This is a genomic window from Citrobacter sp. 506 (assembly GCF_050434985.1).
GTDB classification, from domain to species: Bacteria; Pseudomonadota; Gammaproteobacteria; order Enterobacterales; family Enterobacteriaceae; genus Citrobacter; species Citrobacter braakii.
In genome coordinates, this window is sequence record NZ_JBNDJN010000004.1 from 342793 (window position 1) to 458135 (window position 115343).

Sequence of the window (115343 nt, forward strand, 5' to 3'; positions counted from 1 at the left end):
CGGCCAATATTGCCTCGGTGAAAATCGAAGGGCGTCAGCGTAGCCCGGCCTACGTCAGCCAGGTGGCGAAAGTGTGGCGCCAGGCGATCGACCGCTGTATGGCCGACCCGCAAAACTACGCCCCACAGGCCGCGTGGATGGAAACGCTCGGTTCAATGTCCGAAGGCACGCAGACCACGCTTGGCGCGTATCACCGTAAATGGCAGTGAGAGAAGCAATGAAATATTCCTTAGGGCCGGTGCTGTGGTACTGGCCGAAAGAAACGCTGGAAGATTTTTATCAGCAGGCCGCCACCAGCCAGGCCGACGTTATCTACCTTGGCGAAGCGGTGTGCAGTAAACGCCGCGCTACCAAAGTAGGCGACTGGATCGATATGGCGAAATCGCTCGCTGGCAGCGGTAAACAGGTGGTGCTGTCAACGCTGGCGCTGGTGCAGGCCTCCTCTGAGCTGGGAGAACTGAAGCGCTATGTCGAAAACGGCGACTTCCTGCTGGAAGCCAGCGATCTCGGTGTGGTAAACATGTGCGCCGAGCGTAAGCTGCCGTTTGTCGCCGGGCATGCGCTCAACTGCTACAACGCGGTAACCCTGCGTTTGTTGCTCAGGCAGGGCATGGTGCGCTGGTGTATGCCGGTAGAACTGTCCCGTGACTGGCTGGTCAATCTGCTTAACCAGTGTGAAGAGCTGGGTATTCGCAATCAGTTTGAAGTAGAGGTACTGAGCTACGGGCATCTGCCGCTGGCGTACTCTGCCCGCTGCTTTACCGCACGCTCTGAAGACCGTCCAAAAGACGAGTGTGAAACCTGCTGCATCAAATACCCGAATGGGCGCGATGTGCTGTCGCAGGAGAATCAGCAGGTCTTTGTCCTCAACGGCATCCAGACTATGAGCGGCTATGTTTACAACCTCGGCAACGAGCTGATATCGATGCAGGGTCTGGTTGATATTGTGCGTCTGTCCCCTTCAGGCAGCGACACGTTCGCCATGCTCGATGCCTTCCGCGCCAATGAAAATGGCACTGCCCCATTACCGCTTGCTGCCCACAGCGACTGCAACGGCTACTGGAAGCGACTGGCAGGTCTTGAACTACAGCCGTGATTAATAGCTCACTTTGTTAACAACATTCGCTAATCTTTAATGCAGTATTAAAAGATTAACCGGTAACAAAGTGAGCCGTTATGACTGACAAAACTATTCCGTTCTCGGTGCTGGATCTGGCGCCGATCCCTGAAGGATCTTCGGCAAAAGAGGCCTTCACACACTCGCTTGATCTCGCTCGACTGGCCGAAAAGCGCGGCTACCACCGCTACTGGCTGGCAGAACATCACAACATGACCGGCATCGCCAGCGCGGCGACCTCTGTGCTGATTGGCTATCTGGCTGCCAATACCACCACGCTGCATCTTGGTTCTGGCGGCGTTATGCTGCCCAACCATTCGCCGCTGGTGATCGCCGAGCAGTTCGGTACCCTGAATACGCTGTATCCGGGGCGAATCGATCTCGGGCTTGGCCGCGCGCCGGGTAGCGACCAACCGACCATGCGCGCGTTGCGCCGCCATATGAGTGGTGATATCGATAACTTCCCGCGCGACGTAGCTGAACTGGTGGACTGGTTCGACGCCCGCGATCCTAATCCCCATGTACGCCCGGTTCCCGGCTACGGCGAGCAGATCCCGGTCTGGTTATTAGGCTCCAGTCTGTACAGCGCACAGCTGGCAGCCCAGCTCGGCCTGCCATTTGCCTTCGCCTCGCACTTTGCTCCGGATATGTTGCATCAGGCGCTGCATCTGTATCGCACCCAGTTCAAGCCCTCAGCGCGGCTGGCAAAGCCGTATGCGATGGTGTGCATCAACATCATTGCCGCCGACAGCAACCGCGATGCCGAATTTCTTTTCACCTCAATGCAGCAGGCGTTTGTGAAACTGCGTCGTGGCGAAACCGGCCAGCTACCGCCACCGGTAGAGAATATGCATCAGTTGTGGTCCGCTTCCGAGCAGTACGGCGTACAACAGGCTCTGAGCATGTCGCTGGTTGGTGATAAGGCGAAAGTGCGACACGGTCTCGACGCCATTTTGCGTGAAACCCAGGCCGATGAAATTATGGTTAACGGCCAGATTTTTGATCATCAGGCACGGCTACATTCGTTTGACCTGGCGATGCAGGTGAAAGAAGAGTTGGTGGGGTAATCGTTGTTTTGCCCGGTGGCGCTTCGCTTACCGGGCTTACGAGACCGTATAAGCCGGATAAGGCGCAACCGCCATCCGGCACTAAAAGGTTACTGGTACACAGGCAACAAATTCACGCTCGACAGAATATGGATAACCGCGTTGCCGATGCCGAATACCAGGATCAGCGCAATCATCGGCTTGCCGCCCCAGACACGGAATTTCGGGCTGCCAAAACGCTCGCGGGATTTACGGGCCAGCAGCGCCGGAACAATGGCGGCCCAGATGGTCGCGGCAAGCCCTGCATAGCCAATGGCGTACAGGAAACCGTTCGGCCACAGCAGGCCACCGACAATCGGCGGGACAAACGTCAGCAATGCCGTTTTAAAACGTCCCATTGCCGAGTCATCAAAACCAAACAGATCCGCCAAATAGTCAAACAGACCGAGCGTGACGCCGAGGAATGAACTCGCCACCGCAAAGTTGGAGAACACCACCAGCAGCAGATCCAGACTGCGGCTGTTAAGCACGCCGCTCAGCGCCTGTACCAGCACATCAATGTTACCGCCCTGCTGCGCAATACCGATAAATTCCGGACGCGGGATGTTACCCATCGTCCCCAGCAACCATACGGTATACAGCACCAGCGCCAGCAGCGTGCCGTACACCAGGCACTTAACGATGGTCTTCGGATCTTTGCCGTAGTACTTCATCAGGCTCGGGACGTTGCCGTGATAGCCGAATGAGGCCAAGCAGAACGGTAACGTCATCAGCAGGTACGGCGTATACGAAGCGTTGCTCTGCGCCACGTTAAACAGCGTCGTGGGCGTAACATGCCCCAGCAGACTGCCGAAGGTCAGGAAAAAAGTAATCACCTTCGCGCCCAGCACAATCGCCGTCATGCGGCTAACCGCTTTGGTGCTTAACCACACCACGAACGCCACCAGCAGCGCAAAACCAAGACCCGCCGCACGCGCCGGAACGTTCAGCGACATCTCCGAAAAGGTGTGATGCAGGATCGAACCACTCGCCGAGATATACGCATAGGTAAGGATATAGAGAACGAAAGCAATCGAGATGCCGTTCACAACGTTCCAGCCTTTGCCCAGCAGATCTTTCGTGATGGTGTCAAAGCTGGAACCAATGCGGTAATTGAGGTTAGCTTCAAGGATCATCAGCCCGGAGTGCAGCATACAAAACCAGGTGAAGATCAGCGCCGCCATTGACCAGAAGAACCACGCCCCGGACATGACCACTGGCAGAGAAAACATCCCCGCGCCAATAATGGTGCCGCCGATGATCACCACGCCGCCAAGCAGCGAAGGTGACGTTTGGGTGGTGGTTAGTGTTGCCATTTAGCCATCTCTCCAGTCATTTATATTGTGACTACATTTCAATGTGCTGCACTGTACCAGTACACGAGTACAAATGAAATAAAAAAAGCCCCGATTGTTAAGATCGGGGCTGTATATTTTACTTTACGGTATTAAACCGTAATTTCGCATGGATTACGCATCACCGCCGAAACGACGACGACCAGCGGAATCATCACGACGCGGAGCAGAAGAATCGTCACGACGCGGACCGCGGTTGCCTTCACGACGTTCGCCGCTGAAACGACGACCTTCGCTACGACCGCCTTCACGACGCTCACCGCTGAAACCACGACCTTCGCCACGACCGCCTTCACGACGCTCACCGCTGAAACGGCCACCGCCACGACGCTCACCACCGGTGTGCGGAACTGCATCGCCAACCAGCTGCATGTTCATCGGCTTGTTCAGGATGCGAGTACGGGTAAAGTGCTGCAGCACGTCGCCCGGCATACCTTTCGGCAGCTCGATGGTTGAGTGGGAAGCAAACAGCTTGATGTTACCGATGTAACGGCTGCTGATATCGCCTTCGTTAGCAATCGCACCAACGATATGACGGACTTCAACACCGTCATCACGGCCCACTTCAATGCGGTACAGCTGCATATCGCCAACGTCACGACGTTCACGACGCGGACGGTCTTCACCACCACGGTCATTACGGTCACCACGCGGGCCACGATCGTTGCGGTCACGCGGACCACGATCGTCACGGTCGCGGAATTCGCGTTTCGGACGCATCGGCGCATCTGGCGGCAGGATCAGCGGACGTTCGCCCTGAGCCATTTTCAGCAGTGCGGCTGCCAGCGTTTCGATATCCAGTTCTTCTTCCGGCTGCATTTTCGCCAGCAGAGCACGGTACTGATCCAGATCGCTGCTTTCCAGCTGCTGCTGTACTTTAGCGGCGAATTTTTCCAGACGGCGTTTGCCCAGCAGGTCTGCGTTCGGCAGTTCTACTTCCGGAATAGTCAGCTTCATGGTGCGTTCGATGTTACGCAGCAGACGACGCTCACGGTTCTCAACGAACAGCAGCGCGCGACCCGCACGGCCCGCACGACCAGTACGGCCGATACGGTGAACGTAAGATTCGGAATCCATCGGGATGTCGTAGTTAACAACCAGGCTGATACGCTCAACGTCCAGGCCACGTGCCGCAACGTCGGTAGCAATCAGAATATCCAGACGGCCATCTTTCAGACGCTCCAGAGTCTGCTCACGCAGGGACTGGTTCATGTCGCCGTTCAGTGCAGCGCTGCTATAACCGCTACGCTCCAGCGCTTCTGCCACTTCCAGGGTCGCATTTTTGGTACGAACGAAGATAATCGCCGCATCAAAGTCTTCTGCTTCCAGGAAACGCACCAGCGCTTCATTTTTACGCATGCCCCAGACGGTCCAGTAGCTCTGGCTGATGTCAGGACGGGTAGTTACGCTGGACTGAATGCGTACTTCCTGCGGCTCTTTCATAAAGCGGCGGGTAATACGACGAATCGCTTCCGGCATAGTCGCGGAGAACAGAGCGGTCTGATGACCTTCCGGGATCTGCGCCATGATGGTTTCAACGTCTTCGATGAAGCCCATACGCAGCATTTCATCAGCTTCGTCCAGTACCAGACCGCTCAGTTTGGAGAGGTCCAGAGTACCGCGCTTCAGGTGATCCAGCAGACGGCCCGGCGTACCGACAACGATCTGTGGTCCCTGACGCAGGGCACGTAATTGCACGTCATAACGCTGGCCGCCGTACAGGGCAACCACGTTCACGCCGCGCATGTGTTTAGAAAAATCCGTCATGGCTTCTGCAACCTGAACCGCCAGTTCGCGGGTCGGTGCCAGCACCAGAATCTGAGGTGCCTTCAGCTCAGGATCAAGATTGTTGAGCAGCGGTAAAGAGAACGCTGCAGTTTTGCCGCTACCCGTCTGGGCCATACCCAGAACATCGCGGCCGCCCAGCAGATGCGGAATGCACTCTGCCTGGATTGGAGATGGTTTTTCGTAACCCAGATCGGTAAGGGCTTCAAGGATAGGAGCCTTCAGGCCCAGATCTGCAAAAGTGGTTTCGAATTCAGCCATGTAGTACGTGTGCCTCAAAATTAATGGCGGCCAGTCTACATAACTCATCATGAAATTGATCTGCAATTTTCATTGAAAAGTGTGAACCGGCTCAAAGTAGGTGTATTAACGAACAACAACGCCCTCACCCGTGAAGGTGATGGCAATCAAAAAAGATTACGGGCTGATGTGTACGTCAGCTATTGCTGGTCCGATTCTGCCAGGTCATCTTGGTCCTGGCCCAGGAGCGATAATTCCAACAATGCGTATCGGTGCTCAACAAAGTTATGAACGTTGTTAGCCACCGCCAGTTTGAACAATGCCGTAGCGTTGTCCAAATCCCCCAGACTTAGGTAGTACTTACCTAAATAGAAGTTGGTTTCACTGAGATGCTCAGCGAGCGAGGTGTTATCCGTTGCGTCCGCCTTTAGGCGTTCCATCAGCGTTGCTTCGCTAATGTTGCCCAGGTAGAACTCGACAATGTTCCATCCCCATTGCTCTTTATCCGATTTCTCAAAGCGTTGCTTTAACGCTTCTTTAGCCTGCTTCTCATCGAGCTTCTGCTCGGCGAGATAAAGCCACAGACTACGGAAAGGATCATTGGGATCGTCTTGATAAAACGCTAGCAGATCATCTTGCGCTAACTTGTCGCGACCGCCGTAATACAATGCGATACCGCGATTTAAGTGCGCGTAGTTGTAAGTTGGATCAAGCTCAAGTACAGAATCAAACGCTTCATAGGCAGCATCAAAATTGCCTGCCTGCGTTAAATATATACCTAAGTAATTGAATACTTCAGGCATATCTGGTCGGATTGCCAGCGCTTGTGAAAAATCATTTCGCGCCAGTGCCCTCAGACCGAGACTATCATACAACACTCCGCGCTCATATAAAAGCTGTGCGCGTTCGTCATCGGTTAAAGCCCGACTGGCAAGAATTTGTTCCATACGTGCCAGAATCACTTCCTGCTGCAAAGTCGGTTGCAATGGTACTGCGAGGACTTCACTCTTACGCCAGGCGGAATTACTGCATCCAGCCAGCGTGAGTGCTGTCGCAACGAAACACCAGCGCAAAAAAGGCTTCATTTCCCACTCCCGAAGACAACGATTGAATGAACGTCCAGGTTCCCCGGTTGCTAACAAGGCGTCCTGCCGGGTTAAAAGCCCTCCGCTTTCACGGAGGGCAATGGCAACCTTACTCGCCCTGGCTTGCCGGAGCTTCCGGTTCGCCTGCAGGCTGAGACTGCTCAGTTGCTTCTTTAATGCTCAGACGTACACGGCCCTGGCGATCTACTTCCAGAACTTTGACCGGTACTTCCTGGCCCATCTGCAGGTAATCGGTCACTTTCTCAACGCGTTTGTCAGCGATCTGAGAGATGTGTACCAGACCTTCTTTACCGCCACCAATGGCAACGAATGCGCCAAAGTCAACGATACGGGTCACTTTACCATTGTAGATACGGCCTACTTCGATCTCTGCGGTGATCTCTTCGATACGACGGATAGCATATTTCGCTTTCTCGCCGTCGGTCGCAGCAATCTTCACAGTACCATCATCTTCAATTTCAATGGTGGTGCCGGTTTCTTCGGTCAGAGCACGGATAACAGAACCGCCTTTACCGATAACGTCTTTGATCTTGTCCGGGCTGATCTTGATGGTGTGGATACGCGGAGCGAACTGAGAAATGTCACCACGCGGTGCGTTGATCGCTTGTTCCATCACACCCAGGATGTGCAGACGCGCACCTTTAGCCTGGTTCAGAGCAACCTGCATGATCTCTTTGGTGATACCTTCAATTTTGATATCCATCTGCAGTGCAGAGATACCGTCGCGGGAACCCGCCACTTTGAAGTCCATATCGCCCAGGTGGTCTTCGTCGCCCAGGATGTCAGACAGAACAACAAAGTTGTCGCCTTCTTTCACCAGACCCATCGCGATACCCGCAACGGCAGCTTTGATCGGCACGCCTGCGTCCATCAGCGCCAGAGAAGCACCACATACGGAAGCCATGGAAGAAGAACCGTTAGATTCGGTGATTTCAGAAACCACACGTACGGTGTACGGGAATTTATCCAGTTCCGGCATCACTGCCAGTACGCCACGCTTCGCCAGACGACCGTGACCAATCTCACGACGCTTCGGAGAACCGACCATACCGGTTTCACCTACGCAGTACGGAGGGAAGTTGTAGTGGAACAGGAAGTTGTCAGTACGCTCGCCCATCAGCTCGTCAAGGTTCTGCGCATCACGAGTGGTGCCCAGGGTCGCAGTAACCAGCGCCTGAGTTTCGCCACGGGTGAACAGTGCGGAACCGTGGGTACGCGGCAGAACGCCAGTACGCACGTCCAGACCACGGATCATATCTTTTTCACGGCCATCGATGCGCGGCTCGCCTGCCAGTACGCGGCTGCGAACAACATTTTTCTCTATAGCGTGCAGGATTTCACCCAGTTCGTTAGCGTCCAGGGTTTCGTCTTCAGCCACCAGAGTTGCGATGGTTTCAGATTTGATCACGTCAACCTGAGCGTAACGCTCTTGTTTGTCGGTGATACGGTAAGCATCGCTCAGGCGAGCTTCTGCCAGTGCGGCAACGCGTGCGTTCAGCGCTTCGTTGACGGCTTCTGGCTGCCAGTCCCAACGCGGTTTGCCAGCTTCTTTCGCCAGCTCGTTGATAGCCTGAATAACAACCTGCTGCTGTTCGTGGCCGAATACTACAGCGCCCAGCATCTGGTCTTCGCTCAGCAGTTCAGCTTCGGATTCAACCATCAGTACGGCAGCTTCAGTACCAGCAACAACCAGGTCCAGCTTGCTTTCTTTCAGTTCGTCCTGAGTCGGGTTCAGTACGTACTGGTCATTGATGTAACCAACACGTGCAGCACCGATCGGGCCGTTGAACGGGATACCAGACAGAGTCAGCGCAGCAGATGCACCAATCATTGCCACGATATCCGGGTTAACCTGCGGGTTAACGGAAACAACGGTCGCGATAACCTGAACTTCGTTAACGAAGCCTTCCGGGAACAGCGGGCGAACCGGGCGGTCAATCAGACGCGCGATCAGAGTTTCGCCTTCACTCGGACGGCCTTCACGACGGAAGAAGCTACCCGGGATACGGCCAGCAGCGTAGGTACGCTCCTGATAGTTAACGGTCAGTGGGAAAAAGTCCTGGCCTGGTTTCGCTTTTTTCTGGCCAACAACGGTAACGAATACCGCAGTGTCATCCATGCTAACCATAACAGCGGCAGTCGCCTGACGCGCCATCATGCCGGTTTCCAGCGTAACGGTATGCTGACCGTACTGGAATTTACGAACGATCGGATTAAGCAAATTAATATCCTTTCTCTATTTTTTGACGGCACATTTTTGCGCCATCGTTAATACCCGATCTTCTGCGCATCCTCGCGACTAATGACAACCCTAACCCATAAGCATGAGTAAAGCCTCTCATTAGCCGCGCGAACCTCTGCAACGGAAGATCATTCATAGCAACAATACATTAGTTTCCAGCGAATTGCTGCCATCTGCTGGAAAAAAGGGGCCATGAAGGCCCCCTCTTTCTGAAACTCGAAAGAATTAGCGACGCAGACCCAGACGCTCGATCAGCGCGGTGTAACGTGCAACATCTTTACGTTTCAGGTAGTCGAGCAGTTTACGACGCTGAGAAACCATGCGCAGCAGACCACGACGGCTGTGGTGATCTTTTTTGTGCTCTGCAAAGTGGCCCTGCAGGTGGTTAATCTGTGCAGTCAACAGAGCAACCTGAACATCGGTAGAACCGGTGTCGTTTGCATCACGACCAAACTCAGAAACGATTTTAGCGGTAGCTTCAGTACTTAGAGACATTTTAAAACTCCAAAGTGTTAAGAATGAAAGGATGCCGATCTCTAATTCAGCTATCCCAGTGTATACACGCCTTCTTCAAACTGACCCTGCGCTGGCTGTGTCCGCTCACCTCGGTCACTTACCTGAGTAAGCTCCTGAGGATCCTCAGACCTGCCGCCTTGATGCAGCTCGAATGATTTTGTGTACACGCCACGCAGATTGTTAAACAATTTACGCGACGTTAAGCGGCAGTATTCTACTCGCAGCGCCCTTTTATCGCAAGACAGAGAGCGCTATGCAGGATACTCAACCACCAGGCGACGAGGGGCGACACGACCTTCATCGTCCATCTCCCCCATGCCGATAAACTTGCCATCATCGCCTTCCGTGACGCGCACCAGCCCTTCCAGCGGCGCACCTGACGTCCGTACCGGGTTACCATTTTTAAAGTAAACCGACGATGTTAAAGGCAAATTAACAACAGGGTAGTCCGATGCAGGACTGTCCATTGGCATCAGCAAAGGATCAAGCAGCTGCGCCGCCGGAATGTTCTGCTGTTCGGCCTGTTCAACCAGCTCATGCAGATGTTCCAGCGTAACCATACGATCCACCGGATACTTGCTGACCGTCAGACGACGCAGATACGTTACGTGCGCGCCGCAGCCCAGCTTCTCACCGAGATCGTCAACGATGGTGCGAATATAAGTGCCTTTGGAGCAGTGAACTTCCAGCTCCAGCTCGTTACCTTCGTGGCGAATAAACAGCAGCTCATAGACGGTAATCGGGCGCGCTTCACGCGGCACTTCAATGCCCTGACGCGCATATTCGTACAGCTTTTTACCCTGGTACTTCAGCGCCGAATACATTGACGGAATCTGCTCGATATCGCCACGGAAAGTCTCCAGCGCGCTGGCAAGCTGCTCTGCGCTGAAGGTTACCGGACGCTCCAGCACGATTTGCCCATCGGCATCGGAGGTGTCGGTACGCTGGCCCAGACGGGCAACCACACGATAGCGTTTATCAGAATCCAGCAAATACTGGGAAAACTTAGTCGCTTCACCGAGGCAGATAGGCAGCATGCCTGTTGCCAGCGGATCCAGCGCGCCGGTATGTCCCGCGCGGTTGGCATTGTAGATGCGCTTTACTTTTTGCAGTACGTCATTGCTGGACATGCCCTGCGGCTTATCCAGCAGCAGAACACCGTGAATGTCGCGACCACGACGACGAGGACGACTCATCAGTCCTCCTTGCTGTCGTCCGCTGGGTTCACACGACGCTCATCGTCATGTTTCACCACGCTGGTCACCAGGTTGGACATGCGCATCCCTTCAACTAACGAATTGTCGTAGAAGAAGGTCAGCTCAGGCACGATACGCAGACGCATTGCTTTACCCAGCAGAGAGCGGATAAAACCAGAGGCTTCCTGCAGTGCCTTAATGCCGTTTTTCACGGCAGCTTCGTCCTGATCGTTGAGGAAAGTCACGAACACTTTAGCGTATGCCAGGTCTCGGGACATCTCAACACCCGATACGGTGGTCATCATACCAACACGCGGGTCTTTGATTTCGCGTTGCAGGATGAGTGCGATTTCTTTCTGCATCTCCTGCGCGACACGCTGTGGGCGACCAAATTCTTTCGCCATAATAAATTCTCCAGAATAAAGACAAAAAAGGGGCCATAAGCCCCTTTTTAAATTTCTTGCCGGGTGGCGCTTCGCTTCCCCAGCCTACACTTAATCATCTTCTAAGGATTTTGGGTTGCAGCAAGGCGGCAAACTCGTAAATCCCCGGGAGCATAGATAACTATGTGACCGGGGTGATCGAGCGCAGCCAACGCAGTTGCGGCCCAAAAGACGACGAAGATTATGCGATGGTACGTTTGATCTCGATAATCTCGAACACTTCGATCATATCGCCAACGCGAACGTCGTTGTAGTTCTTAACGCCGATACCACATTCCATGCCATTACGGACTTCGTTGACGTCATCTTTGAAGCGGCGCAGGGATTCCAGCTCACCTTCATAGATAACCACGTTGTCGCGCAGTACGCGGATTGGGTTGTGACGTTTAATCGTGCCTTCGGTAACCATACAGCCTGCGATAGCGCCGAATTTCGGTGATTTGAACACATCACGAACTTCAGCCAGACCAATGATCTGCTGTTTCAGTTCCGGAGACAGCATGCCGCTCATCGCTGCTTTCACTTCGTCGATCAGATGATAGATGACGGAGTAGTAACGCAGATCCAGGCTTTCTGATTCGATAACTTTACGTGCAGAGGCATCAGCACGGACGTTGAAGCCAACCAGAATCGCGTTGGATGCCGCAGCCAGGGTCGCGTCGGTTTCGGTGATACCACCTACGCCAGAACCGATAATCTTCACTTTTACTTCGTCGGTAGACAGTTTCAGTAAAGAGTCGGAAATCGCTTCTACAGAACCCTGAACATCGGCCTTCAGAACGATGTTCACTTCGTGAACTTCGCCTTCGGTCATGTTGGCGAACATGTTCTCCAGTTTAGATTTCTGCTGACGAGCCAGTTTAACTTCACGGAATTTGCCCTGACGGTACAGTGCAACTTCACGGGCTTTCTTCTCGTCACGAACAACGGTAACTTCGTCACCCGCAGCCGGAACACCGGACAGACCCAGGATTTCCACCGGAATGGATGGACCCGCTTCCAGTACTTCCTGACCCAGTTCGTTACGCATCGCACGAACGCGGCCGTATTCGAAACCACACAGTACGATGTCGCCTTTGTTCAGCGTACCTTCACGTACCAGCACGGTAGCAACCGGACCACGACCTTTATCCAGGAAGGATTCGATAACCGCACCGCTCGCCATACCTTTACGCACAGCTTTCAGTTCCAGTACTTCGGCCTGCAGCAGGATAGCATCCAGCAGTTCGTCGATACCGGTACCCGCTTTCGCAGAAACGTGAACGAACTGGCTCTCGCCGCCCCAATCTTCCGGCATGATGCCGTACTGGGACAGTTCGTTTTTAACGCGATCTGGATCCGCTTCTGGTTTATCGATTTTGTTGACTGCAACCACTACCGGCACACCTGCCGCTTTCGCGTGCTGGATAGCTTCGATAGTCTGCGGCATCACGCCGTCATCTGCTGCAACAACCAGAACAACGATATCCGTTGCCTGAGCACCACGAGCACGCATGGAGGTAAACGCGGCGTGACCCGGGGTATCCAGGAAGGTGATCATACCGTTATCAGTTTCAACATGGTACGCACCGATGTGCTGAGTAATGCCGCCCGCTTCGCCAGAGGCAACTTTCGTGGAGCGAATGTAGTCCAGCAGAGACGTTTTACCGTGGTCAACGTGACCCATGATGGTCACTACCGGTGCGCGCGGTTCTGCCGCAGCGCCGGTGTCACGGTCGCTCATTACTGCTTCTTCCAGCTCGTTTTCACGACGCAGGATAACTTTGTGGCCCATCTCTTCGGCAACCAGCTGTGCGGTTTCCTGGTCGATGACCTGGTTAATGGTCGCCATTGCGCCCAGCTTCATCATTGCTTTGATGACCTGAGAACCTTTGACTGCCATCTTGTTCGCCAGATCGCCAACGGTGATGGTTTCGCCGATCACAACGTCACGGTTCACGGCCTGAGCCGGCTTCTGGAAGCCCTGCTGCAGAGCGGAACCTTTACGCTGCTTACCGCCTTTACCGCCGCGAACCGCTGCACGCGCTTCTTCACGGTCAGCTTTAGATTCAGCGTGTTTGTTACCTTTCTTCGCCGGACGCGCTGCTTTCGTGCTGCGAGTACGACCACGGCCGCCTTCTACTTCACGATCGTTCTCGTCTTCTGCCTGGCGAGCATGCTGAGAGGTGGTGACGTGATAATCGCTGGTATCTTCAACAGGTTCAGCGTTATTCACACCATTCTTCTCGTTTTCTTCCGCCATACGGCGAGCTTCTTCCGCTACGCGGCGCGCTTCTTCTTCAAGCTTGCGACGTGCTTCTTCTTCCGCTTTACGCTTCAGTTCTGCGGCTTCATTTTCACGGCGGGCTTTTTCGGCCTGGGCGGTTTTAGTCATATCGTCGGTCTGTTGATTGCTCACTTTGTCTTTTTCCGCAGCTTCACGTTTCGCTTTATCAGCGGCTTCACGCTTAGCTTGTTCTGCGGCCTCACGTTCGGCTTTTTGTTGCGCCTCGCGTTTGGCAGCTTCTTCTGCCTCACGACGGGCTTGCTCTTCCGCTTCACGCTGCGCCTGCTCTTCCGCGGCAAGGCGTTCAGCCTCTTGCGGATCGCGTTTCACAAAGGTGCGTGTCTTGCGGACTTCGATTTGTACCGATTTGCTTTTTCCACCGGTACCTGGAATATTGAGAGTACTGCGCGTTTTACGCTGCAATGTCAACTTATCGGGCGCTGAGCCGTTTTCACGGTTCAGATGCGCCAGTAAGGTTTGTTTCTCTTGTGCGGACACAGAGTCGTCAGCAGACTTCGGGATACCTGCATCAGCAAATTGCTGTACCAGGCGATCCACGGAGGTCTGTATCTCTGCAGCCAGCGTTTTTACGGTTACATCTGTCATACTGTTCCTTCCTGCTACAGTTTATTACGCTTCGTCGCCGAACCAGCAAATATTACGGGCAGCCATAATCAGCTCACCGGCTTTTTCGTCGGTCAACCCTTCGATATCAGCCAGATCATCAATGCCCTGTTCAGCGAGATCTTCCAGCGTACAAACACCACGGGCAGCCAGTTTGAAGGCCATCTCACGATCCAATCCTTCCAGATTCAGCAGATCGTCAGCCGGTTTGTTATCACCGAGACTTTCTTCCTGGGCCAGTGCCAGAGTGGTCAGTGCGTTTTTAGCACGCTCGCGCAGCGCTTCAACGGTCTGTTCATCCAGGCCGTCAATTTCCAACAGCTCTTTCATTGGCACGTAGGCCAGTTCTTCCAGCGTCGCAAAACCTTCTTCCACCAGAACTGTCGCGAAATCTTCATCGATATCGAGATATTTGGTGAAGGTATCAATGGCTGCATGTGCTTCAGCCTGATGCTTCGCCTGCAGGTCATCAACGGTCATCACGTTGAGTTCCCAACCGCTCAGTTGTGAAGCCAGGCGGACGTTCTGACCATTACGTCCAATCGCCTGAGCCAGGTTACCGGCTTCAACCGCGATATCCATGGTGTGTTTGTCTTCATCCACCACGATAGAAGCGACGTCTGCTGGCGCCATTGCGTTAATCACGAACTGCGCCGGGTTATCATCCCACAGGACGATATCGATACGCTCGCCGCCCAGTTCGGTTGAAACCGCCTGAACGCGCGCACCGCGCATACCCACACAGGCGCCGACCGGATCAATACGCTTGTCGTTGGTCTTAACGGCGATTTTCGCACGTGAACCCGGATCGCGAGCAGCCGCTTTAATTTCGATCACTTCTTCGCCAATTTCCGGCACTTCAATGCGGAACAGCTCTATCAGCATTTCCGGTTTGGAACGGGTTACGAACAGCTGGGCACCGCGCGCTTCCGGGCGTACAGAGTAAAGAACGCCACGGATACGGTCACCTGGGCGGAAGTTTTCACGCGGCAGCATGTCTTCACGCAGGATCACGGCTTCAGCATTGCTGCCCAGATCCAGAGAAATGTTGTCGCGGTTAACTTTCTTCACCACACCGGTGACGATTTCGCCTTCGTGTTCGCGGAACTGATCGACAACCATTGCGCGTTCGGCTTCACGTACTTTCTGTACGATAACCTGTTTCGCGGTCTGGGTGGTGATACGGTCAAAGGTGACAGATTCAATCTGATCTTCAACATATTCGCCCACGTTCAGGCTTTCGTCTTCGAAGCGTGCCGCTTCCAGCGTAATTTCTTTGGTCGGTTGAGTAACTTCTTCTACGATTACCCAACGACGGAAGGTATCGAAATCACCGCTTTTACGATCGATTTCTACGCGAACGTCGATCTCTTGCTCATATTTTTTCTTTGTTGCTGTAGCCAGCGCACTTTCCAGCGCTTCAAAAATTTTCTCGCGTGGCAGCGCTTTTTCGTTGGATACGGCTTCAACAACAGCCAAAATTTCTTTGTTCATCGCGGGCTTTTCACCTCAATCCAGACTGTTAAAAGTGGGGAACCAGGTTCGCCTTCTGGATATTACTCAGCGCGAACACTTCATCTTTACCTTCGACTGTGACCGTGATCATCTCACCATCCACCGCTTTGATAACGCCCTGCCATTTACGACGGTTTTGTACCGCCATACGAAGAACCAGCGTCACTTCTTCACCCAGGAAACGCACGTAGTGTTCAGCTGTGAACAGAGGACGGTCGAGACCCGGAGAGGAGACTTCCAGGTTGTAGGCAACGGTGATTGGGTCTTCGACATCCATCACGGCGCTTACCTGATGGCTCACATCAGCACAATCATCAACATTGATGCCATCTTCACTATCAATATAGATGCGCAGTGTGGATGTGCGACCACGAATAAATTCGATGCCGACCAACTCGTAGCCCAGGGCTTCAACTGGCGCTGTAATCATCTCTGTTAATTTTTGCTCTAATGTGGACAAGCCCACCCCCAAGACATAAAAAAAGGGCCTAAAGCCCAGTTATTCTGTAGTCAGATAACAAAAAACCCCGATAAATCGGGGCTTTATATAACTGAACCCTATAACCGCACCTGCGGTTCGGAAAACCTTCCGAAAGAATTTTTTTCAAATCCAGCTACGAAGGCCTAAGTCTTCACAGTATATTTGAAAAAGAACTCTAAGGGAAAGTGGTTGCGGGGGCCGGATTTGAACCGACGACCTTCGGGTTATGAGCCCGACGAGCTACCAGGCTGCTCCACCCCGCGCCTGAAACGTGGCAAATTTTACTCGTTTTGGGTAAAAAATGCAAATACTGCTGGGATTTGGTACCGAGGACGGGACGTAAAATCTGCGCACAGTATATTGATTCACTATGCGGTATGTCAACCTTGTTACGACTATGCAAATCAATGAATGCTGCCCAGCGAATATTCGACCAGATAAATGTATCACCCGCGCCGTTATTTAACGAAATTATCACTAAACTCTTCCTGTCATCCAGAAAAGATGATTAAATGAAAACTCACTTATTTTGCATAAAAATGCAATTAGTATAATAAGCCGACCTCTTCACCAGTCTATCAAGCAGGGTTTTATTTTATGACGACGATTCTCAAGCATCTCCCGGTAGGTCAACGTATTGGTATCGCTTTTTCCGGCGGCCTGGACACCAGTGCAGCACTGCTGTGGATGCGACAAAAAGGGGCTGTCCCATATGCATATACTGCGAATTTGGGCCAGCCGGATGAGGATGACTATGACGCCATTCCTCGCCGTGCAATGGAATATGGTGCTGAGAATGCTCGCCTGGTAGATTGCCGTAAGCAACTGGTTGCCGAAGGGATCGCAGCGATTCAGTGCGGTGCATTCCACAACACCACCGGCGGACTGACCTATTTCAATACCACTCCGCTGGGCCGTGCTGTCACCGGCACCATGCTGGTCGCGGCCATGAAAGAAGATGGCGTAAATATCTGGGGTGACGGTAGCACCTATAAAGGTAACGATATTGAACGTTTCTATCGTTACGGTTTGCTGACCAACGCCGAACTGCAGATTTACAAACCATGGCTCGATACCGATTTTATCGATGAACTCGGCGGTCGCCATGAGATGTCCGAATTTATGATTGCCTGTGGTTTCGACTACAAGATGTCCGTTGAGAAAGCGTACTCCACGGACTCCAATATGCTCGGGGCGACCCACGAAGCAAAAGACCTCGAGTTTCTGAACTCCAGCGTCAAAATCGTCAACCCGATTATGGGCGTGAAATTCTGGGATGAGAGCGTGAAGATCCCGGCAGAAGAAGTCACCGTGCGTTTTGAGCAGGGTCATCCGGTAGCGCTGAACGGTAAAACCTTCAGCGACGACGTTGAGATGATGCTGGAAGCCAACCGTATCGGCGGCCGTCACGGTCTGGGTATGAGCGATCAGATTGAAAACCGTATCATTGAAGCAAAAAGCCGGGGCATCTACGAAGCTCCGGGGATGGCATTGCTGCACATCGCCTATGAGCGTCTGCTGACCGGGATTCACAACGAAGACACCATCGAGCAGTATCACGCGCACGGTCGCCAGCTTGGTCGTCTGTTGTATCAGGGCCGCTGGTTTGACTCTCAGGCGCTGATGCTGCGTGACGGTCTACAGCGTTGGGTTGCCAGCCAGATTACGGGTGAAGTGACGCTGGAACTGCGTCGCGGTAATGATTACTCAATCCTCAACACCGTGTCTGACAATCTGACTTACAAACCAGAACGTCTGACGATGGAAAAAGGCGACTCGGTATTCTCTCCGGATGATCGTATCGGTCAGTTGACCATGCGTAATCTGGATATCACTGATACCCGCGAGAAGCTGTTCGGTTATACACAGTCTGGCCTGCTGACCGCCTCTTCCACAACCGGCCTGCCGCAGGTTGAGAATCTGGAAAACAAGGCGAAGTAAATATTCATCATCTTCAGGCCGCGAAAGCGGCCTTTTTTATGCGCAGAAAATAGGGATGTTCTGTTACCCTGAGGCCTGATAAGCCTGGCACCATCAGGTATTGTAATAGTCGGATGGCGTTCTAAATGTCTTATCCGACCTACAGAACTACCACAAATGACAGACGAAAAAAAAGACGCTTTGCAGCGTCTTTTTTTTGGAATTTGGTACCGAGGATGGGACTCGAACCCACAAGCCCGTTAGGGCACTACCACCTCAAGGTAGCGTGTCTACCAATTCCACCACCTCGGTACAGAATACTTAGCGTGGGATATCGCTGGTCGGCTGAGCCGGAGCAGCTGGCTGAGTTTGCTCGGTTTTCGCCGGTGCACTCAGATTTTCCCACTCACTTCCTTTATTGGTCTTATTGCTGTTCATGTTACCCAGCACCAGACTGATGATGAAGAACAAGGTTCCTAATACAGCTGTCATGCGGGTCATGAAGTTACCAGAACCACTTGAACCAAACAGAGTACCAGAAGCGCCTGCGCCAAAAGAGGCTCCCATATCAGCGCCTTTGCCTTGCTGCAGCATGATCAAGCCTACCAGGCCAATTGCCACAATAAGGAAAACTACTAAAAGAGCTTCGTGCATAATCAACCTGTTCCTTGCGGAGTTGCCGCGTACAATGCTTCGACCATTAAAGCGGGAATGTTTACTGTTTCCCACTGAAGCGGGTGTGAATACTAACCAAAGCGAATAACCTTCGCAAGGGCAATTTGTTGGCATTGTATCAACTGCGGAAAAAATCGCCACATCAATCAAAAACGCAGCAACTTCTCCCAGCATCTCTGCATGACGGCGCGTTGATCGTCAAGATTCGCCCATACCACAACGGGGATTTCACAAATCAGGTCAGCGTCTTCTGGCCAGCAGTGAATAATTTGCTGGTTCACCAACTCTTCCGCCACCATCGATTCGGGTAACCATGCCATTCCCATATGCCGCAGCACCATTTCTCGTATCGTTTCGCTTAAACCACTCTCAAACACTTTTTTCAGACGTGGGCGGACGCGTTGTTCAGCTGGCTCAATAATGCGTCTGACAAAGGTGTAGTCGCTATAGCATAGCCATGGGATCGGCGCATGCGGATCGTTAAGCGCATTAGCCAACTGCGCAGAAATAACCGGTATAAATCGCTCATACCGCCATAGTGAACGTTTTAACCCTCCGGCAATCTCCAGCCCCGGCTGCGAAGATGGTAAATCGTAGGTCACCAGCAGATCGATTTGCCGATCTATCAAGGCGTTAAAATGGTTGTCTATCCCCTGAATACTGGCATTAACCGTAAAATTTAACTGCGGTTCGCTCTGTCGCAGATAGTTGATCATATCCGGCAGGATATTCACCGACAGCGTATGCAGGCTAACCATCACCAGCGTATTGTCCGTTGCTGGCGTCATCGCCGATAGCTCGTGGCGCGCCTCTGTTAGTGTACTGAGGACGTGCCGGGCATAGGGTTCAAAGCGTTCACCATAGCGTGTCAGCGTAACGGGGGTCGTGGTCCGGTCAAACAACGGCACCCCTAACACCTCTTCCAGCGCCTTTATACGCCGACTGAGTGCGGGTTGAGTAATATGCCGCTGCGCCGCGGCCTGAGAGTAGTTTCCATGCTGACTCAATGCCAGAAAATCTTCCAGCCACTTACAATCCACGTTGAACTCTCCACCATGCCATAACCGCATCCTCCAATACCAAATCGGTAATAGTCATAGTTATAGTAATGGCTTTATGGTGGGCATCATAACAACAATATTCCTTTTCACCTGCCGACTCTCACCCACGACGTTTGACAGGACCGATATGTTTACTTTATTGACCAATGCCCGTGTTTTTTCTCCCGAGGATTTAGGCCTCTGCTCCCTGCTCATTCATGCCGACCGAATTGTGGCGGTAGAAAAAGATATTTCCCTGTTTGATGGCGTCGACGAGGTCATCGATTGTCATGGCAAATGGGTTATCCCAGGCATAATCGATCAGCATGTCCATCTTACCGGTGGCGGTGGCGAGGCTGGATTTGCCAGCCGAACGCCAGCCGTCAAGCTACGCGATCTGATTCAGGCAGGTATTACCACGGTTGTCGGCGTGTTAGGTACCGATGCCATTTCTCGTTCGCCCAAAGACCTCTACGCCAAAATGCAGTCTCTCAACCTTGAGGGATTACGCGCATTTATGCATACGGGAGCCTACGCGGTACCCAGCCCAACCATTACGCGATCCATCCGCGATGACATGACCTTCATTCCGGCGATTCTTGGCGTCAAAATCGCCCTCGCCGATCACCGTGGTTCTTACCCCTCTTTCCAGGAGTTGCTGAGGATAGTAAGCGATATCCGCGTGGCTTCCCTGCTGGCAGGCAAAAAAGGGTTACTGCATGTACATCTGGGGAATCTGCCTGAAGGGATGTCACAGCTTATTGAGCTGTGTGATGCAGGCATTCCAATTCACCACATTTCACCGACCCATGTTGCGAGAACAGCGCCCTTGTTCGAACAGGCGATTGCGTTCGCTCATCGTGGCGGCCATATCGACGTTACGTCTGGCGGTAGTCGCTTTATGCCTCAGGAGCAGGCAATCCTCCACGCTCTGGAAGCCCAGGTTCCAGCCGATCGCATCACGATCAGCTCTGATGGTAATGGCAGCGTTCCGCGCTTTAACGCCCAGGGTATTGTGGAAGGCTTAAGCGCGGCACCGGTCGCAGGTAACCTTAATCTTCTTCCTCGCTTGATTGATGTGGGGATTCCGGTGCCACAAGCGATCGCGATGTTGACGGCAAACGTTGCGCGCTCGCTGGGTATTTCCGGCGGCGTGCTCTGCGCCGGGGAACGTGCCGATATCTGTGTACTCAATGATGACCTCTCGCTGGCCCATCTGTTCGCTGCGGGTAAGCCATTGCTGCGGGATGGTGAGTGCCTGGTTACTGGCAACTTCGAGTAAGGGGGCAAGAATGTCATTATTACTGGCGCTAATTGCCATCATTTTTGCCGGACGTCTGATCCTCAAAAAATATCACCCCCAGTCAGTGTTGCTGTTGACCGGGATTGTGCTGCTGCTTATCGCGCATTTTAGCGGGATGACCACGCTCAGTAGCCTGGTGAAAAAAAGCACCGGATTCGGCCCCTTTGATGCCTTTGAGTTTATTCGCGATACCCTGAGCGTGCGCCTCGGCGGCCTTGGGCTGCAAATTATGCTGATTGGTGGTTTCGCTACATATATGTCGGCCATTGGCGCAAGCCAGGTGCTGGTTCGGGTGACGTCTCGCCCTTTGCAACGCCTGAACTCACCGTATCTGCTGTTGGGGCTGGCGCTGTTGCTGGGTCAATTCCTGTCGCTGTTTATCAGCAGCGCCACCGGGCTGGGTCTGCTGTTGATGGCGACGCTCTACCCGCTGCTGACCCGTCTTGGCTGTAGCCGCGCTGCCGTTGCCGCCGTTATCGCCAGTACCTGTGCGGTTGAATTTGGTCCAGGTTCCGGCAACTCGGTTCTCGCCGCCAAAACCGCAGGCATCGAGGTGGTGAACTATTTCGTGCAGGATCAGTTACCGATCGTCGTCCCCGTTATTCTGTTCATCGCCCTGCTACATATTGTTGTGCAACGCTTTTTCGACCATCGGGAAAGCAGTGACGGTGTGGCTCAGCAGATGCAGACATTAACGTCGACCGATGAAACTGAAGCACCGATCGCCTGGCTTTTTCTACCCATGCTGCCGCTGGTGTTGATGCTGGTGTGCAGTGATTTAGTATTCAGTTCGCTCAAAATTACGCTGGATACCGCCGTACTGATAAGCCTCGCCATTACCCTGGTTTGTGAGTATTGCCGTCATCGTAAGGCGCGCGAGGTGATGGCAGGCGTACAAAAAGTCTTTGACAGCATGGGCAGCGTTTTTGCCACCGTCGTCACGCTGATTATCGCTGGTGAAGTCTTTTCAGCCGGACTGAAAGCCATTGGCACCGTCGATGCGCTGCTGTCGCTTTCCGGTGAATTTGGCCTCAGCGCCGCCTCTATTATCCTGCTGATGACCCTTATCACCTTTGCAATTTCAGCGCTAATGGGCTCCGGAAATGCGGCGTTTTTCTCCTTCGCCCCGATGGTACCGGACATCAGCCGTCATATCGGTAGCGACATCGCAGTCATGATGTTGCCTATCCAGATATCGGCGGGGATTGGTCGTACGTTATCCCCCATTGCCGGCGTCATCATTGCTATCGCGGGAATTGCAGGCGTCTCACCTGTGGACATTGTTAAGCGCACCGCGATTCCGATGCTGGGCGGTTGGTTACTGATGATTGTGCTGACCTTTGCCCGGTCAGGGCATTTGCTGGCGGTTCTGCCGTGGCTGGCAGTCCTTGTAATATTAATGATCGGTGGTTACTTCTGGCAGCGCCGACATAAACAGTCACTTCCCGTACAGTAAAAAAAAACCGGAGTCCCAGACTCCGGTTTTCACTGTCTTTAGTGATTACACCGCTTTGACGGCATCGGCAATACGGTGAGCGAATTCAGTCACCTGCGCTTCATCTTCACCTTCAACCATCACGCGAATTAACGGTTCTGTACCTGACTTACGCAGCAGAACACGTCCGCGATTACCCAGTGCAGCTTCAACTTCAGCCATCACCGCTTTCACGTTTTCATGTTCCAGCGGATCGCCGCTACCTGCGGTGTAACGTACGTTAACCAGCAGTTGCGGGAACATTTTCATGCCGCTGCACAGGTCGTGCAAACTCATATGGTTGCGCACCATCGCCGCCAGTACCTGCAGACCTGCAACAATACCGTCACCGGTGGTGGTTTTGTCCAGCAGGATCACATGGCCTGAGTTTTCAGCACCGATACGCCAGCCTTTTTCCTGCATTTTTTCCAGTACATAGCGGTCGCCGACTTTCGCACGGGCAAACGGAATACCCAACTGTTTCAGCGCCAGCTCGAGGCCCATATTGCTCATCAGCGTGCCTACCGCGCCACCGCGCAGCTGCCCCTGACGCAGGGCTTCACGGGCAATGATGTACATGATCTGATCGCCATCGACCTTATTGCCTTCGTGGTCAACCATAATGACGCGGTCGCCGTCACCATCCAGCGCAATACCCAGATCGGCTTTTTCCGCCATCACGCGCGCCTGCAGGGCGCGGACGTCGGTGGCACCGACTTCTTCATTGATGTTAACGCCGTTTGGCTCACAGCCAATAGCAATCACGTTTGCGCCCAGCTCACGCAGTACACTTGGCGCAATATGGTACGTCGCACCATTAGCGCAATCCACCACGATTTTAAGCTCACTCAGGCTCAATTCATTCGGGAAGGTGCCTTTGCAAAACTCGATATAACGACCGGCAGCATCAACGATACGGGTAGCTTTACCCAGTTCAGCCGAGTCCACGCAGGTGATCGCTTTTTCCATTTCGGCTTCGATAGCTTCTTCAACCGCATCCGGCAGTTTGGTCCCATCGATGGAGAAGAATTTAATCCCGTTGTCATAGTACGGGTTGTGCGAAGCGGAGATAACAATCCCGGCTTCAGCACGGAAGGCGCGCGTCAGATACGCAATGGCGGGTGTTGGCATTGGGCCCGTGAAAGAAGCCGACAGTCCGGCGGCAGCCAGACCCGCTTCCAGTGCGGACTCCAGCATATAGCCAGAAATACGCGTATCTTTGCCGATAATAATTTTACGTGAACCATGACGTGCCAGCACTTTTCCTGCAGCCCAACCCAGTTTGAGCACAAAGTCAGGGGTAATTGGGGCGTCGCCTACGCGACCACGGATGCCATCGGTGCCAAAATATTTACGATTACTCATAGCGTTTATTTTCCTTTGCAGACAATGTGGCTTCCACCACACGCATCGCTTCTACGGTTTCTTTGACGTCATGGACACGAATGATATGCGCCCCTTGCATTGCGGCAATGACCGCGCACGCAAGGCTCCCGCTCAGGCGTTCGGATGGCCCCACATTCAACAACTGGCCAACCATTGATTTTCGTGACATTCCAACCAGCAATGGCAGATTAAAATGATGAAACTCAGCCAAACGTGCCAGTAATGTGTAGTTGTGAGTAAGATTTTTACCGAATCCGAACCCGGGGTCGAGCAACAATTTATCTTTTGTGATTCCAGCCCGCTTGCAGCGTGCTATTTGTTCAACAAAGTAACGATTTACATCAGCAAAAACATCCTCGTACTTTGGTGCTTCCTGCATGGTTTTCGGCTGACCCTGCATATGCATCAGACAAACCGGTAATCCGGTTTCTGCTGCGGCTTCCAGCGCCCCAGGCTCCGAGAGTGAGCGAATGTCATTGATGATATGTGCGCCGACTCTGGCGCACTCGCGAATCACTTCTGCTTTTGAAGTATCGACCGAAATCCACACTTCAAAACGTTGAGCAATCGCCTCCACCACCGGGATCACTCGCTGCAACTCTTCTTCCACGCTCACATCGGCCGCGCCTGGACGTGTGGATTCACCACCCACATCAATGATAGTCGCCCCAGCGTTAATCATCAGGTTTGCGTGTTTTACCGCCTCAACCAGAGAGTTGTGCGCACCACCATCGGAAAAGGAATCTGGCGTGACGTTCAAAATCCCCATGACGTGCGGATGGCTGAGATCCAGTGAAGACCCCTGAGCAAAGAGTTTCATAGTTTTATCCCTGATAACATCTTGAATATACAAATAAGAAAAACCCCGGGGCAAGCCCCAGGGTTTTAAATTAAAACACGGTCATCATCAACGATAACTTATTTGTCGCCCAGTTGCTCTGACATGGTGCCAGAGTCCGGCGCACGCGGTTCATCAACCGGACGCGGCGCACTCGGCTTGCCGGTGCTGCCAGAGTTGTTGTTAGAAGAACCCGGTTCTTCCCAACCCGCTGGCGGACGTACCTCGCGGCGAGCCATCAGATCATCAATCTGCGGCGCATCGATGGTCTCATATTTCATGAGCGCATCTTTCATCGAGTGCAGAATGTCCATGTTTTCGTTCAGCAGACGACGCGCACGGTCATAGTTACGCTCAATCAGCAGTTTAACTTCCTGATCGATAATACGAGCCGTTTCATCGGACATATGTTTAGCTTTCGCCACAGAACGTCCCAGGAACACTTCGCCTTCTTCTTCAGCGTACAGCAACGGACCGAGTTTCTCGGAGAAGCCCCACTGAGTAACCATGTTACGCGCCAGGTTAGTCGCGACTTTAATGTCGTTCGACGCACCGGTAGAAACATGTTCAATACCGTAGATGATCTCTTCGGCCAGACGACCGCCGTACAGCGTGGAGATCTGACTTTCCAGTTTCTGACGGCTGGCGCTGATAGCGTCGCCTTCAGGCAGGAAGAAGGTCACACCCAGCGCACGACCGCGCGGGATAATCGTCACTTTGTGCACCGGATCGTGTTCCGGTACCAGGCGACCGATAATCGCGTGGCCTGCTTCGTGATACGCGGTAGATTCTTTCTGCGCTTCCGTCATCACCATGGAGCGACGTTCCGCACCCATCATGATTTTGTCTTTCGCTTTCTCGAATTCAACCATCGATACAACACGCTTGTTGCCACGAGCTGCAAACAGCGCCGCTTCGTTGACCAGGTTCGCGAGATCCGCACCGGAGAAGCCAGGCGTACCACGTGCAATGATTGCCGCATCGATATCCGGAGACAGCGGTACGCGACGCATATGCACTTTCAGGATCTGTTCACGACCGCGGACATCCGGCAGACCAACCACAACCTGACGGTCGAAACGGCCTGGACGCAGCAGCGCAGGGTCAAGAACGTCCGGACGGTTAGTTGCCGCGATAACGATAATGCCTTCGTTACCTTCGAAGCCGTCCATCTCAACCAGCATCTGGTTCAGTGTCTGCTCACGTTCATCGTGACCACCGCCCAGACCTGCACCACGCTGGCGGCCTACGGCGTCGATTTCATCGATGAAGATGATGCACGGTGCCGCTTTCTTGGCTTGTTCGAACATGTCACGCACACGAGATGCACCGACACCCACGAACATTTCCACGAAATCAGAACCGGAAATGGTGAAGAAAGGAACCTTCGCTTCACCTGCGATAGCTTTCGCCAGCAAGGTTTTACCTGTACCCGGAGGACCGACCATCAGGACGCCTTTCGGGATTTTACCGCCCAGCTTCTGGAAACGGCTCGGTTCGCGCAGATACTCAACCAGCTCAGCAACTTCTTCTTTTGCTTCGTCGCAACCAGCAACGTCTGCAAAAGTCGTTTTGATCTGATCTTCCGTCAGCATGCGCGCTTTGCTCTTACCGAACGACATGGCACCTTTGCCACCACCGCCCTGCATTTGACGCATGAAGAAGATCCAGACACCAATCAGCAGCAGCATTGGGAACCAGGAAATGAAGATAGAAGCCAGCAGGCTCGGCTCTTCAGGCGGTTCACCAACAACCTTGACGTTTTTGGTCAGCAGGTTATCAAGCAGCTTCGGATCGTTAACCGGAATGTAGGTCGTGTAACGGTTACTATCTTTCTTGGTAACGTTAATCTCACGTCCGTTGATCTTCGCTTCACGAACCTGGTCCTGATTGACCTCTTGCAGGAAGGTAGAGTAATCAACCTTACGGCCATTAGACTCGCTGGGCCCAAAGCTCTGGAATACTGACATCAGCACAACGGCAATGACCAGCCAGAGAATTAGGTTTTTCGCCATGTCACTCAAGGGATTAACCTCATATTACAACTGTGTTAAAAACAGCGTCAGGATACTCTATATCCAGTTTCTTTCAAACTTTCGTTTGAAATCTACCGGTTATGGTTTACGCCCGGTCGCTACAATATACACTTCACGCGAACGGGCGCGAGAAGAGTCCGGCTTACGAACTTTGACCTTCGTAAACAGGGAGCGAATCTCTCTTAGATACTCATCGAAGCCTTCGCCCTGGAACACCTTCACTACAAAACTACCACCTGGCGCTAATACATCACGAGCCATTCCAAGCGCCAGCTCTACCAGATACATGGCCCGGGGAATATCCACCGCCGGTGTTCCACACATATTTGGCGCCATATCAGACATGACAACTTGTACTTTACTGTCACCTACGCGTTCAAGTAACGCTTTCAGGACTAATTCATCACGAAAGTCGCCCTGAAGGAAGTCCACACCAACGATTGGATCCATAGGTAAAAGATCGCAAGCGATAATGCGGCCAGTGTTACCGATCTGCGTAACCGCATATTGCGACCAGCCACCGGGTGCAGCACCGAGATCAACAATCGTCATCCCCGGTTTAAAAATTTTGTCACTTTGCTGTATTTCATCAAGTTTAAACCAGGCACGGGAACGTAACCCCTTTTTCTGCGCCTGCTGAACATATTTATCGCTAAAGTGTTCCTGAAGCCAGCGACTCGAGCTGGCAGAACGCTTTTTACCTGTCATTTCACATTCCCAAAGGGCAGTTCATCGTAACCAATGGTGTAAATTTCTACACAGCTATTTGGCGATATATGGGAGATGGCGGTAGAATGACCCGTTTTCAATCCCAACGTAAGCAAAAATATACGATGAATCTGAGTACTAAACAAAAACAGCACCTGAAAGGTCTGGCACATCCGCTCAAGCCTGTAGTTATGCTTGGCAACAATGGTTTGACCGAAGGGGTACTGGCCGAGATTGAACAAGCGTTAGAGCACCATGAACTTATCAAGGTGAAAATCGCCTCGGAAGATCGCGATACTAAAACCTTGATCGTGGAAGCTATCGTACGCGAAACCGGCGCCTGCAATGTACAGGTCATCGGTAAAACGCTGGTACTGTATCGCCCGACTAAAGAACGTAAAATCTCGCTGCCACGCTAAGAATATCCCAAAGTTGCACACGAAGTTTGTGTAAAACGCGGGATTTTCCGCTAGCAGGAGAGCAAAATGCCACGCTCTCTTCGTTGATAAAAGGCCGCTATGCGGCCTTTTTCCTTTCTTTACAATGTATCAACATCTTAACCAAGATGCGAATTACAGGTATTCTACCTTCGTTACTTCATATTCAACTTCACCGCCCGGCGTTTTAATAACCACCACGTCATCCTGCTCTTTACCGATCAGGCCACGAGCAATAGGCGAGTTCACCGAAATCAGGTTCTGTTTAAAATCGGCTTCATCATCGCCGACAATACGCCAGGTCTGCTCTTCGTCGTTATCGAGATTCAGCACGGTAACCGTCGCGCCGAAAACTACGCGACCATTGTTCGGCATTTTTGTGACGTCGATAACCTGCGCGTTGGACAGTTTAGCTTCGATATCTTTAATGCGCCCTTCGCAGAAACCCTGCTGTTCGCGCGCCGCGTGATACTCTGCATTTTCTTTCAGGTCGCCATGCTCGCGCGCATCTGCGATAGCGGCAATGATTTCAGGACGGCGCACCGATTTCAGAAAATCCAGTTCTTCGCGCAGTTTTTCAGCACCACGTAAGGTCATTGGGATAGCTTGCATTTGTTATACCTCTTGAACATTCCTGTAGGGGGCGGCTGCTCTCACCCCGGCTGCTAAGCCTACTCTGGCATACGCCATGCCAGAGTCAGAAGCAAAAAAATACCGACCCGGGGCTCAGGGTCCCAGGTCAGCTACAATTCTCTATTTGATGATCATTTTACCCTGGAGTTCCCTATGGGTCATCGTTTACTTTTTGGGGCGTTGCGCCGTAGTATGACGGCCTGTTTCCAGGTTGTTAGCGCGAGATTATGCGATTTTCCAGATTTACCATTGGATTGACTGCCAGTATAGCGTTCAGCGTTCAGGCTGCGAACGTCGACGAGTATATCAATCAGCTCCCTGCCGGGGCCAACCTCGCCCTTATGGTACAGAAGGTTGGCGCACCTGCTCCTACTATTGATTACCATAGCCAGCAGATGGCGCTGCCGGCCAGTACACAAAAAGTGATCACCGCGCTGGCGGCATTGATTCAGCTCGGGCCTGACTTTCGTTTTACCACCACGCTTGAGACTAAAGGCAACGTGGAAGGCGGCGTTTTGAAAGGTGACTTAGTGGCGCGATTTGGTGCCGATCCGACGCTAAAACGTCAGGATATTCGCAATATGGTGGCAACCCTGAAAAAATCAGGCGTGACGCAAATTGCCGGAAATGTCATGATCGACACCTCCATTTTCGCCAGCCATGATAAAGCACCTGGTTGGCCCTGGAACGACATGACGCAGTGTTTTAGCGCACCGCCCGCGGCAGCCATTGTCGATCGTAACTGTTTCTCGGTTTCACTCTATAGCGCGCAAAAACCTAACGATCTCGCCTTTATCCGCGTGGCATCTTACTACCCGGTCACCATGTTCAGTCAGGTGCGTACTCTCGCTCGTGGCTCTGCCGAAGCGCAATATTGTGAACTGGACGTGGTTCCAGGCGATCTCAACCGCTTTACGTTGACCGGATGCCTGCCCCAACGAGCCGATCCGCTGCCGCTGGCATTCGCTATTCAGGACGGCGCCAGCTATGCCGGGGCGATTATCAAAGATGAGCTAAAACAAGCTGGTATCACTTACAGCGGGACTCTGCTGCGCCAGACGCTGGTCAACGAGCCGGGGACCGTGGTAGCCAGTAAGCAGTCGGCGCCGCTGCACGACCTGCTTAAGATTATGCTGAAAAAATCGGACAACATGATTGCCGATACCGTTTTCCGTATGATTGGCCATGCACGATTTAACGTGCCAGGTACCTGGCGAGCAGGTTCTGATGCCGTACGCCAGATTCTGCGTCAGCAGGCGGGCGTTAATATTGGCAACACCATTATTGCCGACGGTTCGGGTCTCTCTCGTCACAATCTGATTGCGCCTGCCACCATGATGCAGGTGCTGCAATATATCGCTCAGCACGATAACGAGCTGAACTTTATCACCATGCTGCCGCTGGCAGGCCATGACGGCTCTTTGCAATACCGTGCGGGTCTGCATCAGGCTGGCGTAGATGGCAAAGTATCGGCGAAGACAGGCTCACTGCAGGGGGTCTATAACCTGGCAGGCTTCATCACCACGGCAAGCGGTCAGCGCATGGCATTTGTGCAGTATCTGTCTGGTTATGCGGTAGAGCCAGCTGATCAGCGTAATCGCCGTATTCCACTGGTCCGCTTCGAAAGCCGGTTATACAAGGATATTTATCAGAATAACTGAGTATGTTTGCCGGATGGCAGCGCTAACGCACCTAATCCGACCTTCTGAAACCTGGAAACAAAACCCCGGCAACATGGCCGGGGTTTTTAATGTGATTAACGCTTGTAGATGAACTCAACGCCTTCTTCGTCGTCTTCGTCCCAATCGTCATCCCAGTCATCTTCTGCTTCGTCTTCGACTTCAGCGAGTTGCTGGCGGTGATAATCATCCCACATGAACTCGACTTTCTCTGGCTGTTTCGCTTCTTCAGCCTGAACAATCGGGTTCTCGATGATAAAGGTCATCACATCCCAGCAGAGATCCTTCACGCCCAACTGGCTGGCGGCGGAGATCAGGTAATATTTACCTTCCCAGCCCAACGCTTCGGCGATCGCTTTCGCTTTCTCTTCCGCTTCAGCCTTGTCCAGCAAATCAATTTTGTTGAACACTAACCAACGCGGTTTAGACGCCAGATCCTGGCTGTATTTTTCAAGCTCGCCAATAATGATACGGGCATTTTCAACCGGATCGGAACCGTCAATCGGATCGATATCAATGAGGTGTAGCAGTACGCGGCAACGTTCCAGGTGTTTCAGGAAGCGGATACCCAAGCCTGCGCCCTCAGCCGCGCCTTCAATCAGACCCGGAATGTCGGCAACCACGAAGCTCTTTTCGTTGTCCATACGCACCACACCCAGGCTCGGAACCAGGGTGGTGAACGGATAGTCAGCGACTTTCGGCTTCGCCGCGGACACCGCACGGATAAACGTCGATTTACCGGCGTTTGGCATGCCCAGCATCCCCACGTCCGCCAGCAGCATCAGCTCCAGCATCAGATCGCGTTTATCGCCCGGTGTACCCATCGTTTTCTGACGCGGAGTACGGTTGACCGAGGATTTGAAACGGGTGTTGCCCAGACCGTGCCAGCCGCCTTTAGCGACCATCAGACGCTGACCGTGTTTGGTCATGTCGCCCATGGTTTCGCCCGTGCCCTGATCGATTACACGCGTACCTACAGGCACTTTAATCGTGACATCTTTACCACGCTTGCCGGTGCAATCACGGCTCGCGCCATTCTGTCCACGTTCCGCACGGAATGATTTTTCAAAACGGTAATCGATCAGCGTGTTCAGGTTTTCGTCGGCTTCCAGCCAAACGTCACCACCGTCACCACCGTCTCCACCGTCCGGACCGCCTTTTGGGATGTACTTTTCGCGGCGGAAGCTGACGCAACCATTACCGCCATCACCTGCAACGACCAGAATCGATGCTTCATCAACAAACTTCATTTTACTCTCCGTAAATCATTCGCCTGAGCGGGGCTGCGAAACCACCGTTTCATGCTTACGTAAACCGCCCCAAATTCGATGACCAATGGCGGAATACATCGCGCCCGCAACCACGATAAACGCACCGAGATAACCTAATAGGTTTAGCATCGGTCTGGCGAAGAAATCGGGCCAGGCCAGTGATAATAAATCTGAAAATAACAACGTAAACAGCGGAGTGAGCGTAATAATGGCGCTCACCTGTGCCGCCTGCCAACGCGCCATCGCTTCCGCGAGAGCACCGTATCCTACCAGCGTATTCAGGCCGCAGAATACAAGGCATGCCAGCTGCCAGTCACTGAGCTGCGTGATGACACCGGGTTTAGCCAACGGCAACAACGCAATCGTACATAAAGTGTACAGTAAAAACAGGATCTGCGGTGATGCCAGACGGCGCAACAACACCTTTTGCGCGACCCCATAGCTCACCCAGACCATCGCCGCACCAACACCAAAGATAACGCCCCAGGTGTAATCGGTGAGACGGGTAAAAATTTCGATCAGACTGGTATTAAAAAACAGAACCAGGCCGCTCAGAAGCATAATGGCGCCAATCACCTGCGTACCGCGCATCTTTTCTTTCAGGATAAAGACGCTGGCAATCATCATACCAACCGGTGACAGCTGACCGATAACCTGCGAAGCCGTTGGGCTCAAATATTGCAAGGATGAACTAAACAGAATGAAGTTACCGAACAACCCACCGGTAGCGATAGCCAACAGTATCAGCCAACTCGCTTTGCGAAAAATACGCAACGGAGGGAGCTTTTTTTTAACCGCAAGAATAGCGCCAAGGCCAATGCTTGCCATTAAAAAACGGTAGAACACCACGGTAGGAGGCTCCATCACCTCCAGCACTTGCTTCATCGCTATTGGCAAAGCGCCCCAACATACTGCCGTTGTGAGTGCTAACAGAATACCAATACCTGCCTGCTGCTTCATGCCGTATTCCCTGCAAGGGCTCGTTTCCGGGTTATCACGGCGCGACGAGCGTATTTACCGGCCGTCGAATGTAAAAAGCCCCGCAACGTGTTGCGGGGCTTTTATCCGTTACCGGGACGCGAAAAACTTATTCAGCAACGATGCTGATGAATTTACGGTTTTTCGGGCCTTTCACTTCAAATTTCACTTTACCGTCTGCTTTAGCAAACAGAGTGTGGTCTTTGCCGCAACCAACGTTGGAGCCAGCGTGGAATTTAGTACCACGTTGACGAACGATGATGCTACCAGCCAGAACTGTTTCACCGCCGAAGCGTTTTACGCCCAGACGTTTAGCTTCTGAATCGCGACCGTTACGAGTCGAGCCGCCAGCCTTTTTATGTGCCATTTAATCTGCTCCCCTTAACTTAAGCGCTGATGCCAGTGATTTTTACATCAGTGAACCACTGACGATGGCCCTGCTGCTTACGGTAGTGTTTACGACGACGAAACTTAACAATTTTAACTTTCTCGCCACGACCGTGAGCAACAACTTCAGCTTTGATAACGCCGCCATCAACGAAAGGAACGCCGATTTTGACTTCTTCACCGTTTGCGATCATCAGAACTTCTGCGAATTCAACAGATTCGCCAGTTGCGATGTCCAGCTTTTCCAGGCGAACGGTCTGACCTTCGCTTACTCGGTGTTGTTTACCACCACTTTGGAAAACCGCGTACATAAAAAACTCCGCTTCCGCGCACACCTTTTTGATGATTCAGAGTGCGCTATAAATATTCACAATAGGGCGCGAATATTACGCAAAACGCGAGCCTTTGACAAGTGCTACGTCAATACATGAAGAAAAAAAACACAACACGTACGGTAACGTTTATCTATGGCGTTTTTTCAGTACAATCAGCATATATTTATAACCCTAAACCCGACGTTACCTTCCGATACAGTGAGGTAATCGGGGCGAGAAGCCCGGCTTTTGCGATGAATTTAGAAAAAATCAATGAGTTAACCGCGCAAGATATGGCGGGGGTCAATGCGACAATCCTTGAACAGCTCAATTCCGACGTGCAGCTGATCAATCAACTGGGGTACTACATCGTTAGCGGCGGCGGAAAACGCATTCGCCCAATGATCGCCGTACTCGCCGCGCGTGCAGTTGGCTACCAGGAAAATGCGCACGTTACGATTGCAGCCCTCATCGAGTTTATTCACACCGCGACCCTGTTGCACGACGATGTTGTGGATGAGTCCGACATGCGCCGCGGAAAAGCCACAGCGAATGCGGCGTTTGGCAATGCGGCCAGCGTGCTGGTCGGCGATTTTATCTATACCCGCGCTTTTCAGATGATGACCAGCCTCGGTTCGCTGAAAGTGCTGGAAGTCATGTCGAAAGCGGTCAACGTCATCGCCGAAGGTGAAGTCTTGCAGTTGATGAACGTCAACGACCCGGACATCACTGAAGAAAACTATATGCGCGTTATCTACAGTAAGACCGCGCGTTTGTTTGAAGCGGCTGCCCAATGCTCTGGCATTCTGGCTGGTTGCAGCGAAGAACAAGAGAAAGGGTTGCAGGATTATGGCCGTTATCTCGGTACCGCTTTCCAGTTAATTGACGATTTGCTGGATTATAACGCGGATGGCGAGCAACTGGGTAAAAACGTCGGTGATGACCTCAACGAGGGTAAACCAACGCTGCCGCTGCTGCATGCCATGCGCCACGGCACCCCTGAACAAGCACAAATGATCCGCCAGGCTATTGAGCAGGGTAATGGCCGTCACCTTCTGGAGCCTGTTCTGGAAGCGATGAACGCCTGTGGTTCCCTGGAGTGGACTCGCCAACGTGCAGAAGAAGAGGCTGATAAGGCCATCGCTGCGCTGCAGGTACTGCCTGATACGCCGTGGAGAGAAGCGCTGATTGGTCTGGCGCATATCGCCGTACAGCGCGACCGTTAATACCCTGCGACATCTTTCATCATCCCGTGCCCTGCACGGGATGCTTTTATAAATTCCAATAAATACCTCCCCCTTCTCCAGCAATCTTCGCATAAATTTGGCATATTCTGAATATACTCACACTTTACATGAACATTTTAGAACATTCGTTCTCCGGGCGTTATAGTATCTCCACAACCGATCGTGGAACCATAAGTCGATAACCAAAGGAGAGATGAGTTTATGGAAAACAAGCTGATTGACTGGCATCCGGCCGATATCATCGCCGGACTGCGCAAGAAAGGGACCTCAATGGCCGCTGAATCACGTAAAAATGGATTAAGCTCATCAACGCTGGCCAATGCGTTAACACGCCCATGGCCAAAAGGTGAGTTGATTATCGCCCGATCGTTGGGAACCGACCCGTGGGTGATTTGGCCGTCACGCTATCACGATGCAAAAACACATGAGTTTATCGACAGAACGCGGATGATGAGGGGACGCAAAGAGAAACAGAATCCTGAATGAACACTGATGAGTAGTAACCCCCGGTTCACAGAACTGGGGGTTACAAGAGACGTAGACGATTACTCGCCTTTCACGCGCTCAATGTTTGCGCCCAGCGCGCGCAGTTTATCTTCGATGCGCTCATAGCCGCGATCGATGTGATAAATACGATCGACTACCGTCGTACCTTCAGCAATACACCCTGCCAGCACGAGGCTTGCAGATGCGCGCAGATCGGTCGCCATAACCTGTGCGCCGGAGAGCGTTTCCACGCCGTGGCAAATCACGGTATTGCTTTCGATTTCTGCGTGAGCGCCCATACGGCTCAGTTCAGGCACGTGCATAAAGCGGTTCTCAAACACGGTTTCCGTGATGAAACCCGTTCCTTCTGCCACCAGGTTCAGCAACGTGAACTGGGCCTGCATATCGGTAGGGAACGCCGGGTGCGGCGCTGTGCGCACATTGACCGCTTTCGGACGTTTACCGTGCATGTCCAGGCTGATCCAGTCGTCACCGACTTCGATATCCGCTCCCGCATCACGCAGCTTCGCCAGAACGGCATCCAGCGTGTCAGGTTGTGCATTACGACAGATAATTTTGCCGCGAGAAATTGCCGCTGCGACCAGGAAAGTACCGGTTTCGATGCGGTCAGGCAGAACGCGATACACACCGCCGCCGAGGCGCTCAACGCCTTCGATGGTAATACGATCGGTACCCTGGCCTGTGATTTTTGCGCCCAGCGCAATCAGGAAGTTCGCGGTATCCACGATCTCCGGCTCACGCGCGGCGTTTTCGATGATGGTAGTACCTTCGGCAAGCGTTGCTGCGCACATGATAGTGACCGTCGCGCCGACGCTCACTTTGTCCATGACGATATGCGCGCCTTTCAGACGGCCATCAACTGACGCTTTCACATAGCCTTCTTCAAGCTTAATAGTCGCGCCTAACTGCTCCAGACCAGTAATGTGCAGGTCAACCGGACGCGCGCCGATGGTGCAGCCGCCCGGCAGTGAAACCTGGCCCTGGCCAAAGCGGGCAACCAGTGGCCCAAGCGCCCAGATGGATGCACGCATGGTTTTGACCAGATCGTACGGCGCACAGAAGACGTTCACGTCACGTGCATCAATGTGCACAGAACCATTACGCTCAACTTTCGCCCCCAACTGGCTCAGCAGCTTCATTGAGGTGTCAACATCCTTCAGTTTCGGGACGTTCTGGATCTCTACAGGTTCTTCAGCCAGCAGCGCCGCAAACAGGATCGGCAGCGCGGCGTTTTTAGCGCCTGAAATTGTGACTTCGCCCTGGAGCCTGGTTGGCCCCTGAACACGAAATTTATCCATTATTCTGTTCTCTGTTAAGAATTTATCTTCGCTACCGGCATATCACCCGTAGCTCAAAAACCGTTAAGTTTGCGATCGCGCGCCCATTCCGCTGGAGTAAACGCCTTAATCGACACGGCATGAATGCGGTTGTCCGCAATGTACTCCATCAACGGGCCATAGACCGATTGCTGTTTCTTGACCCGGCTCATGCCTTCAAACATCTCACCCACGGCAATAACCTGAAAGTGACTGCCGTCGCCAGAAACGTGGACTTCCTGGAGGGAGAGTGCATTCATCAGCACGCTCTGAATTTCATTATTTTCCATGGGCTCTTCATTCGTCAGATAGTGAAAACAGCCCAACATCTTAGAGCAAAGTGGCGCTGTCATAAATAAGCAAAAAGCCCCGCTGATAAATCAGACAAGGCTTTAGTGGCAGATCCCCCGCTGAGGAGTTGCCGGATGGCGGCACAAGACCTTATCCGGCTTACAAAAATTAACGCGGAAGAACGTCGTCAGGCAAATTGTAAAGCTGCGCCAGCGTGTACACTTTATCGTTAACGCCAGCGAGCGAAACGCTGTTCCCCTGCTGCTTGCCCTCATTAATCAGGTGCAGCAGTAATGCCAGACCACCGGTATCCACCCGGGAAATCTGGTTCAGGTCGATGCAGGATACCCCTTTCATCGCCTCAACTCGCGCATCCCATAATGGGTTTAACACGTCCTGATCCAGCTCTCCCACCAGCACCAGCTTGTCGCCTTCACGCATCCAGGTGAGTGACTGCGTCATTATTTTTTCTCTTCCAGCGTGATTTTCTGCTGAGAAATAGATTTCAGCTGTGCCGTCAGGCCATCAATACCTTTCGTACGCAGCAGGTCACTCCACTCATTCTGTTTGGTGGTGATCATACTTACGCCTTCAGCAATCATGTCATACGCCTGCCAGTTACCCGTCTGGGAATTTTTACGCCACTGGAAATCCAGACGTACCGGAGGACGACCGTTTGGATCGATGATGGTTACGCGGATAGGCACGATGGTCGCATCACCCAGCGGCTGCTCAGGGGCAATCTGATAGGTCTGGCCGTGGTACATCGCCAGCGCCTGACCGTACGCCTGCTTCAGATATTCACGGAATGCGGCGAAATAGGCGTCACGCTGAGCCGGTGTCGCATCTTTGTAGTAGCGGCCCAGTACCAGTGCGCCTGCATACTTAACCTGCACGTAAGGCAGCAGTTCCTGATCGACCACCTGACGCAGGTAATCCGGGTTGGAACGGATTTTAGGTTGCTCGTTCTTCAGACGGTCAAACGTCTTCTGCGCCGCCTCATCCATCAGTTTGTACGGGTTCGTCTGGTCCGCTGCGGTTGCCGCGCTAAGTGGAGCAATCACCAGCATAGCCACCATCATCAATCGTTTAAACATACGTCGATTCTCCTGAGATTATTTCGTTGCGCCCGCAGGCGTAGTGGCTTCATTATTGCCTTCAGTTGCGGCTGGCGCATCGCCAGAATTCTTATTGTCATCACCTTTACTGTTGCTGTTGTAAAGGAACTGACCAATCATATCTTCCAGCACCATCGCAGATTTCGTGTCCTGAATCGTACCGCCATCTTTGAGGATAGACGTTCCCAGCTCAGGATCTTCAAAACCTACGTTTAATGCCAGATACTGTTCGCCCAACAGACCGGAAGTACGGATGCTCAGAGAACTGGTGTCAGGAATATGGTTAAAACGCGATTCAATTTCCAGCGTCACGCGCGGCAGGTACGTTTTCTGATCTAACGAGATGTCCGATACGCGTCCTACCACGACCCCGCCAATCCGCACCGGAGAGCGCTCTCTCAGACCGCCGATATTATCAAAGGTCGCATAAATCGTATAAGTCGGTTCAGTACGCATTGAGGTGACGTTCGCCGCCTTCAGGCAGACAAACAGCGCGGCCAGCAGCGCAACCAGCAGGAATAACCCGACCCAAATTTCATTTTTTTTCGTTTGCATGAACTCAATTCCCAAACATCAGTGCGGTCAGCACAAAATCCAGCCCCAGAACGGCAAGAGAGGCGTGCACTACGGTGCGTGTCGTTGCCCGGCTAATCCCGGCAGAGGTCGGGATAGCATCATAACCATTGAACAATGCAATCCAGGTGACCGTAATGGCAAACACCACGCTCTTAATCAGGCAGTTGACCAGATCCAGACGCCAGTCGACGGCATTTTGCATAGCCGACCAGAAAAAGCCTGCATCAATACCTTTCCAGCTTACGCCAACCAACGACCCACCCCAGATCCCCACCGCGACAAATATAATCGTCAGCAGCGGCAATGAAATGACACCGGCCCAAAAACGTGGGGAGATCACTCGGCGCAGTGGGTCGACGGCCATCATTTCCAGGCTGGAAAGCTGCTCGGTCGCCCGCATCAGGCCAATCTCTGCGGTTAAGGCCGATCCGGCCCGCCCGGCAAACAACAGCGCCGCAACCACCGGCCCCAGCTCACGTAGCAATGACAGCGCCACCAGCATACCGAGGCTGGTTTCCGCACTGTAGGTCGTCAGCACCAGGTATCCCTGCAACCCCAGCACCATGCCGATGAACACGCCAGAAACAATAATGATCAGCATCGATAAGACACCGACATTATAGAGCTGGCGTATCAGCAGCGGCGCATGTTTGCGAAACTCCGGCTTGCCGACAACTGCATTGAACAACATTAATCCGGCTCGCCCGAACGTCCTGAGGGTTTTTATTCCCCGATGTCCGAGTGATGCCAGCGCATTTAACAACATGGGTGGCTTAACTCCCTGTTTTGAGTAAATCGATGTGGTAGTCGCCCGCCGGGTAACGGAACGGAACCGGTCCATCGGCAATGCCATCGAGGAACTGACGCACACGCGGATCGGCATTTTCTTGCAGCGCCTGAGCACTACCGTAGGCCACTATTTTTTTGTCCGCCATAATATAGGCGTAATCCGCAATACTCAGCACCTCTGGCACATCATGGGAAACCACCACGCAGGTAACGCCCAGCGCGCTGTTCAGTTCAGAAATCAGCTTCACCAGCACGCCCATGGTGATGGGATCCTGGCCGACGAACGGCTCATCAAACATAATAAGGTCTGGCTCCAGCGCGATAGCACGTGCTAACGCGGCACGACGCGCCATCCCACCGGATAATTCAGAAGGCATTAATTTTGCCGCGCCCCGCAGGCCAACGGCCTCGAGCTTCATCATTACCGTGCTTTTCAGCAGCGGCGCAGGCAGCGTTGTATGCTCGCGCAACGGGTATGCAACGTTGTCAAACACATTCATATCAGTAAACAGCGCACCAGACTGGAATAGCATGCTCATGCGCTTACGCACGGTAAATAAACGCGAACGGGACATGGCCGGGACATTTTCGCCGTCAAACAGGATCTCGCCCTTATCCGGGGAGATTTGTCCGCCGATCAGACGCAACAGCGTCGTTTTGCCGATGCCTGATGGCCCCATGATCGCCGTCACCTTACCACGCGGCACCGTCAGGGAAATATTATCAAAGATGCAGCGGTCGCCTCGGGAAAAGCTGACATCGCGCATATCGATTAGATTCGCCACAGACTGACCCATTGATTCATCCTTTACTATTGCCTCGTTGATCGAAGAGTTTGGCGCTCAATTTAGCCCTGAACCCAACATATTTACAGATTATTACCTGTCCTGGTTAGCGAAAGCTGGCATTTGTTTTACTTTTTAGCCGCATAAAGTCAAAATTAAGAATTCGTGACGGCTTCCAGAAATCCTTCAAGTGGACCGGCGAGTATACCTGAAGAAAGGACTTTAGATGCTTTTAGCGACGGCGCTGTTAATAATTGGTTTACTTCTGGTGGTCTACGGTGCCGACCGACTGGTATTTGCCGCATCCATTTTATGTCGAAACTTCGGTATTCCCCCCATTATCATCGGGATGACCGTGGTCAGCATTGGTACATCGTTACCCGAGATAATTGTCTCCGTTGCCGCATCGATGAACGGGCAGCTTGATTTAGCCGTCGGTACCGCCATCGGCTCTAACATTACCAACATTCTGCTTATTTTAGGCCTGTCGGCGCTGATTCATCCTTTTACCGTGCATTCTGATGTTCTGCGTCGTGAATTACCGCTAATGTTGCTGGTAAGCATCTTAGCCGCATCGGTCCTGTATGACGGGCAATTGAGTCGCAGCGATGGTTTCTTTCTTCTGCTTCTGGCCGTGCTATGGCTGTTATTCATTGTTAAAATCGCCCGTCTGGCTGAGCGACAAGGTAACGACAGCCTGACCCGCGAGCAGATCGCGGAACTGCCGCGCGAAGGTGGGTTACCGGTCGCCTTTTTGTGGTTGGGTATTGCGCTAATTATTATGCCAATGGCAACGCGTATGGTGGTAGATAACGCAACCGTACTGGCGAACTACTTCGCCATGAGCGAACTCACCATCGGGCTGACGGTTGTCGCCATTGGTACCAGCCTGCCGGAGTTGGCAACGGCAATTGCGGGTCTGCGTAAAGGCGAAAACGATATTGCCGTCGGCAACATCATCGGCGCGAACATTTTTAATATTGTTATCGTCCTCGGACTGCCGGCGCTGATTACGCCGGGGGAAGTTAATCCGATGGCCTTCACCCGTGACTATAGCGTCATGCTGCTGGTGAGCGTAATTTTTGCACTACTCTGCTGGCGACGTCCGCGCCAGATTGGTCGCGGCGCGGGTGCGCTGCTGACCGGCGGTTTTATCATATGGCTGGCGATGCTGTATTGGTTATCGCCACTTCTCGTTGGATAACTGGAAACGCATTATGTCGCACTTAGAGTTGCAACCGGGTTTTGACTTTCAGCAAGCAGGCAAGGAAGTCCTGGCAATTGAACGTGAAGGCCTGGCGGAGCTTGATCAGTACATCAACCAAAATTTTACTCTCGCCTGCGAGAAAATATTCAGCTGCCCGGGCAAAGTTGTAGTGATGGGGATGGGGAAATCTGGACATATCGGGCGGAAAATGGCGGCCACATTTGCCAGCACCGGCACCCCCTCATTTTTCGTGCATCCAGGCGAAGCCGCACATGGCGATCTGGGCATGGTCTCGCCGCAGGATGTAGTCATCGCCATCTCTAACTCCGGTGAATCCAATGAGATAGCGGCGTTAATCCCGGTGTTAAAACGTCTTCATGTACCGCTTATCTGCATGACCGGTCGTCCGGAAAGCAGCATGGCGCGTGCGGCAGATGTGCATCTGTGTGTTAAAGTGCCCAAGGAAGCTTGCCCGTTAGGCCTGGCGCCGACCAGTAGCACGACCGCAACGCTGGTGATGGGCGATGCGCTAGCCGTGGCATTATTAAAAGCGCGTGGCTTTACCGCGGAAGATTTTGCGTTATCTCATCCCGGTGGCGCACTAGGCCGTAAGCTTTTACTGCGCGTTAACGATATTATGCATACGGGCGATGAGATCCCGCATGTGACTAAAAGCGCCAGCCTGCGTGACGCCTTACTTGAGATCACGCGTAAAAATCTCGGCATGACCGTCATTTGCGATGATGACATGAAGATTGACGGTATTTTCACCGATGGCGATTTACGTCGCGTCTTCGATATGGGCGTTGATGTTCGCCAGTTAGGCATTGCCGATGTGATGACCCCTGGCGGCATTCGCGTGCGTCCGGGCATTCTTGCCGTCGATGCCCTGAACTTAATGCAGTCCCGCCATATCACCTCGGTAATGGTTGCTGATGGCGACCGGTTACTTGGTGTGTTACATATGCATGATCTGCTGCGTGCAGGTGTAGTGTAAGAAACTCAAGGATAAAGAAAATGAGTAAAGCAGGTGCGTCGCTTGCGACCTGTTATGGACCCGTCAGCACAGACGTTATCACCCGGGCAGAGAACATCCGTTTACTGATCCTGGATGTGGATGGCGTACTGTCTGATGGTCTGATTTATATGGGCAACAACGGTGAAGAGCTGAAGGCTTTTAACGTCCGCGATGGTTACGGAATTCGCTGTGCGCTCACTTCCGGTATCGAGGTTGCCATTATTACCGGACGAAAGGCTAAACTTGTAGAAGATCGCTGTGCCACATTGGGGATCACGCATTTGTATCAGGGGCAGTCAGACAAACTGGTCGCCTTTAACGATCTCCTTAGCAAACTGGCGATCGCTCCTGAAAATGTTGCGTACGTTGGCGATGATCTGATCGACTGGCCGGTGATGGCACAAGTGGGATTAAGCGTGGCGGTGGCGGATGCTCATCCTTTGCTGATCCCGCGGGCCGATTATGTCACCCGCATCGATGGGGGACGCGGCGCGGTACGTGAAGTCTGCGATTTATTACTCCTGGCGCAGGGCAAACTGGACGAGGCCAAAGGGCAATCGATATGAGCAAAACCAGACGTTGGGTTATCATTCTACTGTCGCTGGCTGTCCTTGTGATGATTGGTATTAATCTGGCAGACAAAGACGACACCGCTGAGGTCGTCGTAAATAACAACGAGCCAACCTATAAGAGCGAACATACTGATACCGTTGTGTATAGTCCCGAAGGCGCACTGAGCTATCACTTGATCGCGCAAAACGTTGAATATTATTCGGAACAAGCGGTTTCGTGGTTTACTCAACCGGTATTAACCACATTTGATAAGGATAAAGTACCGACCTGGACGATCAAGGCTGATAAAGCCAAATTGACCAACGATCGGATGCTATATCTGTACGGCCATGTTGAGGTCAACGCCCTGGTGCCCGACTCTCAACTACGCAGAATGACGACCGATAACGCACAGATTAACCTGGTGACACAAGACGTCACTTCCGATGATCTCGTCACGTTATATGGCACAACATTTAACTCCAGCGGACTGAAGATGCGCGGCAACTTACGCAGCAAGAACGCCGAGCTGATTGAAAAGGTTAGAACCTCATATGAAATCCAAAACAAACAAACTCAGCCTTAATCTTGTGCTTGCCAGCTCACTTCTGGCCGCCAGCATCCCGGCATTCGCCGTCACCGGCGATACCGAGCAGCCGATTCACATTGAGTCGGACCAGCAGTCTCTTGATATGCAAGGCAACGTGGTGACCTTTACTGGCAACGTGATTGTGACTCAGGGCACCATCAAAATTAACGCCGATAAAGTCGTCGTGACCCGCCCTGGCGGTGAAGACGGTAAAGAAGTCATTGATGGCTATGGTAATCCTGCAACCTTTTACCAGATGCAGGACAACGGTAAACCGGTTAAAGGCCACGCCTCACACATGCATTATGAACTGGCGAAAGACTTCGTCGTTCTCACCGGTAAGGCTTACCTGGAACAGCTCGATAGCAACATCACAGGCGATAAGATCACCTATCTGGTGAAAGAGCAGAAAATGCAGGCCTTCAGCGATAAAGGCAAACGCGTCACCACCGTTCTGGTACCGTCGCAGTTGCAGGACAAAAACAAGGCTCCGGCAGAGAAAAAAGGTAACTGATTCGTTATGGCAACATTAACTGCAAAGAACCTTGCAAAAGCCTATAAGGGCCGCCGTGTGGTGGAAGATGTCAGTCTGACCGTCAACTCCGGGGAGATCGTCGGTCTGCTCGGTCCTAACGGTGCGGGCAAGACAACGACCTTTTACATGGTGGTCGGCATTGTCCCGCGTGATGCGGGCAACATTATCATTGATGACGAAGACATCAGCCTACTGCCTCTGCATGCGCGCGCGCGTCGCGGCATCGGCTACTTGCCGCAGGAAGCGTCTATTTTCCGTCGCCTGAGCGTGTTTGATAACCTGATGGCGGTGCTGCAAATTCGTGACGATCTTACCAGCGAGCAGCGGGAAGATCGCGCCAACGAGCTGATGGAAGAGTTCCACATCGAACACCTGCGTGACAGCATGGGGCAGTCGCTCTCCGGTGGTGAACGACGCCGCGTGGAGATCGCCCGCGCACTGGCCGCGAATCCGAAATTTATCCTGCTGGATGAACCGTTTGCCGGTGTTGACCCGATTTCCGTTATTGATATCAAACGGATCATCGAACACCTGCGCGACAGCGGGCTTGGGGTGCTGATTACCGACCATAACGTTCGCGAAACGCTGGCAGTGTGTGAGCGCGCCTACATCGTGAGTCAGGGCCACCTGATCGCGCATGGCACGCCAACAGAAATACTGCAGGATGAGCACGTTAAACGCGTATACCTTGGGGAAGACTTCAGACTCTGATAGGGTAGAAGACTTCACGTCACCGCAGGAGAGAACAACTCTGAACATGAAGCAAGGTTTGCAACTCAGGCTTAGCCAACAACTGGCGATGACGCCTCAGCTACAACAGGCTATCCGTCTGTTGCAGCTGTCCACGCTGGAACTTCAGCAAGAACTTCAGCAAGCGCTGGAAAGTAACCCACTGCTCGAGCAAACCGATCTTCACGACGAAATTGATACCCAGGAAAAACAGGACAGCGAATCCCTCGACACCGCAGATGCTCTCGAACAAAAAGAGATGCCAGAGGAGCTGCCGCTTGACGCCAGTTGGGATGAAATTTACACCGCCGGTACGCCTTCTGGCACCAGCGGGGATTACATCGACGACGAACTGCCTGTGTATCAGGGTGAGACCACGCAATCGCTGCAGGATTACCTGATGTGGCAAGTGGAGCTGACCCCGTTCTCGGATACCGATCGCGCAATTGCGACATCCATTGTTGATGCGGTAGACGAAACCGGTTATCTCACCGTAACCCTGGACGATATTCTCGAAAGCATGGGCGATGACGACGTCGGCATGGACGAAATCGAAGCCGTGCTTAAACGCATTCAGCGTTTTGATCCCGTGGGCGTGGCGGCCAAAGATCTCCGCGACTGCTTACTGATCCAACTTTCACAGTTTGATAAAGCCACGCCGTGGCTGGAAGAAGCGCGCCTGATCATCAGCGATCACCTCGATCTGTTAGCCAACCATGACTTCCGCACGCTGATGCGCGTAACCCGGCTGAAAGAAGATGTGCTGAAAGAAGCCGTCAATCTTATTCAGTCCCTGGACCCCAGACCTGGGCAGTCTATCCAGACCGGGGAGCCAGAATACGTTATTCCGGATGTACTGGTGCGTAAGCATAACGATCGCTGGGTGGTCGAACTCAACGGCGACAGCATTCCACGGTTGCAGATTAACCAGCACTACGCCGCCATGTGCAACAGCGCGCGCAACGATGCTGACAGCCAGTTTATTCGTAGCAATCTGCAGGATGCAAAGTGGCTGATTAAAAGCCTGGAAAGTCGCAATGATACGCTGCTGCGCGTCAGTCGCTGTATCGTTGAACAGCAGCAAGCCTTCTTTGATCAAGGCGAAGAGTTTATGAAACCGATGGTGCTGGCGGATATCGCCCAGGCCGTCGAGATGCACGAATCGACCATTTCCCGAGTGACCACGCAAAAGTATCTGCACAGTCCGCGCGGCATTTTTGAATTGAAGTATTTCTTTTCCAGTCACGTTAACACTGAAGGCGGAGGCGAAGCCTCATCCACAGCTATACGTGCGCTGGTGAAGAAATTAATTGCTGCGGAAAACCCCGCGAAACCGCTGAGTGACAGCAAGTTAACCTCTATGCTGTCAGAACAGGGTATCATGGTGGCACGCCGCACTGTTGCGAAGTACCGAGAGTCTTTATCCATTCCGCCGTCGAACCAGCGCAAACAGCTGGTCTGACCCAACCGATAAGGAAGACACTATGCAGCTCAACATCACTGGAAACAACGTCGAAATCACTGAAGCCTTACGCGATTTTGTTAATACAAAATTCGCCAAGCTAGAACAATATTTCGACCGGATTAATCAGGTCTATATTGTGTTGAAAGTGGAGAAGGTGACACATATCTCGGATGCAACACTGCATGTGAACGGTGGCGAAATTCATGCCAGCGCGGAAGGTCAGGATATGTACGCCGCCATTGACGGTTTAATTGATAAACTGGCTCGGCAGTTAACAAAACATAAAGATAAACTGAAACAGCACTAACTTGTCCGGGCAGTTAGCGGGTGCAGGACGGCCTGTTGTGTAGCACAACGGGCCATTTGTACAGTTAGCGCTTAGGTGAAATTATGACAAATAACGATACGACTCTACAACTGAGCAATGTTCTTAACCAGGAATGTACACGCGCTGGCGTTCACTGCCAAAGCAAGAAACGCGCGCTGGAAATCATCAGCGAACTGGCGGCAAAACAGCTCAGCTTGCCCTCTCAGGTGGTATTTGAAGCCATTCTGACGCGTGAAAAAATGGGCAGTACCGGCATCGGTAATGGAATTGCTATCCCGCACGGAAAGCTGGAAGAAGACACGATGCGCGCAGTTGGCGTGTTTGTGCAACTTGAAACGCCAATTGCTTTCGACGCCATTGATAATCAACCCGTCGATCTGCTTTTCGCCCTGCTGGTTCCGGCAGACCAAACCAAGACGCATTTGCATACGTTGTCGCTGGTCGCCAAACGTCTGGCCGATAAAACCATCTGCCGCCGCCTGCGCGCAGCACAGAGTGACCAGGAGTTGTATCAAATCATCACGGACACCGAAGGTGGACTGGATGAAGTATAACAACCCAATGGCATCCTTTTTTGTCGTTGTGAGGAGAAACAGTACATGGTACTGATGATCGTCAGCGGTCGTTCGGGGTCAGGAAAATCTGTCGCCCTGCGAGCGCTGGAAGATATGGGTTTTTACTGCGTGGATAACCTTCCCGTAGTGCTGTTGCCCGATCTGGCTCGTACTCTGGCCGATCGCCAGATTTCTGCGGCCGTCAGCATTGATGTGCGCAACATGCCTGAGTCCCCAGAGATTTTCGAGCAGGCAATGAACAATCTGCCTGAAGGCTTCTCACCACAGTTGCTGTTCCTTGACGCCGATCGTAACACCCTGATTCGCCGCTACAGCGACACGCGTCGCCTGCATCCTCTTTCCAGCAAGAACTTATCTCTGGAGAGCGCTATCGATAAGGAAAGCGATTTGCTGGAGCCTCTGCGCTCTCGTGCTGACCTGATCGTGGATACCTCCGAAATGTCCGTGCACGAACTGGCGGAAATGTTGCGTACCCGCCTGCTGGGCAAGCGTGAACGCGAATTGACGATGGTATTCGAATCCTTTGGTTTCAAACACGGTATCCCAATTGACGCGGATTACGTCTTTGACGTGCGCTTCCTGCCTAACCCGCACTGGGATCCGAAGCTGCGCCCGATGACCGGTCTTGACCGCCCCGTTGCCGCCTTCCTTGACAGGCACACAGAAGTACACAATTTTATCTACCAGACTCGCAGCTATCTTGAGCTATGGTTACCCATGCTGGAGACCAACAACCGCAGCTACCTCACCGTAGCTATCGGCTGTACCGGCGGGAAACACCGTTCGGTGTATATTGCAGAGCAGCTGGCAGACTACTTCCGCTCACGCGGTAAAAACGTACAGTCACGCCATCGTACGCTGGAAAAACGTAAATCATGACCGTGAAGCAAACCGTTGAAATCACGAATAAGCTGGGTATGCATGCTCGCCCAGCCATGAAACTGTTTGAATTGATGCAGGGTTTTGAAGCAGAAGTTTTGCTGCGTAATGATGAAGGAACGGAAGCCGAGGCAAACAGTGTTATCGCTCTGCTGATGCTGGATTCCGCCAAAGGGCGTCAGATAGAAGTTGAAGCCACGGGTCCACAGGAAGTGGAAGCCCTGGCAGCGGTGATTGCCCTGTTTAATTCAGGGTTTGATGAAGATTAGTCGAGTACCTGAAGCGCTGCGCTCATCAGGTCTACACGGCAACGTCATACTCCCGTAGGCCGGATAAAGCATTTACGCCGTATCCGGCAATAAACCCGTTAATACAGCTTATTTTCCCGCATAAACGACTCACCGCCTAGCTGGCGCATTTGGCGCATAATCCACGCCTGACGGCTACGCACATAACCAGAAGGCGCATTCGCTTTAAAACGCAAAGGATTGGGTAATACCGCCGCCAGCAAGGCCGCTTCAGACAGACTCAGCCGACTGGCTGGCTTATGGAAATAGCGCTGCGCCGCTGCCTCCACGCCGAAAACCCCATCACCAAACTCAGCAATATTCAGGTAAACGGTCAGAATACGCTTCTTGCTCCAGACGGTTTCCATACCCAGCGTTAGCCCGGCTTCGAGACCTTTACGCACCCAGCTACGTCCATCCCACAGAAAGAGGTTTTTTGCCGTCTGTTGCGATAACGTCGACGCCCCGCGAATACGGTTTTCATTACGTTCGTTGTGCGCCAGCGCTTTCTCTATGGCGGAAACATCGAATCCCCAGTGCTCGGGAAACTTCTGGTCCTCCGCGGCGATCACCGCCAGTCCCATCCACGGTGAGATCTCATCCATGCTCACCCAGTCCGAGTGCGCCACATAACCGAAATCACCGGACAACCATGCGCTCAGTTGCCGCTCGACCATCACGGCAGAGAAAGGGACTGGCATCACGCTGAAAAGTGCGATGCCCCCGCCCCAGAATACGGCGAGGACAACGACCGCCCGCAGAAAGATACGTCGCAGAAAGGCGGTAACTCCTTTTCTCATTCAGCCAGCACCAGCACACGTGATACCAGTTTATCGATACCACTCGCGGCCTGAGCGATGTCCTGCGCCAGCATATAGGCGGGAGTGGTGACGATTTTGTTGTCTTCATCAACGACAATGTCATCAACCGGACAAGGCACATGTTCTGCGCCCATCTCTTCCAGCACCTCTGCCGTATCAATATCAGTACCGATGGTCAGACGCAGCGGAAAGTCAAAAATTTTAGGTAACATTGCAGGCGCAATGCACATAAATCCCAGCGGCTTACCCGCCTGATGCATAGCCACCGCCAGCGCAGCTAAGTCGCTATCAACCCGGCACTCACTGCCCTGGCTGGCAAAATTGCTCAGATTTTTGGCCGCGCCAAACCCGCCTGGCACGATCAACGCATCCAGTTCCGTTGAGACTGCCTGAGCAAGTGGGCGAATATCACCGCGTGTTATACGGGCGGCTTCAATCAGCACATTACGCGTTTCCTGCATCGGCTCGCCGGTCAGATGATTAATCACATCCGCTTGTTGTTTATCCGGTGCGAAACAGATGGCCTGAGCGCCGTTGCGGGCAATCGCCAGAAGCGTGAGAACAGTTTCATGGATCTCTGCGCCGTCATACACGCCGCATCCGCTGAGCACTACACCCACTTTTTTCATCGTGATACTCCTTTCTCAACTGGCTGAAACATATTAGTTATTATGATTTAAATGCTACGCTTCACACATTTAACTGATTCATGTAACAAATTATTTAAGATTTGCTATCTTAACTGCGTGCGGCCTGAAAATTAGGGCTGCGCCCTTGTAAACAATGATAATAATTTACGGCGCAGCCACGATTTCCCTGGTGTTGGCGCAGTATTCGCGCACCCCGGTCAAGCCGGGGTCATTTTTTTTCCACGCTTGCCACCCAGGCCTTCAATACCGCCACGTCGTGCTGCCACTCCTGCTTCATCTCTTCAATCCATTCAGCAACATTATCTTCCCAGGCTGGAAGGTCTGGCGACTGGATTTGCTGACCTAACTGTTGCAGGTGGCGCAGCCCCACGGAACCTGCCGCGCCTTTAATTTTATGGCCTTCCTCAACAACGCCTTTTTTATCCCGTGCGGTCAGATTGGACTCCAGCACGCTCAAATATCCCGGCATCATCTTCTCAAACACCGCCAGCCCGTCGGTTATTAACTTCGGTCCCACCAGCTCGAGGTATTGTTCCAACATAGGAATATCTAACAGCGCTTGCGATTTACTGCTCTCTTCAGATGTCACAGTGCTCTCCTCTTTGTTTCGGGTATCCCAGTATTTTTTGATCATGGCGGTTAACGCCGGAACCGACAGCGGCTTACTCAGCACGTCGTCCATTCCCGCGTCCAGATACTCTTTTTTATCTTTCAGAACGTTGGCGGTAAGCGCAACCAGCGGCGGCAGGTCCTCACGGGCGTATTTTTGCGTCAGCTCGCGCGAGATATCCAGACCGGTCATATCCGGTAGCTGAATATCCAGCAGCACCAGGTCATATTCACCCGGCGTGAACATTTCCAGCGCGGCTTTCCCGGTCATGGCGACATCCACGCTGTTGCCCAGTTTTTCCAGCACTGAACGCGCGACAATAACGTTCAGTTCGATATCTTCCACCAGCAGCACATTCAGGGCTGGCAGCGGCATGTCGTCGTCTTCAAAGGCGTCTTCAATCTCTTCCGCTACCGCAGGCGCATGCACGGTCAGCGTAAAGATGGAGCCTTTGCCAGCCTGGCTGGAGACCGTAATATCGCCGCCCATGTTTTTCGCCAGACGCTTCGATACGGCCAGTCCAATCCCGGTTCCCGTTGCCGGTTTGCCGCCATTGCTGTCCTTCACCTGATAATACATGGCGAAGATTTTATCTTGCTCATCCTGCGGAATACCGATCCCAGAATCTTCAACCTCGAAATGCAGTATATTCCCCTGGTCATAGCGCGCCCGCACGGTTACCTGCCCCTGCTGGGTAAACTTCACGGCGTTGCTGATCAGATTCCACAGAATCTGGCGCAAACGCGTGCCGTCGGTAATGACCTTATGCGGCAGTGGTAACGTCGGCTCAAGCACAAAACGCAGCCCTTTTTGCTGCGCCTGCAGGCCAGAGAGGTTTTCCAGATCCGCCATAAAGCTGGTGAAATCGATCGGCTGGTTATCGAGCTGAACTTTACGTCGCTCCATCTTATCCATGTCGATAATATCGTTGAAAATATTCCCCAGCGTCACGGCAGAGACGTGGATTGTTTTCAGGTATTTTTCCTGCTCAGCGGTCAGATCCGTATCCAGCAGGATCCGGCTTAAGCCGACAATGCCGTTAAGCGGAGTGCGCAGTTCGTGGCTGATGGTAGAAATGAAGGTGGTCTTATCGCGGCTGGCACGCTCTAACGCGTCCTGATAACGCTTACGCTCGGTAATATCGCGCCCAAAGCCCATTAGACCATGTCGCTTACCTACGCGGTCATAGTAAGGCACTTTGCGAATTTCAAAGCAGGCTTTGCGCCCGTCCGGATAGTCCAGCCACTGTTCGTAGGTGAGTGAGACGTTATGACGGAACACCTTCTCGTCGGTTTCAATGACCTTTTCTGCCGCCTCAGGGGAGTAAACATCAGCCGGTTTTAAATTCACCAACTGCTTTTCGCTCTTGCCGGTCAGCAGTTCCATGGCACGGTTACAGCCGGAAAATTCTTTATCTTCATTACGATAAAAAACCAGATCCGGCGAGGCATCAAGGAAAGAGCGTAAAAAGGAAGACTGCTGCTCAAGCTGAATCTGCGCTTCTTCGCGCTCTTTGATTTCAACCTTCAACTGCTCGAACGTATCCTGGCGCTCCGCTTCGGCTTTTTCGCGCTCAACAATTTCCTGGTTGAGCTGGGCAATATTATCTTTCAATTGCACATTGAGCTTGAGATCGCGCTCGCGCATCTCTTCCAGCTTTTGTACCAGTCGTGACAAGCGTTGCCGGGACTCTTCCAGTTGCTCCACCACCACTGACAGAAAATAGACGGCCCAGGGGGTAATCAACAGACCAAAAAAGATAGAGCGGATAACATCAATGCTTTCTACCTGGCCATGCAGCACCATGGTGACAGCCATCTGCACCACAATCGCCAACACGACCAGCGCCAGCGCCAATAACAGCGAAAAGCGCACCAGACCCAATTTCATCATCAGGTCGACGTAATATTGCGCCAGCATACGGATTTGCTTCATAGAGGGTTCCTTCACGACAACTTGGCACAATAATACTCAATTCTCAGCGTGACGTTGAAGATTGTGCAAGAAATGCGGAGGTTATCGGTGAAATGACCGAGGAGAGATTCAACGTGGGCCTGATAAGCGTAGCGTCATCAGGCAAGCAGGCGCAGATTGCCGGATGGTTAGCTCCCAGGCTGACTCCACGGAGTGCCAAGCGCAGAGCCTTGAACACCATGAGCATTGAGATAGCGATCCAGTTCGACCATCCCGGTCCAGCGGTTTTCACACCATAGCGGAGCCAACAGCATTGGGCGACGCGCGCTGGCAGAGATTCGATGATAAATCACCTCTGGCGGCGTATGGCGGATCATCTCCCCGGCGGTAACCGTGTAGTCATCCAGTTCAATTCCGTGCAGACGTCCGGCTTCCCAGGCCTTTGCCATCGTACTGCCTTTCACAATATGCAGCGGATGCAGCTTAATACCGTCAACGCCCGTCTCCACCACTCGTTCCATGGTTTGCAGACAGTCTGCCTGTCCTTCTCCCGGCAGGCCAACAATCAGGTGTGAGCACACTTTCAGCCCGCGCTCGCGCGCCAGCCGCGTAGTGTTCTGATAGCAGGCAAAATCATGGCCGCGGTTAATCCGGTGCAGAGTTTTGTCATGCGCGGTTTGCAGACCGAGCTCCAGCCATACCTCATAGCCGAGGTCTTTATACTCACAAAGCAGATCGAGTACCGCATCCGGCACGCAGTCGGGGCGCGTCCCAACGCATAACCCGACGATGTTGGCCTGGCTGACCGCCTGTTGATACATCGAACGCAGCACCTGTACTTCCGCAAAGGTGCTGGTATAAGCCTGGAAATAGGCCAGATAGCGTCTGGCGCGATTGACCAACTGCGCCTGATGCTCAAGCTGCTCGGCAATTGAATGGTGCTGCTGTGCTTCATCGGCAAACGAGGCGACATTACAGAAAGTACATCCGCCGCGTCCGATGGTGCCATCACGGTTTGGACAGCTAAAGCCGCCGTGCAGCGTGAGTTTATGAACCTTTTGCCCATAACGGCGAGAAAGATCCCCACCAAACATATTGACTAATTTCTGTAACTGCATAATCTGGTAGACCGCGCCTTGAAAAGAGGCCAAAGCCTGCCATTTTTTGCCCCAGTCGGCGATGACCTGGATCAATCGCCCTGGCGAGCCTTTATTTATTGCATAACAAATCAAAATAATCGAAATTCCATTCACTCAAAATATAATTACTTTTCCTTATATCCAGCTGTTTTTTTTATCTTCTTATACTCTCAGCGTAAAAACAGTATCTTTAAGACGCCAAAACTCTAAAAACCAGCATAAAATGCCAAGTATATCGATAAACAAAGGGAGGACGAGAGATATCCGGCCTCTCTTACAGTGAGACAGATCACACTTCCCAGGGCATCCTCCTCAGGTTATATCAATGTATAAAACCCTTTTATTTCAATATTTTCATAAAGTTAATTGCCCAATAGCACATTTTTGCATAAATAAGATTGCCATTTGACCTGTGTGTGGATTCCCGATAACTTGGAAATCCGCTGGAAGCTTTCTGGATGAGCAGTCTGCTCATCATATTTATGCAGTAATTGAGATTCCCTCTGAAGCAAGTCCTCAAACTTGTTTGACCTGTGCGAAAAGGATAAAGAGGGCGAATGCGAGGTAAGCGTATGACACGCAAACCCCGTCGCCATGCTCTTGGTGTGCCCGTGCGCAACGGTCCAGATGGGAATCCCGCAGAGCCTGGGGAGGTTCACTGATATGTTGTACGATAAATCCCTTGAGAGGGATAACTGTGGTTTCGGCCTGATCGCCCACATAGAAGGCGAACCTAGCCACAAGGTAGTGCGTACCGCCATACACGCACTGGCCCGCATGCAGCACCGTGGCGCAATTCTTGCCGATGGAAAAACCGGCGATGGTTGCGGCCTGCTGTTACAAAAACCTGACCGCTTTTTCCGCATCGTAGCGCAAGAGCGCGGCTGGCGTTTAGCCAAAAACTACGCCGTCGGCATGATCTTTTTAAATAAAGACGCTGAGCTGGCAGCGGCTTCTCGTCGCATTGTAGAAGAAGAATTACAGCAGGAGACCCTGTCGATTGTCGGCTGGCGCGACGTGCCGACTAACGAAGGTGTTCTCGGTGAAATTGCGCTCTCCTCCCTGCCTCGTATCGAGCAAATTTTTGTTAATGCCCCTGCGGGCTGGCGTCCACGTGATATGGAGCGTCGCCTGTTCATCGCGCGCCGTCGTATCGAAAAACGCCTCCAGGAAGATAAAGACTTCTACGTCTGTAGCTTGTCGAACCTGGTCAATATCTATAAAGGTCTGTGTATGCCGGCGGATCTGCCGCGCTTTTACCTGGACCTGGCGGACCTGCGTCTGGAATCGGCCATCTGCCTGTTCCACCAGCGCTTCTCCACCAACACCGTACCACGCTGGCCGCTGGCGCAACCGTTTCGCTACCTGGCGCACAATGGTGAAATCAACACCATCACCGGCAACCGCCAGTGGGCGCGCGCCCGTACCTATAAATTCCAGACGCCGCTGATCCCTGATCTGCACGACGCCGCACCGTTCGTTAACGAAACCGGCTCCGACTCCAGCTCAATGGATAACATGCTGGAACTGCTGCTGGCTGGCGGGATGGATATCATCCGCGCCATGCGTTTACTGGTACCGCCGGCCTGGCAGAACAACCCGGATATGGACCCGGAGCTGCGCGCGTTCTTCGACTTTAACTCCATGCACATGGAGCCGTGGGATGGTCCGGCGGGTATCGTTATGTCCGACGGTCGCTTTGCCGCCTGTAACCTTGACCGCAACGGCCTGCGTCCGGCGCGCTACGTCATCACCAAAGACAAGCTGATTACCTGCGCTTCTGAAGTCGGGATCTGGGATTATCAGCCGGATGAAGTGGTTGAGAAAGGTCGCGTCGGCCCTGGGGAGTTGATGGTTATCGATACCCGTAGCGGGCGCATTCTGCATTCGGCTGAAACCGATGACGATCTGAAAAGCCGCCACCCCTACAAAGAGTGGATGGAGAAGAACGTCCGCCGTCTGGTGCCTTTCGAAGACCTGGCTGACGATCAGGTCGGCAGCCGTGAACTGGACGATGACACCCTCGCCAGCTACCAGAAACAGTTTAACTACAGCGCTGAAGAGCTGGATTCCGTTATCCGCGTGCTCGGTGAAAATGGTCAGGAAGCGGTCGGTTCAATGGGTGATGATACCCCGTTTGCCGTGCTCTCCAGCCAGCCGCGCATCATTTATGACTACTTCCGCCAGCAGTTTGCCCAGGTCACCAACCCGCCGATCGACCCGCTGCGTGAAGCGCACGTCATGTCGCTGGCCACCAGCATCGGTCGTGAGATGAACGTCTTCTGCGAAGCCGAAGGTCAGGCGCACCGTCTGAGCTTTAAGTCGCCGATCCTGCTGTACTCCGATTTCACCCAGCTCACCACCATGAAAGAGGAGCATTATCGCGCTGACCGACTGGATATCACCTTCGACGTGACTGAAACCACGCTCGAAGAGACCGTCAAAGCATTGTGCGATAAGGCTGAACAGATGGTGCGTAACGGCACGGTGCTGCTGGTGCTTTCTGACCGTAATATCGCAAAAAACCGCTTGCCGGTTCCGGCACCGATGGCCGTTGGCGCAGTACAAACACGTCTGGTAGAACAAAGCCTGCGTTGCGACGCCAACATCATCGTTGAAACCGCCAGCGCCCGTGACCCGCACCATTTTGCCGTTCTGCTCGGTTTTGGCGCGACGGCCATTTATCCGTATCTGGCGTATGAAACGCTGGGACGTCTGATCGACACTCAGGCGATTGCCAAAGATTACCGGACCGTGATGCTGAACTACCGTAACGGCATCAACAAGGGTCTGTACAAAATCATGTCCAAAATGGGCATCTCGACCATCGCCTCTTACCGCTGCTCGAAGTTGTTTGAAGCCGTTGGTCTGCACGATGATGTTGTGGCTTTATGCTTCCAGGGCGTGGTCAGTCGCATCAGCGGCGCTGGTTTTACCGACTTCCAGCAGGATCTGCTGAACCTCTCCAAACATGCCTGGCTGGCGCGTAAGCCTATCAGCCAAGGCGGTTTGCTGAAGTACGTTCACGGCGGCGAATACCACGCCTACAACCCGGACGTGGTGCGCACGCTGCAACAGGCAGTACAAAGCGGCGAGTACAGCGACTATCAGGAATATGCAAAGCTGGTCAATGAGCGTCCGGCGGCCACGCTGCGCGATCTGCTGGCGATTACACCTGGCGATGAAGCCGTAAGCATTAGCGAAGTAGAACCCGCAACCGAACTGTTTAAACGCTTTGATACCGCAGCGATGTCTATCGGGGCATTAAGCCCGGAAGCACACGAGGCGCTGGCCGAAGCCATGAACAGCATCGGCGGTAACTCGAACTCCGGTGAAGGCGGCGAAGATCCGGCACGCTACGGCACTAACAAGGTGTCGCGCATTAAGCAGGTGGCTTCCGGTCGCTTTGGCGTAACCCCGGCGTACCTGGTCAATGCTGATGTCATTCAGATTAAAGTCGCTCAAGGCGCGAAGCCGGGCGAAGGCGGTCAGTTACCGGGTGATAAAGTCACCCCGTACATCGCCAAACTGCGTTATTCGGTGCCGGGCGTGACGCTGATCTCCCCGCCGCCGCACCACGATATCTACTCTATCGAGGACTTAGCGCAGCTGATTTTTGACCTCAAACAGGTCAATCCGAAAGCGATGATCTCGGTGAAGCTGGTTTCTGAACCAGGCGTCGGTACCATCGCCACCGGCGTGGCGAAAGCCTATGCGGATCTGATTACCATTGCCGGCTACGATGGCGGTACCGGTGCAAGTCCGCTCTCCTCAGTGAAATATGCGGGCTGCCCGTGGGAACTCGGTCTGGTGGAAACCCAGCAGGCGCTGGTGGCTAACGGTCTGCGTCACAAGATCCGTCTGCAGGTCGATGGCGGTCTGAAAACCGGCGTCGATATCATTAAAGCGGCAATTTTGGGTGCAGAAAGCTTCGGTTTCGGCACCGGCCCCATGGTCGCGCTGGGCTGTAAATACCTGCGTATTTGCCATCTGAACAACTGCGCAACCGGCGTGGCAACTCAGGATGACAAACTGCGTAAGAACCACTATCACGGCCTGCCGTTCAAAGTGACTAACTACTTTGAATTTATCGCCCGCGAAACTCGCGAGCTGATGGCGCAACTGGGCGTGAAACGTCTGGTGGATCTGATTGGTCGTACCGACCTGCTCAAAGAGCTGGATGGGTTTACCGCCAAGCAGCAGAAACTGGAGCTGTCTCGTCTGCTGGAAACCGCTGAACCGCATCCAGGTAAAGCGCTGCATTGCACTGAAAACAATCCGCCGTTTGATAACGGCGTGCTGAACGCCCAGCTGTTACAGCAGGCGAAACCGTTTGTCGACGAGCGCCAGAGCAAAACCTTCTGGTTCGATATCCGCAACACCGACCGTTCCGTCGGCGCATCGCTGTCGGGCTATATCGCTCAGACGCATGGCGATCAGGGGCTGGCATCTGACCCGATTAAAGCGCACTTCAGCGGTACCGCAGGCCAGAGCTTCGGCGTGTGGAACGCGGGCGGCGTGGAGCTGTATCTGACCGGCGATGCTAACGACTATGTCGGTAAAGGCATGGCGGGCGGCCTGCTGGCAGTGCGTCCTCCGGTTGGCTCTGCTTTCCGTAGCCATGAGGCGAGTATCATTGGTAACACCTGCCTGTATGGTGCTACCGGTGGCCGCCTGTTTGCTGCGGGTCGTGCGGGTGAGCGTTTTGCGGTGCGTAACTCCGGCGCTATTACCGTGGTTGAAGGTATTGGCGACAACGGCTGTGAATATATGACCGGCGGCATCGTGTGTATTCTCGGCAAAACCGGCGTCAACTTCGGTGCGGGCATGACCGGCGGATTCGCCTACGTGCTCGACGAAGACGGTGAATTCCGCAAACGCGTGAACCCGGAACTGGTAGAAGTACTGAGCGTGGACTCGCTGGCTATTCATGAGGAACACCTGCGCGGTCTGATTACCGAGCACGTACAACATACCGGTTCTTCACACGGCGAAGAGATCCTGGCGAACTGGCCAGCATTCTCGGCGAAATTCGCGCTGGTAAAACCGAAATCCAGTGATGTAAAAGCACTGTTGGGTCACCGTAGTCGTAGCGCAGCAGAGCTGCGTGTGCAGGCGCAGTAAGGGGTAGCAGCAATGAGTCAGAACGTATACCAATTTATCGACCTGCAGCGCGTTGATCCACCGAAGAAACCGCTGAAGATCCGTAAGATCGAATTTATCGAGATCTACGAGCCGTTTTCCGAAGGCCAGGCCAAAGCACAGGCAGATCGCTGTCTTTCCTGCGGCAACCCGTACTGCGAGTGGAAGTGCCCGGTACATAACTACATCCCGAACTGGCTGAAGCTGGCGAATGAGGGACGTATTTTTGAAGCGGCAGAACTGTCGCACCAGACTAACACTCTGCCGGAAGTCTGTGGCCGAGTGTGCCCGCAGGATCGTCTTTGTGAAGGATCCTGCACGCTAAACGATGAGTTCGGTGCGGTGACTATCGGCAACATCGAGCGCTATATCAACGATAAAGCGTTCGAGATGGGCTGGCGTCCGGATATGACTGGCGTTCGCCAGACGGACAAGCGCGTGGCGATCATCGGTGCAGGTCCGGCGGGCCTGGCCTGTGCTGATGTGCTGACCCGCAACGGCGTGAAGGCGGTGGTATTTGACCGCCACCCGGAAATCGGCGGTCTGCTGACCTTCGGGATCCCGGCATTCAAGCTGGAGAAAGAGGTCATGACCCGTCGCCGTGAAATCTTCACCGGTATGGGCATTGAGTTCAAACTAAACGTGGAAGTGGGCCGCGACGTGCAGCTTAACGATCTGCTGAAGGATTACGATGCCGTGTTCCTTGGCGTAGGTACCTATCAGTCGATGCGCGGTGGGCTGGAAAACGAAGACGCTTCCGGCGTATTTGATGCCCTGCCGTTCCTGATCGCCAATACCAAACAGTTGATGGGATTTGGCGAAAGCAGTGACGAGCCGTACATCAGCATGGAAGGCAAACGCGTCGTTGTTCTCGGCGGTGGCGATACCGCGATGGACTGCGTGCGGACCTCGGTTCGTCAGAACGCGGCACACGTAATCTGCGCCTATCGCCGCGACGAAGAGAACATGCCGGGTTCCAAACGCGAGGTGAAAAACGCGCGTGAAGAAGGCGTCGAGTTCCAGTTCAATGTCCAGCCTTTAGGCGTGGAAGTGAATGCCAACGGTAAAGTGTGCGGCGTGAAAATGGCGCGCACCGAAATGGGCGAACCGGATGCGAAGGGGCGTCGCCGCGCGGAGATCGTCGCCGGTTCCGAGCACGTTGTTCCGGCTGATGCGGTGGTACTGGCGTTTGGCTTCCGCCCGCACAGTATGGAGTGGCTGAAAGAGCACAGCGTCGAGCTGGATTCTCAGGGCCGTATTATTGCTCCGGAACGCAGCGATAACGCCTTCCAGACCAGCAATCCAAAAATCTTCGCTGGTGGCGACATCGTGCGCGGTTCGGATCTTGTAGTCACCGCGATTGCCGAAGGTCGTAAAGCGGCAGACGGTATCCTGAACTACCTGGAAGTGTAAGTAAGCGTCTTCTGGCATCTCATCTTCAAACGCTGATGAGATGCCAGATTCCTCGCAATACCCCTGCCCCCTCCCCTCTATCAACACCGTGAAAGAGAACTAAAAAAACATACGGAAACGTTTGCTTTATTCTGAGAACTGTATATTATGCGGCGGATTTTTTGGGCAAAATTCATGGAGGCGTTGTGTCGCAGGACAACAATTATAGCCAGGGCCCCGTCCCTCTGGCGGCGCGGAAGGGCGTGATTCCACTAACGTTTGTCATGTTGGGACTCACATTTTTTTCCGCCAGTATGTGGACCGGTGGCACACTCGGTACCGGTCTTTCCTATAATGATTTCTTCCTGGCAGTTCTTTTCGGTAATCTTCTCCTCGGTATTTACACTGCATTTCTCGGTTTTATCGGCGCAAAAACAGGGCTCTCAACCCACCTTCTGGCACGTTACTCATTTGGTTTGAAAGGTTCATGGCTTCCCTCACTGCTCTTAGGCGGTACACAGGTAGGCTGGTTTGGCGTTGGTGTGGCCATGTTTGCTATCCCGGTTGGCAAAGCGACGGGGATTGACGTCAATATTCTGATTGCGGTTTCCGGTCTGTTGATGACCCTGACTATCTTTTTTGGCATCTCGGCGCTGACCGTTTTATCTATCATCGCCGTACCTGCCATCGTCGTTCTTGGCAGCTACTCCGTCTGGCTGGCGGTGAGCGATGTCGGCGGTTTAGACCATTTAAAAGCGATAGTGCCGCAGACACCGCTGAATTTCTCCACCGCACTGGCGCTGGTGGTCGGCTCATTTATCAGCGCAGGCACGTTAACCGCCGACTTTGTCCGCTTTGGCCGCAACGCCAAAGGTGCGGTACTGATTGCCATGGTGGCATTTTTCCTTGGCAACTCGTTGATGTTTATCTTCGGCGCTGCGGGTGCCGCCGCTGTTGGACAGGCGGACATCTCTGACGTGATGATTGCTCAGGGCCTGCTGCTGCCCGCGATAGTGGTGCTCGGCCTGAATATCTGGACCACCAACGACAATGCGCTCTACGCTTCAGGTTTGGGATTTGCCAATATTACCGGCCTTTCCAGCCGTTCGCTGTCGGTGGCTAACGGTATTATCGGCACACTGTGCGCACTGTGGCTTTACAATAACTTTGTCGGTTGGCTGACATTTTTGTCGGCAGCGATTCCTCCAATTGGTGGAGTGATTATCGCCGACTATCTGCTGAACCATCGCCGATATGCCGACTTCAGCAAAGCACAATTTATTTCCGTAAACTGGATAGCTATCCTGTCCGTTGCACTGGGCATTGCCGCCGGTCACTATATTCCCGGTATCGTGCCCGTCAACGCCGTACTCGGCGGCGTATTCAGCTATATCCTGCTGAACCCACTTTTCAATCGCAGCCTTGCTAAATCACCAGAGGTCAGCCATGCAGAATAATAACATCACCATTCGTCAGGCGCGTTTACAGGGACGCGAAGGATTGTGGCAGCTCACGGTTGAAAACGGGCGCTTCAGCCGAATTGAGGCTCAGGACGCCGCTACGTTGCCGCAGGGGGAAGTGCTTGATGCCGAAGGTGGCCTGGCAATCCCACCGTTCGTAGAGCCACATATCCACCTGGATACCACGCAAACCGCGGGGGAGCCGAGCTGGAACCAGTCAGGTACGTTATTTGAAGGCATTGAGCGCTGGGCCGAACGTAAGGCAATGCTCACTCACGATGACGTCAAAGCGCGCGCCATGCAGACTCTTAAGTGGCAGATGGCCAACGGCATCCAGTATGTCCGCACTCACGTTGACGTTTCCGACCCTACGCTGACGGCGCTGAAAGCCATGCTGGAGGTGAAGCAAGAAGTCGCTCCGTGGGTAGAGCTACAGATTGTCGCGTTCCCGCAAGAGGGCATTCTTTCTTATCCCAACGGTGAAGCGTTATTAGAGGAAGCCGTGCGTTTGGGGGCCGACGTCATTGGCGCTATCCCCCACTTTGAATTTACGCGTGAATATGGCGTGGAGTCGTTGCACAAAATTTTCGCCCTCGCGCAAAAATACGACAGACTTATCGACGTGCACTGTGACGAAATTGACGATGAGCAATCACGCTTTGTTGAAACCGTCGCGGCGCTGGCCCATCGCGACAATATGGGCGAGCGCGTGACCGCCAGCCATACTACGGCAATGCACTCCTATAACGGCGCGTATGCTTCCCGTCTTTTCCGCCTGTTGAAAATGTCCGGCATTAACTTTGTCGCGAATCCACTGGTGAATATTCACCTGCAAGGGCGCTTTGACACGTATCCTAAACGCCGCGGCGTTACACGCGTCAAAGAGATGCTGGAGGCAGAGATCAACGTCTGCTTCGGCCATGATGACGTCTTCGATCCGTGGTATCCGCTGGGCACTGCGAATATGCTGCAGGTACTGCACATGGGGTTACATGTGTGTCAGCTGATGGGATACGGACAAATTAACGATGGCCTGAATCTGATCACCACCCACAGCGCGAAAACCCTGCACCTGCAGGACTACGGTCTGAGCGTGGGGAATTCCGCGAACCTGGTGATTTTACCGGCAGAGAATGGGTTTGACGCGGTTCGTCGCCAGACGCCTGCACGTTATTCCATTCGTCACGGGCGAATCATTGCCGAGACTGTGCCGAGCCAAACGACGCTGCATCTGACGCAGCCGGAAGCGGTGACGTTTAAGCGCTAGGTTGTAATATCCGGTGTCGGATGGCGCAAGCCTTGCCATCCGACACCGTCACTCTCATCGTCAGGTGTGTAATAAACTGGCGCGCACCTTGATCACCACCTTTTTGATGTCCACCGGAGCCTGTACCACGCAGCCCGGCTTATGCGGCTCGCCCGGCATAAAAATCACAAATCTTCCCGGCTTCAGTACCATCGCCTGCTCATCGGCAATCTGGCTACACAGCTGATAATCATCCTCAACGTGCATCTCTTCGCACTGACGAGCAGAATCAGTCATCCCGAACAGAATGCGTTCTTCACCGGATAACAGCACCTGAATATCAATGTATTCCCTGTGCAGTTCCGCTTTCTTTTGCTCTGGGCTCTGCGTTGCAAATTGCATGACATTCATAAAAATATTATCGCCCTGCAACTCGTAGCGCCCTGGCGTTTTCTCCTGCGGATTCGCCGCAACAGCCAGCGTTAACGCCTGCTGCAAAACCGGATGTAATCCGGCAGAAGGCAATGAACGCAACTCATCTGACATCATAATCAATCTCCCTGGGCCAACAGCGCGGCCCCCAGTAATCCAGCGTCATGACGGTAATGCGCCGCCCGTAATTCTACGTGGTAAGCCGAAGGCTCTTGTGCCAGATAGTTTTCCACCAGCGCCAGATACCCTGGCGCCAGCCCCACGCTGCCGCCAATCACCACAATCTGGCAATCGAGCGTGGCCTTCACATCGGCGACAAGCCTTGCCAAAGTACGTGCCGAACGATGGATCAACCGACTGGCCTGCTCATCACCCTGCCCGGCGCGGCTAAAAATGGTTTTTGCGTCGCATCCAGCAAGCGCGCCTTCGGCAGCCGCCGCGATCCCACGACCGGAAGCGATCGCCTCGACACAACCCACACGCCCGCAACCGCACACCGGCCCATGCGGATCAGCCAGCGTATGTCCCAGATGCCCGGCCAGACCGCCAATCCCGGTCAGCAGCTTCCCATCACTTACCACCCCGCCGCCTACACCGGTGGAGACGGTGATAAACACCATATCGCGGTACTCGCCGCCAAGCGCATGATACTCAGCCCACGCCGCGGCCTGCGCGTCATTGACTGCCAGCGTCGGCAAAGCGGTGAGATCTTTTAGCGTTTGCACCAGAGGAAAATGCAGCAGCCCGCCGAGGTTGTGCGGGTTCAGCGCCAGTAGAGAACCGTCGCGGATAATCCCCGTTGAGGCGATCGCCACCCGCGTTGCCTGCCCCTGTAGCGGCGCAACCAGTGCTTGTAACGCGGCACGCAGAGCATCCGGTGTTTTGCTGGCGGGCGTCGGCAATTCATGACGCTCTTGAATTTGCAGGCTGCTGTCTACCAGCGCAACAGCCAGTTTGGTGCCGCCAATATCAATCGCCAGCGTGGTCATAGCACCGCCTTTTTAAGCGCTGTGTTGTACCACTGGCAAATGTGCTCCAGCCGGGTAATGGCTGAGCCGACTGTCACCGCCCAAGCGCCATGACGCATCGCCTCAGCGGCCTGCGCTGGCGTGTTGTAACGTCCTTCAGCAATCACCCGACAACCCGCGTCACTTAAAGACTTCACCAGAGCCAGATCCGGCTCTTCGGGCGTTTCTGGCGTGGTATAGCCAGAAAGGGTAGTGCCAATGATTTCGGCACCGAGTTTCTGGCAGGCCATGCCATCCGCCATGGACGAACAGTCAGCCATCGCAAGGCGTTGGTGATGATGAATACGTGCCAGTAAGGTTTCTACAGGTACCGGACGTACGCGATCGGTACCGTCGATGGCGATGATGTCAGCGCCTGCCTGCGCTAACGCATCAACATCCTCGAGATATGCGGTGATGCGAACCGGAGAGTCATCAAGGTCACGTTTGAGAATGCCGATAATCGGCACCGAAACTACCGCCCTGGTCGCTTTCAGGTTTTCCACCCCTTCAATGCGTAACGCCACCGCGCCAGCCTGTTCTGCGGCCAGCGCCATCGCCGCAACAATTTCCGGTTTATCTAACGGGCTGTCAGGAACAGGCTGGCAGGAGACAATCAGCCCGCCGTTCGCGGCAATCTTGATATCCAGTTGTTCAAGTAACGACATGCTTATTCCCTTATGACTATTGCCCGGCGCAGGACCGGGCAAACGGATTAACTTTTGGATTTCACCATGGTGCTTTTGTCGCCGCCGAACGGCACGGCCCCGCTAAAGGGTCGACCATCAATGGCATCATGCGTACGCAATGCTTCAGGCCGCAGCCAGCGCTGTACGCGAGACGGCATATCGAGACCAATCAGCAGGATCACCACAAATGTCAGGCCGAAAGAGAGCGATCCCAACGCGGTGCCCAGATCCAGTCGTTGGGCAATCAGCGCACCGATGATCGGTGCCAACGCCCCGCCCAGTGCACCCACGTTGTAGGTGAAGCCCAGACCCGCCGCACGCTGGTCGGTATCGAAATAGCCGCCAATCAGTTTGGGTAAGATCCCTGAGATCCCCTGACCGAGCATTTGCTGGAAAAACAGCAGTAAACCCAGTACCCAGACGTTTGAGCCGCCAATCGCAAACACTGGAATAATCAGCAACTGCGAAGCCAGCAGACTGCAGACATAGGCCTTACGCGTGCCCAGCCAGTCGCCAAGAAAACCACCGACACAACAACCGACCGCCGCGCCAAAGCCGCTAAAGAAGAGCACCCTGGCGACAGTGGAAGGGTCATACAGCAATTCGGTTTTCAGATAGGTTGGCAGCAGCGCCTGAATCGGCCACGAGTAAAGGAAGGCAAACAGCACAACCACCATCAGCATGACGCCCGTCGGCCAGCGTTTCCCGCTGCTTTGCACCATAAAACTAATGAAGATAAACGCACATATCAGGCCAAGGACCGCCACGATAGCCGCATTTTGCAGGTTGCCTGCAAAGCAGAACCACAGCGCGGTTGCGGCGGCGAGAGTCATCACAATATTGATAACCCGATGTTCGCCCCGGTAGAGAATGTCCACCATCGTGCGTACCGGCGCTTTGCCTTCGTGTTTCTCTTTCCAGTCTTCCGCTTCCGGAATATTTTTACGCAGCCAGAGGGCGAAGATAATCGGCAAAATGCCGATGAAGAACAGCGCGCGCCATCCCCAGACCGGGACCACCAGGCTGTAGACCTGCGCGGCGATCACTGCGCCTACAGAGAAGCCGGAAATCAGGAAGCCGCTGGCTTTGTTTCGCAAGTGCCTGGGCCAGCTTTCAATAACATAAGTTGCGCTGGAGCCGTACTCACCAGCCATCCCCATACCGATAACCAGGCGGGCGATAAACATGGTGGTGTAGCCCGGCGCGAAGCCGCAGGCCAGCGTCCCCACAGAGAACAGAATGATACTGGTGACCATCGCCAGGCGGCGTCCATAACGGTCGCCCATCGCGCCCAGCATTAACCCGCCAAACCAGCGGGAGATAAAAGCGGCCGAGATCAGACTGGCCGCCTGCACCGTCGTCAGTCCGAATTCGCCTTGTACTTCCGTCAGCACAAGGGCGATTAATACAAAATCAAAACCATCAAGCAAATATCCCAGCCAGGCGGCGGAAAATGCCCGCCATTGCGCCCGATTGAGATGGCGATACCACGGGATGCTCTGGGTAGAAGTACTCATTTTACTCTCCCGACGATCTTTATTTTCGTTGTGGTGCCGGATGGCGGATTCGCCTTATCCGGCCTACGAGTCTTGTTTTTGCAGGCCGGATAAGCATTGTGCTATCCGGCGTCCGATCAGTCGCGTTCCAGCATTAATTGCTGGGCCAGCGCTTTCAGTTCCGGCAGATATTGTTCATCTACCGGGGCAAATGGTTTACGGCACAGCGGAACAGAAACCACGTCCATATAGTGCAATACCGTCTTCAGGCCGCGGAACACGCCAACCTTAATGAGCAGATCGATAACCTTATTGCACTCGGTTTGCAGCTTTTGCGCCGTACGGATGTCGCCTTCTTTGAGCGCTTTCACAATTCCCTGATAACGCCATCCCATAATGTTGTAAGTGCTACCGATACCGCCATCTGCGCCCGCCAACAGACCAGAAGCGAAGATCTCGTCATAACCGTTATAAAGCACCAGATCGGGGTGAGCGCGGCGGATCTGTTCCATCTGATAGAGATCGCCTGAGGTTTGCTTCAGCGCGCCAACGCCCGGCAACGTCACCAGCGTGTTGATCTGATCCAGCGTCAGTTTTACGCCGCTCAGCGCCGGGATGTTATAGACCACCATCGGCAAGCCATCAGCGGAATCAATAATTGCGCGGTAGTGATCGCAGTGCTCTTCAAAACTGAACGGATAGTAAAACGGTGTGACGGCTGAAACCGCATCAAAGCCGTAGCGATGCGCGGCACTCGCCAGCTGTTGGCTCTCTTCGGTACTCACTGTGCCAACGTGAGCGATCAGCGTCACCTTGCCTTTCGCTTCTTCGGCAACAATTTCCAGTACCTGCTCTCTCTCAACGCGGTTTTGGACAAATGCCTCACCCGTAGACCCACCGACATACAGCCCGTCGATCCCTTGCCCAATGTTGAAACGCACCAGGCGGCGCAGGCTCTCAATGTCCAGTCGCTGTTGGCTATCGAATGGGGTTAACAACGCTGGCATTACGCCTTTTAAATCTCTTGCCATAGCTACCTCTGATGATGATTAGTGTTATCTGACTGCATACCTTTATACCTGTTATACCAGATCAAATAAGCAGCAATACAATACAGAACGCTTATAGTGCGATCTGCCTCACTAAACGATCGTCAGGATCGCGATTACTTACGCAATTTTTTACTTTTGCTAAAGGCGTGCCAGGTAGCGGAAACGCTGTTGAGATGTTCTTGCAGTGCGCGGTCAGCTTCCTCAGGGTCGCGCTGACGAATCGCGTCGACAATAGCGATATGCTGCTGATAACTCACGTTATTGTGCTCATACAACTCTTGGTCGGCTACGGTCGGACGGGCGGCAATTAGCCAGTCTAACAGCGCAACATGGATAGCCATAAAGATGGGATTGCCCGGGATCTCCGCCAGTATGCGATGAAAATCAACGTCCGAGCGAATGAACAGCGTATTGTCATCGAGCGACTGGCTGTTGATCTCCAGTGCTTTCGCCAGTCTGTCGATTTGCTCATCCGTCGCATGTTCTGCGGCGTATCGTACCAGGCTGGATTCAAAGAACAGTCGCAACTGTTCGAAGTGGGCAATGCCGCCGGGATGCGCGAGGAAATCTTTCGCCATACCGGACAGCTCGCTGATAATGGTATCAGCTGAAGGACGCGAAACGCGGGCGCGCTCGCCATTGTTGATTTGCACCAGACCTTTGCGTTTTAACGCTGCCAGCGCTTCTCGTACAGAAGGACGGCCCACGTTAAAGAAGGCCATCAGCTCCCGCTCAGACGGCAACTGTTCGCCCTCGCCAAATTCCCGACGACGAATCATCTGCTCCAGTTCTTCTTCAACCATTTCAGACAGCTTTTTACGCGCCAGCGGGCGGTTGCGTAAGCTACGGCCAATGGTGGATGGAGAGTCTTCAGCTTGCGAATCAAATGCGTTCATAGGGCCCATTCAGCTAAGTCGTGGTGACAAATAACAGCGGGTTTATCCTAACACAGGATCGAAAGCAGGGTGAAATGATGGTCAATCAGACTGTCGGGCTTATTGGTGGTCTAACGCATCCGGATATTTTGTTACGCTAAAACATTCAGCTTATCTTTAATTGAAAACAATCATATTCGCTTCGTGAAATTTATGAATATGAACGTGATAAATTATCATAACCATCTATTTTATAACGATAAATAATTTAAACATCGAATTAAAAATAAGATATTCACTCCATAAAAATCGCCCGAAAAAATATAACATCCGTTTGGACAACAGCGTTATTACCGGATTTATCTTCTTCTCTGGCATGGAGTGAAACAATGTTCGGCATCATTATCTCTGTCATCGTTTTATTAACGATGGGTTACCTGATCCTCAAAAACTACAAACCGCAGGTAGTGCTGGCAGCCGCGGGGATCTTCCTGATGATCTGCGGCGTCTGGCTAGGCTACGGCGCGCTGGTCGCTAACGACAAGAGCAGCGGCTATCTACTGGTCGATATTTACAACGAAATTCTGCGTATGCTTTCCAATCGGGCGGCCGGACTAGGGTTATCAATCATGGCGGTAGGTGGGTATGCCCGTTATATGGACAGGATGGGGGCCAGCAGAGCGATGGTTAGCCTGTTAAGCCGCCCGCTTAAGCTAATCCGCTCACCCTATGTTGTTCTTGCCGCCACCTATGTGATTGGTCAGATCATGGCGCAGTTCATCACCAGCGCTTCCGGGTTAGGCATGCTGCTGATGGTGACGCTGTTCCCGACGCTGGTCAGTCTTGGCGTGAGCCGTTTATCCGCGGTGGCGGTCATTGCCACTTCAATGTCAATTGAATGGGGCATTCTGGAAACCAACTCTATTTTTGCCGCGCAGGTGGCGGGCATGAAAATCGCTACCTACTTCTTTCACTATCAGTTACCCGTCGCATCGTGTGTTATCGTCGCCGTCGCTATTGCACATTTTTTCGTTCAGCGGCAGTTTGATAAAAAAGCATTCCCGGAAAGCTACGGATTCGCTGAACAAAAGACGCTGGAAAACGTGCCACCTCTCTATTACGCCATTCTACCCGTCATGCCGTTGCTTCTGATGTTGGGCTCGCTTGCCCTGGCACATATGGGGTTAATGAAAACAGAGCTGAATCTGGTGGTGGTCATGCTGATGAGCATGACGCTGACGATGTTTGTCGAGTTCCTGCATAAACATAATCTGCGCGAAACGATGGATGACGTGCAGGCCTTCTTTGACGGCATGGGAACCCAGTTTGCCAACGTTGTCACGCTGGTGGTCGCCGGTGAGATCTTTGCGAAAGGGTTGACGACTATTGGGACTGTCGACGCTGTAATAAAAGGTGCAGAGCATTCCGGCCTTGGCGGTATCGGCGTGATGATCATCATGGCCGTGGTCATTGCCGCCTGTGCGATTGTCATGGGGTCAGGTAACGCGCCGTTTATGTCTTTTGCCAGCCTGATTCCAGATATAGCCGCCGGACTACATATTCCTGCGGTAGTGATGATTATGCCGATGCATTTTGCTACTACGCTGGCCCGGGCGGTATCCCCCATTACAGCGGTCATTGTGGTGACATCAGGTATTGCGGGCGTATCGCCCTTTGAGGTGGTAAAACGTACGGCCATTCCGATGGCGGTGGGATTTGTGGTCAATATGATAGCCACCATCACGCTGTTTTACTGATCCCGAAGGCAGAAAACAGAACAGGCCCCAAAGGGCCTGTTTTTTTATTTCACTACGCGTAGCGCTGGACGCCCACCGCGAGGCGGCGGCGGAGTGTCATCCGGATCGTTGTCCTCGCCATTGTCAGGCTTATCGCCATCAATGACCGACATGACCGTTTCACTCTCAAAACCAGGTGCGTCGTTGTCGTCATCATTTAAGCTGGCGACATCTTCGTCGTAGGCGGCTTCCGGCTCGAACATAGTACCGGCGCCATTTTCACGAGCATAAATTGCCAGAACCGCCGCCAGCGGTACAGAAACCTGACGCGGCACACCACCGAAGCGCGCGTTAAAGCGCACTTCATCGTTAGCCAGTTCCAGGTTACCCACCGCACGCGGTGCGATATTCAGAACAATTTGCCCATCACGCGCATATTCCATAGGAACCTGCACGTCCTGAAGCGTCACATCCACCACCAGGTGCGGCGTAAGCTGGTTGTCTAACAACCACTCATAGAATGCGCGCAGCAGATACGGACGGCGTGGTGTTAGCTGTGGCAAATCCATACAGGTTAACCCCGGCCCAGACGCATTTCACGTTCAGGCTCAGTCAGAGAAGCCAGGAAAGAATCACGTTCAAAGACGCGAGTCATGTACCCTTTCAGTTCTTTCGAACCTGCACCGTTGAATTCAATGCCCAGCTGCGGTAAACGCCACAGCAGCGGCGCCAGGTAGCAGTCTACCAGGCTGAACTCGTCGCTCAGGAAGTAAGGTTTCTGGCCAAATACTGGTGCAATTGCCAGCAGTTCTTCGCGCAGACGCTTACGCGCGACTTCGGCTTCAGAAGCAGAACCGTTCACGATGACGTTCATCAGCGTGTACCAGTCTTTTTCAATACGCTGCATGTACAGGCGGCTTTCACCACGCGCAACCGGGTAAACCGGCATCAGCGGCGGATGCGGGAAGCGCTCATCCAGGTATTCCATAATGATGCGAGATTCCCACAGGGTCAGCTCACGATCCACCAGTGTCGGTACGCTCTGATTCGGGTTGAGGTCGATCAGATCCTGCGGTGGATTGTCCTTCTCCACATGCTCAATCTCGAAACTAACACCTTTCTCAGCCAGCACAATGCGGACCTGATGGCTATAGATGTCAGTAGGACCAGAAAACAGCGTCATTACCGAACGTTTGTTGGCAGCGACAGCCATGAAAACCTCCAGGTATATTCAGAATTTTTACTGCTACCAGCCACTAAGTGGCCAGCCAGAAGTGATGTCACCCATATTCGGGAAAGCCATTACTGTTCAAAATACAAACAAAAAATGAACGATACCGGACATTTGGGCAGAAAATTGGATGATAGTTTACCAGATTTTGTGACCTTTGTGGTGAGTCGATTCTTGAAATGGGGAAAAAGAGGTGGCAATCAGCGGATTACCGTGGTTATACGGAGAGCAGTAACGATAAAAAAACCCGCCGAAGCGGGTTTTTTCGCAAATTGTCGTCTGCCGAAGCAGAGTACAATTAACGTTTGGAGAACTGAGGACGACGACGTGCTTTACGCAGACCGACTTTCTTACGTTCAACCTGACGAGCATCACGGGTAACGAAGCCAGCTTTACGCAGTTCGCCACGCAGGGATTCGTCGTACTCCATCAGAGCGCGGGTGATACCGTGACGGATCGCACCAGCCTGACCAGAGATACCACCACCTTTAACAGTGATGTACAGATCCAGTTTCTCAACCATGTCGACCAGTTCCAGCGGCTGACGAACTACCATGCGGGCAGTTTCACGACCGAAGTACTGTTCCAGAGAACGTTGGTTGATTACGATTTTACCACTGCCCGGTTTGATGAAAACGCGAGCTGCGGAACTTTTGCGGCGACCAGTGCCGTAGTATTGATTTTCAGCCATTGCCTATAATCCCGATTAGATGTCAAGAACTTGCGGTTGCTGTGCCGCGTGGTTGTGCTCGTTGCCAGCGTAAACTTTCAGTTTACGGAACATAGCACGACCCAGCGGGCCTTTTGGCAGCATGCCTTTAACCGCGATTTCAAGCACACGCTCAGGACGGCGAGCAATCATCTCTTCAAAGGTCGCTTGTTTGATACCGCCGATGTGACCGGTGTGGTGATAGTACACTTTGTCAGTACGCTTGTTGCCAGTTACAGCAACTTTGTCAGCGTTCAGAACGATGATGTAATCACCGGTATCTACGTGCGGAGTATATTCCGCTTTGTGCTTACCGCGCAGGCGCAGAGCCAGTTCGGAAGCCAGACGGCCCAGAGTTTTACCGGTCGCGTCAACAACATACCAGTCGCGTTTTACGGTTTCTGGTTTAGCTGTAAAAGTTTTCATTAAAAGCTTACCCAAATAAATAAGTTACACGTTGGTGAACACCCAAACGTTTTGTCAGTTGAGGTTCACACGACATTGTCCAGCAAACCTACCCCTTCGAATAGCCTATGCCGGCGCATAGAAAGTTTTGGGAAAAAAACTCTCTCGTAACGTGGGGTCGCAAGATTATAGAGAAGTCAGGGTCAAAGATCGACCCCTTTATGTGATTTGCAGCAGGTTTAACCGGCTAAATGTTCCCGCTTCAGATACTCTTCGCTTTGCATCTCCTGCAAACGCGACAAACAACGCTGAAATTCAAACTTCAGACGCTCGCCCTGATAAATTTCATAAAGTGGTGAGGCCGCACTGACCACTAGCTTAACGTGGCGTTCGTAGAACTCATCCACCAGTGCGATAAAACGCCGCGCTTCGCTCTCCATCAGCGTCGTCATGACCGGCACATCAGACAACAGCACCGTATGAAACAGACGCGATAGCGCAATGTAGTCATGCTGACTACGCGCATCGACACAGAGCGTGGTGAACGACACCGCCAGCGTTTGGTTTTCGACGGCCAGCGTCTGCATCGGACGATGATTGATCTCCAACGTCGGCGCATGTTCACTTTTCGTTCCCGCTAATGCCAGCCAGAGCTTGTCCATCTGCTGGCGGGTTTCCTCATTCAGTGGCGACAACCACAAATGCGCCTGCGTTAAGGTGCGCAGACGATAATCGACGCCAGCATCGACATTCATGATGTCACAATGCTGTTTGATGGCATCAATGGCAGGAAGAAAACGCGTGCGTTGCAAACCGTTGCGATACAGCTCATCAGGCGGAATATTGGAGGTTGCCACCAGCGTAATACCACGGGCAAACAGCGCCTTCATCAGACCGCCGAGCAGCATGGCGTCGGTGATGTCAGAAACAAAAAATTCGTCAAAGCACAGCACGTCCGTTTCGGCCTTAAAGCGGTCGGCAATGATTTCCAGCGGATCGCTCTGCCCCTGCAGGGCCGTAAGCTCTTCATGGACGCGCAGCATAAAACGGTGAAAGTGCAAACGCTGTTTACGCCCGCCCGGCAGGCTATGGAAGAACAGATCCATCAGCCACGTTTTTCCTCGCCCGACTCCGCCCCACATATACAGACCACGCACCGGCGCGTTGGTCGGTGACTCACGCTTTCCCAGCAATTTGCCAAAACGCGCCATCAGTCCGCTCTCCTGCGGCGCAGGACGTGCTGGCGTCGAAAGCGCCTGGAAAATTGTTTCCAGTCGATTCACTGCTTCTTGTTGTACGTTGTCGGGCTGATGACTGCCGTCTTTGAGGGCTTGCTGGTAACGCGATGTCGGGGAAAGGCTTTGCATGATGTTATTGTTATTCCTTGAGAATCGATGTGCCGTCGCTCACGGTTGACGAAAAAAAGGCCGTTCTACATTACGTGATATAAACACGGGATTCCACTTCTACGGGATTAGCGGTTATAGTGGCATAATCAGGCGCAGGCATGGAGCCTAAAGCCAACACCCTACGGAAACACAAGACAACGGGAGATGTTCATGACCTGGGAATATGCGCTAATTGGGTTAGTCGTCGGTATCATTATTGGTGCTGTAGCCATGCGTTTTGGTAATCGTAAATTACGCCAACAGCAGGCATTGCAGTACGAACTGGAAAAAAATAAAGCTGAGCTGGAAGAGTACCGTGAAGAGCTGGTGAGCCACTTTGCCCGCAGCGCTGAACTGCTGGATAACATGGCGGATGATTATCGTCAGATCTACCAGCATATGGCGAAAAGCTCCAGCAACCTGCTGCCGGGTATGTCACCGGAAAATAATCCGTTCCGTAATCGTCTGGCAGAGTCCGAAGCGGGTAACGATCAGGCGCCGGTTCAGATGCCGCGTGACTATTCTGAAGGCGCATCTGGCCTGCTGCGTAGTGGCGCAAAGCGCGACTAACTGCACATCGTTAAGAAATTTATTGGGCGCAGCAATTGCGCCCTCCGCTTCTCTTCCTGTCCCAGCTATTATTTAGTCGTTAGCCTCATTGTGACCAAACCGAAAATTCAATAACATCAAACTGTTTTGAATCATCTTCCGTTTACTCAAGGTACGAGAGCAGGATCCATGAAAAAACACACCCAGCTGTTGAGTGCATTAGCGTTAAGTGTCGGGTTAACTCTCTCGGCGCCATTCCCAGCCGCAGCGTCGATTCCCGGCCAGGTTCCCGGTCAGGCTGCGCTCCCCAGCCTCGCACCGATGCTGGAGAAAGTGTTACCTGCCGTGGTGAGCGTAAGGGTCGAAGGCACCGCCGCTCAGGGGCAGAAAGTCCCGGAAGAGTTCAAAAAGTTTTTTGGTGATGAACTTCCCGATCAACCTGCACAACCTTTTGAAGGGCTGGGTTCCGGGGTCATCATTGATGCCGCCAAAGGCTACGTCCTGACCAATAATCACGTCATCAACCAGGCGCAAAAAATCAGCGTCCAGCTTAACGATGGCCGTGAGTTCGACGCTAAGCTTATCGGCAGCGACGACCAGAGCGATATCGCTCTGCTGCAAATTCAACACCCCAGCAACCTGACGCAAATTGCCATTGCCGACTCCGACAAACTCCGCGTCGGTGATTTCGCGGTGGCCGTGGGTAACCCGTTTGGTTTGGGGCAAACGGCCACCTCCGGCATCGTATCGGCTTTGGGTCGCAGCGGGTTGAACCTGGAAGGTCTGGAAAACTTTATTCAGACCGATGCCTCCATCAACCGGGGTAACTCCGGCGGCGCGTTGCTAAACCTCAATGGTGAGCTGATTGGCATTAACACCGCGATTCTGGCCCCCGGCGGCGGTAGCATCGGTATTGGTTTTGCGATCCCGAGCAATATGGCACGCACGCTGGCGCAGCAACTGATGCAGTTTGGTGAAATCAAACGTGGTCTGCTGGGAATTAAAGGCACCGAAATGACCGCCGATATCGCCAAAGCGTTCAAACTGGACGTGCAGCGCGGCGCGTTTGTCAGCGAGGTTCTGCCTAACTCTGGCTCCGCAAAAGCAGGTGTGAAGTCTGGTGACGTCATTACCAGCCTCAACGGCAAACCGCTCAACAGCTTCGCCGAACTGCGTTCACGCATAGCGACAACCGAACCAGGGACTAAAGTCAAACTGGGCCTGCTGCGTAACGGTAAACCGCTGGAGGTTGAAGTAACCCTGGATACCAGTACATCATCGTCCGCCAGCGCGGAGATGATTGCTCCTGCGTTGCAAGGGGCTACGCTCAGTGACGGTCAGCTTAAAGACGGCACCAAAGGCATCAAAATTGATAACGTTGAAAAAAGTAGCCCAGCCGCGCAGGCCGGTCTGCATAAAGATGACGTTATCATTGGCGTTAACCGCGATCGTGTAAACTCGATCGCCGAAATGCGTAAAGTGCTGGAAACGAAACCGTCGATCATTGCTCTGCAGGTAGTGCGTGGTAACGAGAGTATTTACCTGCTCCTGCGTTAACGCATGCAACCGGACATCAGCCCCCCGTGTGATGTCCGGTAAACTCGTGATATGCTGCTGCCGTTCCCTTTATTAATGACGCCGCCATCATGTTTGTGAAGCTTTTACGTTCGGTCGCGATTGGTTTAATCGTCGGCGCTATTCTGCTGGCCGCGATGCCCTCTCTGCGAAAAATAAATACGCTTACCGCGCCACAGTTCGACAGTGCAGATGAAACGCCCGCCAGCTATAACCCGGCGGTTCGCCGTGCAGCGCCTGCCGTCGTTAACGTTTATAACCGTAGTATGAACAGCACAGCGCATAACCAGCTTGAGATCCGCACACTCGGCTCAGGCGTTATCATGGATCAGCGCGGCTATATCATTACCAATAAGCACGTCATTAATGATGCCGACCAAATCATCGTCGCGTTGCAGGATGGGCGTGTATTCGAAGCGCTGCTTGTGGGTTCTGATACGTTAACCGATCTTGCGGTGCTGAAAATCAACGCGACTGGCGGACTGCCGACAATTCCAATTAATAACAAACGCGTGCCGCACATCGGCGATGTCGTCCTCGCCATTGGTAACCCGTACAACCTTGGGCAAACCATCACTCAGGGGATTATCAGCGCCACCGGTCGTATTGGCCTGAACCCGACTGGACGGCAAAACTTCCTGCAAACGGATGCCTCCATCAACCACGGCAACTCCGGCGGCGCGTTGGTCAACTCGCTGGGCGAGTTAATGGGTATTAACACGCTGTCATTTGATAAGAGCAACGATGGCGAAACCCCGGAAGGGATCGGCTTTGCTATTCCGTTTCAGTTGGCAACCAAAATCATGGATAAGCTGATTCGTGACGGACGCGTGATTCGTGGCTACATCGGCATCAGCGGTCGCGAAATTGCGCCACTGCACGCCCAGGGCGGCGGGATGGATCAAATTCAGGGGATTGTAGTTAACGAAGTGGCCCCAGACGGTCCGGCAGCGCAGGCAGGAATTCAGGTTAACGATCTGATTATTTCGGTCAATAACAAACCGGCGGTATCTGCGCTGGAGACCATGGACCAGGTGGCAGAGATTCGCCCTGGTTCGGTTATCTCAGTTGTCGTGATGCGTGATGACAAGCAGTTGACGCTGCAGGTAACGATTCAGGAATACCCGGCTACAAACTAAATCACAAACGAAATGATGTAAAAAAACCGGAGATAGCTCCGGTTTTTTTATGCGTCAAATTCGCGATATTTGTAGGACGGATAAAGTGCTAAACACCGCCATCCGGCCTACATAAAGGCGTTATTTAACGAACTCTTCACCCAGGGTGATATCTTTCTTCAGCGTATCCAGCATACCTTCCAGTGAGCTCTGCTCAAATGCGCTCAGCTTGCCGATAGACTGGCGTTCTTCTACGCCGTTTTTACCCAACAGCAGCGGCTGAGAGAAGAAGCGAGCATACTGGCCGTCGCCTTCAACGTAAGCACATTCAACCACGCCTTTTTCGCCGCTCAGCGCGCGAACCAGTGACAGGCCGAAACGTGCTGCAGCCTGACCCATAGACAGGGTTGCAGATCCGCCACCGGCTTTAGCTTCCACAACTTCAGTACCCGCATTCTGGATACGTTTGGTCAGGTCAGCCGCTTCTTGCTCAGTGAAGCTCACGCCAGGGATTTGTGACAGCAGCGGGAGAATGGTCACGCCAGAGTGGCCGCCAATAACCGGGACTTCAACGTCACCAGGCTGCTTGCCTTTCAGTTCCGCAACAAAGGTGTTGGAGCGGATGATGTCCAGCGTGGTCACGCCAAACAGTTTGTTCTTATCGTATACGCCTGCTTTTTTCAGCACTTCTGCAGCGATAGCAACGGTCGTGTTCACCGGGTTGGTGATGATACCGATACATGCTTTCGGGCAGGTTTTAGCAACCTGCTGCACCAGGTTCTTCACGATACCGGCGTTAACGTTGAACAGGTCGGAACGATCCATACCCGGTTTACGTGCGACACCCGCAGAGATCAGTACCACATCAGCACCTTCCAGTGCAGGGGTAGCGTCTTCGCCGCTGAAGCCTTTGATTTTCACAGCAGTAGGGATATGGCTCAAATCAACGGCCACGCCAGGCGTTACTGGAGCGATGTCGTACAGAGAGAGTTCTGAACCTGAAGGCAGTTGGGTTTTTAACAGTAATGCTAGCGCCTGACCGATACCACCAGCAGCGCCGAGGACTGCAACTTTCATCCTAAACTCCTTATTATATTGATAAGCAAAGTGTCTATTGCTCCGCGGCGGCGACCTTAATTCACAAATCCAACGAATACAACAACCACGCGTCAAGAATGCGTAGTCACGCAAATTTGGCTTTTATGCATTTAACTTACGTAAAATAAAACCTAAGTTACGTAATTCAAAACCACCCGCACAGTAGAGCAACTTTCCAACAGGTGCTGACAATATACCCTACCCACCTCTCAAAACAACATCAATTTGATAACATTTAATTTACTTTTAACCTTATTTGCGAGCCGTGACACAGGCATGTTTCTTGATAACGAAATTTGATAAAATTCCGCTCTTTCATAACATTATTTCAGCCTTGAACAAGGCAGACTGTTTGCATAAAAATTCATCTGTATGCACAATAATGTTGTTTCTACCGCCATATTACGGGTGACTTATGCGAAGCTCGGCAAAACAAGAAGAATTAGTAAAGGCATTTAAAGCGCTGCTTAAAGAAGAAAAGTTCAGCTCTCAGGGCGAAATCGTCCTCGCGTTGCAGGATCAGGGCTTTGATAATATCAATCAGTCCAAGGTTTCTCGCATGCTGACCAAGTTCGGCGCCGTGCGTACCCGCAATGCGAAAATGGAAATGGTGTACTGCCTGCCGGCAGAGTTAGGGGTACCTACAACATCCAGTCCACTGAAAAATCTGGTATTGGATATCGATTACAACGATGCAGTTGTGGTTATTCATACCAGCCCTGGTGCTGCTCAGTTGATTGCACGTCTGCTGGACTCATTAGGTAAAGCGGAAGGTATTCTGGGTACAATTGCCGGTGACGATACCATCTTCACCACCCCAGCTAAGGGTTTTACGGTAAAAGATTTGTACGAAGCCATTCTGGAACTGTTTGAACAAGAGCTGTAATACTTCCTCCCCGTCGCCTCGCGGCGGGGGAAAAACCTCTGTATCCACCCTCCTCCCTCTATTATCCACTGTCATTGATTTAACAAATGGTGCGTTTAACCGTCAAAAGTCATTCACATAGCGAATATGAAGAGTTAAAAACGCACATTTTGCAAAAATTCATATCTCAATGATTTAATTGAATTTATTATAAAATTGATGTTTAAAACCCTATTTTTAATTCTGTTTGGTTATAAAAAATATTTTTCTTAATACTTAATCCCCATGGAAACAATTAGCGTGGTATTAATTTATCGAGTGATTAGTGTATACTTGATTTTGTGATGAGGGTCACGAAACGCAGACCCCAATAAAAGAATTCGACGAGGTAAATATCATGAAAATCAAAACAACTATTGCAACCTTAAGCCTTCTTTCTGTTCTCTCTTTCGGTGCAAGCGCCGCAGTGACTCAGGTGAACTCACAAGAAGCACAGAACCTGCAATCCATGGGCAGCATCTCCGTATCTCAGATCGGTAGCTCACCAATGGACATGCGTCAGGCCATCGCCGCTAAAGCTGAAAAAGCGGGTGCCAGCAGCTATCGCGTCACCGAACTCCGTGAAGGCGCTCACTGGCACGCGACTGCAGAACTCTACAAATAAACCCTCGTCGTCTAGTCCGACGACTTGCCCCCGCCTGCCGGGGGCTTTTTTATGCCTTACATTGAGTGACGAACGTTAAAGCGCAGCTGTCCTTCCAGCTCTTCTTCCGCTTCATCGAACAGTAAAATCAGCGCGCCGTATCGCCTGCGTAGCTTGTCCGGCAAATGAACAAATTCAATCTCCAGCGGCAGCGGTAAAACGTCCCCGATAACCACCTCCCACAGAGAATCTAAATCAACCACCTTTTCCCGGGCGAGACCGAACGCGCGCGTAAACTCACGGTAGAAATCCCCCTGGTCTTCTATCTCGTCAAAATCAAATGTATAGATGTTCATCTATAGCCACCATCCCGACGCCAGTCACTCTACAGACCATCAATATGCAGGAACCTCCTGCATTTTCAGGTAAGTATAGCCATAAAAAAACCGACGCCTTTAGCGTCGGTTTCCAACTCTTAATTACTGGTTAGCGCATGCTGGTATTTGTGCAGCATCCCGCTAAGTCGTTTTACCGGCTCGGTCACCTGCGGTGGCGCTTGCCAGATGATTAATTTCTCCTGATAAATCTCAAGCTCTTCCAGCAACTGGCTAAAGTAGCGTCGGCGCTTGTCGTCGTTTCCTGCGGAAATCACGTGATCCGCAGTGCGACGAAGCTGGCGATGGAACGTGGATAGATCCTCGTTTACCGGTATCGGCGCATCGCGCAGGCGCTGATGCGCAATGATCATCGTCAGCGCCAGGCGAAACTTCGCCAGGTCGCCGGGAAATTTGTTCATCAGCAAAAACAGCTGCTGATAAAGCGCCGGGAGATGGTTTTCTTTACGACGTACCACGTTGGTGGTCATCGCTGAAACCGCCGCCGAAACAAACTGGTTGAGCAACACGCGACCCGTTCTGTCACGAGAGTTATCGCGCACCAACAGAATGACGATAAATGCCAGCACGCAGCCAACAATCTGCCCCAGCGCACTGTCAAGGAACTGGCTAAAGTGGAAGGTCATCGGGTTATCCAGCACGATGATATTAATAGTGCTGGCCAGCGCCCCCATTGATCCCAGCCGTCGTTTCTGTACCTCTATACCCAGAAAGAACCCCAGCACCGCCAGGCTCAGGCACAGTAACAACATGCTTTGTTGCGTATTGGGGATAATCACCAGGAAATAGAGCGCCCCGAGCGGTAACGCCGCCAACGTACCGTAAATAAAGTCTATCGCCACCATGCGCGGGTTGGGCAAACGCATTGCCAGCGAAGTGACAACCGCAATCATCACCATTGCGCCGCTGCCGGAGGTCCATCCGGTCCACAGCCAGAATAAAGTTCCCAGCACACAAGAAAGCGTGGTGCGCCAGAAGTTGATCATCGCATGATGGCGCTCGGCAGACTCCACCTTCACTACTGGCTCACCTTGCAGGATCTCTTCTTCCGTGGCGCTAATTTTGGTATTACTCACTACACCGCGTTTGAGCAACAGGTAGCGCGTCGCGGCGCCTGCCCAACTATATATCGTGATCGGCGTTTCGCGTTCGCCGGTCCAGGCAATCACCCGCCGCATCCGCTTCAACTGTTTATGAACATCCTGCACCGTTTCAACCGGCATATTGAACAACTCGCGGAAGGTATCAGTGATCAGTTCGGGTCGAGTGTTCTGAATAAGATAGGTTTCGCAGGACTGCGTGATGAGCGTGAGTGACAGCGTGTTCAATGCTTTGAGTCTGCGGTTAGCCCGCCCCCAGCGTGAGGACTCCATATTCAGGTTACTTCGCATGCCTTCCAGTGCCGCCGTACGCCGGACTAAATCGCCCCAGGCTTTGTCCACTTCTTCACTGTCACCATGCTTAATGCACAGCTGCATAAGCTGATACTGCGCCACCAGCAGGCTGTCCAGTTCGACATCAATCTCCTGTTTCACCGAACGGGGCGAAAAGAGCAGATCGGCCACAATAGCACAGACAATCCCCATCACTATTTCACTACAGCGTTCGAGCGCAAATTGCGGCGTCAGCAGCGGTTCAGCCTGGATGGTAATGACGATGATCAGCGCCGTATAGCCCGAAAGTCCCCAGGCATAGGAGTTTTCGATCTTCACAAGCGACGAGATCCAGGTACAAAAACCGGCCCAGATACAACACACCAGGATCATCAATAACGGGGCGCGGATCATGCTGATGATAATGATCAGTGCAGCAATACAGCCGATAAATGTCCCGACAATACGCAGCATGCCGCGATAGCGTATAGCACCAGAATAGGGCTCTCCGCCAGCGGCAAAGGCCGGGCCAGCCGCCACAATGGCGGCGGTCAGCACTGCCCAGCGCGGGGTCTCAAGTTGGAAGTGAAAGCCAACGAACAGCGCCAGTACAATCGCGCACGCCAGTTTTACCGCAAAGCGGATATGCTGGTTGGCAATAGAGAAAATGCCCATCACGATTAGCCAAACTCGCGCAGGCGGTGCGCCATTTTACGGAAGAAGGATTCCCGGCTTGCATCGCGATCCTGCTTGCCGGTAATGACGACGGTAGCCGTAGTCCCCGCAGGCCACAGGGTTCCCTGCTGCTCATCAAGACGAATTCGCACCGGTACACGCTGCGCCAGACGCACCCATTCAAGATTGGAATCAATGGTCGCCATACCCTTTGCGTCCCGCGTGCTGCTGGCATTCGTTACACCAGCCGCCACGCTATCAACGGTGCCCTTCAGCACATGATTACTGCCCAGCGGGGTGATCTCTGCGCGATACCCAGGGCGGACGCCTTCCAGCTTGGTTTCTTCCATATAGGCCAGCACATAAAAAGAATGCTGTTTGACCAACGCCACCGCCGTAGAGCCGCGAGTAATAAATTCGCCGCTGTAGACGTTCAGGTTAGTCACCCAGCCATCTGCTGGCGCGCGAATGACGGTACGTTCCAGATCTAATTTCGCCAGGTCGCGGGTCGCCTGCGCCTTCGCAAGCTGGTGTAATACGGTTTGCAGGACATTGTTTGACTGGTCGATCTCTTCACGAGACATAGCCTGCACGCCCAGCCGGTTACGACGGCTGGCCTCCTGGCGTTTTTCCTGTGATAACACCTGATAGTAGGCGACGTCTGCTTCCGCTTCTTCGAGCGCTTTTTTATAGCGCGGCTGATCGATGGTAAACAGGACCTGGTCTTTCTTCACCAGTTGATTATCATGAACGTTGACGTTAGTGATAAGCCCGGCGACATCCGGGGCTATTGCCACAACGTCGGCGCTGAAGCGCGCATCACGCGTCCACGGCGACTCGGTGTAGAACACCCATGCGCGGAAAATGGCGATGAAGGCCAGAATGACCAGTACGAGAGTCGTGGCCGTACGGGAGAGTTTTCTTGTTAGTGTTTTCACTTCAACCTCAAACGAACAGGCGCGTTATTAAATAGAACAGGCAGCAATACAGCGCGGTGTTAAACAGAGCCGGGTGCCAGACAAAATCATAGATGCCAGTTGGAACCAGTACCCGGCGCACCAGCCAGAAAATCGCCAGTGACAAAAGTAATTCGAAAAAAATCGGTGGGAAGGACAGACCAAACACCACGATAACGGGAAACAGACTCATGTTGACCTTGGTAGCTTAAGAGAGTGCAGGTGATAGATTTTCTAGCGTATGTCACCGCAGAGAAGGGCAAGGATGAGCCAGGCGAGAGCGACATAGCTGTTATTTGAATAATAATATATTAACGTAACTGTTATGCTGTTATCTATATTATGTGATCTAAATCACTTTTAAGTCAGAGTGAACAATGGAACGATTAAAACGTATGTCGGTGTTTGCCAAAGTTGTCGAACTGGGCTCCTTCACCGCCGCCGCAAGACAGTTACAAATGAGCGTTTCATCGATAAGCCAGACGGTCTCTAAACTGGAAGATGAGCTACAGGTCAAGCTGCTAAACCGCAGCACACGCAGCATTGGGCTAACTGAAGCCGGTAAAATTTATTATCAGGGTTGCCGCCGGATGCTGCACGAAGCACAGGATGTTCACGAACAGCTTTACGCCTTTAACAACACGCCCATCGGCACCTTGCGCATTGGCTGTTCTTCAACCATGGCACAAAATGTCCTCGCCGGGTTGACCGCAACGATGCTGAAAGAGTATCCAGGATTGACGGTAAATCTGGTAACAGGCATCCCGGCACCGGATTTAATCGCCGACGGTCTGGACGTGGTTATTCGCGTCGGCGCGTTGCAGGACTCCAGCCTGTTTTCACGTCGCCTGGGAACCATGCCGATGGTGGTCTGCGCCGCTAAAAGCTATCTCGCGCAGTTTGGCGTGCCGGAAAAACCCGCCGATCTCAGCAACCACTCGTGGCTGGAATACAGCGTGCGCCCGGATAATGAATTCGAACTTATCGCTCCGGAGGGGATCTCTACCCGCCTGATCCCAGAAGGGCGCTTCGTGACTAACGATCCGATGACGCTGGTGCGCTGGCTGGCCGCAGGCGCGGGCATTGCCTATGTGCCGCTGATGTGGGTGATCAATGAGATCAATCGTGGCGAAGTGGAGATCCTGCTGCCCCGCTACCAGTCGGATCCACGTCCGGTCTATGCGCTGTATACCGAAAAAGACAAACTACCGCTCAAGGTCCAGGTGGTGATTAACTATCTGACAGATTATTTTGTCGATGTGGCGCAGCTGTTTCAGGGGATGTACGGCCGGGGCAAAGAGAAATAAAAAAGCCCGGTAGCGCTTTGCTTACCGGGCCTACATTCAGTGCCAGCGCACATTCCAGGCCGGATACGCTGAGTGCTATCCGGCGACCGGGTCGTTACGCAGTGCCACCTACGGTCAAGTTATCCACCTTCAGCGTCGGCTGGCCCACGCCCACCGGCAAGCTCTGTCCTTCTTTGCCGCAAACGCCAACCCCGTTATCCAGTTTCAGGTCGTTACCCACCATCGAAATCTGCTGCATCGCTTCGATACCGGAGCCAATCAGCGTTGCGCCTTTCACCGGTTTGGTCACTTTACCGTTTTCAATCAGGTACGCTTCGGATGTCGAGAATACAAATTTCCCGGAGGTGATATCCACCTGACCGCCGCCAAAGTTAGGCGCATAAATACCGTATTCAACGGATTCGATGATTTCCTGCGGCGTGGATTTCCCCGGCAGCATATAGGTGTTGGTCATACGCGGCATCGGCAGGTGCGCGTAAGATTCACGGCGACCGTTACCCGTTGGCGCTACGCCCATCAGGCGCGCATTCAGTTTGTCCTGCATGTAGCCTTTCAGAATGCCGTTTTCGATCAGCACGTTGTACTGACCCGGTGTCCCTTCGTCATCGATAGCCACGGAACCACGACGGTCCGCCATTGTGCCATCATCCACAACGGTACACAGTTCTGATGCCACCAGCTCACCCATGTGACCGCTGAATACCGAGGTGCCACGGCGGTTAAAATCACCTTCCAGACCATGACCGACCGCTTCATGCAGCAGAACACCAGGCCAGCCAGCGCCGAGTACTACCGGCAGCGTACCTGCAGGCGCTGCTACCGCGGACAGATTGACTAACGCCATGCGTACGGCCTCTTTCGCCCACGCGTCGGCACGGACTTCACCATCAAGGTCGCCAAGGAAATAGTCATAGCCAAAACGACCGCCGCCACCGCTGGCACCGCGCTCACGCTTACCGTCCTCTTCGACCTGTACGCTTACGGACAAACGTACCAGCGGGCGGACGTCAGCGGCCAGCGTACCATCAGTCGCGGCCACCAGGATCAGTTCATAAACACCGGTCAGGCTGGCGGTCACTTCCTGGACGCGTTTGTCGGCGGCACGGGCCACGTTGTCTACGCGGCGCAGGATATCCAGTTTTTCTTCGCGGCTCATGCTCTGCAGCGGATCAACCGAGGTGTAAAGCGCCTGATGCTCCACGGCCCCCAGCGTTTTTACTTTGCCGTCACCGTTGTCACGCACGATAGTACGCGCGGCATGAGCGCTTTGTTCCAGCGCCAACAGGCTAATCTGGTCTGCATAGGCAAACCCTGTTTTCTCGCCGCTGATGGCGCGCACGCCAACGCCCTGATCGATATTGTAAGAACCATCTTTAATGATGCGGTCTTCTAAAACCCAGGATTCGTGATAGCTCGACTGAAAATAGAGATCGCCGTAATCAAGACGGCGTTCGGCCAGTTGGCCCAGGATGGCAAACAGATCCTGATGTTTCAGGCCATTTGCCGCTAGCAATTGTTCACTTACCAGGTTCAGACTCATCGTTTTGATTACTCATTTAATTCTGCCGGATAGCGGAAAAAACGCCTTATCCGGCCTACGTTGTTAGGCTGCTGTAGGCCGGATAAGCGCTGCGCCATCCGGCAATACTATGTACTGAGATTGGGGCAATTACTCGCCCCCGTCAAATCATTGCTGGCTTTCTTTGCGCGGCTGACGCAGAACTTCGTTAATTTGCGGCTTATCGACCGGACCAGTGATGCGATAGCGCAGAATTGAGACTTTGCTCCACAGCGGCCCCAGTACCTTACTGGCGGCAAACACCGCCGCACCAACAATCGGGTTGACGGCAAACGCGGCGGCAACCCCTACGGTGGCAGATATTTCTGGTGCGACGATGGCTTCCATGTCCAGCTCCCGGCGTACCAGGTTCACCGAGCCTTTCATCGCAATGTCGGCTTCCAGACCATCCACCAGCGTGTCGTCGGTATGCATCACGCCATCTTTGATCCACGCCGTGCTGCGAATCGAGTCGAAATAGAAGCCTTCGCTGAAGGTGTCGCTAAAATCAAAGCGCAGTTTACGCAGTAACGCATCGAAGCTTAGCAGACGTAACAGTTGCCCCGCATGTCCGGTACTGAGTTCGGTAAGTTCGCCTTTGCCCAGCCGGGTACGCAAAATACCATTCAGCGAGGCTACATCAGGATCCCACGGCGGATTACGCCAATGCAGATCATACTCCACGTTGAATGAAGAATTGCGGATCGGCGTTGATACGCCAAAGAAACCGGCTGCGGAGTCAATTTTATTGCCGCTCAGTTTACCCTTCAGCGACGTTCGCTCCTTGCCCGGCGCATTCACCCACACGCCGTCGGTGGTCAGTCTGGCAAAACCCGTATCCAACAGACCGTTACTCAAGGTGAGCGTGTCGCCTTTAATCGCTACATCGGCGTCAATGCGCCCGTATTTCTGTCCCCACATCCAGCACTCGGCACAGCGCAGCTGAAGGTCCGGCCAGCCACGGAAGCTGACGTTGTCGATGGCTGAGAACGGCGAGGCTGGCGTACTATTTTGTGACGGTTTTGCCGCGCTTGGGTTGTAATAAAGATACTTAATATTGGCCAGCCACGGCGCATTATTGCGCATAGCCAGCGTGGCGTTAATTTCACGGCCCTGCGCCTGCACGGTGGAGCCATTGCTCGCAGGCTCAGAAACGATACTCAAATTATTCCACTGTTGACCGCCCAGGGATAACGATGGCGTACGCACCGTGATGCGCTGCGGGAAGTTAGCGTTGCTGCCCACGTTATCCACAGCGCCTTTCTGGAATAACGCCAGCCATTGCGCGCCATCCATAGGGGGAAGATTAAGCTCTATGCCTTGTTGATCGGGTAACGCTGGCACGGTGCGGCTTTCCGACGCCCAGATTGCGCGGTCAAGCGTCAGTTTCTGATTCAGCAGCCAGCGGCTATTAAAATGATTCTTGCTGCCAGCGTTGCCGGTCAGATCAAAGCTGCGCAGATTGCCGTTGGCCTTAACGTTCACCGGCAACGCCTCACCGGCCGCCTTATTCAGCGGAGAAGGTAAGTGACTACTTACATTCTTGAGGTCGCCCTTTAACTCAACGTTGTAGGTCGGCCCAGCATGATACGGAAGATCGATTCCTACCTTGCCATTCCACGCTATGCTACCGTTCAACGCGTCGTTGACCTGCGCCGGTAAAATCCCCATGCGGCTTGGCTGCCAGTCACCTTGCAGATTCACGGCTACCTGATAGGCTTTCGCCCCTTCGGTCGTGGAAAAGTCGACGTTCAGCGGCTGATTAAACCAGTTCGCGGTCATCGGCTCGCTCTTCAGATCGCCGTTGATAAAGCTGAATTTACCATTCAAATTCTTCAGCGTGCTGTCGAGCGGTTTAATAAACAGGCTGTTATCACGCAGGTTGACGTCACCTTTGGCGGTAACCAGCGAGCCGTCTAGCGGAATATCAAGATGTAAGCGAGCATTCACATCGCCGTCAATCTGCAACTGCTCAAGCGTAGCGCCGAGTGAATCCTTCAATGGCGTCTCATCAAAATAAGGTCCAACCGCCTTGCCCGGCCCGTTGATGTCGGCATCAATCAGCAGTTTTTCTTTGGCATAGTCGGGGATGTTAGCCGTCAGATTACTGGCCTTCACGCCGCCCAGATTAACGCTATCGGTCTTCATCCACAGGCCGTCGTTAATGAAGTTCAGTTCAATATTAAGGTCAGTCAGCGCGGGCCAGTCGGGCTGGAAAGCAAACTTCGCATTGCGAAGCGGCACCAGTACCTGGAACTGCCCTTCATTGTGTAGATACGGGAACAGATGCGGGTCGCCGCCATACACCAACGTGGCGTTATCCGCTTCGCCGCCCTGAATAGCGCCGCTGAGGTAATCAACAAGCTCTTTGCCCATCAGGTTTTCCGGGAAGTAACGCCAGGCCTGAGAGCCATCGTCGGTGCTGATACCTGCCAGAATGCCCAACCATGGCTCATCATTGGCGGGCTGCAGATAGCGAAAACCACCGCGTGCGTGTACCGCTTTCGCTTTAACATCAATATTGCGCCCATCTAACTGGAAACCTTTATCATTCTTCAGCCAGCTTAGCGTCGCTACGCCGTCCTCTATTTCCAGCGGTGCGCGAAAGACGGTTTCATACGGCATTTTAGCTTGCTTCATGGAAGCAGTGAGCGCCCCGTTTTCAACGCTGCCCGCAAGCCTACCGGAGAAATGCTCTGCCCCTGGCAGCAGCTTCCACTGTTTCCAGGCCAAATTGGTCCACGAGGACTGGAAGCGGGTTTTTTCTGTTGCCTGTAACGGGATATCCAGCGCCAGCACATCTATTTTGCCGCTCGGCTGCGTGGCCCGCCAGATATCACCCAGCGCAGGCGATAACTTGGCCGCCATCGGACGCAGCCCTTCTAACCCGGCCAGCTCCAGATTGCTGGCGCGGATGCGTAGCTCGTCGCTGCGTTTGTTATTCTCGCCGCCGACTTCCTGTTCAGGGATCCAGGCCAGCGCTAACGCCCCGCTTGGCCAGGGTTTATCATCCATCGTGATACGGGTATCGGGAATGGAGAATTGCCAGCCCGACTGCTCGCGGCTGATGTGCGCCGTCAGGTTATCGACGGAGAGCGTGTGCGTACGATTCTCTCCCAGCCAACTTGCCCCACCTTTTTTCAGCCAGACATCGCCGCCGGAAACGACGCCTTTTCTGATCGTCATCCATGCTTCCAGGCTAAAACGCGCGGTTTGCAACGCGACATTATCCTGCATCCATTTACCCAGCCACGGCTTGACGTCGATATCGTCGGCCTGCAGCCAGACCCGACCGTTATTCAACAGCCCGTTGTCATCACGCAGATCCATTCGAACCTGCATAACACCGTGCTGCCCGGTCAAACTGGAGAGACTGACCTGGCCTTCAGCGCGATGCCGATTTTTACCGTTAAGCCAGGTAAGCTGTGGGATCGCCAGTTCTGCACGCTGGCCTGAGAGGGTTAAAAAGCTAATCTGGCTGTCGCGTAGATCGAAATGATCAAACTGACGCAGGAAGAGATCGCTCAGGTGGCCGGCTTCAATTCCATCACCGCTTTCGCTGCGCTGGATGGGGGTGTTGGTACGCAGCTGCAACTGCCAGAAGGTGAGATCGCGAAACTGCCAGCGCATGTGCAGCAAGCTTTGCCACACATCCAGCGCTAAGGTGACGCGCTTTACCGAAAATTCACCGCCGTCTTTAAGCTGCGCGTGGATATCGCGCGCTTCAAGAGTAGGACCGAAATTTTGCCAGCTAGCGGAAAGTTGGCTGGCGGAGACGGGCAGACCGGTGGCGGATTCAATCTTGCCAAGGATGGCCGGACGCCAGCTATCAAGATGAGGTAGCGCAAGGCGCAGCCCACTGACCAGCAGCGCTGCGATGACAACGAATGCGGCTCCAGTGAGCAGTAATATCCCCGGCAATCGCCTCACGCGCCTCTCCTTGTCTACCAAAAAATGTGACTCACAAAACCGTCTTGCCGGATGGCGGCGTGAACGCCTTCTCCGGCCTGCAAGGTATCGCCATTGGGCGTTTTCCAGGCCAGATTACATCATGACAACGTCGAACTGCTCCTGGTTATACAGCGGTTCGACTTGTACTTTAACCTGTTTGCCGACAAAGATTTCCACTTCCGCCAACGCATGTGACTCTTCACCCTTCAGGGTTTCAGCCACTGCCGGAGATGCATAAACCAGGAAACGATCGGAGTCATATGCATGGTGTACCCGCACGATTTCGCGCATGATTTCATAGCATACAGTTTCCACGGTTTTCACCGTACCGCGCCCATGACAGGTCGGACACTCGTTGCACAACACATGCTCCACGCTTTCACGCGTGCGTTTGCGCGTCATCTCCACCAGGCCCAGCTGTGAAAAACCGTTGATGCTGGTTTTTACGCGATCCTTGCTCAGCGCCTGTTCCAGAGAGTGCAGTACCCGTCGACGGTGGTCTTCATTATTCATGTCGATAAAATCGATAATGATAATGCCGCCGAGGTTACGCAGACGCAGCTGACGAGCAATGGCCTGCGTTGCTTCAATATTAGTATTAAAGATAGTGTCGTCGAGATTACGATGCCCAACAAACGCTCCGGTATTGATATCGACGGTGGTCATTGCTTCAGTTTGATCGATGATCAGATAGCCGCCGGATTTCAGTTCAACCTTGCGTTCCAGCGCGCGCTGGATTTCATTCTCAACGTCAAAGAGATCAAAAATGGGCTGGCGCCCGCTGTAATGTTCCAGCTTGCTGGTCATTTCGGGGATATATTCCGCTGTGAACTCCAGCAACGCTTCATAAGTCAGACGAGAGTCAACGCGGATCCGGTCAAGCTGGGCATCGGCAAAATCACGCAACACGCGCTGCGCCAGCGCCAGTTCGCCGTACATCTGGTAGCGCGTTTGCGGGCGCTTTTTACGCTCCATGACTTTAGTCCAGACGCGCTTCAGGTAGGCAGCATCCGAGGCCAGATCCTCCTCGCAGACGCCTTCCGCCGCTGTGCGAATAATGAATCCGCCCTGTTCATCGCAGTAATCCGCCACCACTTTTTTCAGGCGTTCGCGTTCGGTTTCGCTTTCGATACGTTGGGAAACGCCAACGTGCGAAGCACCTGGCATAAAGACGAGGTAACGGGAAGGAAGCGTGATGTCCGTCGTCAGGCGTGCGCCCTTAGTACCCAACGGATCTTTTACCACCTGCACCATCAGATCCTGGCCCTGGCGCACCAGTTCAGAAATGTCGCGCACGGTGAACTGTTTTTGTTCTTCACCCGCCACGCATTCGGTGTGCGGCATGATGTCTGAAGCGTGAAGAAATGCGGCTTTATCCAGTCCAATATCTACAAAAGCCGCCTGCATACCCGGAAGTACACGACTTACACGACCTTTGTAGATATTGCCTACGATTCCGCGTCGCGCCTCACGTTCAATATGAATTTCCTGCAGAATACCGCCATCAATGTAAGCCACCCGAGTTTCCGATGGCGTTACGTTTACCAACAATTCAGCCGTCATGTTTATCCCTTTTCTCACGCAGTGCGTTAAAATTGGTCAGCAACTCATACGTTTCTACCAGCGGTAAGCCGACTACGGCGTGATAGCTGCCATTGATCTTCCTGACAAAACAGCCACCCAACCCTTGAATACCGTATGCACCTGCTTTATCCATTGGTTCACCGCTGGCAACATAGCCCGCGATGTCCTCATCGGTTAGTGCTCTGAACGTCACTTCCGTCACCACCAGACAGTCCAGACTGTGCCGGCGGTCGGCCAATGCCACGGCGGTCATGACCTGATGCGTTTTACCCGACAGTTTGCGCAGCATTACTGCGGCATGGGCGACGTCGTGTGGTTTTTCCAGCACTTCGCCATTAAGGATAACAATGGTATCTGCACCCAATACCGGCAAATCGCGCTGCGCCAGCGCCACGCCAGCCTGCGCTTTTTCGCGTGCGAGACGCGAAACATACTGCTGCGCGCTCTCCTGCGGGTGTCGCTGTTCTTCAATCCCAGGCACCAGCCGTTCAAAGGTAACACCAAGCTGAGCGAGCAGCTCCTGACGACGTGGAGAACCTGAAGCAAGATACAGAGTATTCATATCAACCTTATTGCACCGCAAACTGCTGACGGACTTTACGCATCAGTAAGAATAGCCATGGCCAAAGCACACCATTCACTACACTACTCCAGAACACTTCGGGTCTGAAAGAGACATTGATCACTAAAAACTCGGCCCAGAAAACAATAATATCCACGACCAGTGATAACAACATGACCACCAGCGCCTGTTGCCAGAGCGCGAGGTTACGGAATAGCTGGAATTTCAGCGCGACCAGATAAGCAATGATACTCATCGACAATGCGCGCACGCCAAGCGTGGAGCCGCTGATGAGATCCAGTATGGCACCCACCACAAACCCCGTGCCCACATTTACGCGATGCGGCAGCGCCAGGATCCAGTACAACAAGATGAGCAGTACCCAGTTTGGCCGGAAAACCAGAATATCGTCCGGCCAGGGCATGATTTGCAGCAACAGTGCAATAAGGAACGAGAGCCAAATCACCCAACGTCCCTGGCTACGATAGCTTGCCACTTACTGTCCTCCCGGCTTACGCGGAGCAGGTTGTGGCGGCGTGGTGTCCGCAGGCGCTGGAGTCACGCCTGTTGCGGGAGCTGGCACTGGCGCAGGCGGCCCCATGGCATCTGGTGCAGGCAGAACTTGCGGCATCATTTGCATCAGACGTTCATTGGCAACGCGGTGCACTTCCTCTGGCGTCATCGGATTTGCGCCGTTACGATCGGCGCCCCACAACAGCAGCAGATAACGCAGACGCTGCAGACCCGCGGTCGGGCGTGCCTGAATCACGGTATAAGCGCGCTGAGTGTCCAGCTTAACGGAAGAAACAACACCAACCGGATAGCCTTCAGGGAAACGTCCCCCCAGACCCGAGGTAACCAGCACATCGCCAACGCGAATGTCAGTGTTGGCCGGCAGGTGTTCGAGCTGAAGATCGTCGGTGCAGCCGTTACCGGCAGCGATCACGCGGATATCGTTACGCAGTACCTGAATGGGCAGAGCATGCGTCGCATCGCAAATCAGCAGCACGCGGCTGGTCAGTTTAGCCACCGCTACGACCTGACCCACAACGCCTTTGTCGCTAATAACCGGCTGACCTTCGTAGACCCCGTTAACGCTCCCTTTGTCGATCACCACCTGATCGCTGTAAGGGTCATTAACCGTTGAGATGACCTGCGTCACCATCTTTTGTTCGTCCTGACGCAGCGGCGATCCCAGCAGCTCACGCAAACGCGCGTTCTCCTGTTTATATTGCCCCAGCATCAGCAGCTCGCTGTTTTTCAGCAGCAGTTCCTGACGCAACGCCCGATTTTCAAGTTCGAGTTGGTCACGCGAAGCCAGCGTTTGCGAAACGCCGTCGAGTAATTCACGAGGACCATTTGAGATAAAGTAGAAAGGACTGACGGCGGTATCCATGTACGTTCGGATTTGACTAAACGTACCCAGGCGGCTGTCGGCAATAATAACGCCGAGCGCCACCAGCACCGCCAGAATAAGGCGAATCTGTAGCGACGGGCCACGGCTAAAAATTGGCTTCATAGTCTATGCGTATTCTCGTATCAGAGCGGAAGGGCAACCCGCGGGCTACCCTACCTGCATCCGATTACTCTTCGCTGAACAGGTCGCCGCCGTGCATATCGATCATTTCCAGCGCCTTGCCGCCACCGCGCGCCACGCAGGTCAGCGGATCTTCAGCAACAACAACTGGAATACCGGTTTCTTCCATTAACAGACGGTCAAGGTTACGCAGCAGAGCACCGCCACCGGTCAGTACCATGCCGCGTTCGGAGATGTCAGACGCCAGTTCTGGCGGACACTGTTCCAGTGCAACCATCACCGCGCTCACGATACCGGTCAGCGGTTCCTGCAGGGCTTCCAGAATCTCGTTGGAGTTCAGGGTAAAGCCGCGTGGAACACCTTCTGCCAGGTTACGGCCGCGAACTTCGATCTCGCGCACTTCGTCGCCCGGATAAGCGGAACCGATTTCGTGTTTAATACGTTCTGCGGTGGCTTCACCAATCAGAGAACCGTAGTTACGACGAACATAATTAATGATGGCTTCGTCGAAGCGGTCGCCGCCAATACGTACAGAAGAGGAGTAAACCACGCCGTTCAGGGAGATAACGGCAACTTCAGTTGTACCACCACCGATATCCACAACCATAGAACCGGTTGCTTCAGAAACTGGCAGACCCGCCCCGATCGCAGCCGCCATCGGCTCTTCGATCAGGAATACTTCACGGGCACCTGCGCCCTGGGCGGATTCACGGATCGCGCGGCGTTCAACCTGAGTTGCTCCAACCGGTACACATACCAGTACGCGCGGGCTTGGGCGCATGAAGCTGTTGCTGTGCACTTGTTTGATAAAGTGCTGGAGCATTTTTTCAGTCACGAAGAAGTCAGCGATAACGCCGTCTTTCATTGGGCGAATGGCGGCGATATTGCCCGGTGTACGACCCAGCATCTGCTTCGCGTCATGGCCCACTGCGGCTACGCTTTTTGGCGAGCCGGCACGATCCTGACGAATGGCCACAACAGAAGGCTCATTCAATACGATGCCTTGTCCTTTTACATAAATAAGGGTATTCGCGGTACCCAGGTCAATGGACAGGTCATTGGAAAACATGCCACGAAATTTTTTCAACATACTAAGGGATAATCCTGAAAGCTGGGGCGGAAAACAAAATCCGCTTACTTTACCAACCACACGCAGCAGCGACAAGGCGCAAAAATCATCTGCTACGGTGAAAATTAGTGCAGTTCGTTTCCTTTGTTACAAAATCGGCCTGAGTCCATCAGGGCTGAATAAATCAGCAGCACTCCTCGCTTTTGTTTGCAACCTGTCAAAGGTCATTCACCTGCATGTTTGCTGTTACAACCTGGCGAGCAGACAAGCACACCCCCAGAAGGCACAGCGCGCGTTATTCTACGTGAAAACGAATTAAACGGCAGGTTAAACCGAGTATCTTTGCGAATATTTTTTCACGTTAGTGTCAAGTGGCTGTGATGCGGCAAAAAAATCCCCTTGCCCACCCGCAACTCCGCGTTCCGTCAGCGTATGCCACTCGCTACGCGAACGAACGCCCGTGGCGTAAACCTGCGTTGGTGTTCCAGAACAAGCCTCCACCAGGCTTTGCACCAGGAGCTGGTTTTCGGTTCGCTTATCAATATTCCTCACCAGGCTTGGATGCAGCTTCAATAACTCAACGTTAAGCTCTTTGATCCAACTGGTGCTCACCAGCGTTAAACCCGCCTGCGTAACGGCAATTCGCACACCCAGCGCATTCATCAATCTGATGACGGGCTGTAACCGGCTGATGTGTTGACAGACATCTGCCTCAGCAAGTTCAATAATTATGCGTTTGCGTAATGATTTTTCGCACTGCATCAGCGTATCACGTAGCCAGCGCTGAAAACGTGGGCGAATTAGCGATTCAACCGTTGTCTGCATCGCCAGGTTTTCCTGCGGCCAATAGCCCAACAGTAAGATCAGACGGCTGATTTGCAGGCGGTCATATTCTTCTGCCAGGCCAAACTGCAGGACCATCGGCATATATTCCGCCGAAATAACCTCTTCGCTGCCATCAAAAATACGGCACATCAGCTCCCGGTGGTGCACCCGTCCTTCACGGGTTACCGCAGGCTTTTGATAAATTCTTGGTCCACCCCGGCTGAGCATCTGTTCGATCAGCGTTCGCCAGCGTACGTTACCCCGACCTTTTTCCGGTAGTGAGTCATCATAGACCGACCAACTGTTCCCACCCTGCAATACCGAGTTTCGCGTGGCGGCTTCGGCGTGATCCATCACTTGTTCCGTCGACTGACCGCTGCGGCAAACACAAATGCCAATATGAACCATATCGGCACGGTCGATCATTTTATTAGCCGGAAGCGCATCTACCGCTTTTAATAATTGCCCGGCAATACTTTCCGCCTCTTTCAGCGTGCGGTGTGGCAACAGGATGGCAAAATCGCTACGGTGGTAGCGCGCCAGCAACGCGCCCGGATAGCGCGTCATAAAAGTCGACAACAAATTGATTAGCGTTGAAATTTGTTCTTCAGCAAGGGTAATTCCCCAGCTATCGCGCAGCAGCGTAAAGTCCGGCAGGCGTACCATCATCACGACGCCATGCGATCCCACTTTTTCCTGATCTTCCAGCAGCGTTGCCAGTTGGTTATCAAAGAACAGGCGGTTGCTTAGCCCGGTTTTTGTATCCTGCGCCACATAGGAACGAATCAGCGTATCCAGTCGGCTACGTTGCTCGCGGGCACTTTGAATTTCGGTCAGCAGCATATCGAGCGCGCTACTGGTACGCGCAGGCCATTCATAAACAGTCCCCCGCACGTTCGGTCCACGTTCGCCGTTAAGAATGCGCGTTGAACGAATCTCCAGCAACTCTTGACCTGAAAGCTGACGCTGAAGCCAGCGCACAGACAAAAAGAGCATCAGTATAATGAAAGCAATCGCCAACGTGAGCGGCGCGGTAGTCATCAGCGAATGGAAATAGTTGCCCATGGGATCCTGATAAACCAGACGCAGCGACATGCCCGGGTGTTTGACCAACGGGACGGTGACATCACGATACAGATTGTTCGTCCCCGCCGGGCGGTAGCTGCTGGTTCGGGAGTGGTCATACACCACGTGTTCGCCCTGTAGCAGTTCGACGCGCACGATATCAACCGAAACCATCAGTTCATCGATTTGCGGGGTTAGCGCAACGACATCGCGGGAGACAAGGTGCGTATCAATCGCCGTCGCCACCGCCTGAACACGGGTGGTGAACTTATATTGAATCGCGTTATAGAAACTCAGCGAGCAGCCGATCAGAGTTACGAAGATCGTTAACCCTGTAAGCAGCGTCACAAAAGCTGAAAATTTCGTCGTTAATCGCATCCTTGTGTTAACTCCGACAGTTATGAAACAGGCATGAAAGTGATAAAGCGGCGCGAAAATGCAAAACTGAACGCAAAATCTGTCCATTTATACAAACAGTGTGGGCATACTACCAAATTAGGTATATCTGGCAATTTATTGCGCGGAATCGGCATCATGTTTTGATTAGCGAGTATAGTCTTCATTAATAATTTTCCAATCCACTATACGAATTGAGGACAGGTTATGCAGGCTTTGATCTTAGAACAGCAGGACGGAAAAACCCTCGCATCCGTTCAACCCCTCGACGAAAATCAGCTACCGGAAGGCGATGTGACGGTGGATGTCCACTGGTCAAGCCTGAACTATAAAGACGCCCTGGCTATCACCGGAAAGGGTAAAATCATTCGCAATTTTCCGATGATTCCTGGTATCGATTTCGCCGGTACCGTGCGCACAAGCGAAGATCCCCGTTTTCATGCAGGTCAGGAAGTTTTACTGACCGGCTGGGGCGTGGGTGAAAATCATTGGGGTGGACTGGCCGAACGCGCACGCGTGAAAGGCGACTGGCTGGTTGCGCTGCCACAAGGGCTGGACGGACGTAAAGCCATGGTTATCGGGACCGCTGGCTTTACCGCCATGCTGTGCGTCATGGCGCTTGAAGATGCAGGTATTCGCCCGCAAGACGGTGAGATTGTCGTCACCGGCGCCAGCGGCGGCGTGGGCAGCACGGCCGTGGCGTTACTGCATAAGCTGGGTTATCAGGTTGCGGCGGTTTCGGGTCGCGAAAGCACTCACGACTACCTGAAGAGCCTGGGCGCTAACCGTATCCTTAGCCGCGATGAATTTGCTGAATCTCGCCCGTTGGAAAAACAGCTGTGGGCTGGTGCGGTTGATACCGTTGGCGACAAAGTTCTGGCAAAAGTCCTGGCACAGATGAACTACGGTGGCTGCGTTGCCGCCTGCGGTCTGGCTGGCGGTTTCGCTCTGCCGACGACGGTGATGCCATTTATTCTGCGTAACGTTCGTTTGCAAGGGGTGGACTCGGTGATGACCCCGCCGGCACGCCGGGCAGAAGCCTGGGCGCGTCTGGTTAAGGATCTACCGGAATCTTTCTATGCTCAGGCCGCCACGGAGATTACGCTGGCGGATGCGCCGAAGTTTGCCGATGCCATCATCAATAACCAGGTGCAAGGTCGTACGCTGGTGAAGGTGAAGTAACAAGCTCTGGCGCAGAAATTTACACTTAATTAACGAAATTTCGCGGCATATCTACAGACTCCCTGCCATATTAACTACGCGTCCCCTGTCAGTTATGACGCGTAAGCCGGGAGTCTGTTATGAAGAAATTACGTCCATTTACAGAAGCCGACGTCACTGACGAGTCGGCTTTTTTTATGCAACGCCGCCAGGTACTGAAAGCATTAGGGTTCAGCGCCGCCGCGTTGTCTTTCCCCCTCTCTGCACAGGCTGACCTTCTTAGCTGGTTTAAGGGGAATGACCGCCCGCCCGCGCCCGCGGGTAAGCCGCTTGATTTCAGTAAACCCGCCGCCTGGCAAAATTCGCTTCCTTTAACGCCGGCGGATAAAGTTTCTGGCTACAACAACTTCTATGAGTTCGGTCTCGATAAAGCGGATCCGGCAGCCAATGCTGGCAGTCTGAAAACCGATCCGTGGACGTTAAAAATCAGTGGTGAGGTGGCAAAACCACTCACCCTCGATCACGATGCGCTGACCGCCCGTTTCCCACTGGAAGAACGGATTTACCGGATGCGCTGTGTGGAAGCCTGGTCAATGGTCGTGCCATGGATTGGTTTTCCGTTACATAAACTGCTGGCGCAGGTTGAACCCACCAGCAACGCAAAATATGTCGCCTTCGAAACGATCTACGCACCGGATGAGATGCCTGGACAAAAAGATCGCTTTATTGGCGGCGGGCTGAAGTATCCCTATATTGAAGGACTGCGTCTGGATGAAGCTATGCATCCACTCACTCTGCTTACCGTGGGGGTTTATGGAAAAGCTCTTCCCCCACAAAATGGCGCGCCCATTCGCTTAATTGTGCCGTGGAAATACGGATTTAAAGGCATTAAGTCGATCGTGAGTATTAAACTAACCCGCGAACGCCCCCCGACAACCTGGAACCTGGCCGCCCCCAATGAATATGGATTTTATGCCAACGTGAATCCGCATGTCGATCACCCGCGCTGGTCCCAGGCCACTGAACGTTTTATTGGCGCAGGCGGTATTCTGGACGTTCAGCGCCAACCCACGCTGCTGTTTAACGGTTACGCCGACGAGGTCGCTTCGCTGTACCGTGGTCTTAATCTGCAGGAGAATTTTTAAGTGCGCCTGACTGCAAAGCACATTACCGGACTGAAAGTTTGCCTGCATCTTGCCGGCTTTTTACCGTTTGTCTGGCTATTTTGGGCGGTGAATCACGGTGGTCTGAGCGCAGACCCGGTCAAGGATATCCAGCACTTTACCGGTAGGACAGCTCTGAAATTCTTGCTGGCGACCTTGCTGGTCTCTCCCCTCGCGCGCTACGCTAAACAGCCATTATTGATACGCACACGGCGCCTGTTAGGGCTATGGTGTTTCGCCTGGGCAACGTTGCATTTAACCAGCTACGCAATCCTGGAACTGGGCATTCATAATCTGGCGCTGTTAGGACGGGAATTAATCACGCGACCTTATTTGATGTTGGGCATTGCCAGTTGGGGCATATTATTCGCCCTCACGTTAACCTCCACCCAGTCGGCTCAGCGAAAACTGGGCAAAAATTGGCAGTATTTGCACAACTTCGTCTATCTTGTGGCGATCCTGGCACCCATACATTATCTGTGGTCGGTAAAAATTATCTCCCCTCAACCGATTATTTATGCAGCACTCGCTGTGGTGTTGTTAGCCTGCCGTTACAAGAAGTTTCGCCAGTGGTGGCGGTAGTTTCACGTTATGTGCAGTGCGTTACAAAATGTGGACGATCCGATTTTCTTTACATGTTAACGGTTGATTATCTTCCCTGATAAGACCAGTATTTAGCTGCCAATTGCTACGAAATAGTTATAATGTGCGACTTTGCTATCCCCGGCAGCGTTTTTAGAGCGCTGAAAGGGTGACATTCGCATGTTGAAGGTATATTTTGTCTTTTACCCGAAAATGGCAGAAGATAGCCGCACAATGACTAACAAGTCTGGCAATCTCACTTAATGGCAACCGCACCCAGTGCAATGCCTGAGATGCGTGGCATCTTGTCACTCACTGTTATAAAAATGCTATACAGACGGCGGTAAAACGCTTGTCACAATCTCACTAAACAAAGAGTACGGAACCCACTCATGGATATTCGTAAGATTAAAAAACTGATCGAGCTGGTTGAAGAATCAGGCATCTCCGAACTGGAAATTTCTGAAGGCGAAGAGTCTGTACGCATCAGCCGTGCGGCGCCAGCTGCAAGTTTTCCAATGATGCAACAGGCTTATGCTGCACCAGTGATGCAGCAGCCAGCTCTGTCTAACGCTGTCGCACAAACTGCCTCTCCAAGTATGGAAGCTCCGGCAGCAGCGGAAATCAGTGGTCACATCGTACGCTCCCCAATGGTTGGTACGTTCTACCGCACCCCGAGCCCAGATGCGAAAGCGTTCATCGAAATCGGCCAGAAAGTGAATGCGGGCGATACCCTGTGCATCGTTGAAGCCATGAAAATGATGAACCAGATCGAAGCCGACAAATCCGGCGTAGTGAAAGCGATTCTGGTAGAAAGCGGTCAACCGGTAGAATTTGACGAGCCGCTGGTCGTCATCGAATAACGAGGCGAACATGTTGGATAAAATTGTTATCGCCAACCGCGGTGAGATCGCCCTGCGTATTCTGCGTGCCTGTAAAGAGCTGGGCATCAAGACTGTCGCTGTGCATTCAAGCGCGGATCGCGATTTAAAACACGTATTGCTGGCGGATGAGACGGTCTGTATTGGCCCGGCTCCGTCCGTAAAAAGCTATCTGAACATCCCGGCTATCATTAGCGCTGCTGAAATCACCGGCGCAGTGGCAATTCACCCGGGCTATGGCTTCCTCTCTGAGAATGCCAACTTTGCTGAACAGGTAGAACGTTCCGGCTTTATCTTCATCGGCCCGAAAGCCGACACCATCCGCCTGATGGGCGACAAAGTGTCCGCAATTACCGCGATGAAGAAAGCTGGCGTACCGACAGTCCCAGGCTCTGACGGCCCGCTGGGCGACGACATGGACGCTAACCGCGCTCATGCTAAACGCATCGGTTATCCAGTTATTATCAAAGCCTCCGGCGGCGGCGGCGGTCGCGGTATGCGCGTCGTGCGCAGCGATGCCGAACTGGCACAATCCATCTCCATGACCAAAGCGGAAGCGAAAGCGGCTTTCAACAACGACATGGTTTACATGGAGAAGTACCTGGAAAACCCACGCCACATCGAAATTCAGGTGCTGGCGGACGGTCAGGGTAACGCGATTTATCTGGCAGAACGTGACTGCTCCATGCAGCGTCGTCACCAGAAAGTCGTCGAAGAAGCGCCAGCACCGGGCATTACTCCGGAACTGCGTCGCTACATCGGCGAGCGTTGCGCCAAAGCGTGCGTTGATATCGGCTATCGCGGTGCAGGTACTTTCGAGTTCCTGTTCGAAAACGGCGAGTTCTACTTCATTGAAATGAACACCCGTATTCAGGTTGAACACCCGGTAACCGAAATGATCACCGGCGTTGACCTAATCAAAGAGCAGCTGCGCATCGCTGCGGGACAACCGCTGTCCATCAAGCAGGATGAAGTTGTGGTTAAAGGCCATGCGGTAGAATGCCGTATCAACGCCGAAGACCCGAACACCTTCCTGCCAAGCCCGGGTAAAATCACGCGTTTCCACGCGCCGGGTGGCTTTGGTGTGCGCTGGGAGTCTCATATTTACGCAGGCTACACCGTACCTCCGTACTATGACTCAATGATCGGTAAGCTGATCTGCTATGGCGAAAACCGCGACGTAGCAATCGCCCGTATGAAAAACGCGTTGCAGGAACTGATCATCGACGGTATCAAAACCAACGTTGATCTGCAGATCCGCATCATGAATGACGAGCATTTCCAGCACGGTGGAACCAATATCCACTATCTGGAGAAAAAACTCGGACTTCAGGAAAAGTAAGCGTGCGTTAACTGAAAAGGCCGGAAATTCCGGCCTTTTGTTTTTCTCCCCTCCCGCACGTGCCATAAGGTACAATCCCCGCTTTCTTTATCCACAAGGGACAAAAAATGGACGCTCGTTTTGTTCAGGCCCATAAAGAGGCGCGCTGGGCGCTGTGGCTGACCCTTTTATATCTTGCCACATGGTTAGTGGCCGCTTACTTACCAGATTCCACGCTCGGTTTTACCGGCTTACCACACTGGTTCGAAATGGCCTGCCTGCTAACGCCGCTGGTTTTCATCGTGCTGTGCTGGGCGATGGTGAAGTTTATCTATCGCGACATTCCGTTGGAGGATGACGATGCAGCTTGAAGTTATTTTGCCGCTGGTCGCCTATCTGTTGGTGGTCTTCGGTCTTTCCGTTTACGCCATGCGTAAGAGATCGACCGGCACTTTCCTGAATGAATATTTCCTCGGCAGCCGCTCGATGGGCGGGGTCGTATTAGCCATGACGCTAACGGCAACCTACATTAGCGCCAGCTCGTTTATTGGCGGTCCTGGCGCCGCTTACAAATACGGGCTGGGATGGGTGCTGCTGGCGATGATCCAGTTGCCCGCCGTTTGGCTTTCTCTGGGGATTCTTGGTAAGAAATTCGCGATTCTGGCGCGCCGTTATAATGCCGTTACCCTCAACGATATGCTGTTTGCCCGCTACCAGAGTCGCCTGCTTGTGTGGCTGGCAAGCCTTAGCCTGCTGGTCGCGTTTGTCGGAGCAATGACCGTACAGTTTATTGGCGGCGCACGTTTGCTTGAAACCGCTGCGGGTATACCTTACGAAACCGGTTTGCTTATTTTTGGCGTCAGTATCGCATTGTATACGGCGTTCGGCGGTTTTCGCGCCAGCGTACTGAACGACACCATGCAGGGTATGGTGATGCTGATTGGTACTATTGTTCTGCTGGTCGGCGTCGTTCATGCTGCCGGTGGCCTCAGCAATGCGGTGGTAACCCTGCAAACTATCGACCCTAAACTGGTCTCGCCGCAAGGCGCGGATGACATTCTGTCACCCACGTTCATGACCTCATTCTGGGTACTGGTGTGCTTTGGCGTAATTGGGCTGCCGCATACAGCAGTACGCTGCATCTCTTATAAAGACAGCAAAGCTGTACACCGCGGCATTATCATCGGCACCATCGTAGTGGCAATCCTGATGTTTGGTATGCATCTGGCGGGTGCGTTGGGGCGTGCGGTGATCCCTGATCTGACAGTGCCGGATCTGGTTATCCCTACGCTGATGGTCAAAGTGTTGCCGCCGGTAGCTGCCGGGATCTTCCTCGCGGCCCCCATGGCCGCGATCATGTCGACGATCAATGCCCAATTGCTGCAAAGTTCCGCTACGATCATTAAGGATCTGTACCTGAACCTGCGTCCGGAACAGCTGAAAAACGAAACCCGGCTGAAGCGCATGTCGGCAGTGATTACCCTGTTGCTCGGCGCGTTACTGCTACTGGCTGCCTGGAAACCACCAGAAATGATTATCTGGCTTAATCTGCTGGCGTTTGGCGGGCTGGAAGCCGTCTTCCTGTGGCCGCTGGTACTGGGCCTGTACTGGGAGCGGGCAAACGCGGCGGGCGCTTTGAGCGCGATGATTATCGGCGGCGTTCTTTATGCCGTACTCGCTACATTTAACATTCAGTACCTGGGTTTCCACCCGATTGTGCCCTCGTTACTGATAAGCTTGCTGGCTTTCCTGATCGGCAACCGTTTCGGTTCTGCCGTCCCGCAAGCCGCCATATTGACTACTGATAAATAAAAGAGTTTTGCCATGCCATGGATCCAACTGAAACTGAACACGACCGGTGCCAACGCTGAAGAGTTGAGCGATGCGCTGATGGAAGCGGGCTCCGTTTCCATTACTTTCCAGGACACGCATGATACGCCGGTATTTGAGCCTCTGCCGGGCGAGACTCGCCTGTGGGGAGATACCGACGTTATCGGCTTGTTCGATGCAGAAACCGACATGAAAGAAGTGGTTGCCATCCTGGAGCAGCATCCGCTGCTGGGTACAGGCTTCGCGCATAAAATCGAACAGCTCGAAGACAAAGACTGGGAACGCGAATGGATGGATAACTTCCACCCGATGCGCTTTGGTGAACGTTTGTGGATTTGCCCAAGCTGGCGCGATGTCCCGGATGAGAATGCCGTCAACGTGATGCTGGACCCGGGTCTGGCGTTTGGTACCGGCACTCACCCCACCACCTCCCTATGCCTGCAATGGCTGGACGGTCTCGATCTTAACGGCAAAACCGTCATCGACTTCGGCTGCGGCTCCGGCATTCTTGCCATTGCGGCACTGAAGCTGGGTGCGGCAAAAGCCATCGGCGTAGACATCGATCCGCAAGCAATTCAGGCCAGCCGTGATAACGCCCAGCGTAATGGCGTTTCTGAGCGTCTGGAGCTTTATCTGCCGAAAGACCAGCCAGAGGCGATGAAAGCCGACGTGGTGGTCGCAAACATCCTCGCAGGCCCATTACGTGAACTGGCACCGTTAATCAGCGTACTGCCCGTTGAGGGCGGTTTACTGGGGCTTTCTGGCATTCTTGCCAGCCAGGCGGAAAGCGTCTGTGAGGCCTATGCCGAACTCTTTACACTCGATCCGGTTATCGAGAAAGAAGAGTGGTGCCGCATTACCGGTCAGAAAAAATAATCCCTTCCGGCGTGGTTGCCTGACCACGCCATTTTCAGACAATTGACCAGCATACTGAGACGTTCTCCAGCGATATAATAATTTATTGATTTTGTTAATCTTTATATTGATTTTCGTTGAGTAAACGTATGCGCTTCAACCTATTTATCACAACATTACTGACAGCATGCCTGATGCCACTGACCGCGCTGGCCGCGCCATGGGGTTATAGCGGAGAATCTGGTCCCGCACAGTGGGGAGAAATCAGCAAAGAGTATGCAACATGCCAGACCGGAATAAATCAATCACCCATTGATATCCAGACCGCCACAACTCGTAAACTTGGACTTCCTTCACTCAGCATGCAATATGTCGATGGTCCGACAAGATTTCGAAGCATTAACCATACTCTGCGGGCAACAATGAGTAGCTATACCTCAAACTCCATTGAAGTTGATGGAAAGATTTATTATCTAAAACACTTAGATTTTCACGCCCCGAGCGAACATACCTTCAACGGTAAAACCTATCCGCTGGAGTTGCAGTTAGTCCACAAAAATCAAAGCGGAGACATCACTATCGTGGCGGTCATGTTTGACGTCGGCGAACCTAACCAGGCGATTCAAAATTTGTGGGAGTCATTTCCAACCATGGAGGACAACAGTATGCCCATCTTCTCGCCAGTCGATATCAACCAACTTTTACCCGACGATAAAACCTATTGGCGCTATAGCGGTTCGCTAACTACACCTCCCTGTACTGAAGGCGTCAGCTGGACTGTCCTGAAAACGCCTGTTGCCCTTTCAGCCGAACAACTGAATAAATTTCACTACATTGTTGGGCCTGCGAACAATCGTCCACCGCAGCCAGTTAATGAGCGCAAGATCATCGACAGCCATTCAGGAGATACCGAGATCCTGTACTAAAATGAGGTAGAGATCACACAATGGCGAGACAATTTGCTGATTAATTCAGCAGAATATCTTGCCAACACCTTCTGCGGCTGAAGAAAAAATGAGAAGTTACGCAAAATTATATGTGTATATAAAATCGACACATCTTTATAATGCAATGATTTATATGATTAAATATTTTCATGCGTTCATATTTACGGCAATTCATTGATCCACCTCAGTGGATTGGTCAAAGTTTGGCCTTTCATCTCGTGCGAAAAATGCGTAATATACGCCGCCTTGCAGTCACAGTATGGTCATTTCTTAACTCATGCGCATCGGACAATACCAGCTCAGAAATCGCCTGATCGCAGCACCTATGGCTGGCATCACTGACAGACCATTCAGGACGCTGTGCTATGAGATGGGAGCAGGATTGACGGTATCCGAGATGATGTCTTCTAACCCGCAGGTTTGGGAAAGTGACAAGTCTCGTTTACGGATGGTGCACGTTGATGAGCCAGGAATTCGCACGGTGCAAATTGCCGGTAGCGACCCTGTTGAGATGGCCGATGCCGCACGTATTAACGTGGAAAGCGGCGCCCAGATTATTGATATCAATATGGGGTGTCCGGCTAAAAAAGTGAATCGCAAGCTCGCAGGTTCAGCCCTCTTGCAGTACCCGGATCTAGTGAAATCAATACTAACCGAGGTCGTCAATGCAGTGGACGTTCCTGTCACACTCAAGATTCGCACCGGCTGGGCTCCGGAACACCGTAACTGCGTAGAGATTGCCCAACTGGCTGAAGACTGTGGCATTCAGGCTCTGACCATTCATGGACGCACCCGCGCCTGTTTGTTCAATGGAGATGCTGAGTACGACAGTATTCGGGCAGTTAAGCAGAAAGTTTCCATTCCGATTATCGCGAATGGCGACATTACTGACCCGCATAAAGCCAGAGCTGTACTCGACTATACGGGGGCGGATGCCCTGATGATAGGACGTGCAGCTCAGGGAAGACCCTGGATCTTTCGGGAAATCCAGCATTATCTGGACACTGGGGAGCTGCTGCCCCCGCTGCCTCTGGCAGAGGTGAAGCGCTTGCTTTGTGCGCACGTTCGGGAACTGCACGACTTTTATGGTCAGGCAAAAGGGTACCGAATTGCGCGTAAACACGTATCCTGGTATCTCCAGGAACACGCTCCGGATGACCAGTTTCGGCGCACATTCAACGCCATTGAAGATTCCAGCGAACAGCTGGCGGCGTTGGAGGCATACTTCGAAAATTTTGCGTAAACAGAAATAAAGAGCTGACAGAACTATGTTCGAACAACGCGTAAATTCTGACGTACTGACCGTTTCTACCGTTAACTCTCAGGATCAGGTAACTCAAAAGCCCCTGCGTGACTCGGTTAAACAGGCACTGAAGAACTATTTTGCTCAATTGAATGGTCAGGATGTTAACGATCTCTATGAGCTGGTACTGGCTGAAGTAGAACAGCCCCTGTTGGACATGGTGATGCAATACACCCGCGGTAACCAGACCCGTGCTGCCCTGATGATGGGCATCAACCGTGGTACGCTGCGTAAAAAACTGAAAAAATACGGCATGAACTGATACTAATCAGCGAAATGTTTGTTTTAAAAGGCGCTACTCGGCATGGGGAAGCGCCTTTTTTATTAACGTCACACGGGAGGCTTTGGCGATGAACGCAAGATGTGAACCTGTCTATTTTGGCGATGAATCTAAAAAGATAATCCTGGGTGATGCTCTGACCGAACTGAAAAAGCTGCCGTCAGAAAGCGTCGATCTCATTTTCGCCGACCCACCTTATAACATCGGTAAAGACTTTGACGGGATGGTGGAATCCTGGGACGAAGAGGCCTTTTTGGCATGGCTGTTTGAGTGCATTGACGAGTGCCATCGCATTCTCAAACCACACGGCACCATGTACATCATGAACAGTACGGAGAACATGCCGTACATCGATCTCAAATGCCGCCAGCTCTTTACTATCAAGAGCCGTATCGTGTGGTCATACGATAGCTCCGGGGTGCAGGCCAAAAATCACTTTGGTTCGATGTATGAACCGCTTCTGATGATGGTAAAAGATCAGAAAAACTACACGTTTAATCGTGATGATATTTTGGTTGAAGCCAAAACGGGCGCTAAACGTGCACTGATAGACTACAGAAAGAACCCGCCCCAACCTTACAACCAGAAAAAAGTACCAGGCAATGTCTGGGAGTTTCCACGCGTTCGTTATCTGATGGACGAATACGAAAATCACCCCACTCAAAAACCCAAAGCCCTCCTTGAACGCATCATTCTGGCTTCCTCCAGTCCAGATGACAGCGTGCTGGATCCGTTTGCCGGTAGCTTCACGACCGGTGCCACTGCCGTGGAATTAGGTCGCAAGTTTGTCGGGATTGAAATCAATGCCGAGTACGTAAAAATGGGGCTCAGAAGAATGAGCATTGGTTCGCATTTTTCAGAGAATGAACTTGCAAAGGTGAAAAAGCGGAAGACAAAAAATCTGTCTAAAAAGAGTCGATTAACAGCAAAGAGCGGCGATCTTTCAGCAAAGTAAAGGCATTGTAAGTCTGCTTTTCAGCTTGCAGATTTCGTGTATATTCCCTGCACGCTTGGGCATGAATACACAGGGTTTGGTAATGATTCGCAAGTATTGGTGGCTGGTTGTTTTTGCGATCTTCGTTTTTCTCTTTGATGCGCTGCTCATTCAGTGGATAGAGCTGATGACAACGGAGCACGATAAGTGCCGGAATATGAATTCAGTGAACCCCCTCAAGCTGGTCAACTGCGTCGACCTCGAATAGCACGACGAAAAATACATCGACAGCCGTCAGGCCCTGGCGGCTAAAACTATCCTGGCTGATTTTCACTCTGCATTAATTGCATTACACAGCCGTCTGGGCTTAACATTTTTAATACGTTATCAACTAATACTGGCGCTTGCCCATACAAATCATAACTCACTGGATTCATTAACCAGTTTTTTATTATTCCGCTAAAGCTACCGTGCAGAATAATGATGATGACATCTAAATCCAGACTGGTAGCAATCAGATTTTCATCCACGCACTTTTGCAGTGAATCACGAATGCTTTGATGACTGAGACCTATTTTATCGCGAATGGTCTGTTCTGATATCATATCGTTATGAAATTCACATTTATGATATAAAATTTGCATTAATGCCTGCTGGCGAGGATTCTGTGCAATATATTGCAATCCCACCACAAACTTTTCACGCAGTCGCTGTAAAGGATTATCACCCCAACGACCAATAAGCTTATCCTGAATAAGATCGCGTAATGAAGGTTGTTGTAACCATAGCGCATTGAACAATTGCGTCTTATTTTCAAAATGCCAATAGAGCGCCCCCCGCGTCACGCTGGCGGCATCCGCAATATCGTTTAACGTCGTATTGCTAACACCACGCACGGCAAACTGCATAATCGCTGTTTCTATCAGGTGCTGTCGTGTTTTGAGGGCATCAGCTTTCGTTTTTCTGGCCATGGTTTCGACTGTCTGAGGTAAGGTAGAGAATGATTAACTTTCTTATCTAATATTTGCTAAACGGAACAAATGTATCACTTAGCGTTTATTTAGACGAGTTCTAAAACAGTTAATTATGGACATTGCACACGAATAAACAAAACAAATAACAACCACCAATATATTCACCAACCAAATACTTATTTCAATATGTGTTTATGCGCATCATAGCATTACTATTAAAACCATAATGAAACAACCGAAGATTAATCCTTTTTTTGTTTTTACGTGCCGTGTATCGCGCCCATAAATAAGTATTGCTTACATCGCAAGCTAATAATTTGTAGGATAGCCAACCATTATTTTCACTTGTGCGCGTTATCGCCTCTGCGTTACCCGGTTAATAACGAGCGTTCGGTTTTTTAAGGAATAGAAATGACGAAAAATGCCAGGTTTTCACTCCTGCCCTCATTCATCATCATGTCCGCTGTATTACTCGCCGGTTGTAACGATCAGGGAGAAACACAAGCTCACCCCGCAGAGCCGCAGGTGACTGTCCATGTCGTCGAAAAGGCGCCTTTAGCCGTGACGACCGAATTACCAGGGCGCACAACAGCATTTCGTATTGCTGAAGTCCGTCCTCAGGTCAGCGGGATTGTACTTAAACGGAATTTCACCGAGGGAAGCGATGTTGAAGCCGGTCAGTCGCTTTATCAGATCGATCCCGCGACTTACCAGGCCGACTACGACAGCGCCAAAGGCGAACTGGCAAAGAGTGAAGCGGCAGCAGCTATCGCACATTTAACGGTAAAACGTTATGTCCCGCTGGTTGGCACTAAGTACATCAGCCAGCAAGAGTACGATCAGGCCATTGCTGATGCTCGCCAGGCCAATGCCTCCGTTATCGCGGCAAAAGCGGCGGTCGAAAGCGCTCGTATCAACCTGGCCTACACCAAAGTGACATCGCCCATTAGCGGACGTATCGGTAAATCTAACGTCACCGAAGGCGCATTAGTCACGAATGGCCAGGCAACTGAGCTTGCTACCGTGCAACAACTTGATCCTATTTACGTCGACGTAACACAGTCCAGTAATGACTTTATGCGCCTCAAACAGTCCGTTGAGCAAGGGAGCCTGCATAAAGACAGCGCCAGCAGTACCGTCGAACTGGTGATGGAAAATGGTCAGTCGTACCCGCTGAAAGGTGCGTTGCAGTTCTCTGATGTCACCGTTGATGAAAGTACCGGATCCATCACCCTCAGGGCCGTATTCCCTAACCCACAGCACACGCTGCTGCCGGGCATGTTTGTGCGTGCTCGTATTGATGAAGGCGTCCAGCCGAATGCCATTCTCTTTCCCCAACAAGGGGTAACGCGTACGCCACGCGGCGATGCAACGGTGATGGTTGTCAATGACAAGAGTCAGGTCGAGGCTCGCACCGTCGTTGCTACACAGGCGATAGGTGATAAGTGGTTAATCAGCGAGGGCTTACAGCCTGGCGATAAGGTTATCGTCAGCGGATTGCAGAAAGCGCGTCCCGGCGTAAAGGTTAAAGCAACCACCGATACCGAAACTCCAGCCGCAAAAACTGCGCAATAAGGTAACCGGACATGGCTAACTTTTTTATCAATCGCCCTATTTTTGCCTGGGTTCTGGCCATCATTCTGATGATGGCAGGGGCTCTGGCAATCATGCAACTGCCCGTTGCACAGTATCCGACCATTGCACCTCCTGCGGTCGCTATTTCTGCCACCTACCCAGGTGCGGATGCGCAGACAGTACAAGACACGGTTACGCAGGTTATCGAACAGAATATGAACGGTATCGATAACCTGATGTATATGTCCTCCACCAGCGATTCCTCCGGGAGCGTCACCATTACTCTGACTTTCGAGTCGGGTACTGACCCGGATATCGCACAGGTCCAGGTGCAAAACAAATTACAGTTAGCGATGCCCTTACTGCCTCAGGAAGTACAGCAGCAGGGAATCAGCGTCGAGAAATCCAGCAGCGGTTTCCTGATGGTGGCGGGTTTTGTCTCCGATAATAACAATCTGACGCAGGATGATATTTCCGACTATGTGGCGTCTAACGTTAAAGACGCAATAAGCCGAACAGCCGGTGTCGGCGATGTCCAGATGTTTGGTGCACAGTACGCAATGCGCATCTGGCTCGACAGCAATGCAATGAACAAATATCAGTTGACTCCGCTGGACGTTATCAATCAACTGAGAACGCAAAATAATCAGATTGCCGCAGGACAACTGGGAGGCGCGCCATCCGTCCAGGGTCAACAACTTAATGCCTCCATTATTGCTCAGACACGCCTGAAAACGCCGGAAGAGTTTGGTCGCATAACGCTGAAGGTGGGCCAGGATGGCTCAATGGTTCACCTCAGAGATGTAGCCCGCATCGAACTCGGCGGCGAAAACTATAACATGGTGACGAAAATTAATGGTCAGCCCGCAACAGGTCTGGGCATTAAGCTGGCGACCGGTGCAAACGCGCTGGATACTGCTGCAGGCGTCAAAGCAAAGCTGGCTGAGTTACAACCTTTCTTCCCGCAAGGTTTGCAAGTGGTTTACCCCTATGACACTACACCATTTGTAAAAATCTCGATTAACGAGGTGGTGAAAACGCTGTTTGAAGCCATCATCCTCGTCTTCCTGGTGATGTACCTGTTCCTGCAAAATCTGCGCGCCACGCTGATTCCAACTATCGCAGTGCCTGTCGTGCTGTTGGGAACATTCGCGATCCTCGCAGCATTCGGATTCTCCATCAACACGCTAACGATGTTCGGAATGGTGCTGGCCATCGGCCTGCTGGTCGATGACGCCATCGTGGTAGTAGAAAACGTCGAACGCGTCATGGCGGAAGAGAAACTGCCGCCCAAAGAGGCGACGCAGAAATCCATGGTCCAGATCCAGGGCGCACTGGTCGGGATCGCGATGGTGCTCTCGGCGGTATTTATCCCCATGGCGTTCTTTGGCGGCTCGACCGGCGCCATTTACCGCCAGTTCTCTCTGACCATTGTTTCAGCGATGGCGCTTTCTGTTCTGGTCGCCCTCATTCTTACGCCAGCGCTTTGCGCAACGCTGCTAAAACCCGTTTCCGCCGGACATGTTGAAAAGAAAGGCGGTTTTTTCGGATGGTTTAACGCCCTGTTCGATAAAAGCGTCGGGCATTACAGCAATAGTATCAGCGGTATTCTGCGCAAAACCGGACGCTACTTGTTGCTATATGTTCTTATCGTCGGCGGAATGGCTGTTCTGTTTTTACGCCTCCCTACCTCCTTCTTGCCCGAAGAGGATCAGGGGGTCTTTATGACAATGGTGCAACTTCCTGCTGGTGCGACACAGACGCGCACACAGCAGGTGCTGGATCAGATTCAGAATTACTACCTGAACCAGGAAAAAGCGAACGTAAAATCGGTGTTCACCGTTAATGGCTTCAGCTTTAGCGGCCAGGGACAGAACTCCGGTATCGTCTTTATTAGCCTCAAACCATGGGAAGAGCGTTCGGGCGATGAAAACGGCGTGACGGCTATCGTCGAACGTGCGACCAGGGCGTTCAGCCAGATTAAAGATGGACTGGTGTTCCCGTTCAACATGCCTGCCATTCTTGAACTGGGTACCGCGACCGGCTTTGATTTTCAGTTAATTGATCAGGCTAACCTCGGTCATACAGAACTGACGAAAGCCCGGAACCAGTTGCTGGGTATGGTGAGAGAACATCCAGATTTGCTGGTGCGCGTGCGCCCTAACGGTCTGGAAGATACCCCGCAATTTAAGCTGGATATTGATCAGGAAAAAGCCCAGGCGTTAGGCGTAAGTCTGTCGGATATAAACCAAACGATTTCCACGGCCCTTGGCGGCACCTATGTGAACGATTTTATCGATCATGGCCGAGTGAAAAAGGTATACGTTCAGGCTGACGCGCCGTTCCGTATGTTACCCAACGACATCAACAATCTCTACGTACGTAGTGGGAATGGTGAAATGGTGCCATTCTCTGCGTTCAGTTCGTCGCATTGGATTTATGGTTCACCCCGCCTGGAGCGTTACAACGGTATGCCATCAATGGAAATACTGGGAGAGGCCGCGCCGGGTCGAAGCACCGGTGAAGCCATGGCGCTCATGGAAAACCTGGCAGCACAGCTGCCAACCGGTATCGGCTATGACTGGACGGGAATGTCATATCAGGAACGGCTCTCCGGCAATCAGGCACCTGCGTTATACGCTATTTCGTTAATCGTTGTCTTCCTGTGTCTCGCCGCATTGTATGAGAGCTGGTCTATTCCATTTTCAGTCATGTTGGTTGTACCGCTTGGCGTGGTCGGTGCGCTTCTGGCGGCGTCCATACGCGGTCTGAATAACGACGTTTACTTCCAGGTAGGTCTGCTGACTACCATCGGTCTTTCCGCCAAAAACGCTATCCTTATCGTGGAGTTTGCTAAAGATCTGATGGATAAAGAAGGTAAAGGGTTAATTGAAGCCACACTGGAGGCATCACGCATGCGTCTTCGTCCAATCCTGATGACATCCCTGGCGTTTATTCTGGGGGTTATGCCTCTGGTTATCAGCCGCGGAGCAGGTAGCGGGGCGCAGAATGCGGTCGGAACAGGCGTAATGGGAGGCATGCTGACCGCGACATTGTTGGCAATCTTCTTCGTCCCCGTCTTCTTCGTTGTCGTCAGACGGCGTTTTAGTCGGCGCAACAATTAATTTGTAAAATAAAGGCGTCTTCGGACGCCTTTTTCACCTAAGATGGCCCTCTTTATTTATTAATAAGATAGCTATTTATTTCTAATAAAACCTTCCTGAAAAACTCGCCAGTCACCTTTCTTTTTATCCATTATTTTTACAATCCACATGAATTGAGATTATTCCTCATGTCAGTCTTTTTTTAAGAAGTGGTAAAATAATCGCCGAGTTCGCAGATGGCTTAGCGTTTGTCTTTGCTCAATTAGCGAAACGCTTATTTTTGAGGTAACACCATGAAAAGATTAATATCCGTTGCATTGCTTACCGCATTCCTGGCCGGCTGTGCACACGATTCTCCTTGCGTACCTGTATACGACGATCAGGGACGCCTGGTTCATACCAATACCTGTATGAAAGGCACCACGCAGGATAACTGGGAAACAGCCGGTGCCATCGCCGGTGGCGCAGCAGCCGTTGCCGGGCTGACGCTTGGGATAGTCGCCCTGACCAAATAAATCTTCTTAAAAGCGCGGTGGGTACCGCGCTTTTTGCAATAATAATTAAATCTTCATATAAGACAAAACGTTGGTATATAGCACTCAACGTATAATAAAATTATTATAGATTTTCCTCACATATCCACGATTTGAAATTAGCATTTTTTCAGTTCTTCGTAACAGCGCGCTTTCTTTTCATTATTCTCACGTCATCAATATTAACGTACGAAATCGTTATCACGCGTCCGGTTTGATTTTTAAATTTTTTGCGCCGAAATGTGGCTTACGTTTCAATTTTGCACCACTTCAGGGCGCTGCATTTATTTTTTCCTGTCTACACTCTGGATATTGCGTCGAATAATCGTGCGCAAAAACCTGGCACTACCTTTGCTTAAAAGAGTATGGCCATAGCCACAGACAGGTAAAAGACGTTTTCAGAACGTTTCCATAACAATAATTCCTCCACACAGGATGCTCTATGAAAAAGATGATAATAGCCAGCCTGGCAGCGGCCGGCGTGCTGCTTGCGGTTGCAAATCAGGCACATGCCGGCGCAACTCTTGATGCCGTAAAGAAAAAAGGTTTTGTGCAGTGTGGGATCAGTGACGGGTTGCCTGGCTTTTCTTATGCCGATGCAAGCGGTAAGTTCTCAGGTATTGATGTCGACGTATGTCGTGGCGTTGCCTCCGCCGTATTTGGCGATGATAGCAAAGTAAAATATACCCCGCTCACCGCCAAGGAACGCTTTACCGCACTACAATCTGGTGAAGTCGACATGCTCTCTCGTAATACCACCTGGACCTCCTCTCGTGACGCAGGAATGGGAATGTCTTTCACTGGCGTAACGTATTACGACGGCATTGGTTTTCTTACCCACAATAAAGCGGGTCTTAAGAGTGCTAAAGAGCTGGATGGCGCAACGGTTTGTATCCAGGCAGGAACAGATACCGAACTGAACGTGGCTGACTACTTTAAAGCCAACAACATGAAGTACACCCCTGTCACCTTTGACCGCTCGGATGAATCAGCTAAAGCTCTGGAATCTGGGCGCTGCGACACGCTGGCTTCCGACCAGTCTCAGTTGTACGCCCTGCGAATCAAGCTGAGTAATCCCGCGGAGTGGATTGTCCTGCCAGAAGTTATTTCTAAAGAACCGCTGGGACCTGTTGTACGTCGTGGAGACGATGAGTGGTTCTCCATTGTTCGCTGGACGCTGTTCGCCATGCTGAATGCGGAAGAAATGGGCGTTAACTCGAAAAACGTCGATGAAAAAGCGGCTAATCCTGCAACGCCGGATATGGCACACCTGTTAGGCAAAGAAGGGGATTATGGCAAGGATCTGAAGCTTGATAACAAATGGGCTTACAACATTATCAAGCAGGTAGGTAACTACTCGGAGATCTTTGAGCGTAACGTGGGATCGGAAAGCCCACTGAAGATCAAACGTGGACAGAACAACCTCTGGAATAACGGTGGCATTCAATATGCGCCACCGGTGCGCTAATGCGTAGTGATGTAACGGGCGCCGCGACTGCGGCGCTCAGTCCAGAGCCATAGTTACCGAGGTTTTCTTATGTTCCATCGCCGCTCAATCGTAA

The 115343-nt window shown here is 52.7% G+C and carries 108 protein-coding genes and 2 tRNA genes (2 of these 110 only partly in view); 50 read left to right on the forward strand and 60 right to left on the reverse strand.

Annotated elements, in window-relative coordinates; genetic code table 11:
- From ubiU to ABIE10_RS17190, 3 genes are all read left to right on the forward strand, one after another.
- Positions 1-209: the 3' end of a ubiquinone anaerobic biosynthesis protein UbiU gene (gene ubiU, locus ABIE10_RS17180; RefSeq protein ID WP_016154661.1), read on the forward strand. 787 nt of this gene lie to the left of the window's left edge; the window shows 209 of its 996 coding nt (coding positions 788-996); the start codon falls outside the window, past its left edge; its stop codon occupies positions 207-209.
- An 8-nt stretch (positions 210-217) separates the two neighbouring features.
- The gene (locus tag ABIE10_RS17185) at positions 218-1096 is read left to right on the forward strand and encodes a U32 family peptidase (RefSeq protein ID WP_152607053.1); all 879 of its coding nucleotides are present in this window, start codon (positions 218-220) and stop codon (positions 1094-1096) included.
- A gap of 80 nt (positions 1097-1176) precedes the next feature.
- Positions 1177-2184, forward strand: coding sequence for a luciferase-like monooxygenase (locus ABIE10_RS17190; RefSeq protein WP_016154663.1), 1008 nt, complete (start codon positions 1177-1179; stop codon positions 2182-2184).
- Positions 2185-2273: 89 nt separating this feature from the next.
- Here the strand turns inward: ABIE10_RS17190 and mtr are convergent, their stop codons facing one another.
- From mtr to ABIE10_RS17250, 12 genes are all read right to left on the reverse strand, one after another.
- The gene (gene mtr / locus ABIE10_RS17195; RefSeq protein ID WP_016154664.1) at positions 2274-3518 is read right to left on the reverse strand and encodes a tryptophan permease; all 1245 of its coding nucleotides are present in this window, start codon (positions 3516-3518) and stop codon (positions 2274-2276) included.
- A 153-nt stretch (positions 3519-3671) separates the two neighbouring features.
- Positions 3672-5603 carry a DEAD/DEAH family ATP-dependent RNA helicase gene (locus ABIE10_RS17200; protein WP_016157565.1) on the reverse strand — a complete coding sequence of 644 codons (1932 nt, stop codon included), beginning with the start codon at positions 5601-5603 and terminating at the stop codon, positions 3672-3674.
- The gene (gene yrbN, locus ABIE10_RS17205) at positions 5596-5676 is read right to left on the reverse strand and encodes a protein YrbN (protein ID WP_010723222.1); all 81 of its coding nucleotides are present in this window, start codon (positions 5674-5676) and stop codon (positions 5596-5598) included. Before yrbN ends, ABIE10_RS17200 begins: the two co-directional genes overlap by 8 nt.
- 106 nt (positions 5677-5782) lie before the next feature.
- A complete protein-coding gene (gene nlpI / locus ABIE10_RS17210; RefSeq protein WP_003024982.1) occupies positions 5783-6667 on the reverse strand; it encodes a lipoprotein NlpI in 885 nt (294 codons plus the stop codon).
- Positions 6668-6776: 109 nt separating this feature from the next.
- A complete protein-coding gene (gene pnp / locus ABIE10_RS17215; RefSeq protein ID WP_008785911.1) occupies positions 6777-8909 on the reverse strand; it encodes a polyribonucleotide nucleotidyltransferase in 2133 nt (710 codons plus the stop codon).
- Positions 8910-9155: 246 nt separating this feature from the next.
- Positions 9156-9425, reverse strand: a complete 270-nt coding sequence (gene rpsO / locus ABIE10_RS17220) for a 30S ribosomal protein S15 (RefSeq protein WP_000059465.1) — start codon at positions 9423-9425, stop codon at positions 9156-9158.
- Between the two features lie 272 nt (positions 9426-9697).
- Positions 9698-10642, reverse strand: a complete 945-nt coding sequence (gene truB / locus ABIE10_RS17225) for a tRNA pseudouridine(55) synthase TruB (RefSeq protein WP_279263734.1) — start codon at positions 10640-10642, stop codon at positions 9698-9700.
- Positions 10642-11046 carry a 30S ribosome-binding factor RbfA gene (rbfA, locus tag ABIE10_RS17230; protein ID WP_003024988.1) on the reverse strand — a complete coding sequence of 135 codons (405 nt, stop codon included), beginning with the start codon at positions 11044-11046 and terminating at the stop codon, positions 10642-10644. Before rbfA ends, truB begins: the two co-directional genes overlap by 1 nt.
- Positions 11047-11266: 220 nt before the next feature.
- Complete coding sequence (gene infB / locus ABIE10_RS17235) at positions 11267-13957, reverse strand: translation initiation factor IF-2 (protein ID WP_016154667.1); 2691 nt, start codon at positions 13955-13957, stop codon at positions 11267-11269.
- Between the two features lie 24 nt (positions 13958-13981).
- A complete protein-coding gene (gene nusA / locus ABIE10_RS17240; protein WP_003024992.1) occupies positions 13982-15469 on the reverse strand; it encodes a transcription termination factor NusA in 1488 nt (495 codons plus the stop codon).
- A 28-nt stretch (positions 15470-15497) separates the two neighbouring features.
- Positions 15498-15950 carry a ribosome maturation factor RimP gene (rimP, locus tag ABIE10_RS17245; RefSeq protein WP_003024996.1) on the reverse strand — a complete coding sequence of 151 codons (453 nt, stop codon included), beginning with the start codon at positions 15948-15950 and terminating at the stop codon, positions 15498-15500.
- Positions 15951-16157: 207 nt separating this feature from the next.
- Positions 16158-16234, reverse strand: a tRNA-Met gene (locus ABIE10_RS17250).
- Positions 16235-16568: 334 nt separating this feature from the next.
- Here ABIE10_RS17250 and argG point away from each other — a divergent pair.
- On the forward strand, positions 16569-17912 hold the full coding sequence (gene argG, locus ABIE10_RS17255) for an argininosuccinate synthase (RefSeq protein WP_049283205.1): 1344 nt from the start codon (positions 16569-16571) through the stop codon (positions 17910-17912).
- Positions 17913-18116: 204 nt separating this feature from the next.
- Here the strand turns inward: argG and ABIE10_RS17260 are convergent.
- From ABIE10_RS17260 to ABIE10_RS17270, 3 genes are all read right to left on the reverse strand, one after another.
- A tRNA-Leu gene (locus ABIE10_RS17260) sits at positions 18117-18203 on the reverse strand.
- A gap of 9 nt (positions 18204-18212) precedes the next feature.
- Complete coding sequence (gene secG / locus ABIE10_RS17265) at positions 18213-18545, reverse strand: preprotein translocase subunit SecG (protein WP_003025000.1); 333 nt, start codon at positions 18543-18545, stop codon at positions 18213-18215.
- A 167-nt stretch (positions 18546-18712) separates the two neighbouring features.
- Positions 18713-19606, reverse strand: a complete 894-nt coding sequence (locus tag ABIE10_RS17270) for a LysR family transcriptional regulator (protein WP_429156398.1) — start codon at positions 19604-19606, stop codon at positions 18713-18715.
- 148 nt (positions 19607-19754) lie between these two features.
- Here ABIE10_RS17270 and iadA point away from each other — a divergent pair, with 148 nt between their 5' ends.
- Complete coding sequence (gene iadA / locus ABIE10_RS17275) at positions 19755-20888, forward strand: beta-aspartyl-peptidase (RefSeq protein ID WP_016154669.1); 1134 nt, start codon at positions 19755-19757, stop codon at positions 20886-20888.
- Positions 20889-20898: 10 nt separating this feature from the next.
- Positions 20899-22365 (forward strand): C4-dicarboxylate transporter DcuC, encoded by a 1467-nt coding sequence (gene dcuC, locus ABIE10_RS17280; protein WP_235117402.1) that lies wholly within the window; start codon positions 20899-20901, stop codon positions 22363-22365.
- 45 nt (positions 22366-22410) lie between these two features.
- Here dcuC (ABIE10_RS17280) and glmM read toward each other — a convergent pair whose 3' ends face one another.
- From glmM to rlmE, 4 genes are all read right to left on the reverse strand, one after another.
- Positions 22411-23748 (reverse strand): phosphoglucosamine mutase, encoded by a 1338-nt coding sequence (gene glmM / locus ABIE10_RS17285; RefSeq protein ID WP_235117401.1) that lies wholly within the window; start codon positions 23746-23748, stop codon positions 22411-22413.
- Complete coding sequence (folP, locus tag ABIE10_RS17290; RefSeq protein WP_279265466.1) at positions 23741-24589, reverse strand: dihydropteroate synthase; 849 nt, start codon at positions 24587-24589, stop codon at positions 23741-23743. Before folP ends, glmM begins: the two co-directional genes overlap by 8 nt.
- Positions 24590-24687: 98 nt before the next feature.
- On the reverse strand, positions 24688-26622 hold the full coding sequence (gene ftsH, locus ABIE10_RS17295; protein WP_429156402.1) for an ATP-dependent zinc metalloprotease FtsH: 1935 nt from the start codon (positions 26620-26622) through the stop codon (positions 24688-24690).
- A 99-nt stretch (positions 26623-26721) separates the two neighbouring features.
- On the reverse strand, positions 26722-27351 hold the full coding sequence (rlmE, locus tag ABIE10_RS17300) for a 23S rRNA (uridine(2552)-2'-O)-methyltransferase RlmE (protein ID WP_003025015.1): 630 nt from the start codon (positions 27349-27351) through the stop codon (positions 26722-26724).
- Positions 27352-27476: 125 nt separating this feature from the next.
- Here rlmE and yhbY point away from each other — a divergent pair, with 125 nt between their 5' ends.
- A complete protein-coding gene (yhbY, locus tag ABIE10_RS17305; RefSeq protein ID WP_003025016.1) occupies positions 27477-27770 on the forward strand; it encodes a ribosome assembly RNA-binding protein YhbY in 294 nt (97 codons plus the stop codon).
- Between the two features lie 153 nt (positions 27771-27923).
- On the opposite strand, the gene greA is transcribed toward yhbY, so the two are convergent.
- On the reverse strand, positions 27924-28400 hold the full coding sequence (gene greA, locus ABIE10_RS17310; protein ID WP_016154674.1) for a transcription elongation factor GreA: 477 nt from the start codon (positions 28398-28400) through the stop codon (positions 27924-27926).
- Positions 28401-28648: 248 nt separating this feature from the next.
- Here greA and dacB point away from each other — a divergent pair, with 248 nt between their 5' ends.
- The gene (gene dacB, locus ABIE10_RS17315; RefSeq protein ID WP_410399354.1) at positions 28649-30082 is read left to right on the forward strand and encodes a serine-type D-Ala-D-Ala carboxypeptidase; all 1434 of its coding nucleotides are present in this window, start codon (positions 28649-28651) and stop codon (positions 30080-30082) included.
- 95 nt (positions 30083-30177) lie between these two features.
- Here dacB and cgtA read toward each other — a convergent pair whose 3' ends face one another.
- From cgtA to rplU, 4 genes are all read right to left on the reverse strand, one after another.
- Positions 30178-31350 carry an Obg family GTPase CgtA gene (gene cgtA / locus ABIE10_RS17320; RefSeq protein WP_016154676.1) on the reverse strand — a complete coding sequence of 391 codons (1173 nt, stop codon included), beginning with the start codon at positions 31348-31350 and terminating at the stop codon, positions 30178-30180.
- Positions 31351-31365: 15 nt separating this feature from the next.
- Positions 31366-32331, reverse strand: a complete 966-nt coding sequence (locus ABIE10_RS17325) for a DMT family transporter (protein ID WP_429156406.1) — start codon at positions 32329-32331, stop codon at positions 31366-31368.
- Positions 32332-32458: 127 nt separating this feature from the next.
- A complete protein-coding gene (gene rpmA, locus ABIE10_RS17330; RefSeq protein WP_003025030.1) occupies positions 32459-32716 on the reverse strand; it encodes a 50S ribosomal protein L27 in 258 nt (85 codons plus the stop codon).
- A 19-nt stretch (positions 32717-32735) separates the two neighbouring features.
- Positions 32736-33047 carry a 50S ribosomal protein L21 gene (rplU, locus tag ABIE10_RS17335; protein ID WP_003025032.1) on the reverse strand — a complete coding sequence of 104 codons (312 nt, stop codon included), beginning with the start codon at positions 33045-33047 and terminating at the stop codon, positions 32736-32738.
- 257 nt (positions 33048-33304) lie between these two features.
- On the opposite strand from rplU, the gene ispB reads away from it, so the two are divergent.
- Positions 33305-34276, forward strand: a complete 972-nt coding sequence (gene ispB / locus ABIE10_RS17340; protein ID WP_019077785.1) for an octaprenyl diphosphate synthase — start codon at positions 33305-33307, stop codon at positions 34274-34276.
- Positions 34277-34498: 222 nt separating this feature from the next.
- Positions 34499-34783, forward strand: coding sequence for a DNA-binding transcriptional regulator SfsB (sfsB, locus tag ABIE10_RS17345; protein ID WP_016154679.1), 285 nt, complete (start codon positions 34499-34501; stop codon positions 34781-34783).
- A gap of 59 nt (positions 34784-34842) precedes the next feature.
- Here sfsB and murA read toward each other — a convergent pair whose 3' ends face one another.
- The 7 genes from murA to mlaF form a co-directional block, all read right to left on the reverse strand.
- Positions 34843-36102, reverse strand: a complete 1260-nt coding sequence (gene murA, locus ABIE10_RS17350) for a UDP-N-acetylglucosamine 1-carboxyvinyltransferase (protein WP_429156409.1) — start codon at positions 36100-36102, stop codon at positions 34843-34845.
- Positions 36103-36155: 53 nt separating this feature from the next.
- Positions 36156-36410 carry a BolA family iron metabolism protein IbaG gene (gene ibaG, locus ABIE10_RS17355; protein WP_003025040.1) on the reverse strand — a complete coding sequence of 85 codons (255 nt, stop codon included), beginning with the start codon at positions 36408-36410 and terminating at the stop codon, positions 36156-36158.
- A 169-nt stretch (positions 36411-36579) separates the two neighbouring features.
- Positions 36580-36873 (reverse strand): lipid asymmetry maintenance protein MlaB, encoded by a 294-nt coding sequence (gene mlaB / locus ABIE10_RS17360; RefSeq protein WP_016154680.1) that lies wholly within the window; start codon positions 36871-36873, stop codon positions 36580-36582.
- Positions 36873-37508: a phospholipid-binding protein MlaC gene (mlaC, locus tag ABIE10_RS17365; RefSeq protein ID WP_016154681.1), complete on the reverse strand. Its 636-nt coding sequence runs from the start codon at positions 37506-37508 to the stop codon at positions 36873-36875. The genes mlaB and mlaC overlap by 1 nt, the downstream gene beginning before the upstream one ends.
- 18 nt (positions 37509-37526) lie before the next feature.
- Positions 37527-38084: an outer membrane lipid asymmetry maintenance protein MlaD gene (mlaD, locus tag ABIE10_RS17370; protein WP_016154682.1), complete on the reverse strand. Its 558-nt coding sequence runs from the start codon at positions 38082-38084 to the stop codon at positions 37527-37529.
- Between the two features lie 4 nt (positions 38085-38088).
- Positions 38089-38871, reverse strand: coding sequence for a lipid asymmetry maintenance ABC transporter permease subunit MlaE (mlaE, locus tag ABIE10_RS17375; protein ID WP_003025053.1), 783 nt, complete (start codon positions 38869-38871; stop codon positions 38089-38091).
- A gap of 7 nt (positions 38872-38878) precedes the next feature.
- Positions 38879-39691, reverse strand: a complete 813-nt coding sequence (mlaF, locus tag ABIE10_RS17380; RefSeq protein WP_016154683.1) for a phospholipid ABC transporter ATP-binding protein MlaF — start codon at positions 39689-39691, stop codon at positions 38879-38881.
- 214 nt (positions 39692-39905) lie between these two features.
- On the opposite strand from mlaF, the gene ABIE10_RS17385 reads away from it, so the two are divergent.
- The 11 genes from ABIE10_RS17385 to npr all read left to right on the forward strand — a co-directional run bounded on the left by ABIE10_RS17385 (position 39906) and on the right by npr (position 47825).
- Positions 39906-40883 (forward strand): calcium/sodium antiporter, encoded by a 978-nt coding sequence (locus ABIE10_RS17385; protein WP_016154684.1) that lies wholly within the window; start codon positions 39906-39908, stop codon positions 40881-40883.
- A gap of 13 nt (positions 40884-40896) precedes the next feature.
- Complete coding sequence (gene kdsD, locus ABIE10_RS17390; RefSeq protein WP_016154685.1) at positions 40897-41883, forward strand: arabinose-5-phosphate isomerase KdsD; 987 nt, start codon at positions 40897-40899, stop codon at positions 41881-41883.
- A gap of 20 nt (positions 41884-41903) precedes the next feature.
- On the forward strand, positions 41904-42470 hold the full coding sequence (gene kdsC, locus ABIE10_RS17395) for a 3-deoxy-manno-octulosonate-8-phosphatase KdsC (protein WP_046276014.1): 567 nt from the start codon (positions 41904-41906) through the stop codon (positions 42468-42470).
- A complete protein-coding gene (gene lptC, locus ABIE10_RS17400) occupies positions 42467-43042 on the forward strand; it encodes an LPS export ABC transporter periplasmic protein LptC (RefSeq protein ID WP_047358522.1) in 576 nt (191 codons plus the stop codon). Before kdsC ends, lptC begins: the two co-directional genes overlap by 4 nt.
- Positions 43011-43559, forward strand: coding sequence for a lipopolysaccharide ABC transporter substrate-binding protein LptA (gene lptA / locus ABIE10_RS17405; RefSeq protein ID WP_047358523.1), 549 nt, complete (start codon positions 43011-43013; stop codon positions 43557-43559). The genes lptC and lptA overlap by 32 nt, the downstream gene beginning before the upstream one ends.
- Before the next feature lie 6 nt (positions 43560-43565).
- Positions 43566-44291 carry an LPS export ABC transporter ATP-binding protein gene (gene lptB / locus ABIE10_RS17410; protein ID WP_003025073.1) on the forward strand — a complete coding sequence of 242 codons (726 nt, stop codon included), beginning with the start codon at positions 43566-43568 and terminating at the stop codon, positions 44289-44291.
- A gap of 46 nt (positions 44292-44337) precedes the next feature.
- The gene (rpoN, locus tag ABIE10_RS17415) at positions 44338-45771 is read left to right on the forward strand and encodes an RNA polymerase factor sigma-54 (RefSeq protein WP_016154689.1); all 1434 of its coding nucleotides are present in this window, start codon (positions 44338-44340) and stop codon (positions 45769-45771) included.
- Positions 45772-45793: 22 nt separating this feature from the next.
- Positions 45794-46081 (forward strand): ribosome hibernation promoting factor, encoded by a 288-nt coding sequence (gene hpf / locus ABIE10_RS17420; protein ID WP_003025078.1) that lies wholly within the window; start codon positions 45794-45796, stop codon positions 46079-46081.
- Positions 46082-46164: 83 nt separating this feature from the next.
- A complete protein-coding gene (gene ptsN, locus ABIE10_RS17425) occupies positions 46165-46656 on the forward strand; it encodes a PTS IIA-like nitrogen regulatory protein PtsN (protein ID WP_131346980.1) in 492 nt (163 codons plus the stop codon).
- Between the two features lie 45 nt (positions 46657-46701).
- On the forward strand, positions 46702-47556 hold the full coding sequence (gene rapZ, locus ABIE10_RS17430; RefSeq protein ID WP_003025085.1) for an RNase adapter RapZ: 855 nt from the start codon (positions 46702-46704) through the stop codon (positions 47554-47556).
- Entirely contained in the window at positions 47553-47825 is a 273-nt protein-coding gene (gene npr, locus ABIE10_RS17435) for a PTS phosphocarrier protein NPr (RefSeq protein WP_003828770.1), read from the forward strand. The genes rapZ and npr overlap by 4 nt, the downstream gene beginning before the upstream one ends.
- A gap of 98 nt (positions 47826-47923) precedes the next feature.
- Here npr and mtgA read toward each other — a convergent pair whose 3' ends face one another.
- The 4 genes from mtgA to ABIE10_RS17455 all read right to left on the reverse strand — a co-directional run bounded on the left by mtgA (position 47924) and on the right by ABIE10_RS17455 (position 52956).
- Complete coding sequence (gene mtgA, locus ABIE10_RS17440) at positions 47924-48643, reverse strand: monofunctional biosynthetic peptidoglycan transglycosylase (RefSeq protein ID WP_016157575.1); 720 nt, start codon at positions 48641-48643, stop codon at positions 47924-47926.
- A complete protein-coding gene (elbB, locus tag ABIE10_RS17445; RefSeq protein ID WP_200047085.1) occupies positions 48640-49293 on the reverse strand; it encodes an isoprenoid biosynthesis glyoxalase ElbB in 654 nt (217 codons plus the stop codon). The genes mtgA and elbB overlap by 4 nt, the downstream gene beginning before the upstream one ends.
- A 229-nt stretch (positions 49294-49522) precedes the next feature.
- The gene (gene arcB, locus ABIE10_RS17450; protein ID WP_016154693.1) at positions 49523-51859 is read right to left on the reverse strand and encodes an aerobic respiration two-component sensor histidine kinase ArcB; all 2337 of its coding nucleotides are present in this window, start codon (positions 51857-51859) and stop codon (positions 49523-49525) included.
- 167 nt (positions 51860-52026) lie between these two features.
- Complete coding sequence (locus ABIE10_RS17455) at positions 52027-52956, reverse strand: TIGR01212 family radical SAM protein (RefSeq protein ID WP_429156457.1); 930 nt, start codon at positions 52954-52956, stop codon at positions 52027-52029.
- Positions 52957-53640: 684 nt separating this feature from the next.
- Between ABIE10_RS17455 and gltB the strand changes: the two genes are divergently transcribed.
- From gltB to ABIE10_RS17475, 4 genes are all read left to right on the forward strand, one after another.
- Positions 53641-58101 (forward strand): glutamate synthase large subunit, encoded by a 4461-nt coding sequence (gene gltB, locus ABIE10_RS17460; RefSeq protein WP_287108270.1) that lies wholly within the window; start codon positions 53641-53643, stop codon positions 58099-58101.
- Between the two features lie 12 nt (positions 58102-58113).
- Positions 58114-59532, forward strand: coding sequence for a glutamate synthase small subunit (locus ABIE10_RS17465; RefSeq protein WP_016154696.1), 1419 nt, complete (start codon positions 58114-58116; stop codon positions 59530-59532).
- A gap of 185 nt (positions 59533-59717) precedes the next feature.
- Positions 59718-60968: a cytosine permease gene (gene codB, locus ABIE10_RS17470; RefSeq protein WP_047358527.1), complete on the forward strand. Its 1251-nt coding sequence runs from the start codon at positions 59718-59720 to the stop codon at positions 60966-60968.
- On the forward strand, positions 60958-62238 hold the full coding sequence (locus ABIE10_RS17475) for a cytosine deaminase (protein ID WP_016157577.1): 1281 nt from the start codon (positions 60958-60960) through the stop codon (positions 62236-62238). The genes codB and ABIE10_RS17475 overlap by 11 nt, the downstream gene beginning before the upstream one ends.
- Positions 62239-62298: 60 nt before the next feature.
- On the opposite strand, the gene nanQ is transcribed toward ABIE10_RS17475, so the two are convergent.
- The 6 genes from nanQ to nanR all read right to left on the reverse strand — a co-directional run bounded on the left by nanQ (position 62299) and on the right by nanR (position 67798).
- A complete protein-coding gene (gene nanQ / locus ABIE10_RS17480; RefSeq protein WP_181598817.1) occupies positions 62299-62766 on the reverse strand; it encodes an N-acetylneuraminate anomerase in 468 nt (155 codons plus the stop codon).
- Between the two features lie 2 nt (positions 62767-62768).
- A complete protein-coding gene (gene nanK / locus ABIE10_RS17485) occupies positions 62769-63638 on the reverse strand; it encodes an N-acetylmannosamine kinase (RefSeq protein ID WP_181598816.1) in 870 nt (289 codons plus the stop codon).
- Positions 63635-64324: an N-acetylmannosamine-6-phosphate 2-epimerase gene (locus tag ABIE10_RS17490; RefSeq protein ID WP_019077794.1), complete on the reverse strand. Its 690-nt coding sequence runs from the start codon at positions 64322-64324 to the stop codon at positions 63635-63637. Before ABIE10_RS17490 ends, nanK begins: the two co-directional genes overlap by 4 nt.
- A 47-nt stretch (positions 64325-64371) precedes the next feature.
- Complete coding sequence (gene nanT, locus ABIE10_RS17495) at positions 64372-65862, reverse strand: sialic acid transporter NanT (RefSeq protein ID WP_200052111.1); 1491 nt, start codon at positions 65860-65862, stop codon at positions 64372-64374.
- A gap of 116 nt (positions 65863-65978) precedes the next feature.
- Positions 65979-66872, reverse strand: a complete 894-nt coding sequence (gene nanA / locus ABIE10_RS17500) for an N-acetylneuraminate lyase (RefSeq protein WP_016157581.1) — start codon at positions 66870-66872, stop codon at positions 65979-65981.
- 134 nt (positions 66873-67006) lie between these two features.
- Entirely contained in the window at positions 67007-67798 is a 792-nt protein-coding gene (gene nanR, locus ABIE10_RS17505; RefSeq protein WP_016154704.1) for a transcriptional regulator NanR, read from the reverse strand.
- A gap of 359 nt (positions 67799-68157) precedes the next feature.
- Between nanR and dcuC (ABIE10_RS17510) the strand changes: the two genes are divergently transcribed.
- Positions 68158-69525 (forward strand): anaerobic C4-dicarboxylate transporter DcuC, encoded by a 1368-nt coding sequence (gene dcuC, locus ABIE10_RS17510; RefSeq protein ID WP_153689973.1) that lies wholly within the window; start codon positions 68158-68160, stop codon positions 69523-69525.
- Between the two features lie 44 nt (positions 69526-69569).
- On the opposite strand, the gene sspB is transcribed toward dcuC (ABIE10_RS17510), so the two are convergent.
- The 5 genes from sspB to zapE form a co-directional block, all read right to left on the reverse strand.
- A complete protein-coding gene (gene sspB / locus ABIE10_RS17515) occupies positions 69570-70073 on the reverse strand; it encodes a ClpXP protease specificity-enhancing factor (RefSeq protein WP_200052110.1) in 504 nt (167 codons plus the stop codon).
- Between the two features lie 5 nt (positions 70074-70078).
- On the reverse strand, positions 70079-70717 hold the full coding sequence (sspA, locus tag ABIE10_RS17520; RefSeq protein ID WP_003025132.1) for a stringent starvation protein SspA: 639 nt from the start codon (positions 70715-70717) through the stop codon (positions 70079-70081).
- Between the two features lie 316 nt (positions 70718-71033).
- Complete coding sequence (rpsI, locus tag ABIE10_RS17525) at positions 71034-71426, reverse strand: 30S ribosomal protein S9 (protein WP_003025138.1); 393 nt, start codon at positions 71424-71426, stop codon at positions 71034-71036.
- Positions 71427-71441: 15 nt separating this feature from the next.
- Entirely contained in the window at positions 71442-71870 is a 429-nt protein-coding gene (gene rplM / locus ABIE10_RS17530; RefSeq protein WP_003025141.1) for a 50S ribosomal protein L13, read from the reverse strand.
- A gap of 218 nt (positions 71871-72088) precedes the next feature.
- A complete protein-coding gene (zapE, locus tag ABIE10_RS17535) occupies positions 72089-73216 on the reverse strand; it encodes a cell division protein ZapE (protein WP_047358535.1) in 1128 nt (375 codons plus the stop codon).
- A 192-nt stretch (positions 73217-73408) separates the two neighbouring features.
- Between zapE and zapG the strand changes: the two genes are divergently transcribed.
- The 3 genes from zapG to degS all read left to right on the forward strand — a co-directional run bounded on the left by zapG (position 73409) and on the right by degS (position 76500).
- A complete protein-coding gene (zapG, locus tag ABIE10_RS17540; RefSeq protein WP_003025147.1) occupies positions 73409-73807 on the forward strand; it encodes a Z-ring associated protein ZapG in 399 nt (132 codons plus the stop codon).
- Between the two features lie 168 nt (positions 73808-73975).
- On the forward strand, positions 73976-75343 hold the full coding sequence (degQ, locus tag ABIE10_RS17545) for a serine endoprotease DegQ (RefSeq protein WP_016154708.1): 1368 nt from the start codon (positions 73976-73978) through the stop codon (positions 75341-75343).
- An 89-nt stretch (positions 75344-75432) separates the two neighbouring features.
- Positions 75433-76500, forward strand: a complete 1068-nt coding sequence (gene degS / locus ABIE10_RS17550) for an outer membrane-stress sensor serine endopeptidase DegS (protein ID WP_003025154.1) — start codon at positions 75433-75435, stop codon at positions 76498-76500.
- Between the two features lie 120 nt (positions 76501-76620).
- On the opposite strand, the gene mdh is transcribed toward degS, so the two are convergent.
- Complete coding sequence (mdh, locus tag ABIE10_RS17555) at positions 76621-77556, reverse strand: malate dehydrogenase (protein ID WP_008785953.1); 936 nt, start codon at positions 77554-77556, stop codon at positions 76621-76623.
- Between the two features lie 436 nt (positions 77557-77992).
- On the opposite strand from mdh, the gene argR reads away from it, so the two are divergent.
- Both argR and yhcN read left to right on the forward strand, forming a co-directional pair.
- Positions 77993-78463: a transcriptional regulator ArgR gene (gene argR / locus ABIE10_RS17560; protein ID WP_003025162.1), complete on the forward strand. Its 471-nt coding sequence runs from the start codon at positions 77993-77995 to the stop codon at positions 78461-78463.
- A gap of 376 nt (positions 78464-78839) precedes the next feature.
- Entirely contained in the window at positions 78840-79106 is a 267-nt protein-coding gene (gene yhcN / locus ABIE10_RS17565) for a peroxide/acid stress response protein YhcN (protein ID WP_003025165.1), read from the forward strand.
- A gap of 56 nt (positions 79107-79162) precedes the next feature.
- Here yhcN and ABIE10_RS17570 read toward each other — a convergent pair whose 3' ends face one another.
- The 4 genes from ABIE10_RS17570 to aaeX form a co-directional block, all read right to left on the reverse strand.
- Positions 79163-79441, reverse strand: coding sequence for a barstar family protein (locus ABIE10_RS17570; protein WP_016154709.1), 279 nt, complete (start codon positions 79439-79441; stop codon positions 79163-79165).
- Between the two features lie 119 nt (positions 79442-79560).
- Complete coding sequence (aaeB, locus tag ABIE10_RS17575; RefSeq protein WP_429156426.1) at positions 79561-81528, reverse strand: p-hydroxybenzoic acid efflux pump subunit AaeB; 1968 nt, start codon at positions 81526-81528, stop codon at positions 79561-79563.
- A 5-nt stretch (positions 81529-81533) separates the two neighbouring features.
- Entirely contained in the window at positions 81534-82466 is a 933-nt protein-coding gene (gene aaeA, locus ABIE10_RS17580; protein ID WP_016154711.1) for a p-hydroxybenzoic acid efflux pump subunit AaeA, read from the reverse strand.
- 7 nt (positions 82467-82473) lie between these two features.
- The gene (aaeX, locus tag ABIE10_RS17585) at positions 82474-82677 is read right to left on the reverse strand and encodes a p-hydroxybenzoic acid efflux pump operon protein AaeX (protein ID WP_003025177.1); all 204 of its coding nucleotides are present in this window, start codon (positions 82675-82677) and stop codon (positions 82474-82476) included.
- Positions 82678-82861: 184 nt separating this feature from the next.
- On the opposite strand from aaeX, the gene aaeR reads away from it, so the two are divergent.
- Positions 82862-83791, forward strand: coding sequence for an HTH-type transcriptional activator AaeR (gene aaeR / locus ABIE10_RS17590; protein WP_016157586.1), 930 nt, complete (start codon positions 82862-82864; stop codon positions 83789-83791).
- A gap of 94 nt (positions 83792-83885) precedes the next feature.
- On the opposite strand, the gene tldD is transcribed toward aaeR, so the two are convergent.
- From tldD to csrD, 8 genes are all read right to left on the reverse strand, one after another.
- Positions 83886-85331 (reverse strand): metalloprotease TldD, encoded by a 1446-nt coding sequence (gene tldD / locus ABIE10_RS17595; RefSeq protein WP_016154713.1) that lies wholly within the window; start codon positions 85329-85331, stop codon positions 83886-83888.
- A gap of 147 nt (positions 85332-85478) precedes the next feature.
- On the reverse strand, positions 85479-89279 hold the full coding sequence (gene yhdP, locus ABIE10_RS17600; RefSeq protein ID WP_216404026.1) for an AsmA2 domain-containing protein YhdP: 3801 nt from the start codon (positions 89277-89279) through the stop codon (positions 85479-85481).
- A gap of 114 nt (positions 89280-89393) precedes the next feature.
- A complete protein-coding gene (rng, locus tag ABIE10_RS17605; protein WP_003828822.1) occupies positions 89394-90863 on the reverse strand; it encodes a ribonuclease G in 1470 nt (489 codons plus the stop codon).
- A complete protein-coding gene (locus ABIE10_RS17610) occupies positions 90853-91446 on the reverse strand; it encodes a Maf family protein (protein ID WP_191220674.1) in 594 nt (197 codons plus the stop codon). The genes rng and ABIE10_RS17610 overlap by 11 nt, the downstream gene beginning before the upstream one ends.
- 7 nt (positions 91447-91453) lie before the next feature.
- Positions 91454-91942, reverse strand: a complete 489-nt coding sequence (gene mreD, locus ABIE10_RS17615; protein WP_047499764.1) for a rod shape-determining protein MreD — start codon at positions 91940-91942, stop codon at positions 91454-91456.
- Positions 91943-92965: a rod shape-determining protein MreC gene (gene mreC / locus ABIE10_RS17620; protein WP_047499766.1), complete on the reverse strand. Its 1023-nt coding sequence runs from the start codon at positions 92963-92965 to the stop codon at positions 91943-91945.
- Positions 92966-93029: 64 nt separating this feature from the next.
- Positions 93030-94073 (reverse strand): rod shape-determining protein MreB, encoded by a 1044-nt coding sequence (mreB, locus tag ABIE10_RS17625; RefSeq protein WP_000913396.1) that lies wholly within the window; start codon positions 94071-94073, stop codon positions 93030-93032.
- Between the two features lie 306 nt (positions 94074-94379).
- Positions 94380-96320: an RNase E specificity factor CsrD gene (gene csrD / locus ABIE10_RS17630; protein WP_016154717.1), complete on the reverse strand. Its 1941-nt coding sequence runs from the start codon at positions 96318-96320 to the stop codon at positions 94380-94382.
- A 225-nt stretch (positions 96321-96545) separates the two neighbouring features.
- Between csrD and ABIE10_RS17635 the strand changes: the two genes are divergently transcribed.
- The 13 genes from ABIE10_RS17635 to ABIE10_RS17695 all read left to right on the forward strand — a co-directional run bounded on the left by ABIE10_RS17635 (position 96546) and on the right by ABIE10_RS17695 (position 107863).
- A complete protein-coding gene (locus ABIE10_RS17635) occupies positions 96546-97520 on the forward strand; it encodes an MDR family oxidoreductase (protein ID WP_049040943.1) in 975 nt (324 codons plus the stop codon).
- Positions 97521-97639: 119 nt separating this feature from the next.
- Positions 97640-98644: a protein-methionine-sulfoxide reductase catalytic subunit MsrP gene (gene msrP / locus ABIE10_RS17640; RefSeq protein ID WP_049040944.1), complete on the forward strand. Its 1005-nt coding sequence runs from the start codon at positions 97640-97642 to the stop codon at positions 98642-98644.
- Positions 98645-99244, forward strand: coding sequence for a protein-methionine-sulfoxide reductase heme-binding subunit MsrQ (gene msrQ / locus ABIE10_RS17645; protein WP_429156432.1), 600 nt, complete (start codon positions 98645-98647; stop codon positions 99242-99244).
- Positions 99245-99636: 392 nt separating this feature from the next.
- On the forward strand, positions 99637-100107 hold the full coding sequence (gene accB / locus ABIE10_RS17650) for an acetyl-CoA carboxylase biotin carboxyl carrier protein (RefSeq protein WP_003025210.1): 471 nt from the start codon (positions 99637-99639) through the stop codon (positions 100105-100107).
- A gap of 10 nt (positions 100108-100117) precedes the next feature.
- A complete protein-coding gene (gene accC / locus ABIE10_RS17655) occupies positions 100118-101467 on the forward strand; it encodes an acetyl-CoA carboxylase biotin carboxylase subunit (RefSeq protein ID WP_003828838.1) in 1350 nt (449 codons plus the stop codon).
- A gap of 107 nt (positions 101468-101574) precedes the next feature.
- Positions 101575-101817 (forward strand): YhdT family protein, encoded by a 243-nt coding sequence (locus ABIE10_RS17660; RefSeq protein WP_016154721.1) that lies wholly within the window; start codon positions 101575-101577, stop codon positions 101815-101817.
- Positions 101807-103258: a sodium/pantothenate symporter gene (panF, locus tag ABIE10_RS17665; RefSeq protein WP_016157593.1), complete on the forward strand. Its 1452-nt coding sequence runs from the start codon at positions 101807-101809 to the stop codon at positions 103256-103258. The genes ABIE10_RS17660 and panF overlap by 11 nt, the downstream gene beginning before the upstream one ends.
- A 12-nt stretch (positions 103259-103270) precedes the next feature.
- A complete protein-coding gene (gene prmA / locus ABIE10_RS17670) occupies positions 103271-104152 on the forward strand; it encodes a 50S ribosomal protein L11 methyltransferase (protein WP_047499780.1) in 882 nt (293 codons plus the stop codon).
- A 128-nt stretch (positions 104153-104280) separates the two neighbouring features.
- The gene (locus ABIE10_RS17675; RefSeq protein ID WP_429156436.1) at positions 104281-105057 is read left to right on the forward strand and encodes a carbonic anhydrase; all 777 of its coding nucleotides are present in this window, start codon (positions 104281-104283) and stop codon (positions 105055-105057) included.
- A 298-nt stretch (positions 105058-105355) separates the two neighbouring features.
- Complete coding sequence (dusB, locus tag ABIE10_RS17680; protein WP_003025224.1) at positions 105356-106321, forward strand: tRNA dihydrouridine synthase DusB; 966 nt, start codon at positions 105356-105358, stop codon at positions 106319-106321.
- Positions 106322-106346: 25 nt separating this feature from the next.
- A complete protein-coding gene (fis, locus tag ABIE10_RS17685) occupies positions 106347-106643 on the forward strand; it encodes a DNA-binding transcriptional regulator Fis (protein WP_000462905.1) in 297 nt (98 codons plus the stop codon).
- 88 nt (positions 106644-106731) lie between these two features.
- Complete coding sequence (gene yhdJ / locus ABIE10_RS17690) at positions 106732-107616, forward strand: adenine-specific DNA-methyltransferase (protein ID WP_047413935.1); 885 nt, start codon at positions 106732-106734, stop codon at positions 107614-107616.
- Positions 107617-107698: 82 nt separating this feature from the next.
- Positions 107699-107863, forward strand: a complete 165-nt coding sequence (locus ABIE10_RS17695; RefSeq protein WP_141875717.1) for a DUF2556 family protein — start codon at positions 107699-107701, stop codon at positions 107861-107863.
- Positions 107864-107909: 46 nt separating this feature from the next.
- Here the strand turns inward: ABIE10_RS17695 and envR are convergent, their stop codons facing one another.
- Complete coding sequence (envR, locus tag ABIE10_RS17700) at positions 107910-108566, reverse strand: acrEF/envCD operon transcriptional regulator (RefSeq protein ID WP_047359095.1); 657 nt, start codon at positions 108564-108566, stop codon at positions 107910-107912.
- 414 nt (positions 108567-108980) lie between these two features.
- On the opposite strand from envR, the gene ABIE10_RS17705 reads away from it, so the two are divergent.
- The 5 genes from ABIE10_RS17705 to ABIE10_RS17725 all read left to right on the forward strand — a co-directional run.
- Complete coding sequence (locus ABIE10_RS17705) at positions 108981-110144, forward strand: efflux RND transporter periplasmic adaptor subunit (protein WP_429156440.1); 1164 nt, start codon at positions 108981-108983, stop codon at positions 110142-110144.
- Positions 110145-110155: 11 nt separating this feature from the next.
- The gene (locus ABIE10_RS17710) at positions 110156-113269 is read left to right on the forward strand and encodes an efflux RND transporter permease subunit (protein ID WP_047499797.1); all 3114 of its coding nucleotides are present in this window, start codon (positions 110156-110158) and stop codon (positions 113267-113269) included.
- Positions 113270-113541: 272 nt separating this feature from the next.
- Positions 113542-113763: a lipoprotein gene (locus ABIE10_RS17715; protein ID WP_003025292.1), complete on the forward strand. Its 222-nt coding sequence runs from the start codon at positions 113542-113544 to the stop codon at positions 113761-113763.
- 460 nt (positions 113764-114223) lie between these two features.
- Positions 114224-115249: an amino acid ABC transporter substrate-binding protein gene (locus tag ABIE10_RS17720; protein ID WP_003025295.1), complete on the forward strand. Its 1026-nt coding sequence runs from the start codon at positions 114224-114226 to the stop codon at positions 115247-115249.
- Positions 115250-115318: 69 nt separating this feature from the next.
- Positions 115319-115343: the start of an amino acid ABC transporter permease gene (locus ABIE10_RS17725; protein WP_200049555.1), read on the forward strand. The gene runs 1157 nt beyond the window's last position; the window shows 25 of its 1182 coding nt (coding positions 1-25); its start codon is at positions 115319-115321; its stop codon lies off the right edge, out of view.

Coding starts and splice junctions, on each gene's coding strand:
- mtgA (WP_016157575.1), bottom strand. CDS start 48,643: ATGAGAAAAGGAGTTACCGCCTTTCTGCGACGTATCTTTCTGCGGGCG.
- ABIE10_RS17455 (WP_429156457.1), bottom strand. CDS start 52,956: ATGCAGTTACAGAAATTAGTCAATATGTTTGGTGGGGATCTTTCTCGC.
- mlaE (WP_003025053.1), bottom strand. CDS start 38,871: ATGTTGTTAAATGCGCTGGCATCACTCGGACATCGGGGAATAAAAACC.
- lptA (WP_047358523.1), top strand. CDS start 43,011: ATGAAATCCAAAACAAACAAACTCAGCCTTAATCTTGTGCTTGCCAGC.
- iadA (WP_016154669.1), top strand. CDS start 19,755: ATGTTTACTTTATTGACCAATGCCCGTGTTTTTTCTCCCGAGGATTTA.
- rplM (WP_003025141.1), bottom strand. CDS start 71,870: ATGAAAACTTTTACAGCTAAACCAGAAACCGTAAAACGCGACTGGTAT.
- envR (WP_047359095.1), bottom strand. CDS start 108,566: ATGGCCAGAAAAACGAAAGCTGATGCCCTCAAAACACGACAGCACCTG.
- zapE (WP_047358535.1), bottom strand. CDS start 73,216: ATGCAAAGCCTTTCCCCGACATCGCGTTACCAGCAAGCCCTCAAAGAC.
- mlaB (WP_016154680.1), bottom strand. CDS start 36,873: ATGACGCAGTCACTCACCTGGATGCGTGAAGGCGACAAGCTGGTGCTG.
- arcB (WP_016154693.1), bottom strand. CDS start 51,859: ATGAAGCAAATCCGTATGCTGGCGCAATATTACGTCGACCTGATGATG.
- ABIE10_RS17695 (WP_141875717.1), top strand. CDS start 107,699: ATGATTCGCAAGTATTGGTGGCTGGTTGTTTTTGCGATCTTCGTTTTT.
- lptB (WP_003025073.1), top strand. CDS start 43,566: ATGGCAACATTAACTGCAAAGAACCTTGCAAAAGCCTATAAGGGCCGC.
- sfsB (WP_016154679.1), top strand. CDS start 34,499: ATGGAAAACAAGCTGATTGACTGGCATCCGGCCGATATCATCGCCGGA.
- dusB (WP_003025224.1), top strand. CDS start 105,356: ATGCGCATCGGACAATACCAGCTCAGAAATCGCCTGATCGCAGCACCT.
- nanT (WP_200052111.1), bottom strand. CDS start 65,862: ATGAGTACTTCTACCCAGAGCATCCCGTGGTATCGCCATCTCAATCGG.
- nanR (WP_016154704.1), bottom strand. CDS start 67,798: ATGGGCCCTATGAACGCATTTGATTCGCAAGCTGAAGACTCTCCATCC.
- ibaG (WP_003025040.1), bottom strand. CDS start 36,410: ATGGAAAATAATGAAATTCAGAGCGTGCTGATGAATGCACTCTCCCTC.
- rbfA (WP_003024988.1), bottom strand. CDS start 11,046: ATGGCGAAAGAATTTGGTCGCCCACAGCGTGTCGCGCAGGAGATGCAG.
- msrP (WP_049040944.1), top strand. CDS start 97,640: ATGAAGAAATTACGTCCATTTACAGAAGCCGACGTCACTGACGAGTCG.
- rng (WP_003828822.1), bottom strand. CDS start 90,863: ATGACGGCTGAATTGTTGGTAAACGTAACGCCATCGGAAACTCGGGTG.
- ABIE10_RS17720 (WP_003025295.1), top strand. CDS start 114,224: ATGAAAAAGATGATAATAGCCAGCCTGGCAGCGGCCGGCGTGCTGCTT.
- kdsD (WP_016154685.1), top strand. CDS start 40,897: ATGTCGCACTTAGAGTTGCAACCGGGTTTTGACTTTCAGCAAGCAGGC.
- ABIE10_RS17635 (WP_049040943.1), top strand. CDS start 96,546: ATGCAGGCTTTGATCTTAGAACAGCAGGACGGAAAAACCCTCGCATCC.
- degQ (WP_016154708.1), top strand. CDS start 73,976: ATGAAAAAACACACCCAGCTGTTGAGTGCATTAGCGTTAAGTGTCGGG.
- ftsH (WP_429156402.1), bottom strand. CDS start 26,622: ATGGCGAAAAACCTAATTCTCTGGCTGGTCATTGCCGTTGTGCTGATG.
- ABIE10_RS17660 (WP_016154721.1), top strand. CDS start 101,575: ATGGACGCTCGTTTTGTTCAGGCCCATAAAGAGGCGCGCTGGGCGCTG.
- accB (WP_003025210.1), top strand. CDS start 99,637: ATGGATATTCGTAAGATTAAAAAACTGATCGAGCTGGTTGAAGAATCA.
- rpsI (WP_003025138.1), bottom strand. CDS start 71,426: ATGGCTGAAAATCAATACTACGGCACTGGTCGCCGCAAAAGTTCCGCA.
- ABIE10_RS17185 (WP_152607053.1), top strand. CDS start 218: ATGAAATATTCCTTAGGGCCGGTGCTGTGGTACTGGCCGAAAGAAACG.
- rapZ (WP_003025085.1), top strand. CDS start 46,702: ATGGTACTGATGATCGTCAGCGGTCGTTCGGGGTCAGGAAAATCTGTC.
- prmA (WP_047499780.1), top strand. CDS start 103,271: ATGCCATGGATCCAACTGAAACTGAACACGACCGGTGCCAACGCTGAA.
- mreC (WP_047499766.1), bottom strand. CDS start 92,965: ATGAAGCCAATTTTTAGCCGTGGCCCGTCGCTACAGATTCGCCTTATT.
- nanQ (WP_181598817.1), bottom strand. CDS start 62,766: ATGATGTCAGATGAGTTGCGTTCATTGCCTTCTGCCGGATTACATCCG.
- panF (WP_016157593.1), top strand. CDS start 101,807: ATGCAGCTTGAAGTTATTTTGCCGCTGGTCGCCTATCTGTTGGTGGTC.
- mlaC (WP_016154681.1), bottom strand. CDS start 37,508: ATGTTTAAACGATTGATGATGGTGGCTATGCTGGTGATTGCTCCACTT.
- ABIE10_RS17190 (WP_016154663.1), top strand. CDS start 1,177: ATGACTGACAAAACTATTCCGTTCTCGGTGCTGGATCTGGCGCCGATC.
- yrbN (WP_010723222.1), bottom strand. CDS start 5,676: ATGAAAATTGCAGATCAATTTCATGATGAGTTATGTAGACTGGCCGCC.
- accC (WP_003828838.1), top strand. CDS start 100,118: ATGTTGGATAAAATTGTTATCGCCAACCGCGGTGAGATCGCCCTGCGT.
- kdsC (WP_046276014.1), top strand. CDS start 41,904: ATGAGTAAAGCAGGTGCGTCGCTTGCGACCTGTTATGGACCCGTCAGC.
- fis (WP_000462905.1), top strand. CDS start 106,347: ATGTTCGAACAACGCGTAAATTCTGACGTACTGACCGTTTCTACCGTT.
- sspA (WP_003025132.1), bottom strand. CDS start 70,717: ATGGCTGTCGCTGCCAACAAACGTTCGGTAATGACGCTGTTTTCTGGT.
- nlpI (WP_003024982.1), bottom strand. CDS start 6,667: ATGAAGCCTTTTTTGCGCTGGTGTTTCGTTGCGACAGCACTCACGCTG.
- ABIE10_RS17705 (WP_429156440.1), top strand. CDS start 108,981: ATGACGAAAAATGCCAGGTTTTCACTCCTGCCCTCATTCATCATCATG.
- ABIE10_RS17490 (WP_019077794.1), bottom strand. CDS start 64,324: ATGTCGTTACTTGAACAACTGGATATCAAGATTGCCGCGAACGGCGGG.
- murA (WP_429156409.1), bottom strand. CDS start 36,102: ATGGATAAATTTCGTGTTCAGGGGCCAACCAGGCTCCAGGGCGAAGTC.
- ABIE10_RS17475 (WP_016157577.1), top strand. CDS start 60,958: ATGCAGAATAATAACATCACCATTCGTCAGGCGCGTTTACAGGGACGC.
- mlaD (WP_016154682.1), bottom strand. CDS start 38,084: ATGCAAACGAAAAAAAATGAAATTTGGGTCGGGTTATTCCTGCTGGTT.
- ABIE10_RS17200 (WP_016157565.1), bottom strand. CDS start 5,603: ATGGCTGAATTCGAAACCACTTTTGCAGATCTGGGCCTGAAGGCTCCT.
- nusA (WP_003024992.1), bottom strand. CDS start 15,469: ATGAACAAAGAAATTTTGGCTGTTGTTGAAGCCGTATCCAACGAAAAA.
- rlmE (WP_003025015.1), bottom strand. CDS start 27,351: ATGACAGGTAAAAAGCGTTCTGCCAGCTCGAGTCGCTGGCTTCAGGAA.
- argR (WP_003025162.1), top strand. CDS start 77,993: ATGCGAAGCTCGGCAAAACAAGAAGAATTAGTAAAGGCATTTAAAGCG.
- nanK (WP_181598816.1), bottom strand. CDS start 63,638: ATGACCACGCTGGCGATTGATATTGGCGGCACCAAACTGGCTGTTGCG.
- secG (WP_003025000.1), bottom strand. CDS start 18,545: ATGCACGAAGCTCTTTTAGTAGTTTTCCTTATTGTGGCAATTGGCCTG.
- mreB (WP_000913396.1), bottom strand. CDS start 94,073: ATGTTGAAAAAATTTCGTGGCATGTTTTCCAATGACCTGTCCATTGAC.
- yhdJ (WP_047413935.1), top strand. CDS start 106,732: ATGAACGCAAGATGTGAACCTGTCTATTTTGGCGATGAATCTAAAAAG.
- npr (WP_003828770.1), top strand. CDS start 47,553: ATGACCGTGAAGCAAACCGTTGAAATCACGAATAAGCTGGGTATGCAT.
- ABIE10_RS17710 (WP_047499797.1), top strand. CDS start 110,156: ATGGCTAACTTTTTTATCAATCGCCCTATTTTTGCCTGGGTTCTGGCC.
- degS (WP_003025154.1), top strand. CDS start 75,433: ATGTTTGTGAAGCTTTTACGTTCGGTCGCGATTGGTTTAATCGTCGGC.
- gltB (WP_287108270.1), top strand. CDS start 53,641: ATGTTGTACGATAAATCCCTTGAGAGGGATAACTGTGGTTTCGGCCTG.
- infB (WP_016154667.1), bottom strand. CDS start 13,957: ATGACAGATGTAACCGTAAAAACGCTGGCTGCAGAGATACAGACCTCC.
- nanA (WP_016157581.1), bottom strand. CDS start 66,872: ATGGCAAGAGATTTAAAAGGCGTAATGCCAGCGTTGTTAACCCCATTC.
- greA (WP_016154674.1), bottom strand. CDS start 28,400: ATGCAAGCTATCCCAATGACCTTACGTGGTGCTGAAAAACTGCGCGAA.
- aaeX (WP_003025177.1), bottom strand. CDS start 82,677: ATGAGTCTGTTTCCCGTTATCGTGGTGTTTGGTCTGTCCTTCCCACCG.
- ABIE10_RS17675 (WP_429156436.1), top strand. CDS start 104,281: ATGCGCTTCAACCTATTTATCACAACATTACTGACAGCATGCCTGATG.
- dcuC (WP_235117402.1), top strand. CDS start 20,899: ATGTCATTATTACTGGCGCTAATTGCCATCATTTTTGCCGGACGTCTG.
- ABIE10_RS17385 (WP_016154684.1), top strand. CDS start 39,906: ATGCTTTTAGCGACGGCGCTGTTAATAATTGGTTTACTTCTGGTGGTC.
- dacB (WP_410399354.1), top strand. CDS start 28,649: ATGCGATTTTCCAGATTTACCATTGGATTGACTGCCAGTATAGCGTTC.
- folP (WP_279265466.1), bottom strand. CDS start 24,589: ATGAAACTCTTTGCTCAGGGGTCTTCACTGGATCTCAGCCATCCGCAC.
- ABIE10_RS17610 (WP_191220674.1), bottom strand. CDS start 91,446: ATGAATACTCTGTATCTTGCTTCAGGTTCTCCACGTCGTCAGGAGCTG.
- ABIE10_RS17325 (WP_429156406.1), bottom strand. CDS start 32,331: ATGAAGCAGCAGGCAGGTATTGGTATTCTGTTAGCACTCACAACGGCA.
- rpsO (WP_000059465.1), bottom strand. CDS start 9,425: ATGTCTCTAAGTACTGAAGCTACCGCTAAAATCGTTTCTGAGTTTGGT.
- cgtA (WP_016154676.1), bottom strand. CDS start 31,350: ATGAAGTTTGTTGATGAAGCATCGATTCTGGTCGTTGCAGGTGATGGC.
- truB (WP_279263734.1), bottom strand. CDS start 10,642: ATGAGTCGTCCTCGTCGTCGTGGTCGCGACATTCACGGTGTTCTGCTG.
- zapG (WP_003025147.1), top strand. CDS start 73,409: ATGACCTGGGAATATGCGCTAATTGGGTTAGTCGTCGGTATCATTATT.
- mtr (WP_016154664.1), bottom strand. CDS start 3,518: ATGGCAACACTAACCACCACCCAAACGTCACCTTCGCTGCTTGGCGGC.
- hpf (WP_003025078.1), top strand. CDS start 45,794: ATGCAGCTCAACATCACTGGAAACAACGTCGAAATCACTGAAGCCTTA.
- ABIE10_RS17465 (WP_016154696.1), top strand. CDS start 58,114: ATGAGTCAGAACGTATACCAATTTATCGACCTGCAGCGCGTTGATCCA.
- ptsN (WP_131346980.1), top strand. CDS start 46,165: ATGACAAATAACGATACGACTCTACAACTGAGCAATGTTCTTAACCAG.
- argG (WP_049283205.1), top strand. CDS start 16,569: ATGACGACGATTCTCAAGCATCTCCCGGTAGGTCAACGTATTGGTATC.
- lptC (WP_047358522.1), top strand. CDS start 42,467: ATGAGCAAAACCAGACGTTGGGTTATCATTCTACTGTCGCTGGCTGTC.
- ispB (WP_019077785.1), top strand. CDS start 33,305: ATGAATTTAGAAAAAATCAATGAGTTAACCGCGCAAGATATGGCGGGG.
- rpoN (WP_016154689.1), top strand. CDS start 44,338: ATGAAGCAAGGTTTGCAACTCAGGCTTAGCCAACAACTGGCGATGACG.
- csrD (WP_016154717.1), bottom strand. CDS start 96,320: ATGCGATTAACGACGAAATTTTCAGCTTTTGTGACGCTGCTTACAGGG.
- yhcN (WP_003025165.1), top strand. CDS start 78,840: ATGAAAATCAAAACAACTATTGCAACCTTAAGCCTTCTTTCTGTTCTC.
- mdh (WP_008785953.1), bottom strand. CDS start 77,556: ATGAAAGTTGCAGTCCTCGGCGCTGCTGGTGGTATCGGTCAGGCGCTA.
- tldD (WP_016154713.1), bottom strand. CDS start 85,331: ATGAGTCTGAACCTGGTAAGTGAACAATTGCTAGCGGCAAATGGCCTG.
- ABIE10_RS17570 (WP_016154709.1), bottom strand. CDS start 79,441: ATGAACATCTATACATTTGATTTTGACGAGATAGAAGACCAGGGGGAT.
- ABIE10_RS17715 (WP_003025292.1), top strand. CDS start 113,542: ATGAAAAGATTAATATCCGTTGCATTGCTTACCGCATTCCTGGCCGGC.
- elbB (WP_200047085.1), bottom strand. CDS start 49,293: ATGAAAAAAGTGGGTGTAGTGCTCAGCGGATGCGGCGTGTATGACGGC.
- rplU (WP_003025032.1), bottom strand. CDS start 33,047: ATGTACGCGGTTTTCCAAAGTGGTGGTAAACAACACCGAGTAAGCGAA.
- yhbY (WP_003025016.1), top strand. CDS start 27,477: ATGAATCTGAGTACTAAACAAAAACAGCACCTGAAAGGTCTGGCACAT.
- aaeB (WP_429156426.1), bottom strand. CDS start 81,528: ATGGGCATTTTCTCTATTGCCAACCAGCATATCCGCTTTGCGGTAAAA.
- sspB (WP_200052110.1), bottom strand. CDS start 70,073: ATGGATTTGCCACAGCTAACACCACGCCGTCCGTATCTGCTGCGCGCA.
- glmM (WP_235117401.1), bottom strand. CDS start 23,748: ATGAGTAATCGTAAATATTTTGGCACCGATGGCATCCGTGGTCGCGTA.
- mlaF (WP_016154683.1), bottom strand. CDS start 39,691: ATGGGTCAGTCTGTGGCGAATCTAATCGATATGCGCGATGTCAGCTTT.
- aaeR (WP_016157586.1), top strand. CDS start 82,862: ATGGAACGATTAAAACGTATGTCGGTGTTTGCCAAAGTTGTCGAACTG.
- dcuC (WP_153689973.1), top strand. CDS start 68,158: ATGTTCGGCATCATTATCTCTGTCATCGTTTTATTAACGATGGGTTAC.
- rpmA (WP_003025030.1), bottom strand. CDS start 32,716: ATGGCACATAAAAAGGCTGGCGGCTCGACTCGTAACGGTCGCGATTCA.